The organism is Oceanispirochaeta sp. M1, assembly GCF_003346715.1.
Classification (GTDB): Bacteria; Spirochaetota; Spirochaetia; order DSM-2461; family DSM-2461; genus Oceanispirochaeta.
In genome coordinates this window covers 57,672-173,014 of sequence record NZ_QQPQ01000008.1, presented here as the reverse complement: position 1 = coordinate 173,014, position 115,343 = coordinate 57,672, and the positions used below count along the sequence as shown (strand labels likewise).

Annotated in this window: 106 protein-coding genes (2 of these 106 cut by a window edge); 42 read left to right on the top strand and 64 right to left on the bottom strand. The window is 43.9% G+C overall.

Features of this window, described 5'->3' with window-relative positions; all coding sequences use genetic code 11:
• Positions 1-1,384 carry the 3' portion of a hypothetical protein gene (locus DV872_RS07685; RefSeq protein WP_114629279.1) on the top strand. 35 nt of this gene lie to the left of the window's left edge, so the window shows 1,384 of its 1,419 coding nt (coding positions 36-1,419); its start codon lies off the left edge, out of view; its stop codon occupies positions 1,382-1,384.
• 71 nt (positions 1,385-1,455) lie between these two features.
• Here DV872_RS07685 and aroF read toward each other — a convergent pair whose 3' ends face one another.
• A complete protein-coding gene (gene aroF, locus DV872_RS07680; RefSeq protein WP_114629278.1) occupies positions 1,456-3,363 on the bottom strand; it encodes a 3-deoxy-7-phosphoheptulonate synthase in 1,908 nt (635 codons plus the stop codon).
• A 28-nt stretch (positions 3,364-3,391) separates the two neighbouring features.
• Positions 3,392-4,075 carry a transglycosylase SLT domain-containing protein gene (locus DV872_RS07675; RefSeq protein WP_114629277.1) on the bottom strand — a complete coding sequence of 228 codons (684 nt, stop codon included), beginning with the start codon at positions 4,073-4,075 and terminating at the stop codon, positions 3,392-3,394.
• Positions 4,076-4,282: 207 nt separating this feature from the next.
• Between DV872_RS07675 and DV872_RS07670 the strand changes: the two genes are divergently transcribed.
• Genes DV872_RS07670 through DV872_RS07660 form a run of 3 tightly spaced genes read left to right on the top strand, consistent with a single transcriptional unit; the run spans position 4,283 to position 7,182 of the window.
• Positions 4,283-5,233: an aldo/keto reductase gene (locus tag DV872_RS07670; protein ID WP_158546878.1), complete on the top strand. Its 951-nt coding sequence runs from the start codon at positions 4,283-4,285 to the stop codon at positions 5,231-5,233.
• A 53-nt stretch (positions 5,234-5,286) separates the two neighbouring features.
• Positions 5,287-5,640 (top strand): response regulator, encoded by a 354-nt coding sequence (locus DV872_RS07665; RefSeq protein ID WP_114629275.1) that lies wholly within the window; start codon positions 5,287-5,289, stop codon positions 5,638-5,640.
• A gap of 3 nt (positions 5,641-5,643) precedes the next feature.
• Positions 5,644-7,182: a peptide ABC transporter substrate-binding protein gene (locus DV872_RS07660; RefSeq protein ID WP_114629274.1), complete on the top strand. Its 1,539-nt coding sequence runs from the start codon at positions 5,644-5,646 to the stop codon at positions 7,180-7,182.
• A 75-nt stretch (positions 7,183-7,257) separates the two neighbouring features.
• Here DV872_RS07660 and DV872_RS07655 read toward each other — a convergent pair whose 3' ends face one another.
• The gene (locus DV872_RS07655) at positions 7,258-7,665 is read right to left on the bottom strand and encodes a flagellar basal body-associated FliL family protein (RefSeq protein ID WP_158546877.1); all 408 of its coding nucleotides are present in this window, start codon (positions 7,663-7,665) and stop codon (positions 7,258-7,260) included.
• A 99-nt stretch (positions 7,666-7,764) separates the two neighbouring features.
• On the opposite strand from DV872_RS07655, the gene DV872_RS07650 reads away from it, so the two are divergent.
• Positions 7,765-8,277 carry a phosphoribosyltransferase gene (locus tag DV872_RS07650; RefSeq protein WP_114629272.1) on the top strand — a complete coding sequence of 171 codons (513 nt, stop codon included), beginning with the start codon at positions 7,765-7,767 and terminating at the stop codon, positions 8,275-8,277.
• A gap of 38 nt (positions 8,278-8,315) precedes the next feature.
• Here DV872_RS07650 and DV872_RS07645 read toward each other — a convergent pair whose 3' ends face one another.
• From DV872_RS07645 to DV872_RS07635, 3 genes are all read right to left on the bottom strand, one after another.
• Positions 8,316-12,587: an acyl-CoA dehydratase activase gene (locus DV872_RS07645; protein ID WP_199563445.1), complete on the bottom strand. Its 4,272-nt coding sequence runs from the start codon at positions 12,585-12,587 to the stop codon at positions 8,316-8,318.
• Positions 12,584-13,036, bottom strand: a complete 453-nt coding sequence (locus DV872_RS07640; protein ID WP_114629270.1) for a hypothetical protein — start codon at positions 13,034-13,036, stop codon at positions 12,584-12,586. Before DV872_RS07640 ends, DV872_RS07645 begins: the two co-directional genes overlap by 4 nt.
• A 206-nt stretch (positions 13,037-13,242) precedes the next feature.
• Positions 13,243-13,551, bottom strand: a complete 309-nt coding sequence (locus DV872_RS07635) for a hypothetical protein (protein ID WP_114629269.1) — start codon at positions 13,549-13,551, stop codon at positions 13,243-13,245.
• Positions 13,552-13,704: 153 nt separating this feature from the next.
• Between DV872_RS07635 and DV872_RS07630 the strand changes: the two genes are divergently transcribed.
• Positions 13,705-15,777 carry a bifunctional diguanylate cyclase/phosphodiesterase gene (locus tag DV872_RS07630; RefSeq protein WP_114629268.1) on the top strand — a complete coding sequence of 691 codons (2,073 nt, stop codon included), beginning with the start codon at positions 13,705-13,707 and terminating at the stop codon, positions 15,775-15,777.
• Here the strand turns inward: DV872_RS07630 and DV872_RS07625 are convergent.
• Both DV872_RS07625 and DV872_RS07620 read right to left on the bottom strand, forming a co-directional pair.
• Positions 15,767-17,746, bottom strand: coding sequence for a bacteriohemerythrin (locus DV872_RS07625; RefSeq protein ID WP_114629267.1), 1,980 nt, complete (start codon positions 17,744-17,746; stop codon positions 15,767-15,769). The two genes, DV872_RS07630 and DV872_RS07625, sit on opposite strands and share 11 nt — an antisense overlap.
• Before the next feature lie 227 nt (positions 17,747-17,973).
• Positions 17,974-19,299 carry a solute carrier family 23 protein gene (locus DV872_RS07620; RefSeq protein WP_114629266.1) on the bottom strand — a complete coding sequence of 442 codons (1,326 nt, stop codon included), beginning with the start codon at positions 19,297-19,299 and terminating at the stop codon, positions 17,974-17,976.
• A 343-nt stretch (positions 19,300-19,642) separates the two neighbouring features.
• Between DV872_RS07620 and thrH the strand changes: the two genes are divergently transcribed.
• Positions 19,643-20,248: a bifunctional phosphoserine phosphatase/homoserine phosphotransferase ThrH gene (thrH, locus tag DV872_RS07615; RefSeq protein WP_114629299.1), complete on the top strand. Its 606-nt coding sequence runs from the start codon at positions 19,643-19,645 to the stop codon at positions 20,246-20,248.
• A 47-nt stretch (positions 20,249-20,295) separates the two neighbouring features.
• On the opposite strand, the gene DV872_RS07610 is transcribed toward thrH, so the two are convergent.
• Positions 20,296-22,716 carry a hybrid sensor histidine kinase/response regulator gene (locus DV872_RS07610; RefSeq protein WP_114629265.1) on the bottom strand — a complete coding sequence of 807 codons (2,421 nt, stop codon included), beginning with the start codon at positions 22,714-22,716 and terminating at the stop codon, positions 20,296-20,298.
• A 3-nt stretch (positions 22,717-22,719) separates the two neighbouring features.
• Positions 22,720-23,976 (bottom strand): response regulator, encoded by a 1,257-nt coding sequence (locus DV872_RS07605; RefSeq protein WP_114629264.1) that lies wholly within the window; start codon positions 23,974-23,976, stop codon positions 22,720-22,722.
• A gap of 160 nt (positions 23,977-24,136) precedes the next feature.
• Here DV872_RS07605 and DV872_RS07600 point away from each other — a divergent pair, with 160 nt between their 5' ends.
• Together DV872_RS07600 and DV872_RS07595 are read left to right on the top strand one after the other, a co-directional pair.
• On the top strand, positions 24,137-25,357 hold the full coding sequence (locus DV872_RS07600) for an MORN repeat-containing protein (RefSeq protein ID WP_147283122.1): 1,221 nt from the start codon (positions 24,137-24,139) through the stop codon (positions 25,355-25,357).
• Positions 25,354-26,013 (top strand): HAD family hydrolase, encoded by a 660-nt coding sequence (locus DV872_RS07595; protein ID WP_114629262.1) that lies wholly within the window; start codon positions 25,354-25,356, stop codon positions 26,011-26,013. The genes DV872_RS07600 and DV872_RS07595 overlap by 4 nt, the downstream gene beginning before the upstream one ends.
• Here the strand turns inward: DV872_RS07595 and DV872_RS07590 are convergent.
• Entirely contained in the window at positions 25,991-26,317 is a 327-nt protein-coding gene (locus tag DV872_RS07590; RefSeq protein ID WP_114629261.1) for a thioredoxin family protein, read from the bottom strand. The genes DV872_RS07595 and DV872_RS07590 overlap by 23 nt on opposite strands.
• Before the next feature lie 161 nt (positions 26,318-26,478).
• Here DV872_RS07590 and DV872_RS07585 point away from each other — a divergent pair, with 161 nt between their 5' ends.
• Both DV872_RS07585 and DV872_RS07580 read left to right on the top strand, forming a co-directional pair.
• Positions 26,479-26,784 (top strand): glutaredoxin, encoded by a 306-nt coding sequence (locus DV872_RS07585; protein WP_114629260.1) that lies wholly within the window; start codon positions 26,479-26,481, stop codon positions 26,782-26,784.
• 2 nt (positions 26,785-26,786) lie between these two features.
• Complete coding sequence (locus tag DV872_RS07580; protein ID WP_114629259.1) at positions 26,787-27,119, top strand: ferredoxin-thioredoxin reductase catalytic domain-containing protein; 333 nt, start codon at positions 26,787-26,789, stop codon at positions 27,117-27,119.
• Here DV872_RS07580 and DV872_RS07575 read toward each other — a convergent pair whose 3' ends face one another.
• The 5 genes from DV872_RS07575 to DV872_RS07555 form a co-directional block, all read right to left on the bottom strand.
• Positions 27,120-27,449 (bottom strand): hypothetical protein, encoded by a 330-nt coding sequence (locus DV872_RS07575; RefSeq protein ID WP_114629258.1) that lies wholly within the window; start codon positions 27,447-27,449, stop codon positions 27,120-27,122.
• A 63-nt stretch (positions 27,450-27,512) separates the two neighbouring features.
• Entirely contained in the window at positions 27,513-28,154 is a 642-nt protein-coding gene (locus DV872_RS07570; RefSeq protein ID WP_114629257.1) for a hypothetical protein, read from the bottom strand.
• The gene (locus DV872_RS07565) at positions 28,138-28,887 is read right to left on the bottom strand and encodes a DUF4230 domain-containing protein (protein WP_114629256.1); all 750 of its coding nucleotides are present in this window, start codon (positions 28,885-28,887) and stop codon (positions 28,138-28,140) included. Before DV872_RS07565 ends, DV872_RS07570 begins: the two co-directional genes overlap by 17 nt.
• A complete protein-coding gene (locus DV872_RS07560) occupies positions 28,884-29,480 on the bottom strand; it encodes a DUF4230 domain-containing protein (protein WP_114629255.1) in 597 nt (198 codons plus the stop codon). Before DV872_RS07560 ends, DV872_RS07565 begins: the two co-directional genes overlap by 4 nt.
• 54 nt (positions 29,481-29,534) lie before the next feature.
• Positions 29,535-30,185 carry a hypothetical protein gene (locus tag DV872_RS07555; protein WP_114629254.1) on the bottom strand — a complete coding sequence of 217 codons (651 nt, stop codon included), beginning with the start codon at positions 30,183-30,185 and terminating at the stop codon, positions 29,535-29,537.
• Between the two features lie 73 nt (positions 30,186-30,258).
• Between DV872_RS07555 and DV872_RS07550 the strand changes: the two genes are divergently transcribed.
• Complete coding sequence (locus DV872_RS07550) at positions 30,259-30,717, top strand: YbgC/FadM family acyl-CoA thioesterase (protein WP_114629253.1); 459 nt, start codon at positions 30,259-30,261, stop codon at positions 30,715-30,717.
• 24 nt (positions 30,718-30,741) lie between these two features.
• Here DV872_RS07550 and DV872_RS07545 read toward each other — a convergent pair whose 3' ends face one another.
• The 6 genes from DV872_RS07545 to DV872_RS07520 all read right to left on the bottom strand — a co-directional run bounded on the left by DV872_RS07545 (position 30,742) and on the right by DV872_RS07520 (position 35,573).
• Positions 30,742-31,266, bottom strand: coding sequence for a thioredoxin family protein (locus tag DV872_RS07545; protein ID WP_158546876.1), 525 nt, complete (start codon positions 31,264-31,266; stop codon positions 30,742-30,744).
• A 114-nt stretch (positions 31,267-31,380) separates the two neighbouring features.
• On the bottom strand, positions 31,381-32,610 hold the full coding sequence (locus DV872_RS07540) for a beta-ketoacyl-ACP synthase (protein ID WP_114629251.1): 1,230 nt from the start codon (positions 32,608-32,610) through the stop codon (positions 31,381-31,383).
• Complete coding sequence (gene fabG, locus DV872_RS07535) at positions 32,607-33,332, bottom strand: 3-oxoacyl-ACP reductase FabG (RefSeq protein ID WP_114629250.1); 726 nt, start codon at positions 33,330-33,332, stop codon at positions 32,607-32,609. The genes DV872_RS07540 and fabG overlap by 4 nt, the downstream gene beginning before the upstream one ends.
• 29 nt (positions 33,333-33,361) lie before the next feature.
• Entirely contained in the window at positions 33,362-33,853 is a 492-nt protein-coding gene (locus tag DV872_RS07530) for a thioester dehydrase (protein ID WP_114629249.1), read from the bottom strand.
• Positions 33,850-35,004: a beta-ketoacyl synthase N-terminal-like domain-containing protein gene (locus tag DV872_RS07525; protein WP_114629248.1), complete on the bottom strand. Its 1,155-nt coding sequence runs from the start codon at positions 35,002-35,004 to the stop codon at positions 33,850-33,852. The genes DV872_RS07530 and DV872_RS07525 overlap by 4 nt, the downstream gene beginning before the upstream one ends.
• On the bottom strand, positions 35,004-35,573 hold the full coding sequence (locus DV872_RS07520) for a DUF3261 domain-containing protein (RefSeq protein ID WP_147283121.1): 570 nt from the start codon (positions 35,571-35,573) through the stop codon (positions 35,004-35,006). The genes DV872_RS07525 and DV872_RS07520 overlap by 1 nt, the downstream gene beginning before the upstream one ends.
• 27 nt (positions 35,574-35,600) lie before the next feature.
• Between DV872_RS07520 and DV872_RS07515 the strand changes: the two genes are divergently transcribed.
• Complete coding sequence (locus DV872_RS07515) at positions 35,601-36,224, top strand: 4'-phosphopantetheinyl transferase superfamily protein (protein WP_114629246.1); 624 nt, start codon at positions 35,601-35,603, stop codon at positions 36,222-36,224.
• On the opposite strand, the gene DV872_RS07510 is transcribed toward DV872_RS07515, so the two are convergent.
• The 13 genes from DV872_RS07510 to DV872_RS07450 are packed head-to-tail and all read right to left on the bottom strand — an operon-like array spanning position 36,170 to position 48,324.
• A complete protein-coding gene (locus tag DV872_RS07510) occupies positions 36,170-38,503 on the bottom strand; it encodes an MMPL family transporter (protein WP_158546875.1) in 2,334 nt (777 codons plus the stop codon). The two genes, DV872_RS07515 and DV872_RS07510, sit on opposite strands and share 55 nt — an antisense overlap.
• On the bottom strand, positions 38,487-39,131 hold the full coding sequence (locus DV872_RS07505) for an outer membrane lipoprotein carrier protein LolA (protein WP_114629244.1): 645 nt from the start codon (positions 39,129-39,131) through the stop codon (positions 38,487-38,489). Before DV872_RS07505 ends, DV872_RS07510 begins: the two co-directional genes overlap by 17 nt.
• Positions 39,131-39,568, bottom strand: a complete 438-nt coding sequence (locus DV872_RS07500; RefSeq protein WP_114629243.1) for a thioesterase family protein — start codon at positions 39,566-39,568, stop codon at positions 39,131-39,133. Before DV872_RS07500 ends, DV872_RS07505 begins: the two co-directional genes overlap by 1 nt.
• The gene (hutH, locus tag DV872_RS07495) at positions 39,558-41,096 is read right to left on the bottom strand and encodes a histidine ammonia-lyase (RefSeq protein WP_114629242.1); all 1,539 of its coding nucleotides are present in this window, start codon (positions 41,094-41,096) and stop codon (positions 39,558-39,560) included. The genes DV872_RS07500 and hutH overlap by 11 nt, the downstream gene beginning before the upstream one ends.
• 15 nt (positions 41,097-41,111) lie before the next feature.
• The gene (locus DV872_RS07490) at positions 41,112-42,104 is read right to left on the bottom strand and encodes a lipid A biosynthesis acyltransferase (protein WP_114629241.1); all 993 of its coding nucleotides are present in this window, start codon (positions 42,102-42,104) and stop codon (positions 41,112-41,114) included.
• Positions 42,101-42,847: a glycosyltransferase family 2 protein gene (locus DV872_RS07485; RefSeq protein WP_114629240.1), complete on the bottom strand. Its 747-nt coding sequence runs from the start codon at positions 42,845-42,847 to the stop codon at positions 42,101-42,103. The genes DV872_RS07490 and DV872_RS07485 overlap by 4 nt, the downstream gene beginning before the upstream one ends.
• The gene (locus DV872_RS07480) at positions 42,844-44,556 is read right to left on the bottom strand and encodes an AMP-binding protein (RefSeq protein ID WP_114629239.1); all 1,713 of its coding nucleotides are present in this window, start codon (positions 44,554-44,556) and stop codon (positions 42,844-42,846) included. Before DV872_RS07480 ends, DV872_RS07485 begins: the two co-directional genes overlap by 4 nt.
• Positions 44,556-45,140 (bottom strand): hypothetical protein, encoded by a 585-nt coding sequence (locus DV872_RS07475; RefSeq protein ID WP_114629238.1) that lies wholly within the window; start codon positions 45,138-45,140, stop codon positions 44,556-44,558. Before DV872_RS07475 ends, DV872_RS07480 begins: the two co-directional genes overlap by 1 nt.
• Before the next feature lie 9 nt (positions 45,141-45,149).
• On the bottom strand, positions 45,150-45,404 hold the full coding sequence (locus tag DV872_RS07470; RefSeq protein WP_114629237.1) for an acyl carrier protein: 255 nt from the start codon (positions 45,402-45,404) through the stop codon (positions 45,150-45,152).
• Positions 45,405-45,415: 11 nt separating this feature from the next.
• Positions 45,416-45,673, bottom strand: coding sequence for a phosphopantetheine-binding protein (locus DV872_RS07465; RefSeq protein WP_114629236.1), 258 nt, complete (start codon positions 45,671-45,673; stop codon positions 45,416-45,418).
• A complete protein-coding gene (locus DV872_RS07460) occupies positions 45,670-46,398 on the bottom strand; it encodes a 1-acyl-sn-glycerol-3-phosphate acyltransferase (protein ID WP_147283120.1) in 729 nt (242 codons plus the stop codon). Before DV872_RS07460 ends, DV872_RS07465 begins: the two co-directional genes overlap by 4 nt.
• A gap of 35 nt (positions 46,399-46,433) precedes the next feature.
• Positions 46,434-47,207 carry a beta-ketoacyl synthase chain length factor gene (locus DV872_RS07455; RefSeq protein ID WP_114629234.1) on the bottom strand — a complete coding sequence of 258 codons (774 nt, stop codon included), beginning with the start codon at positions 47,205-47,207 and terminating at the stop codon, positions 46,434-46,436.
• Between the two features lies 1 nt (position 47,208).
• Entirely contained in the window at positions 47,209-48,324 is a 1,116-nt protein-coding gene (locus DV872_RS07450; protein WP_230391484.1) for a methyltransferase, read from the bottom strand.
• Positions 48,325-48,436: 112 nt separating this feature from the next.
• On the opposite strand from DV872_RS07450, the gene DV872_RS07445 reads away from it, so the two are divergent.
• The gene (locus tag DV872_RS07445) at positions 48,437-48,853 is read left to right on the top strand and encodes a hypothetical protein (RefSeq protein ID WP_114629233.1); all 417 of its coding nucleotides are present in this window, start codon (positions 48,437-48,439) and stop codon (positions 48,851-48,853) included.
• A gap of 3 nt (positions 48,854-48,856) precedes the next feature.
• On the opposite strand, the gene DV872_RS07440 is transcribed toward DV872_RS07445, so the two are convergent.
• Positions 48,857-50,422 carry a hypothetical protein gene (locus tag DV872_RS07440; protein ID WP_114629232.1) on the bottom strand — a complete coding sequence of 522 codons (1,566 nt, stop codon included), beginning with the start codon at positions 50,420-50,422 and terminating at the stop codon, positions 48,857-48,859.
• Between the two features lie 27 nt (positions 50,423-50,449).
• The gene (locus DV872_RS07435) at positions 50,450-51,043 is read right to left on the bottom strand and encodes a TetR/AcrR family transcriptional regulator (protein ID WP_114629231.1); all 594 of its coding nucleotides are present in this window, start codon (positions 51,041-51,043) and stop codon (positions 50,450-50,452) included.
• A gap of 76 nt (positions 51,044-51,119) precedes the next feature.
• On the opposite strand from DV872_RS07435, the gene DV872_RS07430 reads away from it, so the two are divergent.
• Positions 51,120-51,491, top strand: a complete 372-nt coding sequence (locus DV872_RS07430) for a hypothetical protein (RefSeq protein ID WP_147283119.1) — start codon at positions 51,120-51,122, stop codon at positions 51,489-51,491.
• A 20-nt stretch (positions 51,492-51,511) separates the two neighbouring features.
• Here the strand turns inward: DV872_RS07430 and DV872_RS07425 are convergent, their stop codons facing one another.
• The 8 genes from DV872_RS07425 to DV872_RS07390 form a co-directional block, all read right to left on the bottom strand.
• On the bottom strand, positions 51,512-52,957 hold the full coding sequence (locus DV872_RS07425) for a cytochrome c biogenesis CcdA family protein (protein ID WP_114629229.1): 1,446 nt from the start codon (positions 52,955-52,957) through the stop codon (positions 51,512-51,514).
• Positions 52,958-53,575, bottom strand: coding sequence for a nitroreductase family protein (locus DV872_RS07420; protein ID WP_114629228.1), 618 nt, complete (start codon positions 53,573-53,575; stop codon positions 52,958-52,960).
• A 5-nt stretch (positions 53,576-53,580) separates the two neighbouring features.
• Positions 53,581-54,960, bottom strand: coding sequence for a HAMP domain-containing sensor histidine kinase (locus DV872_RS07415; protein ID WP_158546874.1), 1,380 nt, complete (start codon positions 54,958-54,960; stop codon positions 53,581-53,583).
• Between the two features lie 89 nt (positions 54,961-55,049).
• The gene (locus DV872_RS07410; RefSeq protein WP_114629226.1) at positions 55,050-56,801 is read right to left on the bottom strand and encodes an NADH-dependent [FeFe] hydrogenase, group A6; all 1,752 of its coding nucleotides are present in this window, start codon (positions 56,799-56,801) and stop codon (positions 55,050-55,052) included.
• 19 nt (positions 56,802-56,820) lie between these two features.
• On the bottom strand, positions 56,821-58,614 hold the full coding sequence (locus DV872_RS07405; RefSeq protein ID WP_114629225.1) for an NADH-quinone oxidoreductase subunit NuoF: 1,794 nt from the start codon (positions 58,612-58,614) through the stop codon (positions 56,821-56,823).
• A 15-nt stretch (positions 58,615-58,629) separates the two neighbouring features.
• Positions 58,630-59,019, bottom strand: coding sequence for a ferredoxin (locus tag DV872_RS07400; protein ID WP_114629224.1), 390 nt, complete (start codon positions 59,017-59,019; stop codon positions 58,630-58,632).
• A 21-nt stretch (positions 59,020-59,040) separates the two neighbouring features.
• Positions 59,041-59,604 (bottom strand): ATP-binding protein, encoded by a 564-nt coding sequence (locus DV872_RS07395; protein WP_114629223.1) that lies wholly within the window; start codon positions 59,602-59,604, stop codon positions 59,041-59,043.
• A 16-nt stretch (positions 59,605-59,620) separates the two neighbouring features.
• Positions 59,621-60,097 (bottom strand): NAD(P)H-dependent oxidoreductase subunit E, encoded by a 477-nt coding sequence (locus DV872_RS07390; protein WP_114629222.1) that lies wholly within the window; start codon positions 60,095-60,097, stop codon positions 59,621-59,623.
• A gap of 156 nt (positions 60,098-60,253) precedes the next feature.
• Here DV872_RS07390 and DV872_RS07385 point away from each other — a divergent pair, with 156 nt between their 5' ends.
• The 4 genes from DV872_RS07385 to DV872_RS07370 are packed head-to-tail and all read left to right on the top strand — an operon-like array spanning position 60,254 to position 62,956.
• Positions 60,254-60,898 carry a redox-sensing transcriptional repressor Rex gene (locus DV872_RS07385; RefSeq protein WP_114629221.1) on the top strand — a complete coding sequence of 215 codons (645 nt, stop codon included), beginning with the start codon at positions 60,254-60,256 and terminating at the stop codon, positions 60,896-60,898.
• A 29-nt stretch (positions 60,899-60,927) separates the two neighbouring features.
• Positions 60,928-61,917, top strand: coding sequence for a CBS domain-containing protein (locus DV872_RS07380; protein WP_230391482.1), 990 nt, complete (start codon positions 60,928-60,930; stop codon positions 61,915-61,917).
• 29 nt (positions 61,918-61,946) lie between these two features.
• Positions 61,947-62,273: an iron-sulfur binding hydrogenase gene (locus DV872_RS07375; RefSeq protein ID WP_114629220.1), complete on the top strand. Its 327-nt coding sequence runs from the start codon at positions 61,947-61,949 to the stop codon at positions 62,271-62,273.
• Complete coding sequence (locus tag DV872_RS07370) at positions 62,249-62,956, top strand: PHP domain-containing protein (protein WP_230391481.1); 708 nt, start codon at positions 62,249-62,251, stop codon at positions 62,954-62,956. Before DV872_RS07375 ends, DV872_RS07370 begins: the two co-directional genes overlap by 25 nt.
• A gap of 5 nt (positions 62,957-62,961) precedes the next feature.
• Here DV872_RS07370 and DV872_RS07365 read toward each other — a convergent pair whose 3' ends face one another.
• Complete coding sequence (locus DV872_RS07365; RefSeq protein ID WP_114629218.1) at positions 62,962-64,482, bottom strand: hypothetical protein; 1,521 nt, start codon at positions 64,480-64,482, stop codon at positions 62,962-62,964.
• Between the two features lie 269 nt (positions 64,483-64,751).
• Between DV872_RS07365 and DV872_RS07360 the strand changes: the two genes are divergently transcribed.
• From DV872_RS07360 to DV872_RS07350, 3 genes are all read left to right on the top strand, one after another.
• On the top strand, positions 64,752-65,321 hold the full coding sequence (locus DV872_RS07360) for an LPP20 family lipoprotein (protein ID WP_114629217.1): 570 nt from the start codon (positions 64,752-64,754) through the stop codon (positions 65,319-65,321).
• A 143-nt stretch (positions 65,322-65,464) separates the two neighbouring features.
• Positions 65,465-66,571 carry a FecR domain-containing protein gene (locus tag DV872_RS07355; protein WP_114629216.1) on the top strand — a complete coding sequence of 369 codons (1,107 nt, stop codon included), beginning with the start codon at positions 65,465-65,467 and terminating at the stop codon, positions 66,569-66,571.
• 107 nt (positions 66,572-66,678) lie between these two features.
• Positions 66,679-67,821, top strand: coding sequence for a FecR family protein (locus tag DV872_RS07350; RefSeq protein ID WP_114629215.1), 1,143 nt, complete (start codon positions 66,679-66,681; stop codon positions 67,819-67,821).
• A gap of 90 nt (positions 67,822-67,911) precedes the next feature.
• Here DV872_RS07350 and ychF read toward each other — a convergent pair whose 3' ends face one another.
• Entirely contained in the window at positions 67,912-69,021 is a 1,110-nt protein-coding gene (ychF, locus tag DV872_RS07345; protein WP_114629214.1) for a redox-regulated ATPase YchF, read from the bottom strand.
• A gap of 270 nt (positions 69,022-69,291) precedes the next feature.
• Complete coding sequence (locus tag DV872_RS07335) at positions 69,292-70,809, bottom strand: DUF5312 family protein (protein ID WP_114629212.1); 1,518 nt, start codon at positions 70,807-70,809, stop codon at positions 69,292-69,294.
• A gap of 92 nt (positions 70,810-70,901) precedes the next feature.
• Between DV872_RS07335 and DV872_RS07330 the strand changes: the two genes are divergently transcribed.
• Positions 70,902-71,885 (top strand): epoxyqueuosine reductase, encoded by a 984-nt coding sequence (locus tag DV872_RS07330; RefSeq protein ID WP_114629211.1) that lies wholly within the window; start codon positions 70,902-70,904, stop codon positions 71,883-71,885.
• Here DV872_RS07330 and DV872_RS07325 read toward each other — a convergent pair.
• Positions 71,853-72,350: a hypothetical protein gene (locus DV872_RS07325; protein WP_114629210.1), complete on the bottom strand. Its 498-nt coding sequence runs from the start codon at positions 72,348-72,350 to the stop codon at positions 71,853-71,855. The two genes, DV872_RS07330 and DV872_RS07325, sit on opposite strands and share 33 nt — an antisense overlap.
• A gap of 78 nt (positions 72,351-72,428) precedes the next feature.
• A complete protein-coding gene (locus DV872_RS07320) occupies positions 72,429-73,343 on the bottom strand; it encodes a TIGR01212 family radical SAM protein (RefSeq protein ID WP_233516416.1) in 915 nt (304 codons plus the stop codon).
• Positions 73,344-73,433: 90 nt separating this feature from the next.
• Here DV872_RS07320 and DV872_RS07315 point away from each other — a divergent pair, with 90 nt between their 5' ends.
• From DV872_RS07315 to ilvC, 4 genes are all read left to right on the top strand, one after another.
• A complete protein-coding gene (locus DV872_RS07315) occupies positions 73,434-74,648 on the top strand; it encodes a hypothetical protein (RefSeq protein WP_114629208.1) in 1,215 nt (404 codons plus the stop codon).
• Positions 74,649-74,726: 78 nt separating this feature from the next.
• Positions 74,727-75,830, top strand: coding sequence for an ABC transporter ATP-binding protein (locus tag DV872_RS07310; protein WP_114629207.1), 1,104 nt, complete (start codon positions 74,727-74,729; stop codon positions 75,828-75,830).
• Positions 75,831-75,912: 82 nt separating this feature from the next.
• Entirely contained in the window at positions 75,913-77,175 is a 1,263-nt protein-coding gene (locus tag DV872_RS07305; protein ID WP_158546873.1) for a BamA/TamA family outer membrane protein, read from the top strand.
• A 152-nt stretch (positions 77,176-77,327) separates the two neighbouring features.
• Complete coding sequence (gene ilvC, locus DV872_RS07300; RefSeq protein WP_114629205.1) at positions 77,328-78,794, top strand: ketol-acid reductoisomerase; 1,467 nt, start codon at positions 77,328-77,330, stop codon at positions 78,792-78,794.
• 111 nt (positions 78,795-78,905) lie between these two features.
• On the opposite strand, the gene DV872_RS07295 is transcribed toward ilvC, so the two are convergent.
• A complete protein-coding gene (locus tag DV872_RS07295) occupies positions 78,906-80,861 on the bottom strand; it encodes a methyl-accepting chemotaxis protein (protein ID WP_114629204.1) in 1,956 nt (651 codons plus the stop codon).
• A gap of 150 nt (positions 80,862-81,011) precedes the next feature.
• On the opposite strand from DV872_RS07295, the gene DV872_RS07290 reads away from it, so the two are divergent.
• Positions 81,012-83,813, top strand: coding sequence for a pitrilysin family protein (locus DV872_RS07290; protein WP_114629203.1), 2,802 nt, complete (start codon positions 81,012-81,014; stop codon positions 83,811-83,813).
• Positions 83,814-83,898: 85 nt separating this feature from the next.
• Here the strand turns inward: DV872_RS07290 and DV872_RS07285 are convergent, their stop codons facing one another.
• The 5 genes from DV872_RS07285 to DV872_RS07265 all read right to left on the bottom strand — a co-directional run bounded on the left by DV872_RS07285 (position 83,899) and on the right by DV872_RS07265 (position 89,950).
• Positions 83,899-84,396, bottom strand: a complete 498-nt coding sequence (locus DV872_RS07285) for a DUF2147 domain-containing protein (RefSeq protein ID WP_114629202.1) — start codon at positions 84,394-84,396, stop codon at positions 83,899-83,901.
• A gap of 95 nt (positions 84,397-84,491) precedes the next feature.
• Positions 84,492-87,359: a pitrilysin family protein gene (locus DV872_RS07280; RefSeq protein ID WP_114629201.1), complete on the bottom strand. Its 2,868-nt coding sequence runs from the start codon at positions 87,357-87,359 to the stop codon at positions 84,492-84,494.
• 122 nt (positions 87,360-87,481) lie between these two features.
• On the bottom strand, positions 87,482-88,168 hold the full coding sequence (locus DV872_RS07275) for a FecR domain-containing protein (protein ID WP_114629200.1): 687 nt from the start codon (positions 88,166-88,168) through the stop codon (positions 87,482-87,484).
• A gap of 25 nt (positions 88,169-88,193) precedes the next feature.
• Positions 88,194-89,495, bottom strand: a complete 1,302-nt coding sequence (locus DV872_RS07270; RefSeq protein ID WP_114629199.1) for an alginate export family protein — start codon at positions 89,493-89,495, stop codon at positions 88,194-88,196.
• Positions 89,492-89,950 carry a hypothetical protein gene (locus DV872_RS07265; protein WP_114629198.1) on the bottom strand — a complete coding sequence of 153 codons (459 nt, stop codon included), beginning with the start codon at positions 89,948-89,950 and terminating at the stop codon, positions 89,492-89,494. The genes DV872_RS07270 and DV872_RS07265 overlap by 4 nt, the downstream gene beginning before the upstream one ends.
• A 192-nt stretch (positions 89,951-90,142) precedes the next feature.
• Here DV872_RS07265 and DV872_RS07260 point away from each other — a divergent pair, with 192 nt between their 5' ends.
• The 6 genes from DV872_RS07260 (at position 90,143) to DV872_RS07235 (ending at position 97,443) form a co-directional block, all read left to right on the top strand.
• A complete protein-coding gene (locus DV872_RS07260) occupies positions 90,143-92,878 on the top strand; it encodes an adenylate/guanylate cyclase domain-containing protein (protein WP_114629197.1) in 2,736 nt (911 codons plus the stop codon).
• A gap of 40 nt (positions 92,879-92,918) precedes the next feature.
• On the top strand, positions 92,919-93,497 hold the full coding sequence (locus tag DV872_RS07255) for a hypothetical protein (RefSeq protein WP_114629196.1): 579 nt from the start codon (positions 92,919-92,921) through the stop codon (positions 93,495-93,497).
• Positions 93,498-93,713: 216 nt separating this feature from the next.
• Positions 93,714-93,926: an OadG family protein gene (locus DV872_RS07250; protein WP_114629195.1), complete on the top strand. Its 213-nt coding sequence runs from the start codon at positions 93,714-93,716 to the stop codon at positions 93,924-93,926.
• A 17-nt stretch (positions 93,927-93,943) separates the two neighbouring features.
• Positions 93,944-95,749: a biotin/lipoyl-containing protein gene (locus tag DV872_RS07245; protein ID WP_114629194.1), complete on the top strand. Its 1,806-nt coding sequence runs from the start codon at positions 93,944-93,946 to the stop codon at positions 95,747-95,749.
• A 14-nt stretch (positions 95,750-95,763) separates the two neighbouring features.
• The gene (locus DV872_RS07240) at positions 95,764-96,996 is read left to right on the top strand and encodes a sodium ion-translocating decarboxylase subunit beta (RefSeq protein WP_114629193.1); all 1,233 of its coding nucleotides are present in this window, start codon (positions 95,764-95,766) and stop codon (positions 96,994-96,996) included.
• Between the two features lie 192 nt (positions 96,997-97,188).
• Positions 97,189-97,443 (top strand): hypothetical protein, encoded by a 255-nt coding sequence (locus DV872_RS07235; RefSeq protein ID WP_114629192.1) that lies wholly within the window; start codon positions 97,189-97,191, stop codon positions 97,441-97,443.
• Between the two features lie 19 nt (positions 97,444-97,462).
• On the opposite strand, the gene DV872_RS07230 is transcribed toward DV872_RS07235, so the two are convergent.
• Positions 97,463-97,972, bottom strand: coding sequence for an NUDIX domain-containing protein (locus DV872_RS07230; protein ID WP_114629191.1), 510 nt, complete (start codon positions 97,970-97,972; stop codon positions 97,463-97,465).
• 146 nt (positions 97,973-98,118) lie between these two features.
• On the opposite strand from DV872_RS07230, the gene DV872_RS07225 reads away from it, so the two are divergent.
• Complete coding sequence (locus tag DV872_RS07225) at positions 98,119-99,462, top strand: ion transporter (RefSeq protein WP_114629190.1); 1,344 nt, start codon at positions 98,119-98,121, stop codon at positions 99,460-99,462.
• A 179-nt stretch (positions 99,463-99,641) separates the two neighbouring features.
• A complete protein-coding gene (locus tag DV872_RS07220; protein ID WP_114629189.1) occupies positions 99,642-100,568 on the top strand; it encodes a hypothetical protein in 927 nt (308 codons plus the stop codon).
• A gap of 53 nt (positions 100,569-100,621) precedes the next feature.
• Here the strand turns inward: DV872_RS07220 and DV872_RS07215 are convergent, their stop codons facing one another.
• From DV872_RS07215 to DV872_RS07190, 6 genes are all read right to left on the bottom strand, one after another.
• On the bottom strand, positions 100,622-102,004 hold the full coding sequence (locus DV872_RS07215) for an MATE family efflux transporter (protein WP_114629188.1): 1,383 nt from the start codon (positions 102,002-102,004) through the stop codon (positions 100,622-100,624).
• Between the two features lie 5 nt (positions 102,005-102,009).
• Positions 102,010-102,453: a MarR family winged helix-turn-helix transcriptional regulator gene (locus tag DV872_RS07210; protein WP_114629187.1), complete on the bottom strand. Its 444-nt coding sequence runs from the start codon at positions 102,451-102,453 to the stop codon at positions 102,010-102,012.
• Between the two features lie 171 nt (positions 102,454-102,624).
• A complete protein-coding gene (locus DV872_RS07205) occupies positions 102,625-105,333 on the bottom strand; it encodes a DNA translocase FtsK (protein WP_230391478.1) in 2,709 nt (902 codons plus the stop codon).
• 115 nt (positions 105,334-105,448) lie between these two features.
• Entirely contained in the window at positions 105,449-106,243 is a 795-nt protein-coding gene (gene uppP, locus DV872_RS07200; RefSeq protein WP_114629186.1) for an undecaprenyl-diphosphatase UppP, read from the bottom strand.
• A gap of 43 nt (positions 106,244-106,286) precedes the next feature.
• On the bottom strand, positions 106,287-108,062 hold the full coding sequence (locus DV872_RS07195) for a flagellar assembly lytic transglycosylase (protein WP_114629185.1): 1,776 nt from the start codon (positions 108,060-108,062) through the stop codon (positions 106,287-106,289).
• Positions 108,063-108,138: 76 nt separating this feature from the next.
• Entirely contained in the window at positions 108,139-108,987 is an 849-nt protein-coding gene (locus DV872_RS07190) for a hypothetical protein (RefSeq protein WP_114629184.1), read from the bottom strand.
• 311 nt (positions 108,988-109,298) lie between these two features.
• On the opposite strand from DV872_RS07190, the gene DV872_RS07185 reads away from it, so the two are divergent.
• The 6 genes from DV872_RS07185 (at position 109,299) to nth (ending at position 115,143) form a co-directional block, all read left to right on the top strand.
• Positions 109,299-111,248, top strand: coding sequence for an NAD(+) synthase (locus DV872_RS07185; protein WP_114629183.1), 1,950 nt, complete (start codon positions 109,299-109,301; stop codon positions 111,246-111,248).
• Positions 111,249-111,308: 60 nt separating this feature from the next.
• Positions 111,309-112,757, top strand: a complete 1,449-nt coding sequence (gene gnd / locus DV872_RS07180) for a decarboxylating NADP(+)-dependent phosphogluconate dehydrogenase (RefSeq protein WP_171832069.1) — start codon at positions 111,309-111,311, stop codon at positions 112,755-112,757.
• 85 nt (positions 112,758-112,842) lie between these two features.
• The gene (locus tag DV872_RS07175) at positions 112,843-113,346 is read left to right on the top strand and encodes a CarD family transcriptional regulator (protein WP_114629181.1); all 504 of its coding nucleotides are present in this window, start codon (positions 112,843-112,845) and stop codon (positions 113,344-113,346) included.
• Positions 113,347-113,348: 2 nt separating this feature from the next.
• Positions 113,349-114,008 carry an IspD/TarI family cytidylyltransferase gene (locus DV872_RS07170; protein WP_114629180.1) on the top strand — a complete coding sequence of 220 codons (660 nt, stop codon included), beginning with the start codon at positions 113,349-113,351 and terminating at the stop codon, positions 114,006-114,008.
• Positions 114,005-114,481 (top strand): 2-C-methyl-D-erythritol 2,4-cyclodiphosphate synthase, encoded by a 477-nt coding sequence (gene ispF, locus DV872_RS07165; protein WP_114629179.1) that lies wholly within the window; start codon positions 114,005-114,007, stop codon positions 114,479-114,481. The genes DV872_RS07170 and ispF overlap by 4 nt, the downstream gene beginning before the upstream one ends.
• Positions 114,481-115,143, top strand: a complete 663-nt coding sequence (gene nth / locus DV872_RS07160; protein WP_114629178.1) for an endonuclease III — start codon at positions 114,481-114,483, stop codon at positions 115,141-115,143. Before ispF ends, nth begins: the two co-directional genes overlap by 1 nt.
• A 31-nt stretch (positions 115,144-115,174) precedes the next feature.
• On the opposite strand, the gene DV872_RS07155 is transcribed toward nth, so the two are convergent.
• Positions 115,175-115,343, bottom strand: the end of a protein-coding gene (locus tag DV872_RS07155; RefSeq protein ID WP_114629177.1) for a hypothetical protein. Its footprint extends 1,472 nt past the window's final position; the window shows 169 of its 1,641 coding nt (coding positions 1,473-1,641); its start codon lies beyond the right edge, outside the window — the gene reads right to left on this strand; the stop codon is at positions 115,175-115,177.

Here is a 115,343-nt window from a genome sequence, read left to right as displayed (position 1 = left end):
TGAAGCCTTATTGGCCAAGGCTGCAGTACTGACAAAAGAAGAGATTCCCAAGCTGAAAGAGCAATGCCGGACATTCCAGGCAGCTTTTTCAGGTCTTTATAAAGTATTTCTGGAAAAAGGCCTGATCCAGGAAGATCAATACGACTATGAGCAGAAGGTCTCTGATCTCAAGGCACCTCCTTCAGATCCATTTTCTGAATCCGACCTGCAGAACCAGATGAATATCCGCCTTCAGACCTACACAACTCAACTCGACTTTATGAATAATTTCTTCTTTATGAGTGTGGAATCCCTGAACCTGAAGGGCATAAAGAATATGCTTTCCATCATTGATTATTTTCACTGGAGTGAGCTTTCACCCAATGCCGCACACATGATGACCCGCTCTTTGACAATATATGTCGAAAAGATCAAACAGACCGGTGACGGAATGGCCATCAATATTCTTTCGAATTCCATTAAGGTTCTCAAGGATCTGCAGAAAACCATCAAAGTAATCCTGAAAAAGATTACCCTATTTGCCAGACAGAATTATAAACTCCAGTGCCGTATGAATGTTATCAGTCAGATGACCCTGGACCCGAACCGGATCAATAATGATTTATCAGGAACCCTGCAGGCTATTAAATTTGAGTTCCCCGTAAAATGGGAGGACAATCCTTTTTTCAGAGAGCTGGTTGAAGAGATCCTCAATGAGGATTATTCTCCCCAGGCTGAAAGTATTCAGGAAAAAATACTGACTTCCCTGGCAGTTAAAGAAAAGATCGTTCAAAAGAAAAAAATAGACAAGAGTGCCGAATTAAAAAAAGAGCTTCTGGTTCTTGTGGGTGAACTTGCAAAGATCTATATCCCCATGGAAACAATCATCATCCGCCTGGACGACAACTCTCATATCCTTGATGATAATATGAAAACCTTTGCCCAGAAGTTTTCCCTTTGGATCAATCGGGTCATGAGACATAAGAACGAAATCTTCTATGAACTTGAAATGTCATCCTCCAGCAACAGAAAAAGCAGAGAAAAGATTAATTTCACAAGCTATCTCAACTGGATCAGAATGAAAGCCAATTTCTACAAGAACCTGAATAATCCCCAGAGCACCAGTTATTTGAGAGCCGCCGAATCGGATCTGCCTCAACTGGAAGAGTTTCTTGAGAAGAATCAGCTTGAACTAAAGAAGATAATAAACCGCCTGGCAGCACTGGAGCGTTTTTTCAAAGATGATGCTGATCCTGAACTCAAAAACAAGGTGAAAGGCTTCAAGGCTGAACTGCAGCAGATGAAAATGGTTGTAGGGAAAATTGTATCAGGCCTTAAAGAGTACCAGGTTCAGCTTGAAGAGATCGAACAGCTGAAAGCCCTCGGCATAGACCCCGAATCATAGACCCCGAATCATAAAACCAGGAGAATACTTTAGCCAGCCAAGGCAGATTTACCGCCTTGGCATTTATCCAGTCAGCGATGGTAGAGTCCTAAAATTCTGAAGTCTTCGGCCAGGGTTTTTATCTTTTTAACAGCCTTGTCAAAAACAGTTCTATCCTCAGGAATATCAAGATCTACATAAAACATATAAGACCAGGGTTTTCCATGAATGGGTCTGGATTCCAGCTTCTTCATATTCAGGTTGTATTCAGAGAATACAGACAGACAGGAAGAGAGAGAACCGGCTTCATCAGCCAGTGAAAATACGATGGAAGCCTTATCCACACTCTCATCGGGAGAGATCATATCCTTTCGGGCAACGATGGCAAATCTGGTATAGTTATGGGGGTTGGTCTCGATTCCTTCGGCAAGGATTTCAAGATTATAGAATCCAGCAGCATCAGCTCCGGCTACAGCTGCAATAGTGCTGTCCTTCACTTCGGCAACATGAGATGCTGCTCCGGCTGTATCAAAAAAACTCACGGCCTCAATACCATGCTTCTCCAGATAGGTTGAACACTGGGACAGTGCCTGAGGATGGGAATAAACCTTCTTAATATCCTCCAGCTTTGTTCCGGGGGCAGCCATCAGATTATGACGGATTCTTATCTTAATCTCACCGATAATTCTGAGATCTGAATATCTGTAGAGAAGATCATAGTTCTCAAGGATTGAGCCGGCAACGGAGTTTTCCAGAGGAACAACGCCCCAGTCTGCATCTCCTGCAAGAACATCACGGAAAATATCAGAAAAATGGGGTACAGCTACAGCTTCAACCTCACTGCCGCTAAAATATGTTCTGGCAGCCAGTTCACTATAGGCTCCATGGATTCCCTGAAAGGCTGCTTTGGATATGCTGTCCTTTCCCTTTGCAGTGGCAGTATTTTTTACAGCCTCTACAAAAGCCAGATGTCTTTTATCGGGTAAACGGGAAATTTCCTTTCCTACAACGGGACTCAGTGTTTCAAGGTCACACATCAGTTTTTCAAACTGTTCGGGGTACAGAGACTGAGGTCCGTCGGAGCTGGCATTGTCGGGATCGGGATGAACTTCGATAGTTAATCCATTGGCCCCTGCAGCAATGGCGGCCAATGCCATGGGAAGTACTTTATTTCTGAGACCCGTTCCATGAGAGGGGTCTACTATTACCGGAAGATGGCTCAATTTCTGTACAACAGGAACAGCCGAAAGATCCAGTGTATTTCTGGTCATGGTTTCAAATGTTCTGATTCCCCTTTCACAGAGAATAACCTTGTCGGTACCGGAAGACATCAGGTATTCAGCGGCCATAAGCCACTCCTGAATGGTAGCAGAGAGTCCACGTTTCAGAAGAACGGGCATCCCCAGGGAACCTACTTTTTTAAGGAGCTCAAAGTTCTGCATATTCCTGGCGCCGATCTGAAAGATATCAATATATTCTTTCATCATTTCCGCGTCAGAGGGGGATACAATTTCTGTTACAACAGGCATACCCGTAAGTTCACCGGCTTCTTTAAGGTATTTACAGCCCTCTTCTCCAAGACCCTGAAAAGCATAAGGAGAGGTCCGGGGCTTGAAGGCTCCACCACGGAGGATAACAGCACCGGCTTTTTTAACGGCCAGAGCGGATTCAATAATCTGTTCACGTGATTCTACGGCACAGGGTCCGGCTATGACACAGACCCGGTTTCCACCTATGGTAACAGGACCCACGTCAAAGACTGTATCGTCTTTCTTGAGTTCCCTGGAAGCCAGTTTGTATGGTTTCGTGATGGGAATAACCTGGACAACTCCGGGGAGGAGTTCAATTTGTCTGATATCCAGAGAAACGGGACCGACAGCTCCGAGAACTGTCTCATTTTCACCGATAATCTCCCGAACCTTGAGGCCTCGGGATTCCAGATACTCTTTAATATGCTTTTTTTCAGCATCTTCAACCGTGTTTCGCAGAACAATAATCATAGCCGTCAGCTTAGTTTATTTTTCTGCTTTATTCCATAAGTAGAGTAACATTCTTCACCGATTTACTATCGGGAACAGGTGCGATGGAGGGGTTGAAATCATCAGGAATGATTCCATGCTCCAAACTGCCTTTGTAATTCTGGATTTTATGTATGTAATCCAGTGTCATTTTTGGAGTTCTACTGTCTTTCACCCTGTTGGGTCCGGCATTATACATTGCAAGTGCGGTCACTTCATTTCCACCCATATCCAGGCAGTAACGAAGATAGGCAACTCCCAGAGGAATATTGATCTCAGGATCAAAGAAATCCTGCTCCCTCAGATTGGGAAAGGATCGGGAATTGAGCTGGAACAGGCCCCTGTCAATGGAGTTTCTGTTTTCATTAATCGCGTTGGGATTAAAGCGGCTCTCATTGAAGACTAGAGCAAAAGCCAGTTCGGGGTCGATGTTATATTTAACAGCTTCGTCATAGATAATACGAGCTATAACATAATCTCCGGAAACTATAGAAAAATATTCCAGATGCCGTTCTCTGGTAACAACAGGATCTTCAGTTTCAATATTCATATTGCCGTAAACAGCATTTTTCAGATAGGACTCATACTGAGCTCTGCTCAGTTCAGTGCGCTCTGTTTCATTGGAATTCTGACTCAGACATCCGGACAGTAGTAATACTGTTAGGAGGGACAGAGTTGTTTTGAGTAGTTTCATTATTCTCCCGATAACTAAATAGAGCCGATAAAAAGACTCCGAAAATCTATATGGTAATACCGCTCCTGACGGGCGGCCTTAATTCATGCCAGAATAGTCATGTAAAACCGTTTCTTACGCAAGATGTGAAAATGTCAATATTAAAAAATAAATATGTTTTTTTTATGGAGTTACCCTCCATAGAACGGTATATTGATGTTATTCACTATGAAAAAAGAAAATAGACTGACAAAAAGGATAGGCAGATTAGCACCATACAGCTTCGGATCATGGGCTTTAGGGGGTGAATACTGGGGTGAGCAGGATCATAAGGATTCTGTACGTGCCATCCACAGGGCACTGACTCTTGGAGTCAGCCATTTTGATACGGCTCCGGTCTATGGTAAAGGTCGCTCAGAACAGCTTCTCGGTCAGCAACTCAGAAAAATCCGCAATGACATCAGTCTGGGAACAAAGGTATTTTATTCGGATCCCGATAAAATGGTTGAAAGTTTCCATACAAGCCTTAAGAGGCTTATGACTGATTATATTGATATTTTCTATATACACTGGCCCTTGTCAGACTGTGATATGCGACCGGGAATGGAAGCCCTGGAAAAATTGAGAAAAGAGGGTAGGATCAGGGCCATCGGTGTGAGTAACTTCACCATCCCCCAGATAGAGATGCTGGAAGAAGCAGGAGAAGTGGATGTTTTTCAGGGAGGATACAACATCTTCTGGCCAAAGCTTGAAGAGAAACTGATCCCCTGGCTTAAGGAAAACAATATCGGGTTTATCCCCTATGGAGTTCTGGCCCAGGGAATTCTGACTGACAATGGAATTGATCATCTTGCCAGAGAGCATGACGGCTTCAGACATAAGATGATCCTTTACAGCCCTGAAATCAGAGAGAAGCTGACATCCTTACTGACCCGAATCGGCGATGAGTGCTCCAAATGGAAGATTTCTGTTGAACAGGCTGTTTCGGCTTTCACGCTTATGCATGTTTCTGCCGATACAGTGTTATTGGGTGTTCGGAACAGAAATCAGGCTGACAGTAATTTCAGACACTCTGTAGAAGAGTTACCCCGGTCTCTCAGCTCTTTATTGGAACAGCTTTTAATAGAGACACAAAGCTTCATACCGGATGTTCCCAATTTGTTTAATCATAAGAGTTGATAAAATATTGATGATGTTCCTGTAACGTAGGATAATACTGAGAGGTTTGAACTATGACGAAGAAAGTCCTGTATGCAGAAGATGAGTTTACCAACAGAAAAATTCTGGAGATCGTCTGCCGTAAGCTGAACTATCAGTGCATCCTGGCGGAAGACGGACTGCAGGCTCTGGAACTGTATAGGAAGGAATCTCCCGATCTGGTGGTACTGGATCAGTACATGCCCGGTTATAATGGGGATATTGTGGCAGAAAAAATCCGGGCAAAGGATAAGACCACTCCCCTTGTTGCCATTACCAGTGATGACGAGGCCCTGCCTCAACTCAGGGAAGCCGGTTTTGACCGGGTCCTTGTAAAACCGGTAAAAAACAGAGATTACGAATCTCTACTCAAAAGTTATCTGGAGTAATTTGTGCAGAAAAAGAAAACTCTCTTTGTATTTATATTAACCCTGGCAGTCCTGTCGTTTATCCATAGCGAGGACAGCTTTACAATCAACTTTTCCCCATCTTCCCTCTCATTGAATCCTCAACTTGGTTATACAACAGCCGAGGCTCAAATATTCACTGCTCTCTATGAAGGGCTGGTAAGTTACCATCCCGTAACTCTGCAGCCCGAACCTGGAATGGCTGAATCCTGGGAAATATCGGAAGACGGACTGATCTATACCTTCCATCTTCGGGATGATTTAAAGTGGAGCAACGGTGACAGATTGACCGCCGAAGAGATCCGCCTCTCCTGGGAAAAACTTCTCACACCGGGAAAAAAGGCTGATTATGCCTCACTACTGGATGTTATCAAAGGTGCAAAAGCCTACCGCAGCGGAAAAGGCAGTGCAGAAGATATAGCCATAAAGGCCCCCGATGACAGAACATTTGTCATTGAACTTGAAAAGAAGGTTCCTTACTTTCTGCAGATCCTCTGTCACTACAGCTTTGTTCCGGTTCATCCTTCTCTGGATGACAGCAGCAACTGGTGGGAAGCCTCGGTGATTCCTGTAAATGGGCCTTACCAATTTACAAAGAAACCCGAAAAAGGAATCATGAAACTGGAAAAAAATCCTGAATACTGGGACATCGAGAATGTAAGCATATCCGACATAAAGATCCAGTTCAGTGATGATCCTTCTGAACTGATGCAGCAATTCAGACTTTACGAGGTGGACTGGGTTGTATCAGGCTGGGGCAGTGAATCAATTGATCCCGACCGTCTGGTCCTTCATCCCTTGTTTGCTACCAGTTATTTCTATTTTAACAACCAGGAAGAACCCTGGAACGATCCCCGGGTAAGAACAGGTCTTGCCCTGCTCCTCCCCTGGGAACAGATAAGAGCTCCCGAATATCTACCCTCAAGCCGTCTTGTACCGGAGATTCCGGGATACCCTCAGTTTAAGGGGATAGAACAGGGAGATATAGAGAAGGGACTGGCACTGCTGGAAGAGGCAGGCTATCCCGGAGGTGAAGGTCTTCCGCCTATCAGGATAAGAGTACCCTACGCTAACACGGCTGGTCTGCAGCTTATGAAGGAGAGCTGGGAGAAACACCTGGTCACAGAAGTCATCATAGATGAGATTCCTTTTCCCCGCTATTTCTCATCACTCAAGGAAAAAGAGTACACACTGGGATCAATCACCTGGATCGGAGACTATGCCGACCCTATGACCTTTCTACAGATGTGGCAGGAGGGAAGCAGTCTCAATGATGCTGATTTCAACTCAGAGGAATACAACAGGCTCCTGGAAGAAGCAGTAGGTGATGATCGTTATCAGAAGATGAGTGAAGCCGAAAAGCTGCTGCTTATGACAGCACAGGTTCTGCCAATGAGCCATTCACCGGCACTTAACCTTATAGATCTCCGCTTTCTTGAGGGCTGGTATCCCAATGTGCTGGATATTCACCCTTTCAAGTATATCAAGTTTAAAAATGACTTCATGATCCCCGGAACGATCTGATAGATTAAAGTATGAAACAGCAAAACCCGGTCGCATCTGCGCCGGGTTTTGTATTTTTAATGACTTCTGCCTTTATTATCGGAATTCAAATACCTGCTTCTTTACAATGGCAACAGATTCAACACCTGGAACATTCTTGAATGAATCGTAACGGTGGATCGTCGAATTTACCATCTCCATGATTTCCTGCTTCAACTGATCTTCATTCTCAATTGTATAATCTACAGCAGTCTTTCCGCTTAATAGATTTCTCAGACCGTCATTGATCACAGGCTTCAGTTCGGCAAGACTGTACTGGGTTTTCTTGTCACCCCATTTATAGCCGAGGTCCACCTTGATAATAAAAAAGAGGGGAGGATCATCACGGGTTGTTCCCGTAGTCTCAGGGAGATTTTTATAATATGAATACTCTGCCAGTTCACTTGAACAAGAGGAAAGAAATGCAGCCAGCACCAGAAAAGTTGTCAGAAATCGGATTTTCATAATACAAGTATCGGCAAAAATCATCACTTACTCCAGTACTCCCTAAGGGAATGGCTGTTTCGTCTTGCCAAAGAGAGGGTTCCTGTTTTATTGTTGCACATGGAAAAGATATATATCACTTACAATCAAATTCACAACACAGTCAAAAACCTGACCGAAGAAATCAAAGCATCAGGATTCGATCCTGATTTGATGGTTGCCATCGGAACCGGCGGATTTATCCCCGCTCGTATGGCTAAAACTTTTATCAACATACCTGTTCTCACTGTAGGAATTGCCTACTATGATCTGGATGATAACCTGATGGATCACCCCGTTATCACCCAGTGGCTGGACAAGCCTGAAAAACAGATTAAGGGAAAGAAGGTTCTCCTGGTTGATGAAGTGGATGACACAAGAGCCACCATCGGATTCTGCCTGGATGAGCTTATGAAGCATGAACCTGCGGAGATCGCCGTTCTGGTTATCCATAACAAGAACAAAAATAAGAAACACGAAATTCCTTCCTACATCAAACACTATTATGTTGGAAAAAATTTCGAAGATCCCTGGATCTGTTACCCCTGGGATGCAGAAGATACGGTGGATCAGGACAGGCAAGCCCTTTCCTGACATCCGAATTCAGACCGGCTCCAATCAGCCGGTCTGAATCAGTCCGCCTGAGCGATTTCTGCACTGTCCCCGGGTGCATTCCACCCTGATGAATATTTCAGATAGGGGAGAACGGCATCATTCTTAAAGCCCCCTGTGCCGTCATATGTGATGGACAAAATGGGTACCCCCGTCACTTCATGAATTTTAGAACTCATCGCTTCGGTCACATTACCGGCACAGCAAAATCCGGGATTTAACTGAAGGAACAATGAGAGATCGGGATATTGACGGCTGATATACCAGGTTTTAAGAAGGTTATCCTGAGATTCCCCTTCATGATCAAGAAGAACATGATAGGGCTCCAGAATCTCTTTGGGATTCTCTTTATACAGGGGAATTGGCTGCTCCAGCACTTTTTCAAAATATCGATAGTACCATTTTTCCATTTGTTCCATGGCGGCAAGCATTGGCTTCAGAGAGAGAAGTTTCTTAAGACGAAGCTCCCTGCCCCAGCGCTTGAAGTACATCTCGGCTGTCATCCTTGTAAACTCATGATAGGGAATTGTGACAACCTCACCCCCGTTCTCCTCAATGTAGGAGATAATATTCTGATTCATCACAGGATTCTCTCTCACATAGATATCACCGAATATGGCAACTTTAGGCTTCCTGGCTTCCCGGTCATAGGAGATCCACTCAAAGAGACTGATAATCTCCTGTACGGTCTGACCGGTGTTCTTTCTCCTTCCCAGAAAAAGATCAGAAAGGAGAGACAGGGCTTTTTCGACAGCTGAGTCGGTTTGCCCTTTCACCTTTTCATAAGGCCTGATCCTACAGGAGATTCTCCGTATCAGACCGGAAAACATATAAGCCTGATAGGCGGAAATAGAGAGGAGAGGAGAAATATCAGAGAAGGCGATTATCCCCTGAAAAACCTCAGCCTTTTCCATCCCCTCACCGTAAACTTTGAAGATTTCCTGTATATGATGGGGAAACATTCTGATATTGCAGGAGAGATTGGCATAGGGAATCCACAGGGAACATTCTCCCGGATTCAGGCCGTGATTTTTTACTGTATCCACAAATCCTTCAACAAGGGCATTCATGGGAATACACATTCCACTGTTCCATTTGAGGCTTTTTCGGATACTTTGATCACTCTCTTCCATTACAAGGGCTTTATACCCCTGGGCATTGAAGATATCCGCCAGAAGGGGAATGGCATATTCATCCCAGTTGGGAAGAACAAGAGTTTTCCTTCTGTCAAATTTCCTGCTGTATCTGGGATTCAGTCCTTCATACTCCCTGCCCCTCCCAGCTCTGGAGCCTGCTTCACCAAGCTCTTCCTCCCGATGATTTCTGAAGGAGCGGACGGCGGCCTCAATACGGGTTTCATATCCCACAGAGGAATCATGCTCATCAAGCTCCAGGATGAGATAAGGCTTGTCATGGGCATCCAGAATCTTCCTGAAGTATTCTGTCAGAAATGAATCAGGACCACACTTGAATGAGCTGAGAAGGACAGGGTACAGCCCTTCAGTCTGAACAATAATTTCGGCTGCTTGAAGAATCTTCTCAGCGAAGCTCCAGTTAATCTCTTTGAGAAGTCCTTCAATACGGGAGTAATCCCCATTTTCAAGATCAAGCATATCCTGATAAAAAGCCCTGATTCCCAGGGTACCGAAGATACCGGGAATTCCCTTATTCATCCCTTCCGGCAGCACGGAATAGGGACGTCCCAGAAGAACAACATCGGGAGAGGATGGATCTGTACTGCAGTTATTACGGAACAATTCCCTGAGTGAATCATTCTGTCTGAGCCTGAATTCCTCCGCCTTATCAAGAGCCGAAGATATCTGCAAAAATGAAATTTTAATACCCGGAATACTTGAGAGAGCCTTATATAACTCCCCTTTAATCAAAAATAAAGAGTAGCGGGTGGCAGCCAGAGGAGTAATCAGACGGTCTTCCGAAACTCCCTGACTGACAAGAGCTGTCGCAAACTGGGTAAAATAGCAGAACTTCCTGCTCTCCCCGTCTTTTCCGGTCTTCCGCTCCATATAATGGGGAAGGAAGATATAATCAACCCCCTCTTCAAGCAGTTTGGCAGTATGTCCGAACAGAGAAGTCACAGGAGCACAGAACTCAGAACCCATAAGAGGCTTACCTCTTGATATACCATCTTTTAGCCCCCTGCTGTTTACGGTCTTTAAGCCCAGCTGAGAAAAGAAGATCTCCCAGTAAGCCCGGTCTTCAACAAGATGAAGAGCATCGGGAATCCCGATGACAGGGTTTGACTCCCGGGATTCCTGCAGCTCTTTATTCCTTCCTGAATAATCCTTTTGAAGACTGGTCTCTGCTCTGTTTCTTTCTTTGAGCAGATCCCATCCGCTTTTATTTGTATTTACATAGTTTTCAGTTTCATAATCCCGTCCGCAGAGAAATCCGAAGGCGACAGACCTCTCCTCAAGATCAGCGACAGTAAGTTTGCAGTGATTGCCGCAGAGGGTGCAGACCTCCTGCCTGACCGGGATAGTCTGCTTATACAGATCCAGTCCACAGAAGGCATCGGAACTGACAGAATCGTCCATAAGGGTCAGTGCGGCACCCAGTGCTCCGGTAAGATGACAATAAGGGGAGACCAGAATAGGCAGATTCAGTTTCTGCTCAAAAGCGGCAACAAGTGATCTGTTTTTTGCCGTTGCTCCCTGAAAGAATACCTTCTTTCCCACAGCGCTTGTAACGGCAACCTTTCTAAGGTAGTTTTCACGCACCGAATGAAGTGCAGCCGTGAGTACCTCCGACACAGAGCAGCCCTCAGAAAGAAGATGATTGATATCCCTCTCCATAAAAACCGTGCAGCGGTCACTGACAAGAGGGGCTCTCTGCCCGTCTGTCATAGAAGCATAATCCCTTACTGACAGTCCCAGACGGGAAGCCTGCTCTTCCAGAAAACTGCCTGTTCCGGCAGCACAGACATTGTTCATAACCGATAAGGTGACTCTGCCGTTTTTCAGGGTTGTAAATTTAGCATCCTGTCCCCCGATTTCCAGAATGGTATCAACCTCAGGGTCCAGCTCTACAGCCGCTCTGGCATGGGCACTTATCTCATCAAGGACGATATCCGCAGAAATAAGATTGCCGATAAACTTCCGCCCCGAACCTGTGGTGCCGCTCCCTCGAATAAGAAGCCGGCAGTTTTCAGATTCTGCGGCCAGTGTTACTGCTTCAAACAGCGCCTGTACAGCCTCAAGAGGCCGGCCGGATGTGCGTGTATAGAATCCGCCGTATACAGTACCCCGGGGATCACAGAGCACTGCTTTAGTACTGGTAGATCCGATATCAATTCCCAGATATGTTTCAAGGGATTCGGGAAGCGCTCTGTATAGATCCACCTCCACAAAGGGCTGCCCCTTACGTCCTATTACGGCCTGCTCCCAAGTTCTATAACTTTTAAAATCCGGATACTCGGAGAGCTGCAGAGTCAGGGGAGGATAGAACTCTGATCTGTCCTTCTCTTCTGACAGGTAGAGAGAGGCAGGCTTCTCAGGCACTAAACCGGCAGATTCATCAAGGAGACAAAGGGCAGCTCCGATGGCTCCCTGATACTGTCCAAGAGCATCGGTAATCATGGGTAGATTCAGCATGTTTTTTATATGACTGCCCACAGCCTGATTGGCCGAAACACCCCCTGTAAAAAGAACAGGTCCCTCCGTATCATTGTCCCTGAAAAGAGTGTCCACCAGATTTTTTGCCAACCCCCTGCATAACCCGTCACTGATCGCCGAAAGGGAATACCCCTCCTGCTGAGCATGAATCAGATCGGTCTTGGCAAAAACAGCACAGCGTGTTGCCACCAGAGGCGGTTCATCCCTGTTGTCCAGGGCCACCCGGCTCAGTTCAGAGCTGTCGGATAGATTAAGTCGTCCAGCCTGCTGATCAAGGAAACTGCCAGTACCTGCGGCACAGGATGTGTTGGTTCTGACAGAATCATAGTCCCCTTCCCGATTGAAACGGATAAGAGAAAACTGTTCTCCTCCCACAAGCAGTATGGAACGGGCTTCCGGATAACGCTGTTCCACGGAGCGGATGCATGCCATTCTTGAATCAACATAAAGGGAGTGCCTGATTCTCACCCCCTGCCGTCCTGTAAGGGCCACTGATGTAATAAGGTTTAAATCTAATTCATCTTCAAGACAGCTCAGAGCCTCTTTGATATTTCCCTCATGAGCGCGGCTGAATCTTTTGATAATTCTTCCGTCTGAATCAATGAGTACAGCACTTAAGGATACAGATCCGGCATCGATTCCGAGAATGTATCCGTTCATAATTTATCCCTCACACTATCCCAGAAATTCCGTACGCCCCTGAGCCAGGAATCCTGAACCGTAGTTATGAAAACATCCGGAAAAGTACTGAGCTGTTTAAGAATATCTGTAATCTGCGCCTGAATCTGAGGCATCTTGAACAGCTGTTCCGAACTGGTATTCACCGTAATTATCAGATCTTCATAGTGGGCACGGGAAGCCCAGAGAGCCCCTGCTCTCTCTGCCTGTTCAGCAATACTGCGCTCCCATCCGGCCTTCTCTTGCTTCAGGCGGGATATAATATCGGGCAGGGAGTTATCTTCAGCTATACGCTCCTGGAATGCCTCTTTTTTATGTATGGCTTCGGCAATGGCGTCCTGAAAAATCCTTGAAAGATTGAAACCGGTTCTCCATTGATCTATCTTACTATAAAGGGTATCGGGAACTGTAAGGGTTATTTTTCTGGCCATGACAAGACTCCTGCACGTATTTATATATAAATACGTATTATTGTTTATATACGTATCATTTTAGCAGCACGTATCGATAATCCACAAGAGTTGTTTTTCGTTTATAGAAAAAAAATACCGCTGGCTGCAAACAGCTGCCGGCGGTATCAAGATTCAGGAAATTATTTTTCCTGAAAAAGTATTTATCAGCTTCTTAAAAGATGATTTTATTTGATTATTTTCTGGTAGAGAACGGTTTTCTTTATTCCGCCGGTCATCATGACCTGAACCTTATCAACAGAGATTGTAACTATCTCTCCCTCTTTGGTTTCTTTCTTTACCAGAAACTTAATTTTATCATGAATCTTAAGTGTATCTCTCAGTTTTGTTGCTTCTTCTTCCTGAGCCTTCTTCTCCTCTTCCCGTACCTGAGTTTTGATAGCATAATCCAATTCTGTTCTAAGAACTCTCATTTCTTCGATTGATAATTTTTCATATAGATTCTTAAATACTTCTGTTTTTTTAGCTCTAGCCATAAGAAATCTCCTTTATTGATAGTTTTCATCTTAATTATTAACTTTAAATATACTATAAATTGTTTAATAAATAAAAATTTAATAACAATTTTTTTTAATAGTAAATTTTTTAATAAATTTTATAGTATTTTTACAGGAAAAATCAGTACTCAAATGGCCTTCAATTTAAATCTATTTATTCTTTATTTCTCCTTCGGTCTTTTATCCGGTGGTTTCTTGCTTTTTTTATCAACAGCACTCCGCTTCCCCGAAAGAAAATATCAATCAGTATTATTCATGACCTCTGTGTCTCTTCTCTATAACATCTCTGAGATACTGGTTGTTCTTTTCGATGGAACAGGACATTTCCAAGCCTCATTAATTACTGATTATATTCAGCAGATAATCCGGTTGGGATACTTCATTGCCATCCCATATTTTATTGATTCCTATTTTGATGTCAGTCCGTCATATGAATTGTTTAACAAAAAAGTATTCACTGCCTGCAAGGTGCTGACAGCAGTTCTCCTGTTAACGGCCGTCTTTCTTCCAGAACTCTATACCGATAGCCTCAGGCATCTCAAAGATTCACCTCTGACTGCATTCAGGGGAGAACCGGGTATCATCTATATGATTTCTGAAGTGATTCTCTTTCCTCTGATTCTGTACATGGGTTGGACCTCTATAACTGCGGTACGAAGAGTAAATAGATCAAATGAGATGAGAACCCTTATGCTGGGGATTCTTATTTCAATATTGTTCTTCAGCTCTGCCATCTCCAAAACCCTTTTTGGATCATTCTTTCCCCCTTTCAATTATGGTGACTATTCGAGAACAAATACGGGACTTATGGTATTTACGGTTTCCGTAATCTGGGCGATTTTCAGAATGTTCCTCACGAGAGCCAGAGATACAGAAGAGACTCAGAAAAAGCTGCAGGTAAGCGATAAGAGACTCTACTCCATGGTTTATATAGATAAACTTACAGGTTTATCCAACCGACATGCTTTTTTCAGAGATGCCGAAGAGATAAAAAAATCAGGGGGCCTGAAAGGTTCCACTCTGATCCTGATCAACATTAATAATTTCAGAGATATCAATGAGTCATTCGGCAGTGCTGAAGGTGATGAGATTCTCAGTGAAATTGCCAACCTTTTCATTTCACGTCTTAATCAGAGAATGTCGGTGTACCGTTTCGGTGGAGACGAGTTCGCATTTTTCAATCCTTTCTCTGAGAGTGAACAAAAATGCATTGAATCCACACTGACTATTCAGAAATGGATTTCTGAACCGATTATTACCGAAAACCATACATATTCCCTGAACTGTTCTGCAGGTCTTTTCAGAAGCATGGGAGACACTTTGAATGTTGATGATATGCTGAAAAACTGTTCCAGTGCCCTGAGAAAGGCCAAACATTTTAAAACAGGACTGACAGTTTTCAACACAAGCCTGGAAGATGAAGTGGTAAACCGGATCAAAATGGTTATGAATCTTAAAGAGGGAATCAGAAATAATGAATTCCATCTTATGTATCAGCCCATCGTAAACAGTGAGGGAGTAATAAGCTCTCTGGAGGCTCTTATTCGATGGAATCATGCCACAGGACATGCCAGACCGCCCTCAGAGTTTATTCCGGTAGCAGAAGCAGCGGGACTGATGCCCGAACTGGGAGAGCTCATCCTGAATCTGTTTTTTAAAGACCATCTCCTTATAAGGGAATTTCTCCCCGATGCAGTGATCAGTCTCAATATCTCCCCTGCTCAACTTTTTTCAAACGGATTATATGAATTTATCAGGGACAGCTTTGAATACCATGCTGTTGATACATCAAAAATTCAAGTAGAAGTAACGGAAACAACCTTTATAAGCAACTACAACAGAGTGTTTACCATGATGAATCAGTTACGCAGTCTGGGAATTATTGTGGCTCTGGATGATTTCGGTACAGGTTACTCATCCCTACAGCATCTGCAGAAAATGCCTGTTGACGTCATTAAAATTGATAAGTCATTTATTGATGATATTACGGAAAACAAACAGACAGTCTCTATTGTAAAAACAATAGTTGATCTGGCTGCTGCACTTGAATTAAAAACCATAGTGGAAGGTGTGGAAACTGCAGAACAGTTCAAGATCCTCAAAGCTCAGGGATGTGAGTATTATCAGGGGTATTATTTCCATAAACCCCTGATCCTCAGAGACCTCAAAAAGGTCAGTACAACTGAAAATGAAGTTATAATCTGATCTTTTTTCCTTTAAAAAATTCTGTATATTTTTTATCCGTTTTATTAATATGATTAACTACCCAGTCCTGCAGAAAATCAAGAACCTCGATACTCAGTACACCCTCATTATCAGTAATTCCCCGGTGCAGATCTTTAGCCTTGCTTACCAGTATATTATGCTGTTTAATATGAGCTTCAGAATCGGGATAATTATACTCTTTGAAATTCTTTTCTTCGGCCCCGAAATGGTATGCAGTATAATCAATCAGTTCACTCAAAGTCTTCGCAAGTACATCATTCCCTGATCCTTCCTCCATTCGGGCAAAGAGTGCAGAAATCAGCTTCAATAATTTTTTATGATGTTGATCAAATTCATTGACTTTTACACTTAAATTATCATTCCAGCTGATAAAATCAGAGTATCCCAGAGTCATTATGATCTGAACAATCTCCTGGGATAATTCAGTCAAACTACGAAACTCAATCTCAGCATCCGCAGAATTTCCGGTATTTTTTAATTTTACAATCTCGTGAACACTTTCATGAAGTCTGCTATGGAGAGTCTTCAGTTTATTATATTTAACAGAGTCTCCTATATACTCTTCACCACGGCTGTAGATCCATTTACCAAGACGGCAATGTCTATCATCGAGGATTTTGATATCATTCTCATTCAGCTTTCCATCCAGGATGGATCTGGCCAGTCCCATCCAGTTAACATGAGCCACCATCAAATTAGAAATAAAGAGTTTGTTTTCAAGCTCGTTCTTCTGCCCGAGATACTGACTACGGGCTTCCATAATCTCAAGGATGGCTTCATTACTTTTAAGATAAGATCCTGAGACCTTTGTCAGGTTGTAGTTTGAGACCCTGGACTCATCGGTAAGCTGCTGCATATCATCCCTCAGGTCCGAGGCAATTCTCTTTGAATCCAGAAGAACTTTATTTATATCTTCAGAGCCCAGCTCTATCTCATGGACACTGGCAGTTGCCTCTGCAGAAATCTCCTGCAGGTCCCTGGTAGCCTGTGAAAGCTGCTCTGAACTGCTGAGAAGGGAATCCGTATTTCTATGTATTTCGGTGAAGGCTTCAGAGACTGTTTCTGCACCGTTCTCAATCTCTCTGAAAGACTCGCCGCTCTCACGGCTGATAGTACCGGCCCTATTGATCTGGGCTACAAGCTTGTTCAGAGTATCAGAAATACTCAGGGAATTCTGTGCAGTTGATTCAGCCAGACTTCTTATCTCCTCGGCTACAACGGCAAAACCCTTCCCGGCGTCTCCCGCATGGGCCGCTTCAATCGCGGCATTCATGGAAAGAAGATTTGTCTGGGAAGCAACATCATTAATAACTGTAATCAGGGAGAGTACATCATCTACCTGTTTCTGAATATTCCGGATAACCTCTTCATTCTCCTGAATTTTTTCGCTTCCGTCGGAGGTTACCTTGATAAGATGGTTGACTCTCTCCTGACGTGAGGAGGCAATACCTGAAACTTCCTGTATGGAATCATTCATAGACCCGATAGCGGCCGCGGTCTCTGAGATAGACTGGTTCTGTCTGTCATTCTGTTTTCTAAAACTGCCCAGGGAGGCATGGATTTCCTCAATGGCAGCGGATCCTTCGGTTACACTTTCAAATAATTTATAGGCACTCTGCCGATTACCCTCAGTATTGATACTGATCTGGGATGCAGAAATAACGGCTTTTTCAATATTCCTGGACAGACGCATTCCCGCACGTTCACTGCGGCTTATACTTTCTTCCTGCTGGCGGACAAGATTGCCCACTGCCAGAGAATTCTGATCCAGAGCATCTCTGAGTTCCACAAAGGGAATAGAAACTTTCTCTTTGGAAAGAGGACTGCCCGTCCTGCCTGCCTCCAAACGTTTAACCATGGCATGTATGCTTTTATCCCTTCTTAGAATGGTTATAAACAACAGAATCAGACTCAGGACCAGTAATATACTTACTATTATCAGAGGCATTGATTAACTCCAAATTTTTCGATATTAAACATACAACCCATAAAATATCATACGATTTTTAAGAGAAAGTTCCCCTATAACCATCGGTTGTTATGCCACAGGTATTGAGCTTGGGAGATGGATTATATACTAAAAAAACCGGCGCCCCAGGGCAACCGGTTTTTTAATAATCATATATGATTTATGCAAAATCAATTAAAATGTCTATTTTGCAGAATACCTTGAGATTATTGATTCAGTTTATCCTGAATCATCTCTTCTGCCGTCTCTTCGGGAATATCATCCAGACTCCTGGGAAGAACCAGGTTAAGAATTATACCGACAAGAGCAGCAAGAGCAACACCGCTTAATTCAAAATTGAGTCCGCTGTTGATGGGAAACTTAACCATTCCGCCGCCGATTCCGATAACCAGGATTACAGAAGATATTGTCAGGTGACGCTTTTCACCGTAGTCCACACCGCTCTCTACAAGAGTTCTGATACCCGCAGAAGCAATGATACCAAAGAGCATCATACTGACTCCACCCATAACAGGTACGGGAATAGTCTGAATCAGGGCACCGAACTTCTGGATAAATGAAAGAACAAGCGCAAGCACAGCCGCACCGCCGATAACCCATACAGAGTAAACACGGGTAATAGCCATTACACCGATATTCTCACCGTAGGTAGTATTGGGTGGTCCACCGAAAAGAGCAGCAAAAGAGGTTGCAATACCGTCACCTGCAAGAGTTCTGTGGAGACCGGGATCTTTATAGAAGTCCCTTCCTACAACCTTACTGAGCACCAGGGTGTCTCCCAGATGTTCGGCAATAGTAGCCAGAGAGACAATAAGAAAAGTCAGGATGGGAACCCAGTGAAACTTTGGCATTACAGGTTTGGTCAGACCGAACCATGCAGCCGCCTTAACTCCGCTGAAATCGATAAGATGATATGCGGGAAAGAATGCACCCATAATCAGTGTAAACACATATCCGCCTATGATTCCGATAAGAATAGGAATCACATTGAAAAATCCCTTAAGGACAATTGACGATACAACGGCTATTGCCAGGGTTACAATGGCGATACTGAAGAGTGCCAGGCTGTATGTACCGGAACCGCCGGTCATAGCCATGTCCATGGCAACAGGGGCAAGCTTCAGTCCTATTACAATAATGATGGAACCGATAACAACTGGGGGCAGAAGTCTGTCCATCCAACCTATACCGAAACGGCTGATGATCAATGAGATCAGACAATAGAAAAGACCGACACAGAAGGATCCACCCAGTGCGTAGGCAACCCCGAAATCAGGGGAAGAGCTGATAGCGATCAGAGGGGCTATAAACGCAAACGAGGAACCCAGGTAGGCGGGAACCTTACCTTTTGTGATAAAGATGTACAGGAGTGTACCGATACCTGATGTAAAAAGAGCCACTGAGGGACTGAGTCCTGTAAGCATTGGAACCAGAACGGTTGCACCGAACATGGCAAAAACATGCTGGATACTCAGGGGTATCCACTCTTTGAGTACAGGTTTATCCTGTACGTCTATTCTAACTTCTGACATAAAGCCTCCATATAATTTATTATTTCAGATTCCTGTTCACACTGAAGAACCAGGATTCTGCTAAAGCCAAAAAAAAGCCCTGATAACAATATCAGGGCTGAATAGGTATATTATAAATAGGAAGCTGAAGGCAGTATGTGTCCACGTTCAGATTCAATATATTCATCAAAAGGGAATCTATCATTTAAGAATAAGATTGGTCAATAGAAAGGTCTGACCTTAGTAGTTTTGATGTTCAATTGATTCTCCGGACTGATGCATGAGAGCCACTCCACTTGTCCTGCTGCTTTTGACAGGCTACAATGATCAGGCATCCGCAATCTGCCCCTGGAGGAATTATAAAATGAAATTAGTCTGCCTGGATCTGGAAGGTGTTCTGGTCCCCGAAATATGGATAAATGTTGCCAAGAAAACAGGAATAGAAGAGCTGAAGCTTACTACCCGGGATATTCCGGATTACGATGTTCTGATGAATAAACGCCTGGGTATTCTCAAAGAACATAATTTGAAACTTAAAGATATACAGGAAGTTATCGCAACTATGGACCCATTACCGGGAGCCTATGAATTCAGCATGGCTCTCCGCTCCCGGACACAGATGATAATTTTATCAGATACATTTGATCAGTTTGCATCTCCTCTTATGAAGAAACTGGAGTGGCCCACCCTTTTCTGCAACACCCTGATTGTTGATGAAAAAGACAGAATCACCGGTTACAGCCTCAGACAGAAAGACGGGAAGAAAAAAGCAATTGAAGCCTTCCATTCAAGTGGTTTTGAGACATTAGCCGCCGGAGATTCATACAACGATCTCACAATGATTAAGACTGCGGACAAAGGTCTCTTCTTCCGCTCTCCCGATTCAATCAAAAAAGAAAATCCTGAAATAAAAGCCGTAGATGAGTATAAAGATCTCCTGGCAGCGGTAAATGAGTTTATTGATCAGTAATGATTTTTTTCATTCTGGGAGGAGAGACAGGATCTGATCAAACTGGATCATGAAGGTTCTTTCTCCAGAATCTTCATGACAACCTTCTTAACCCGGGTAAAGGCTTCGGCCACCCGGGGGAGAGCGCTCACTGCAGTATCCAGATCACCGTCACGTCCTGCATGTTCCAGTAATTCCGCTTTGTTACCAAGATCCAGCATGGAAAGATTCCTGGAGCTGCCTTTTATTGAATGGGCGATAGCCCTGACTTCATCCATATCTTCCAGAGCACCCTGAACCGACAATGCCTTCAACTGCCCTTCTACCTGATCCATATAGGGTTCAAGTAATGAAATAAGCAGATCCCGGTCATCCATAAAAGTATCCATGGCCTGGTTGAAATCAAATACCGGAGCCTTCTCACTCTTTTGAGGCCCATTAACTTCCGCTGAATCCTCCAGTACTTCCAGTACTTCCAGATCTTCCACATCACTTGATCCCATTGGTTTATACCAGGTCTTAAGAACAGGCAGAAGATCCTTGTTCTTAAAGGGTTTTGGTAGAAAATCATTCATTCCGGCACGGAAGCATTTCTCCTGCTCTCCCTGCATGGCATTGGCAGTAACTGCAATGATAGGGATTTTCATCCCCTCTTCACGTATCTGCCTTGTAGATTCATATCCGTTCATTACGGGCATCTGACAATCCATGAAGATAAGATCAGGTGATTCCGATTTTGCCATATCCAGTGCTTCCTGACCGTTCTCCGCCAGGATAACAGAATAGCCCTGCTTCACCAGAATTGATTCGAATAGCTTTCTGTTTACAGGATGATCCTCCGCAATAAGGATAAGCCCCTCTTTCTTCCCAGGTTCACTCCCTGACCTGGCTATTCCTTCAGCCTTATCAAGATCTTCCAGATCTTCCAGTTCTTCAAGCTCCTCAAGATCTCCCAGTTCCGCCTGTTCAGGAAACAGAGCAAGAATACACTTATCCCAGAGATCCTTCTTTCTTACAGGCTTGGTGATATAGGCGGAAAACCAGCCCAGAAGCTTCATTTTAGCCTCTTCCGTGCCCCGGCCCTTAAGAGACATAAGAATCATCTTGGTATCGGCAAGAGCACTGTCTGCACGGACTTCACTGGCCAGCTGCCAGCCGTCGATCTCAGGCATCATCTGATCACAGATACACAGATCATAATGGGGCTTCTCTGTTGCAGTCCTGCCTTCCATCATACTGATAGCCTCACGCCCTCCACCGGCAAGATCCACAATACAACCCCAGCTTTCAAGATAGGATGTAAGGGATTCACGAATACTCTGATTATCATCCACAAGGAGTACTGACAGACTCTTAAGATTTTCACCGAATTCAAACCCGGCTGCTACTGTTCTATATGGAACGGCCCGTGGAAATGTGAGGGTAAAGAAAAACTCAGAACCCACACCTGGCTCGCTTTCAACCTGAAGATCTCCCCCCATCTGGGCAACCAGGTTCTTCGATATTGTCAGCCCCAGACCGGTTCCGCCGAAACGTCTGGTTGTGGATGAATCGGCCTGTGTAAATGCCTCAAAGAGTCTCTGTTTCTTCTCTTCAGGAATTCCTATTCCACTGTCTTTAACAGAAACCTTGATGGTTACTGAACGGGCATCCTGCTCCAGTCTGGTCAGGTAAATCATTACCTGTCCCTTCTGGGTGAATTTTACTGCATTATTGGTCAGGTTCACAGCAACCTGCCGTAATCTTGTAGGATCACCCTCAACCTGAAAATCTGTTCCGGATTCTGCATAAAGTCCTACATCCACAGTCTTCTTATGGGCTTCCAGGGCAATAAGGTCCAAGGAATCTTCCATTAGCTCCTGAAGATTACAGGAGGTATATTCCAACTCAAGCTGCCCGGCTTCAATCTTGGAAAAATCGAGAATATCATTGATGAGGGAGAGAAGGACATCCGCTGAGAAACGAATCTGAGAGCTGTACTCTTCCTGTTCCTGATCAAGCTTTGTCAGATTCATCAGTTCAGACATTCCGATTACGGTATGGATAGGGGTACGTATTTCATGACTCATATTTGCCAGGAATTCTGACTTGGTTCTTGTAGCCTGCTCGGCTGCATCCCTTGCTTTCTTCAAATTCTGTTCATAAATATGCTGATCAGTGATATCTTCTTCCAGCATAAAAATTCGGGAATTACTGCTGCTTCTTGTCAGCTTGATCGAGAACCATCGTTTGTTGGCTGTGTTATCAGGAACAATAACAATAATCTGATCGTGCGGCTTTTGTCCCTTCAGGAAGGCTGCAAGAAAATCCTGCCACTCTTTGCGGACAGGTTCATAACGGAAAGTAAGACTTTCTCCCCATTTTTTGTAGTGAAATTTTAAACGGTCATTTCCATAGAGAATTGTCCCGTCATTCCCTAATACCGCAATGGCCCGGGGAAATTGATTAAAGAGTTCCTGCCAATTGATATTTTTCTTTTTTTCCGCCATCTGCTATTCCGCATTCTGATTGGCCAGGACATCAATAATCTTATCAATAATTCCCTCCGGTTTAAGTGGTTTAATCAGATAACTGTTAACCCCCAGCACTCTCGCCTTGAGGACACTCTCTTTTTTTGTCAAAGCCGACAGTATGATTGTGGGAATGATTATAGAATTCTTCTTCAGATACTCCATCACCTGAAAACCGTCCATATCCGGCATCATGAGATCCAGAAGAAGAAAATCAAAGTTCTTCTGTGCAAGATCTTCTGTGAATTTCCTCCCGTTTGAATAATAGCTCATGGACCAGCTGGTTTTTTCACTGGCCTTAGCTACGATTTTATGAACAATAAAGTCATCATCAACAACAGCAACTTTAAGATTCCTGCTTTTCAGGCCTTCAGTCATGTTTCTTCCTTCATCCTGAAAATTAAGCTGAAAAACCTCATTTCCCCTCTGATCATCCTTAGAGGAGAGGAGTACATCCTGAACACCATCCTGTTCCGATGTCATTGACTCAAGGCCTTTGATTCCCAGGAGTCCGCTCACAGCCTTCTCAAGAGAAGGTGCAATTTCAATTGACTTATACTCCATATGATATTTGATATAATTCTTGATATCCTCATCAAGAGTGAGGATACGAACCTGATTGAAGGAGTCAACAAATTTATCAACCTCTCCAAGCAGACGGTCCAGTTTCGGCTTATCCTCGGGACGCATCTGAATATCTGTCAAAAGAATCAGAATCCGCGGATACTGAACCTTATAGAGCTTCAGGAGTTCGGCAATTTTATATTGAAGAAGACTGATCTTTTCGTTATTAAAACCCCTGGCAATCTCAATAAAGAGAATCTGATCATTAAGATGAGCATCAAGAAGACAGGGAGTTTCATCCACCCTGATGTCCACACCCAGTATCTCTGAAAGAGCTGCAAGAAGAGCATCTATCTTAATGGGTTTATTCAGGAATTTTTTTACACCATAGGGAGCGACTTCCAGGATCTTCTTGCGGTCCACATTGGCAGAACACATAATAACAGGGAGATCCTTGGCATTGGGGTCCCGCATCTTGTCCTTGAGTACATCAAGACTGCTTTTACGGGAGAGCAAATAATCCATAATAATGACGTCTGGCATGAAACTTCTTATCTTGGACACTCCGTCCAGTCCATTAATGGCTGCATTAACATCAAAGCCATAATTGGTCAGCTGAGACTGCATGAACTCACGGTACATGGATGCATCATCGATTATAAGAACTTTTTTCATTTATAAGGAACCTTTTGTGGTGTATTTTTAATATACACTCTTATTAACGGTTTTAGAAAGGGATAAATTGAGACTTGTCTTCTATTACTTCAACCCTTTGTCTCTAAATACCGAAAAAGAATCGATTGAATCTTTCTGCTTTTCAAACCATAATCCTTTTATGGAAGAGTTCAACTGCCGTGGAAAACTGAGTTCAATGACCATCGAATCAGTCAGACCCGATCCGGATCAGCCGGCACAACAGGAAGAACAGAGGCTCTTTGTAGCCAAACTCTTTTACGACAACAGCGGTCTTCTTATCCAGAGACAGGAATCTCGAAAAACGACCTTCTACCACTACAATGATGACCATCTTCTGGAAAAAGAAGTGGAAGTCAGAAATGACGAACAGATCAGCCGTGAACGCATTTATCAATACTCTGCAGGCAGACTTCTGACTGAAATTCAGGATGATGAAAAGATCAGCTACCACTACAGCAATAAAGACATACTCAACTTTACAACAACATGGTCTTCAGGTATTCAGGAGACCATCTGTTCATACGGTTATGATGAATATAAGAATGTGATCCTCAAGGAGATCAGAGATCCCGAGGGAGTCCTACTGAGAAGCTGCCGTCTCAAGAGAAATATGCAGGGACTTATATCCAAAGAGACCGTGATAAATCAGGACAATATGATTCTGGAACAGACCAAATACGAATATACGGCCTTCCATGGTGAAAACTGGTTGAAAAGAGAGAGCTACCGGATTGAAGAGAAGCAGGATCCAGTCATTATAGAAATCCTCTATAGAAACATATCCCTGGCGTCATCAGGAGTGGAATCAGCCAAAAATCAGAGTAGTAATTCAGAACCTCCGGAAGATACCATCATATCCCTGCCCGATCATTTTGAATCAAAGCCTTCCACAACAGCTATGGCAACAGTCGAATCAATAGATGATGCAAAATCAGATATTGAGATCCAGGAAGAGGAAGTCATCCCTGCTGAAAACGAAGTAATGTTTAAAAACGGCAGATACAAAGGGTCAGTAAACTGCAGCAATATCCCCGACGGACAGGGAGAATTCTGGGGAAGGGACGGCAGCAGATACAGCGGCACATTCTCAAACGGCCATTTGGACGGCAATGGCAACCTGCTTCATAAAAACGGCAGCAGCTACACCGGACAGTTTAAAAACGGTCTGCCCCATGGTGAAGGAGAATGTCTGTGGCCCAACGGCAGCAGATACAGGGGTCAGTTTGTCCAGGGAGAGATGCATGGAATCGGATCATTCACCTGGAGTGACGGAACCAGATTCACCGGACTCTTTGAACATAATAAAAGCACCGATCAGGGACTTCTTGAAAACGCAGAGAACCCGGGAGAAGAGAGTTGAAATACAGATGCCTCATACTCGACCATGATGACACATCAGTCGAAAGTACACCCCACATCCACTATCCGGCTCATATTGAAGTCATGCGCCAGCTCCGTCCCGGCCATGCACCTGCAACCCTGGATGGATGGCTGTTAAAGAACTTCTCTCCCGGTATTATGGAATACATGACAGGAGAACTCGGATTTTCAAAAGAAGAAGTTAAGGAGGAGTACAGAATATGGAGAGAATTCACTACTCAGCATATTCCGCCCTTCTTTCCAGGGTATCTGGATATACTGAGAGAATATAAAAACAGCGGCGGTATAATTACCGTAGTATCCCATTCTGAAGAGGATCTTATCCGCAGAGACTATAAACATGCAGATGCAGAAGATCTGCCGGAACTTGTATTCGGTTGGGATTTTGATACTGAAAAACGAAAACCCAATCCCTATCCTGTTCTGGAGATATTAAGACATTATAAACTTAAGCCCGAAGAGGTGCTTATTCTTGATGATCTGAAACCGGCTGTTGAAATGAGCCGCAGAAGTTCGGTTCCCATAGCGGCTGCAGGCTGGGGACACAATATCCCTGAAATCAGGGAGTATATGAAGAAGCACTGCAGCTACTATCTGGAAACTGTTGAGGAGTTCAGGAAGCTGCTGTTTTCTTAAGAAATTCTTCGATCTCTTCTCTGGTCTTGGCATCCTTACTTACAAAACGGCCACATTCCTCACCCTTACTGTAGCAGATAAAACTGGGGATTCCGAATACATTCATCTCCTGGCAGAGATCAAGAAACTCATCCCGCTCCAGGGAAATAAAGTCAAATTCATCTCCATAGACCTTCTCCAGTTCAGGAATTATAGGTTTGATCACATGGCAATCGGGGCACCAGTCTGCTGTAAACAAGGCACACACATATTTATCAGAGGCAAGGGCCTCGTCAAATTCACTTCTATTCTTCATATCTTTCATAAAATTTCCTCTCATTTATTAAATTCAAAACTTCACTGCCAATTCAAAAATTCAGACTGTAAAATCAGATTGAATCGCTTACAATATAGTTATACAAAATTACAATCATTCTGTTCTTAAGACAATGAAAAACAGAAATTTGAATACAGGAGAATATGATAATGTTTGATAATGTGGATTTTAGCAAAAGTGAAGGAAGCAGAACAGATCACAAACTGACGCTTCTCGGATTAACAACCTGCAGCTTCTGTAAAAAGGGAAAACAGTTTCTGGATGACAATGATTTCAGCTACGACTACCTGTTTCTGGACAAAATTGATACTGAGCTGAAAAAGAAGATGAAAATTGAGTTCACAGAAAAGTATGATAAGCGTCTCAGCTATCCTACCCTGATCATTGACGATAAAGAGATTCTTACAGGATTTATACGCATTGCCTGGGAAAAAGAACTAATGGAACAAGAGTAATCATGAGGGAGAAGACAATAAAGGATGTACAGATTTTTCTCGAAGCTGTCACAGTAAAGCAGGATCTTCTTCTAAATCCCGATAAGGATCATATCGAGTCAATAAAAGAGGGTCTGATGGAGATGTATAACAGCCTCGGCTATTACTGTTGTCCCTGTCGTGAATCCTGGGGAGACAAAAAAAAAGACAGGGACATCTGCTGCCCCTGTGACTACTGTAAAGCTGATGTAGAAGAGTTCGGGCAATGCTATTGCGGACTCTTCATTTCAGAAAGCAGCCGGGGAAAGGAACTGAGTTCCATCCCGGACCGTCGTGGTGAGGAGCTATATCCCTGATCAATCCTCAGGAATATCTCCCATTGCTCTGAGTTCACTCAGGGCAGCATCTTTTTCTTTAACCTTGGTCTTTTTAATAGCCTTACGCAGAACAGTATTCCACTGTTTTTCAGGCTGATCTTCTTTTAACTCTTCCAGAAGCATCATTATATCTTCACTGGATTCGATATTATAAATTTTAACATCGTCATGGAAAAACAAATCGGCCAGCTCAGAGATGTATTCACCTATCTTCCGGTCACCTTTCTCCATTTTTCTCTGAAGAACATCTTCTTTTTTTCTGGCTTTTTTTAAATCCCGGTCTTTCCGGGCCAAGTCTGTGCTTTTCATAATCTACCTCACTTAAAAACCGCCTAGACTATAACTCTAAGCCCGGTAAAAAATCAACACTTCTTATGGCAGTTTTAGAATATCGCTGCCGTCATGAATCCCCCAGAGCCACTGATCGCGGTCTCCAAGCAGTGTTGCCATAAGAATAGCCTCTCTGTACTGAATAACTTCCCGCCAAGGTTCAAATATATTTTCGGCGCTATGAATTCTGATTATATAGTTCTCCTGATAATGATTCCAGACCGGTTCCAGCCAATCAGCATTTCTACCCTGATAATACCCTTCAAGTACAGCTCGGATCTCTTCCCCTGCTTTCTCCAGTGTAAATGAGAAATTCACCCCGTCTCTACTGTAATAATAGACTCCGTCCATCTCCCTGAGAATCAGAGAATAGGCTCCCTGCCGAATCTCCTCCTCCCTCTCCGAAGAGAGAACCACTGCCGTCAGATGACTGGTCTCTTCCCATGCGGGAGAGGCAACGGGGTGAGTCTTTGTACGGGCAAAGGCCGACATCTTTACAGTTCTGAAGACAGAGCGGTACTCTGAACGTCCATAGGAACCGTCATCAAAATCATCATATATACTGACGAACTCTTCATCTCTATTCATACCCCATGTCTGAGCAGAATCAGTTTCTGCACAAAGAAAAAATGGGACAAAAAAGATCAGAACTGCAATCCATAGCCTATTATTCAGCTGTTTCATAATTAAAATCGATCCTCTGAAGCTTAAGACCGGCTCCTCCGAATAAATCACTTAAAAGAAACCGTGCTGTTTCTTCCGCCAGATCCAGAATACCCTCATCCACTGCCAGCTTAGCGATTTCAGGAGTCAATGCAGTGATAAAACGGCTCCACTGGGAGGGTGACATCTCAAGCTCGGGATATCCGCCATCTTCAGCTATTCTGTCTTCAATAATTATAGCAGTTATTTCGGGTCCGGGCAGGGTCAAAACCACTTTTCCATCCGGAAGCTCTGTATCAAGAAAAATAGATTCTTCATTAAAATTAAAACCGGCTCTTGTCCTGGTTGAGACAACAATGAAGTCTTCTCCTCTCCCCGCCGGATCAATTCCACACTCCCGACAAAGAGCATATAATTCTGCATATTTCCACATAAAGGGAATCTCTCTGTCAAAATAGAATTCCTCCGAAGCCCGCATGGGAAACTCTTCGGGAAGATTTTCAAACTGCCGCTGCAGAAACTGCCAGTTAACCTCATCACCCTCATCCACAAAATCATAGGGAAAGATAAGCTTGAACCGAAACTCAGCGGTCTGCAATAGTGAGCTTTCACTGCTCTCGATAAGCTCTGTATAAACATGGGTGATCCGTTCCGGCTGCCAGGGGAAACGGATGATTCCCTTTTGAACAAGAAGAAGGAGAGTGAGGAGTACAGAAAGTACCAGTAGAATAATCATCAGCCGGATTGTCTTCATATACCTGCCCTCTCACGAAATACAACCTGAATATTGTCTACACCTGCAGCTCTGAGAATTCCTTTCATAAGAATGACAGCCTTATCTTCGGCAGCAGCAGGAAGTCCCTGATTCACAGCCTGCTCTTCTATAGAGTCTGCCTCTTCAGAGACAAGAGGGAGGAAGTCACCGGTATTGATACTTGAGAATTTTTCTTTGATTAAGATTTGTCTGAAACTTGTATCATCCGCATCAACCAGAAAGATACGTCCAGGCGGAAGAATAAGTCGTGCCTGACCGCCCTTTACTGAGAGGTCAAAACCTTCAGAGAGATCCACTCCGGCCTGAACAATAAACTCTGCTGTAAACAGAATGGATTTATCCTGGATAAAATTCTTTTTTTCTCTGGTATAAAAAACTGATCTGTACAACTGGGTAACCGTTACCAGTTCACCCAGCTGCTCCAGCTGCCCTCTGATTTCACTGACCCTTTTCTGCTCTTTCTGCCTGGTCAGGTAAAGGACAGAAAGGGGCAGTGCAAGTAAAAGAATAAGCAGACAAAGAGCCGGCAGAGTAATTTTAGAGGGAGAAGACTTCTTTTTTCTGACTGTCATAACTCATTATGAACCCGAAGAGAAAAAGAAATCAATCATTTATTTAACAGCAAACTATACAGATTTTTCCATCAGCGGCTCAAGGAGCTTACAGGCCAGTGTAAACTGTCTCTTATAGTCCCCGCCGAAGGAGAGAATCGTATCATCTTTATCAAGACGCTGCTGAAAATCATTGCCCAGTTCCTTTAACCGGCTGATCATTACAGGTCCGCTGTCGGGATTGCTCACAAGATAACGCGGGCAGCCCCCGGAACCGAGAATCAGTACGGCCTCCATCTGCTGAAACAGACTGTTGAATCCGTATCCGTTCAGCTCAGATGATACGGCAAAAGAAAATCCTTTTTTCAGAGCATCATCATACCCTGGAATGTCCTTAACACGGGAATCCTTTTCACCGCAGAAAACAAGAGTAGCCAGGGCTATATATGTCGGGAAAAAATGGTAATCGTTCTTATCATCTTCCGCAATCTCGAGAGGAGAAGGTGAAACACTCCAGGAACCGGCATCCAGTCCCTCCATTCCATCTCTCTGCCCCTCCACCAGAGAGCGGCAGTACTGTAATAAAGAATCCTGTGAGTACTTCTCATTAGGGACTCTTCCGGCAAGAATATGCTCCAGAAAGATCCGCATCTGACCAACCCGGGAAGTCATGCTTTCATAATCATTATCTTTGTTTGTTAGGAATTTTTTTACTGTTAATATCATAAAAGTATTCTACTGAAATGAACAAAACTTGGAAAGCCTTTCAACCCGTCGGTCTCTACTATAGAATAGGATCATGGAAGATAATTTATCAGGAACAATACAGGATAATACCCACAATCTTTTAAAGAGGGTTTATTACAGCGATACAGATGCAGGCGGGGTTGTTTATCACAGCCGTTATATTGAAATGGCGGAACATGCCAGGAGTGAACTGATACGCCTGCTTGGCGGAGAGCAGCGAGGCCCCCTCCAGGAACAGGGAATAGGCTTTGTCGTCCGCTCACTGAATGTAAGCTATAACAGACCTGCATTTCTGGATGATACTCTTACTATAAAAACCAGTATTACAAAATGTGAAACATTCACCCTTATTTTTGATCAGAATATTTATAGAGAAGAAGAACTGCTCTGTGAAATAAAGGTCAAGACGGGATGTGTCTCTCTCAGTGAAGGAAAGCCCACAGCAATGCCGAAGGACTGGCAGGGATTAATCCGGGAGAAAATGCTCTCGTCCAAATCAAATATCCGCTGAATCAACAGCGGATATTATATAGTGTTACCAGGTTCCCAGATTATCTTTAACAGCCTTGCGAATAAGGTCCTGATACTCTTTCTTTGTTGCATCATCAAGTGCAGGACGATCTTCTTCAAGGTGACGGATATATGCTTCTACCCCTCCGGATTGATAGCCGGTCTTCATAATAGGAACCTGCTCTGAGTCCATAAGCCAGAGAGTGGGGAATCCCTGAACACCGAAAACCTGAGCCATCAGCTCATTCTGTTTTTTAACATCATCAGAGAGTTCAATACCATTAGGAAAATCGAGAAATACCAAAACCAGATTCTCTTCAGCATATTTCTTAAACTTAGGGGTCTCAAATACTTCATCCCGAAGCTTGAGGCACCAGGAGCACCAGTCTGAACCTGTAAAGTTCAAAAGTACGTCTTTACCGGTGTCTTCAGACTCGGCAAGGGCTTCCAGAATATCTGAACTCCAGCCCTGGGGGGGATAGCTTTCTGCGGCGACGGAAAATGCTGATAAAAAAAACAATATCAGGCTTATTCTGAAAGTCTTCTTCATTGACGACTCCTTAATCTTAAACATATACTTCTAAATATATATATTTATTCGAAAGAATTCCAGAAAAAACAACTGTTTATCTCAATCCGACAATGCATACCACCGTCTGTCAGACTATTCCTGATCCCATTTTTTGAAGATAAGCGAGGTGTTTATTCCTCCGAAGGCAAAATTGTTACACATTGCATATTCAGGATTAAATTCTCTTCCATCTTCCTGTATATAATCAAGCTCCCCGCAGTTGCTGTCCAGCTCATTCAGATTCAGGTTCGGAGCAATCCATCCAATATTCATCATATTGATAGTCAGCCAGGATTCGATTGCCCCGCAGGCTCCAAGAGTATGCCCAAAATAACTTTTCAGGCTACTATAGGGGATTTTTCTCTTAAAACAATTCCGGGTGGCCTGACTCTCTGCAATATCTCCATGCTGAGTGGCTGTTCCATGGCCGTTTACATAATCAATATCATCCGCTTTCAATCCACCGCTTTCAAGAGCAAGGTGCAATGCCTGCTCCATGGTCTCTTTATTAGGCTGCGTAATATGAACTCCATCAGTATTAGTTCCAAAACCGACAAGCTCTGCATATATCTTAGCCCCTCGTGCTTTTGCGTGTTCATACTCTTCAAGAACTAGAGTACCTGCCCCTTCCCCTATAACCAGACCATCTCTGTCTTTATCAAATGGACTGGGTGATGTTTTAGGAGCATCATTTCTGGTACTGGTGGCAAAGAGGGTATCGAATACTGCAGCATTGGCAGGACCCATTTCTTCAGCTCCACCGCATAGCATAACAGTCTGCTTACCTTCACGGATGGATTCATATCCCAATCCGATTGATATACTGCCGGAAGTACAGGCTGTATTTGAGGTCAGCATCCGGCCGGTAAGCCCGAAAAACACACCGATATTCACAGCACAGGTCTGAGGCATGGATTTTATATATGTAGTTGCTGAAATTCCCTGAACTGTATCGTCCGTAAGCATGGAGTAAAAGTCCAGAAGAGCATCCACATTTCCCGTAGAAGAACCATATGATATTCCTGCTTTACCGCTGGTGAGAATAGGATGATCTATAAGTCCTGCCTTTTCCAGAGCCATTTCAGTTGCATGAACAGCCATATAAGAAACTCGTCCCATTCCTCTGGTTTTCTTTCTTGGATATTTGGGTGCTGTCCAGTCAGCCGGTGCGGCCAGCCTTGTATTTAAACCATCATAGCGGTCCCATTCACTCATACGGACAACGGCATTTTCCTTAGCTCTCAAGCCGGCTTCGATAGTGTCCCAGTCACTCCCCAGGGGAGTAATAGCTGCACCACCCGTAACTACTACACGTTTGTTCATATCATTCCCCCGTTCACAGAAATGACCTGTCTGCTGATATAAGAAGCTCCATCGGATAATAGAAAAGCTGCCAGAGAGCCGACTTCCTCTGGTTTCCCCATGCGTCTGAGAGGAACAGAAGAGCTTATATGATCCCAGGGAATATCCTTGGTCATATCACTTTCAATAACACCGGGAGCAATACAGTTCACCGTAATTTTTCTTTTACCCAACTCTACGGCAAGAGCTTTAGTCGCTCCGATTATCCCCGCCTTGGAGGCACTGTAATTCACCTGTCCACGATTTCCGATTATTCCGGAAACTGATGATAAAGTAATAATACGTCCGCCCTTCTTTGCCCTTACCATGGGCATAACCAGGGGATGGAGAACATTATAAAATCCATCAAGGTTAGTATGAACGACATAATCCCAGTCTTCTGATGTGATAGAAGGGAAGGCGTTATCAGAGCTGACTCCGGCATTGCAGACAACACCATAATATGTACCCAGTTTATCCATATCCTCTGTGAGGATTTTTTCACATTTATCTCTGTCTGATATATCAAAGCCCAGTATGGAGCTGGATGCACCCAGTTCAGCTGCAAGAGCAGCTGTCTCTTCCGCACCCTTGATATCCTTATTGTAATGAATAGCCAGATCAAATCCATTCTCGGCTGCAGCCAGAGCAATTGCCCGACCGATTCCCTTACTGGCCCCTGTTACCAAAACTCTTTTCTTCATATTATTTTATCCTGTTTATCGAACCTTGTTTATGCAATGGAAAATTTATCAGTCCACTGATCCATAAGTTCTTTATTATTCTCAACAACACTTAATACAGCACTGCAATACAGCTTATCACCAACCAGAGCCCTGCCTTCAAAAACAGCAACATCTCCCTCCCGGAATTCCTCCAGAACCTGGATTGTCACCTCATCGGCCAATTCGAACCATGCCTGTTCCATGCTGCAGTCCCTCACACCCATAATAAAACCGATCTTGGGAACTCCCCCTGTCTGTACATGGGCAATCCCCGAAAGGAGAGCAATACTCTGAGCCATATACTCAAAGGAAACCCATACGGGCATCTTCATCTGCTTTTGATCAAGAAACTCACTCGTCTCAGTTATCACCAGAGATGTGGTGATACAACTATCGTCAAGATTGTAATCTATAGCCTGATCAAGCAAAAGCATTGATGACTGATGAGGTGAATATTTAAATAGTTCCGGTTTCCTGCAAGGAAGAGTCAGAGCATTCATGATAAATCCTTTCTTATGACCAGGCTTACATTGCTGCCGCCAAAGGCATAGGAATTACTCATACAGGAGTTTATCTGAGCTACAGTCATTTCCTTACTGCAAAGCTCAAGATCAGGAAACGAGTCATCCGTTTCTCCATCCCAGAGATGAGGAGGCAGCTGTTTTTTTCCGTTCAAAGACGACATAAGAAGCCAGCATATCCCCAGTTCCATGGCCCCGGCTGCTCCAAGGGTATGACCAATCATACTTTTTGTGCTCGACGCTGGAGGTAAAGATTCAAAAATAAGATCAGTAGCCCGGGCTTCCATTGCATCATTCAGGGCTGTTCCGGTTCCATGGAGGTTTATGTAATCAAGGGATTGAATTCCCGCATCATCCAGGGCTCCTTTCATGGCTGCCGCCGCACCACTTCCTTCAGGATCGGGTGCAGTTATATGGTGAGCATCTGAACACTCAGCACAGCCTGCCAGTACGATGGATTCCTCTCCGAAATTATCTCTTGAGAGAACCAGCAGACATGCCCCCTCTCCCAGATTTATACCATTTCTATTTTTACTGAAAGGGTTGCAGTCAGAAGGGTCTACCGCCTCAAGTGCAATAAACCCCTTAAGTACAGAATCAGAAACTATATCTGCTCCTCCGGCAATGACAGCATCTACCACTCCGGCCAGAAGCATATTACGCGCCATTACAATGGCACCGGCACTTGAGGTACAGGCTGTTGAAACTGCCATGGACAGAGAACTCAATTCAAAATATTTCTTAACAAATTCCACAGGAAAATCAGCCTGCTGATTTTTCAGGGTATACCCTTCTGGAAATCGGCCATTCTCAATATAGGCACGGTGAGCCCGCAGAGACTCTTCTGAACCATTATCAGTGGATCCTAAAATCACGGCAATTCTGTCACGGCCGTATTTAGAACTCAGGAGTTTAACTGCAGGTGAAATCTCCTCACAGCTTTGTTTCAGAATGGATATAATCCTCTTGTCATCACTATCCCTTGTACAGTAGCCGACAGAATAGGAAACATCATCAATTTTTTTACTTGAAAAAGAACGTTCTCCCTTCAGGATTCCACGAAGCACAGCCTCTTTTCCTGATGCCTGGGAATTGACAATTCCAATATCATTTATATAAATATGATCCATCAGACAGGATACTCCTCTATACGATAACTGTAATCTCTAAGATAATTTGTATACTCCAGAATATTATTAACTCTTTTTATTTCAATAATCAGATCATCATCGGCAAAAAACTGTCTGGTCCATCCACCTTCCAGGGTCTGAACCTCCATTCTTATTCCTGCATCATCCATTATCTCTTTAAGAGAATCTTCAGGATAATAGCAGAACTGAAGGTCTGCTATCATATAAAGAGGATTTGAAATAACGACAGAAGAGAGTCCTGAAGATTTCACTTCACCACCCGAATAATACAGTTCATAAACGGTATTCCCCAAAGCAGTGAAAACGACAATGCTGATCTCCTGCCGGTTGAGGAGCAGATAAGCCGGCATGGTATAAGTTTTATCCTTATACCTGCCGTCAATAATCTGCTGCATTTCCAGATTTTCATCCAAAAGTTCAAGATCAGGCAATTCCAGCTGTATGTCGTCAGTAATATATACAACAGGCTTTATTTCATCATCTGTTTTCTTTACACTTGTACAGGAAAACATGAGAACACATAACAGTAATATGGAAGCTTTTTTCAATAAACATCTCTCTGGGATAACTGAATTATGAAGCCAGTATATATATCCTTTGTTGATCTTTCAATAAACAAAGACAAGGGTGAACAAAATGATTCAATTAAAGCAAGCTGGAAAAGGATTCTTATTAAAGAAACGGCTTATCCCAACCCGGAAATACGGACAAACAGTAATGGGAAACCTCTGATTATATATCCTGAAGGGTGGTATTATAATATTTCTCACAGCTCCGGGATTGCAGTATCCATCCTGGGGAATATCCCGGTGGGCATTGATATTGAAAAAGTATCCTTGAAACGTGATACAAAATCCCTGGCAGAGGAGTATTTCAGGCCGGAAGAAATTAAATACTGCTGTAAATCTCAAAAACATTTTTACTGCTTATGGACCAGGAAGGAAGCATGGATAAAGCTTCAGGGCTCAACAGTATGGCAGATGAGAAATACTCCTGACATGAGTACTGCCACAGAAAATATTCACACCTGGCAAATCTCAGATGGTGAAACAGACTACTATCTGTCAGCTGCTCTTGATATCCCTGAAAAGGACAAAGAGATCAGGATTATCTGGAGTGGAATAGAAAACCTGTCACTAAGCCCTCAGGACTCATCTCTCAAAATAGGCATGGATGAGCAAAGCAGTGTGATTAAATAAGTCCATGCTATTCCCAGTGAAACAGTCATGCCGAAGAGTGAAGCAATTGAGGTGAAACTCAACATGCCGAATGCCAGAACCGTTGTCAGGAAGCTCATGCTGATTGAAAGCATAACCCTGTTTCCTCTCTTCCCTGATTCAAACAGAAGAATCAGATAATCAGTCCCCATTCCCGGAATCAGGATTAATCCGACAATTACAAACAGATTGACAGGAACTCCTGCTAACATGAAAACAGAGAGGGTGATAAGGCTGGAGATCACGGGAATACCGACAATCAGCAATGCCTTTTTCCACTTATAGCGCAAACTCAGACCAATAAAGATAAGAATATAGGATATAAGAATAATCTTAATCATTAGCCGGCTTAAATCCTTCAGCACCGTCTCTGTATCACGTACCCTGTCTACCAGGTATACCCCCTGATATTTCCCACTCAGATCTTTTATGACTGCATTATCCTGTACTCCAAAAAGGAGTATGGATGTGTAGTAGGAGTCAGCAATCCGGGAGATATGCAGACTTCTCAGGAGTGAACCGGGCAGGAGTGTATTCATATCATCCAGTTCCAAGTACCGCGGCGGGTCTGCAAAACCATCCGAAGGGACAGCAGTTTCCAATCCAAGGATAGACATCTGCTCTTCAATTGAGGGCATAATCACGGTCTCAACAAGAGATAGATTATAATCCTGAGTCCTCCTGGAGGGGAGAAAACGGGAGAGGCTCATATAAGATTTCAATAGCTTTTCATCTCCCAGCCGGGATAGATCATCCCTCAGAGATTCCTCCAGGGTCAAACAGTCATCAAGATTATCTGCTTCTACAATCAGATGTATTCCTGATGATTCATGTGCCAGAATCGAAGCACTCTTCTGCTCCCAGCTCAACAGCTGATCTGACATTGTATAAAAATCACCCAGTCTGTAACTGAGTTCAAAACGACTCATTCCAAAAAGAATAAAAAGGAGAACTCCTGCAGAAAGAATAAGCATGGAGATCTTAGAGAGTGAGAATCTATTTCTCAGGAGATTAATCTTTTCAAGTGCAGCATTTGAACAGGAAACGGTCCTCTCTCCCGCTGTTTTAATATATGGAAAAAGGAGAAGAACCGATAAAAAGGTACTGAACAGACCACAGATGGAAAATAGTGCCATCTGCTGCAGCAGGGGAAAAGAAGTGATAATAAAAGCGGCATAGCTGATCATGGTTGTAAGCAAACCGACAAAAATACCGGGAATGACATCCTTGATTATCATCTTCCCGGTTTTATTCGCAGCAGACCATTCAGAAAAGAAATGAAAGGAGTAATCCACAGAAATGCCGATAAGGCTGGTACCGAAAACTATTGTGAATATATGGATTTCATCAAAAAAGATTAGAGTTGAGGCCAGTCCGGACACAACTCCGAACAGTATGGCGGAAATGGTAAAAACCAGAGGCAGAACCGATCTGAAGACATAAAGAATAAGAAATATAATGAAAATACTCGAAATTGTGCTTAACAGAGTTATCTCTCTTTTTGATTCTGCAGCACTGAGATATGAATGAAAGGGAGCACCCGAGAGAATTATTTCCACATCTGAATTACTAAGCTGATCCCGAACTCTCAGGATTTCAGGAACGGGATTACTGTCAAGTTCAATATCAACGGCACCCCCCTTATAGTTCATTGAAACCAGAACCCAGTGAAGACCTTCAAACTCTCTTGTAAGAACCGAATCTCTTAAGGTCATGGAAGTATTTGAACTTACAGACTGATCCAGAAAATATGCAAGGCTGTCAGATGCCAGAAGAAAAGGGTCCTCCTCCAAATGATCCAGGCGTCCCATGGAAACGGGACTGAAAACCGTTATAAGGGCCCTCTCGGAGAGAGCAGGAACATCAGCTGCTTCCAGCAGGGTCTGTGTATCCGGAGACAATAGGCGATATCTATGCTCAAAGAGAAAGTTCTGATACTTATCAAGGATTTCAGTATCCATTTCAAAACTTATATCCTGAATATTTTCCATATAGATGAGCTCAGAATAAAAATCATCTGCAACAGTTCTTGCCTCTTCAAAATCAGCAGCCCCCACAAGAATGGTCATTGAAGATCCCAGACTGTCATTATACATAGTCTCGACCCGGCTCAGTTCCTTTGTCTCTTCAGATTCGGGAAGTATGGAGATCAGGCTTGTATTTATTTTGAAGGGGAGGCCTCTTGAGGCCAGCAGAAGAAGCAGGAGATGAAAAAGGAGCCATATTATTACTGGAGATTTTTTATTATTTTTGAAATACAAGCTGTTCATCCGCCGATAAATGACTGGGAAATTCCAGGGATTCAAATTCATAAAGGACCTGATCATCACTTCCCTCATAAATAAGAAAGGAATCAATATAATCTGAACCCCTCAGCTCAAATGCATCAACCACATCCCGCAGAGTTGAATCTTTAGGAATCAGGGCGATTGTCCAGATTCCACGACCCTGATCTTTATAGTAAAGTTCATATTCTTTTTCAATGACTTTAAAATCACCAATAAATATTGATTGTATGGTCCTGGAAAAACGGGCAAATAGATCATTATCTTCAGAACCTGTCTGCTGACGGTTTCCCCTTGAGTCAGTTTGAATCATGTACTTATCAGTTATGACTGTTGTTGACTGGAATGGTTTATTAAAAAGCCAGGCAATCCCTGATTCCGAATCAAATAGGATAGTCCCCGAAGATTGAAAAGAACGATTTATCCTGCTGATTTTCTTGGTCTGTATGAAGGCGGCCCTCATCACAGGATTTGTGGAAATCTGATTAAAAGTAGACTCCACAAGCTTTCGACTCTCATTATTAACAGGAAAGTCAAATATTTCATTTCCCCATAGGGATGAAATGACAAACAGAAAAACAGTACTGACAAATAATCTTTTCATCAATCGTTGCCTTCTCTTTCCCTGTATTTTTCAACAAGGCTGATAAAACAGCTGGGAGAAACAAGCTGGCTTTCACCGCTCTGCATATTTATAGCCATCTGTGTTGTTGTCCCCTTATTAAGAAGGACTCCTGTGTCTTTATTAAAAATATTATAAGCGATTTTAATTCTATTCTCATATTCAAGTAAGGTCGCCTTGATCCTGAATTCCTGGCTGAACAGCAGAGGACGCATATATTTCACATTCAGCCCGACAACAGGCCAGGCGTAACCGCTGCTCTCCATTTCATTATAGTTATAGCCTATCCTGTCCAGAAGCACACATCGGACCTGTTCGTAATATCTGACATAATTCCCATGATAAACAACCTTCATGGAGTCAACATCATAGAACTCAGCCTTCAATGTGATTTCGACAGAAATATGATCAGTTTTCATACGCCAGGTCCCAATGATTGCTTCTAATCAGATCAACCGTTTTTCTAAGATCTTTATCCAGAGGACGATCCTCTACGAGGAATTCAAAATACTCTGAAGTCTGATCCAGGATATTTTTAACCGGAAGAACTCCGACATCCTGAAGATCATTATCCCGTAATCTCAAATTCACCGCCTGAACAACCGCAAGCAGACAGGCTGCCCCGACCTGTTCGGATAATTCAAGTACCCGGATACAATCTCTGGCCGCAATGGTTCCCATGCTGACCTTATCCTGATTATGACACTCCGTTGACCGTGAGAAAACACTTGCTGGCATCGTATTCTTCAGAGCTTCTGCAGTCCAGGCACTCACGGCGATCTGAACAGCTTTAAATCCATGATTAAAAGAGTATTGACCTTCGGCTCCGGACAGATTCGGTGCCAGGCCTCTGTTAAATTTCTCATCAACCAGAACGGCAAGCTGTCTATCCAGAAGATCGGAAATATTGGCAATAATATTTTTCAGGGAATCCATAGCAAAGGCAATGTGTCCTCCGTAAAAGTGACCGCCATGAAAAATAGATTTACTCTCGGGATCAATGATCGGATTATCATTTGCACTGTTCAATTCATTCTCTATCATCTGTTTCAGCATATCCGCAGAATCATAGAAGACGCCGATAACATGGGGAGCACAGCGGATTGAATAGGGGTCCTGAATCCTTTCAGGGAGAATTCCTGTTTCACTATGTCTGTCCAGGTCCTGACGTATTCTTGCAGCAACCTGAGCCTGACCGGGATGAGGTTTTACATCAAAGAGTTTCTTATCAAAATGATAAGCATTCCCCTTCAGGGCAAGTGAGGCCATGGAGGTAATTTTGGTAGCCAGTCCGGCAAGATACTCTGCCCGTTTATAGGCAAGACAGGCAACAGCTGTCATGGCGGCAGTACCATTCATAATAGCCAATCCTTCTTTCGGGCGGAGGATATGAGGGTCAACTCCAAGTTCCTTAAGAACATCTGCAGATGGCCTTACTTCCTCTTTATACAGAACATCCCGTTCTCCAATCAACACTGCCCCTACATATGAAAGAGGGGTCAGATCACCACTGGCGCCCACGGATCCTTCCTGAGGTATACGGGGTAGAACATCATTGTGAATAAGATTTTCCAGCCCCTGTAGCAATTTATAACTTACACCGGAATATCCCAGGCTCAGAGACTGGAGACGGACGGCGAGAATGGCTCTTGTTGTCTCGTCATCAAAAAGCTCTCCCATTCCACAGCCATGAAAACGGGTCAGATGAATGGGTAAATCGTAATAATGTTTATCAGAGACAGTCTTGCTGCAGGAATCACCATATCCGGTTGTAACTCCATACACATCACCCTGTTTCTCTAATACTTCATCCAGGAACTCAGCTCCCCGGTCAATCTTTCTCTGATATTCAGGAGTCTTGTCCAGCTCTATGGAGCAATTTCTTTTAGCTATCTGCTCAATATCATCTATAGTCAGACGGTTGCCGTCGAATTTCATAGTTTTCATATTACGACCTCATACTCATTTATCTATTAAACTGGGATTTTCCCAGAAATTGAAAAAATTAAACCATTGATAGGGGTGCAGTTGACTCAGCTCTTCCAGATGCTGCACATATTCTGCTGTCAAACTCTGAATCATTATGCCTCTGTTCTTCCTGGTATATTCAATTTCCAGAGCTGATTTGTATACATAGAACTCATAGGGAGTGTTAAATTTACAATCTTTTTCTCTTAAAGCAAACATGTAGTACACAGGAGCTCCAAGAAGACAGGCCAGCACAAAAGCACCCTGAGGAAAATAGGCATCCTCTCCCAGGAAACTGTAAACAGTGTTCCTGTCCCTGTTGGTCCCTGATGTTCTGTCACCGGCAATTACAACAAGATCGCCCTTATCAATGCACTCTTTAAGATAGATCATCACAGTGGGATCAATTGATTTAGCATCAATCAGTTTGACCATGGCCTTTGGGTTAACCTCTTCCAACAGAGCATTGAATTGAGCCGTACCGGAAAAGTCCACAATTGAAATAGTTTGAAAATCAGGCAGCCTTATACCTGTATCCAAACTGCCGAAGGCTCTGAGCATCTCCATATTTCCCAGATGAGAACAGAGAGCAACAGCACCCTTCCCTTCTGCCAGTTGATTTGTCAACACAGCGATATCTTCAGTCATATTCAATAAAGATCCTGAATTACTGTCTCCCGACCAGGCAGCAAGCTTCTCAATCAGAGCATAAGAGAAACAGTAAAAATGACGGTAGATTGCCCGGAAACCTATCTTTTTACCACTTCCTTTCCTGCTTTCTACTTTTTGCAGAAATTCACGGCTGCTTTTACCGGCACTCCCTGAAAATAGGCAAAAGAAAAAAATCACCGGATAGAGGATGATCCTGATAACTCTGGGACCCAGATATTTATAACAGAGAAAAAGAAACCGCATCTGTCCCAGGGACCCCTTCTTTTCCTTCTCTTCCGACCAATGGTTCACCTGTTTATCGACCTTTTCTGTCATGATGCAATTTTACGATAAATAATAAGGGGTGATCTGAATATCATCCCGATAAAAAGACGTGTATGAGCAAGGCTGATCGCAACATTATCATGAAACATTCTAAAGTTGGAGCTTCCGTCTTCCGGATAAATAACCTTTATGGGAAGAAATATCATTTTGACATTCATCCAATGCAGTTTTACAAGAATCTCAATATCAAACTCCATTCTTTTTCCAAGCCATGAACCGCGGAAAAGACGTTTAGTAGCTTTTAAGGGATAAACACGAAAACCGCACATGGCATCCTCTATATCCCTTGAAAGAGTTTCAAGGGCGACCCAGAAAGTAGTAATTTTCCTGCCTGACTCCCTTGATGCGGGAACTGAATCATCATAAACGGGATGTCCACAGACAAGAGAATCGGGATTTTCGGATGAACACTTAATAAACGTCTGAATCTGTTCCAGATCATGCTGCCCGTCTGCATCAATCTGCAGGGCATGTGTAAACCCGGCTTTTTCTGCTTCTGTCAAACCATGAATAACAGCTCCGCCCTTACCCTGGTTCTTATGTAGACGAAAAAGGGTACACTCATCAAATTCACTCTCAATAGACTGCAACTGGATTTTGGTCTCTTCGTTGCTGCCATCATCCACAAGTATGACTGCAAGGCCAAAAGATAAAATTTTTTCAACAGCGTATCTGGCAGTACTTCCATGGTTATACACCGGAATCAGTGCGCAGGGTCTATAGGGAGAATTCATGACAATACCTCATAATGGATTTTTCCACTGGAGAGCAGAGTGTTATCTTCAGCATTTCTGTAATCAAAGTTAATCCTCATTTGATCCTGCACATGCTTAATACTGAGCTTTACAGATTGATTGGGGAAAATGGGATTCTTGAATTTCATCCTGGGAATCTTAACTACAGACAAAGAGCTTTCCAGCTGATCAGACATAATTTTAATAACCCAGTCGAACATAGCGAGAGCCGGCAGTATTTTCATCTCAGGAAAATGCCCTTCAAAATATCGATAGTTCTCCGGAAAAGAGAGGACTGATTCATAACTGTTGCCAGCGAAGCTGGAAGAAACTATATCGGGCAGATCAACGAGACTTTTTTCTATCATTTCTCTCATGGCATTCTCCGGTTTATCAAAAAAAACCACAATATCCTTTCTACTTATTTTGCCTTGTGAATTACGGGGAATTGATTCCGGATATCTCCATTTTTTAGGGAGAATCGTCGGGTGAAAAAATGGGCTCAGCCATTCTCGAAACCAGCGGTTCATATCCTTTTTATGCCAGCCCTTGAAATGCAGCTCACCTTTTGGATTCAACTGAAGCACTACAGCAATGTACTGCCTCCTCTCATCCATAAGACAGGCAACTGCATCAGCCAGGAATTCTGATTCCAGCAATTTATTCTCAATCTCATTAAGGGAGACTCTTTTATCTTCTACTTTGACAATAGAATCCTGTCGTCCATGAAGAATAAAATTACCGCAGTCCAGCAACTCAATAGAATCATCAAGGGGCAGCAGTTTTTCATCAATATATTCAGAAGTTAAGAAAGATTGACCTTCCCTGTTCTGACTGATCTGAACACAATCAAAAATCTTCCAGGATTTATCCCCTGGTGACTTCTTCCAGGCTATTCCTCCTGTTTCTGTGCTCCCGTAAATCTCTGTAACAGGATTGGAAAAAAAATGACTGCTGTTCTCTGCAACAGAGGGTGGCAGAAAGCCGCCGGAAGAAAATGCCCGGATATTACGATTCTTTATTTGTGTGACTTCGGGCATCTCCCTGAGTCTCTTTAAAAATGCAGGACTGGCTATGAGATTACAATTTCCATGATCCTCTTTCAGCAGTGATTCCGGAAAGGCCAGTTTCTTATCAAAAATTGTAGCCCCCGAGATAAGAGGGAGAAGTATAGAGAACAAAAGACCGTAAATATGCTGGTGACTGACGGTTGTATATGTTTTAGATCCCCTGAATAAATCTGACCAAAGAGAAAAAAGTTCCTGAAGCTCACGCTCAATTAAAGTTATTTTTTTTATGATCCTTTTAGCCTGGCCCGTACTGCCTGATGTATGTAATACAATCAGACCTTCAGTACCTGCTGATGGAGAATCCACCGGAGTATCGGGATCGACAACGATCTCCACAGGAATAACAGATCTTGATTCCTTATCAGTTAAAAGAGGGAGGCTGCCAGATTCCTCAGGTAATACCGGGAACAAATGGATGGTCTTACCTGAATGAAGAAGAGCAAGGAATGCAATACTGAATAAAGCAGGATTATCAAAATAGAGACCCCAGTCAGAGTAGGACTGTTTCTGAATATCTCTACTCAACGAGAGAACTGAATTATGAAACTGAGGCCAGTACACATCCCCGTCTTTTGTTGTAAAAACAGGATTATTGATTGAAGCCCATACTTTCTGAAGATATTCAATTGCAAAAATCATCAGGCTGAGACCCTCTTTCTTACAATCCACTCTATTGCAAACAACATTCCCATACAGATGTAAGAGATAAACCCGTTATATAGAGTCCAGATCTTATCATCAGCCCAAAAGACTGTAAAAAAGGCAATGCTGCCATTGATGATGAAAAAGCCGATCCACACAACTGTGACCTTTCGGCAATAATTTTCAATTGCGGATTTCCCTTCACTTTCAAGAATAGATTTATCCTGGAGTGTGGCAAAGCGGAATATCATATTGGGTCCCTTTTGTAATGTGAGAGAGAAACTCATCAATAAAAAGATATTCATAATAACCGGATATAGTTTTGCATAACCGATATTTTCAGTGAAATATGTGAGAACTGAAAGTATCAGCACTGCTGTAATCATTCCCCAGAATCTAAGATTCTGAATTCCCTTTCCTTTAGCATCATCAGTATAGGCCAGAAAATAGACTGTACCTACAGCAACGATAAACAGGACAAGCACTTTAGGGCTGGCATTAAAGAAATGCAGCCCTGCATAGATGAGAAAAGGATATAAAAATGCCAGTATTCCGGAGAAAACTTTTAATACAGATCGCATCTAAGAACTTCAGGAATCACTAAGCGCTACAAGGGATTCAAGAGCATCAACAATATCATTTATTGTCCTGACCTGTTTAAATACAGTAGGATCAATATTTTTTTCGGTAAATTTCTTGAGTTTAACGATAAGGTCAACTGCATCGATACTGTCCAGGTCCAGATCATCTTCCAGTAGTGAATCCGGAGAAATTTGATCTTTGGGAATTTCAAATGTTTCATTCAGTATTTCTACAATTTTTTCAAATATATCATCTCTGGTCATTATAAATTTCCTTATTTCCTTTTTTCTGTGATGAATTCAGCTAATGTATGTATTGAATAAAAATATTTCTTGTTGTCCTCATCTTCAGCAGACAAAGAAACGTCATATTTTTTCTTAATTGCAATTCCGAGTTCAAGGGCATCAATAGAATCCAGGCCCAGATCTCCTCCAAAAAGCTGTTGATCAGAAGCAATATCCTCTACAGAAAAATCTTCCAGATCCAATACATCAATCAGTAGTTTTTTTAATTCAATTTCCAATTCTTTCACAGTGACTCCCGGGCGAAAATAACAAACAAGAGTTCATTAGTCAATTGCCGTGCAGCAATTGGCCGCTCCATTTTTTCATATTTAGATATAGTCAGAACCTCTCTGACTGAGAGAACAAAATCGATAATACCATTATCAGGTGAAGATAGCAATTTATCCTCTTTCCCTAGGCCGGACGGCCAGACCACATCTATATGAACCGGCAGAATATCATACCCCGTGGCCAGGGCAAGATGTGATGCGCTTCTATGAAACTTGACTGGTTTGCCCTTAATGGTTCTGGAGGACTCAGGAAAGAGTATTATATTATGTCCCTTTTCCAGAGACAGACCGCACTCTTTCAACATCTCTTCAGAACCCAGTGAATTGGGGATGTATATCCTTGAGATAACTCCCTTTACAAAAGGATTTTTCCAGAGCTCTGATTTCACAATGCAATTGGCATTTTTTACATTGCCAATCAAAAAAACTACATCTAAAAGGGTTGGATGATTGGCACAGATAATCTTACTCTCTGCGGTTCTCAACTCTTCAACCCCATGAAGATGGATATTGAGAACCCCGGTAATAACCATAAGCTTGGTAAAAGAAGCAAAAGAGAGTTGAATGATCTTTCGCAGCACCCTCTCCTGTTTTTCCTGATTCCTGAAAAAAAGCAATATTGGAGGGAAAACCAGAAAGGTCAGTATAATCCCGCCCAGACCGAACAGAACGAAACAGAGCATTTTTTTTACTATATGAAAGAATCTTTTAAAATAAATCAAGAAGAATGACCACAACACCGGCTTGATAGTTTTAAGCTGATACAATCCTGCCGAATAAAAAAATTATTCTCAGCCTTCCTGAGATACCAGCGGAGAAAATCCAGGGGATGATCCGGTTCAATACCGGAATCACCGGAATCGCCGGAAGAAGTGAAAGAGAAGGAGAGCCCCGTAGAAGACTCTTGTACAAGGGAAACAATAAAGGCAAATGCATAGGCCTTCCCATTCAAATATGTCAATTCCCGATACTCTTCAGGAAGTGCCTCATCTGCAAATACTATTAAACAGGGCTCTTCCGGTTTTTTTTTCAACTGGGCAATAAGGGATGCAAATCCGCTCATCAAACAATGATCCCCTGAAAGCAGCACAGAAATACTCTCCTTGATGTTCTCATGAATTGATAATAGAGAGACAGGTGTATTGAATACTGACAGACTGAAAGATGCTGGCCTGACATCGCCCTCTTCAATCAGACGCTTCGTTATTTTATTCTGCTGAACTATTTCTCCGAAACGGCTGCAGAATATAAGCTTCATTGACCCTTTGTCCTGAAGAACCTGATGTCCTACCTCCAGAACCATCTTACTCAACTGACTAAGTCTTCGTCTGGAGATCGGTGGAAGATGGGAAAGAGACGGAACTGTCGCTGCCGACTCCGGAACATCCCCCAACTCTGATGTAGTGGAGCTTTCTGCCCAATCCAGCCATTTCTCAGAACTGTCCATCCCTGGAGCCCATGCATGCCAGTCGTGAATTTCGAGTAAAGACATACTAGATGCCGGACTTTCTGAATTTCAGTATGGAGTAATCATTAGGTCCGATACGATGGTCAGCATCTGCTAATTTAAACCCTGCTTTTTCAATAGCCAGGACAAGCTCATCAAAGCCGTACATTTTACTGTTGCCATTTGCAATGGATGTAAAATAGAGACTTGTAGCATGCAGTGAGTATGAAGCAGCAGGAAAACGCTGCTTATCCCAAAGAGGTTCCATAACAAAAACATCACAATTATCATCTATAGCGTTATGCACTTTATCCAGGATACCTGTGACCTGTTCCAGAGAGAAACAGTCAAGAAACTGACTCATCCATACAGCATCACAGCCCTGGGGCAGAGTCGTATTCTCTTTTAAAATATCGGCCTCATGTATAGAAATTCTTTCAGAGAATCCGGCATCAGCTATTCTTTTCAGAGCTACAGCGGCCTGTCCCGGGAGATCAACGATTGTGACCTTGACCTGAGGATCATAGTTCATACAGGCAAAAGACCACTTTGCAGTATTTCCTCCAATATCAAGAAGATGCTTATATTGTTTTTGAAAAACATGTTTCAGGGCCGATGGGAAGGCAGTGTCGGAGTAGTAGTGATCAAAGCGGAACCAGCTCTCTTTAGCATCATCCGGAAGTGATGAGAGACCTTCATAAACAGTAGGCCAGTCTCCGAAAACTTTCAGACCTGATGGAGCCCCCTTCTGCAGGGCTTCTTCCAGAAAGAAATTCCCCTCATAACAGACATGGTGCATAAAATCCATATTAGCCCTGGTCATATCATCATGGATCAGAAAAAATCCTGTTTTACCCAGATAGTAAAGAGTGGGATCACTGTCTTTGACTATCTTAATAACATTCATGCTTAAACCCATCTCAATAAGTACATCAAATGTATATGATTCAAGAGAGAGAGTTTCCAACAGATCCACCTTGGAGATACCGTCATCTCCGGCTTTAAAAATCTCATCAAGAATACCAAAATTTATCATGCACCTTGCTGCTTCAAAAGCAAAAGGACCAAACGCAATCTTCTGTGCTTCGAACTTTGCATCTACAGCCCGGATGTTGTCTTTACTAAAAGCATCCATCATCCATTCTTCATTATTACCTGACAATTTATTCTCCAGAGTTTCTATGTATTTATGTAAACTGTTTACAAACATTACAAGTCGATATATTTTTAAGAAAATCCATAAGATACTATCTTTTTATACAAAGGACATCAACATGAAATTCAAGCCATTATCAACATCTTTGTTTACTCTTTTAATGATTTTAACTTTTACATCCTGCTATACCACATCAGCCCCTTTTAACATAACCAGCGAAGGTTACCCCATTGAATCAGAAATGAATCCTCAGATACTAGAGAAAAGTATCCATCTCTCTCTATTGAATTACGGTTGGGAGGTGACTTCTAAAAATGAAGGGAAGATAACTGCCAAATATTCCAAATCTGAAGATTTGATAAATGCCAATATTGAAATACTGTTTGATACTGAGGGCTATTCCATCTCTTATGTTGATAGTAAAAATTTAGATTTTAATGACAAACGAATGACTATTCATAGAAATTATAACAGATGGATAGCTAACCTGAATAAATCCATAGCCGAAAATTATTATATATTAGAAATTATTTAATATTCAGGATTCAGTAGGCTCAATTGTCGCATTCTCGTCTGAAAGATCTGAAGACTCATCTTTTTCAGCGGCACTGTCTATTTCATCAACCACCGCTCTGGCAGTGGCCAGCTCTTCTTTCACAGCAGCTTCTTCCACTGCGGCTTGCTCTTCGGCAGCTCTCTGTAGAATCATATCAATGCGCTCCATATACTCTTCGTTGTATATGAAAAGCCCACCCATAATATTCTCCAGATCCTTCATGATCACAGTATCGTCGAGTTTAAGAATCTCTGAGCGGGAGAGGGGAAGAAGATAGGGTCTTCCGGGAACAAGAGTCATATAGAGACGGGGGTCAAACTCACCGATTACACAGCCCGAGAACATCTCGCCCTCTTCATCCAGTAAAAGCTCTTCTTTACTCAATTCAAGCCAGTCTGCGGGATATATATCAGTTCCTCCCCGATACCAGACCTTTACACCAAGATCTCTGATCCGGGTGATGATTTTCCTTATTCCGTCTCCCCACTGTTCTCCAAGGGGAACCATCAGGGCTTTCTGACCACGGTAATTCAACTCCAGCCCGTCAGCGCCCAGCTCAACAAGGCGCCTGGCCTCCTGGACAATACGGTTCTGCCAGCTTTCACAGTCAGGATTCATTACATAAAAATCCCGGTCATGGGCTCGTTCTTCGACTTGCTTACCGAGACTATCCAGAAAAACCGAATTCTGCAGTTCAAAATCATTTTCCACCAGACTCTTATCTGCAATACGCAGATTCAGATAAAAACTGACTTTCTGGCCTTTCCTATGAACCGCTCTGATAGCATCTTTAAGCCGCTCGGGACCACCCAGGAATCCTGAAGGTCTATAGTCCGGATAAAGGAGGTCATGACCATGGGCATAACCGAACACATGAAGCCAGTTATTTTTCCCCAGGTGTTTCTTCATGACTGCTGCAATATCCTCAAGAACAAGAAACCCTTTTTCCACAGGCACCATACAGTCATAGTCCGGTCCTATAAGACCGACCTGCAGGAGAAATCTTCCGGAAGGTTCCGGTATGTCCAGAACAGGCCATTTCACCTTATCAATTATTTTACTCATCCACTTCAGAGCCTCTTCCCGACCGCCCTGGTATTGAGTAAGTATCCAGCAGGAACGCCCGGTCTTTACCAGGAATTCGACCCTCTCTGAATTTTTACTTTTAACTGTAATCTGAGAAATTCGGCCCTTTTCATCGGGCATGGCACTGAGGATGATTCCCCCCTTGTCATCACCCATAATGATTGTACGGCAGGAAGCACTGACAGGATAGATGATTGACAGACCTCTGGTTTTGTTTTCAAGGCTTTCAAGGCCTTTATGAATTTCTGACAGCTGTCCCCGCTCACCTTCCTGATTGGGCCACCAGAACCAGCAGTTCTCACTGTTTTTTACCTCAGCATCAAGCTTCATTAAGCAGACCTGAGAACCTGAGAGTATACGGAATACATAAAGAGGACCGGATTTGGTCACTTCCATGGCTCCGTCTATATGAAGACGGCAGAGAAGATCATCACTGTGATAAATAACAGATTCGCTGCTCAAAGAAACTCCCTGTTTCAGGGAAGAGTGTTAGTTTCCCCGCAGATAATTCAGAACCATTTCTTCCGCCTGAACCATATACTGATCCAGTTTGAAGGCCGACTCATCAATTAGATACTGAACGGCAGCCCCCATTAGAAGGGATACAATCATTGAAGGAACACCCTCTGCCCTGGAGGCAGTAAAATCCTTCGCATCAACACCTTCCTGAATTACCTCATATAGATTATATCGCCAGTTCAGGTATGATTTTTGAATTTTTTCCTTCAATTCGGGGTCTGAAGTTCCCTGTACCCAAAAATCAAACTGAATATATTCAAGCTTTCTATTCTTTATTGAACGCTTCTTTTCTTCAAAAAAAGCATGGATCTTCCCAATAGGTGTACCGTCGGATTTTGCAAAATCAATGTCTCTTTCTTTCTTGAACTGATGAAGAATATAATCAAGTAGTTTGGAGAGGAGCTCCTTCTTTGTATGAAAATAATAATGAAGGATTCCCTGACTCATACCGGCTTCTTCCGAGATATGCCTCATCCGAACACCGCTGATTTTCTCCCTGGCAATAACATCCAATGCTGCTTGCATGATTTTATCTGCACTGCTGTCTTTCTCTTTTTGGCTCATAACTTATCCAATATACCATGACTCCACTAAAGAATCACATCTTTACTTATTATTCATCAAAAGCTAAGCTCCTGTTATGAAAACTTCAGCAAAGAAATCTTTAGTGATACTTCTGATCACAATGATCTTTATTTCGATATCCTGTTCAGAAAAAGAGACTCGGGATCTGTTCTTTTTCTACTTTGAATCCTGCCCATCCTGCGATGATTACAAACTGGCTGAAGATTTTAATAAAGACCTTCTCCTGCTCAATAAAACATCTGAATGGAATGCCCGGCACTACAACTTAATAGCACCCGAGGCAGGTGAAGCGCTGAAAAAAGTTCTGGGGGAAAAAGGATTACCCGATATATCCCGCTCTCTTCCACTGCTGATAATCGGAGATGAATATATCAACGGTTATGAAAACATAGGTAAAAAGCTGGATGATTTCCTGGCGGAAAGATGAGAGTTCATCTGATAATGCTTTCAGAAAAATAGAACAAAAAGCCCCATACTCAGAAAGAGAACCGCACTGGCCAGTTTAATAAAACCCATCCTTTTCTGAAAAAAATCTAAAATTTTATCGGAATCACTTCCTCTGTAGAACAGGAAAAAAACCAGAATCAGGGGTAGTATGAAAGCTATGTTATAAAGAAACAGAGGCCCCAGAGCTGTCCAATTTTCCTGCTTGACCATATATACCAGCATGGGGAGATAAATTTGCCCCGTACAACCCAGCTCATAAACAGAGATAAGAAAACCTGCTGCAAAGCTGCTGATATAGACAAGGGAAGACCGACTGCTTGTTCTTACTACCTTATGTATCCGTTTCTTTGTTCCCGCAGAGAGCTGCAGAATCGACTCTGAAGCACGCCCCTGTCTAAAACGCAGGTAATCAATCATTGTCAGAACTGCCAGAATCAGAAGGGCTCCGCCCATAACATATTGGATGAGCGAAGAGAGTAGAGTGAATGAACCGGCCATCCTGATAAAACGAAAAGCTCCCAGTCCGATAAGGAAATAGGTTAGAAATACAGCAAGAGTGAAGCTCCCACCGATCTTAAGAATTTCAGATCCCTTTTTCTTCAGTAGACGAAGGTAGGAGATCAGAAAAATAAGAGAGGTGAAGGCACAGGGATTTATCCCGTCCAGAAGTCCAGCCAGAAAAACCGGAAGCCAGCGCAAACCGGGCAAAACAGCGTCCTCCTTCGATCCGTCGTTCATTTCGACAGGCTTAAAAGCAGCCGGATCTTCTCTTAAAACTGTGGGAAATTCCCCCCGGAGCTCTTCCTCTCCGCTGAACATCCTGCTGCCGGCAATAAGGATGGGAAAATCAACAACAGTTTCTCCCCTCTCATAGGCAAGAGCCTCCAGTAATTCGAAATTATCAGATTCGTAAATATTTCTCTTATCCGGCCGCAGAACAAGATCAAGCTCATCCTCAAGGGCCGGAAGATCATTGGAATAAAACAACTCACAGATTTCACATCCCGGAGAGTAGAAAAAATAAAAGGGGTCAATAAAGCTGCCTTCATCCAGATCGGTTCTATCAAGAACAACTGTACTGTCTGAGCCTGAAGATAAAGGTAGAATGGAATACATATAAGGAACGTCATCCCTCTCAGAGAGCATCAGAACAGGCATTGCTACATCTGGATGCAACACTCTTCCACGGACTGTAAACTCTCCTCGTCCATACGCTTCCAATTGAATCGCAGATGGGACTACACTCCACTCCTCTCCAGAGGGAATCAAATCAATCTGCAGAGCCCTGCTGTCATCATTGATAACAATGACTCCCTCTTCAAATTCGGACCCGGTTTCTGCGGGAAGAGTAAGATGCTCCGGTTCGAAGCGGAGTTCAGAAAAAAGAGGAGATGTGAAAACCGTCAACAGACAGAGGATGGCTATTATTTTTCCGGAATGGTTCAATCAGTCCCCGCTGTATTCAACAAGGATCTTATCAAGGTCTTTTCTTTTAAGTTCAGGTGCCTTCCAGTCATCCGATGGATAACCTACAGGCAGAATAACATAGGGTCTCTCATTATCAGGTCTATCCAGAATATCCTGTACAAAATTTATAGGTGCAGGAGTATAGGGAAGCGTACTGAAGCCCTTAAGATGAAGGGCCGAAATCAGAAAACCCGTAGCCATTCCCAGAGACTCTGCCGGATAGTAATGATTGATTTTCCTTCCGTTTGTTCCTCTCCCGTATTTCTGAAGAAAAAGGACTATAAGACAGGGAGCATCTTCCAGAAAGGATTTCTCAACACCCGTTCTTAAATCAGAGAGATCTTCTCTCCAGTTTTTGGTATTTTCATTTTCATAAAAACGGCTCTCAACCTTTTCGGCGGCTATCCGGATTTTTCTTTTTATGGATTTAGATGTGACAAGTGCAAAAGTCCATGGCTGGCAATTAGCACCGCTGGGCGCTGTTCCCGCAATGGCGATACAGTCCCTGATATCCTGCAGATTAACCTCACGGTGAGAAAAGTATCTGACAGAACGTCTGGACTGAAACTGTTCCAGTAGAGAGGGCTGATTATCCATATGCTTTACTGAGCCTCCATTGCTTCGGGCAGAACCAGAATAAACCAGGCTCCCCTATTCTCATTATTACCGGCACTCACTGAGCCTCCGGCATCTTCGATTATTCTTTTAACGACGGCAAGTCCCAGTCCGGAACCGCCCTTCAAAGAAGAAGACTGATAAAAACGCTCAAAGATTCGTACTCTGTCTTCCTCCGGTATCCCGGGCCCCTGATCGGAAATTCGGATTCCGACTCGGTGGTTGATTATAGTAATCCTTGCTGAAATCCGCCCTTCCACAGGAGACCATTTTACTGCATTTTCAAGAATATTGGATAGAGCCATCTCAAGTCGGTGAGGATCGGCCAGGACCATGCCCGTCGGTCCCGAGAGGTCCAGGAAGAGTTTGTTCTTCCCGCCTTTTCCATTGAGCCCCGTCCATGCCTTCCTGCATAAATCTTTCATAGAACAGATTTTACGGCTGTGATGGGACCGTTCGGTCTCAATACGGGTCAGCTCCATAAGATCCTGTATGATTCTGGATAGTTTCTCAACCTGCTGCCGGCTGTCGTCAAGAAGTTCTGTTCTTCTCTCTGCCATTGCGGGAAGATCACTCTCCAGCAGTTCAAGAAATGTTTTCAGTGCCGTCACAGGAGTCCGCAGCTGATGAGATGCATCCTGAAGAAAACGTCTCATAATATCCCGTTCCCCCTCCAGGGTATGAAAACTAAAAGACAGCTGCTGCCTCATACTGTCCAGGCTCTCTGTAAGCTCAGAAAGCTCTCTGCTGTTCGGTTCGGGAAGTACCACCTCCCAGTCCTGATCTCTAATAGAAGCAGCGACCCCTGAAAGCCGGATAATGGGCCGAGCCATCCTTCGTCCGATGAAACGTCCAAGAAAAATTGCTGCCACAACAGCCGCAACGGCTGCCGTAAGGATTCCTTCAAGAAGAAGTGATATGGGGTGAAAAAAATACTCATCAAAACGGAGAACCGTCAGGTGGAAGCCCTCTAGGGGATAAAAATCCAGATCTTTCCTGACAACCGGCAGCAGAGGCAGTGCGGAAGTAGAACTCAAATTCAGATCGGGATTGTCTGTTAAAGCGTAGGACTCTCCCGCCAGCTTTCCATCGGGGTATTCCAGACGCAGTGCAACATTATTCCTCAGACCATAACGGCTGAGGGCATAATTCAGATCTCTCAGGCTTCCTCCGTCCTGAAAAAAGCTCTCCAGTTCTCTGGAGGTTTCAACGGCAATACTGCTGAGGTGTTCGGCTTCTCTATTATTAAAAATACGGAGTGAGATGACGAGGATAAGGGACCCGACCAGGAGTATCGAAATCAGAGCAACCAGTATAAAACTGTAAACAAGGCGGACCTGCAGAGAAATCTGCTTCACTTCTTTCATTACTATTCTAGGATACCTTTTTTGGCTGATCCCTGCCATACAAAAAAAAACGGCCCCCATACGGGAGCCGCCTTTACAGAAAAAGAGTCTTATTTCTGGTAAAGAGGTCTTTCCTGGTATGTCGTATGGAGAAGATCATGAGCCTTATGACTCAGGGGTTTATCCAGGAAGTCCTTGTAGATCTTAACGATCTCAGGATTTTCGTGGGATCTTCTGATAACTGATTTTTCATCATCCGAATAGATACCGGCGATTCTCTTATCACGTATGTCATCTTCCGTACCGTAGGGCTGACCACCACCGGCGATACAACCACCGCGGCAGGCCATTACTTCGATAAAGTGATAAGGAGGCTCAAGACCTTTCTCATTGGCATTACGTATTTCATCCATAATAGATTTAACATTGGCCATTCCGTGTGCAACAGCAACCTTGATTTCAGTACCATCAAAGTCTACAGAACCTTTTTTGACACCTTCCATACCACGTACAGCAGTGACGTTGACATCATCAAGCTCTTTATCAGTAACCAGCTTGTATGCAGTTCTGACAGCAGCTTCCATAACACCACCGGTTACACCGAAGATGGTACCGGCACCGGAATAGGCACCGATGGGACTGTCTGCATCAGAGTCGGGGATGTTAACAAAGTCGATACCCGCTGTTTTAATCATACGGGCCAGCTCTCTTGTTGTAAGAACCAGATCCACATCATTTACACCGGAGGCATGCATATTCTCATCTCTTCCAATTTCATACTTTTTAGCAGTACAGGGCATGATGGCTACAGAATAAATATCTTCTTTCTTAACCTTGGCCTGATCTGCATAGTATGTCTTTGTTACAGCTCCCTGCATCATCATGGGAGACTTTGCAGTAGAGAAATGAGGAATCATATCGGGATAATATTTTTCCATATAATCTGTCCACGCGGGACAGCAGGAAGTGATCTGCGGCAGAACGCCTGTACCCTTGGTGATTCTCTGAACCAGCTCTGTACCCTCTTCCATAATGGTAAGGTCTGCAGCAAAGTTGGTATCAAAAACAACATCGCTTCCCATCATTCTGAGAGCAGTGTAGATCTTACCTGTTGTTATGGAACCGGGTGCCATGCCGAAGGCTTCACCCAGGGCTACACGGACGGCGGGAGCAATCTGTACTGCTACATGTTTACTCTCATCTTCTACGGCTACACAGAATTCAGCTGTCTGATCTTTTTCATAGATGGCACCTACAGGACAGTGAGCAGAGCACTGACCACACTTGATACAGGGACTCTCGTTCAGTAGAGCACCGGCCGCAGGGGCGATTCTTGTTTCATGTCCTCTATGAAGGAATTCCAGAGCCCAGACACCCTGCAGCTGCTGACAAACCTGTGCACAGCGTCCGCACTGGATACATTTAGTGGGATCAAATACCAGAGAGGCAGTTGATTCATCTTTAGGAAGTCTTTTCACATCCATGGGGAAGGGTATTTCCCTGATACCGAATTCCGCAGCGACCTGCTGTAATTCACAGGTCTGGTTTCTGGCACAGGTAAGACATTCCTGGGGATGGTTGGACAGAGTCATTTCGACTACTGTCTTTCTGATTTTCTGCAGTTCAGGGTCATGGGTAATATAGTTCTGACCGGGAACAACAGCAGTAGCACAGGCTCTTACCATTTTGGGAGAACCTTCCACTTTTACGACACAGATACCACAGGCTGCCCAGGGCTCCAGGTCGGAGTGTGTACAGAGAGTAGGAATCTTAATCCCGCCTTTTTTAGCAGCTTTCAGGATTGTTGTATCTTTTTCAACCACATAGGGCTGACCATTAATCTTTATTTCTACAGTTTCCACTGATTTATCTCCTTAAGACTTAGGATACGATGATCGCATCGAATTTACAGCCTTCATAACAGGCACCGCACTTGATACATTTGTCCTGATCAATAACATGAGGTTTCTTTCGTTCACCCTCAATACAGTTAACGGGACACTTTCTTGCACAAACGGTACAACCGATACATTTGTCAGCTATTATTTCGTAATGAACCAGATCCTTACACTTACCGGCAGCACATTTTCCTTCTTCAATATGCTGTCTGTACTCTTCATAGAAATTATCGATTGAAGAGAGGATTGGGTTGGGAGCAGTCTGTCCCAGTCCACAAAGAGCTGCCTTTTTCATTGCGGCTCCGATATCCTTCATCTTCTGAAGATCGTCTAACTCACCCTTGCCCTTGGTAATCTTATCCAGGTACTCATAGAGCTTCTTGGTTCCGATTCTACAGGGAGCACATTTACCGCAGGACTCTTCAACAGAGAATTCCAGGTAAAATTTGGCAACGTCAACGATACAGTCGTCTTCGTCCATAACAATCAGACCACCGGAACCCATCATGGAACCGATTGATGTAAGGCTGTCAAAGTCGATAGGAAGGTCCAGATTCTTCTCTGTAATCATACCGCCGGAAGGACCACCGGTCTGAGCAGCTTTGAACTTCTTTCCACCGCGGATTCCACCACCGATATCAAATACAATTTCACGGAGTGTTGTTCCCATGGGAACTTCAACAAGACCGGAGTTCTTGATTTTACCGGTGAGGGCAAATACTTTTGTACCCTTGGATTTTTCTGTACCGATTGATGAGAACCACTCTCCACCCTTGTTTATAATCACAGGGATATTGGCAAAGGTTTCAACATTGTTGATAACAGTAGGTTTCTGATACAGACCCTTTACTGCGGGGAAAGGCGGCTTGGGAATTGGCATACCGCGGTTTCCTTCAAGAGAAGCCAGAAGAGCTGTCTCTTCACCACATACGAAAGCACCAGCTCCCAGTCTTACTTCAATATCGAAATCAAAACCGGAACCAAGAATGTCTGTACCCAGGAGCCCGTAATCTCTGGCCTGCTGCATGGCAACTTCCAGTCTTTCAATTGCAAGAGGATATTCGGCTCTGATATAGATAGCACCCATTTTAGCGCCTACACAGATTGCTGCAATAGCCATGGCTTCCAATACGGAATGGGGGTCACCTTCAAGAGTCGAGCGGTCCATATAGGCACCGGGATCTCCCTCATCAGCATTACAGACAATGTACTTCTCATCATCCTCTACCTGTTTGGTGAAATTCCACTTCATCCAGGTGGGGAATCCCGCACCACCGCGTCCACGGAGTCCGGAAATTTTCAGCTCTTCGATAATATCGTCGGGCTTCATTTCGAAAAGACATTTTTCCATGGCGGCATAACCGTCACGGGCAATATATTCATCAATATTAGCTGGATCTATCAAACCACAGTTTCTCAGTACGATTCTGTACTGTTTCTGATAAAACTCGATATTGTCGATATCAAAGGCATCACCCTTTTCACCCTGTTCGGGTTTATAGAGGATACGGTCAACCATTCTTCCCTTAATGATGGTTTCAGAGATAATCTCTTTAGCATCTTCGGGAACGACTTCTACATAAAAGGCCTGCTCGGGGAGAACCTTTACAATTGGTCCTTTTTCACAGAACCCGAAACATCCTGTTTTTACGATCTGTACATCTTCGGCGACACCCTGAGATTCCGCTTCCTTCAGGAGAGATTTAAAAATATCATCTCCCTTTGCGGATTCACAGGCGGTACCACCACAAACCAGTATATAATTCTTTACTGCCATGTTTTCCTCTCTTTCCTATTTGATGATGTCGCCGGCGGGCTTATCCTGAATATGATCCTGAACCATCTTCTTGTGCATAATGTGCTGTTCAACAATACTCTTTGCCACTGCTGCATCTACGTTTCCATAAATAACATTGGGCATTCCGGGAACCTTGACTTCCACAGTGGGCTCACTGTAGCAGAGGCCCATACAGCCGGTCTGTTTTACAACAACATCATTCAGGTTGTTAATCTTGATTGTATCGAGAAAACCATCCAATGCATCCTTTGCACCGGCAGCGATACCGCATGTTCCCATTCCAACAATAATATGTATTTCTTTTCCATCTGTGTCTCTTCGTTCCATTTCACTTTTTTGGGAACTTCTGAGTTTACGCAGCTCTTCAAGGGTCATTTTAGCCATTGTTAATATCTCCTTAAATGATCAATCCTCTTGGGAAAGATCCTGTTCCTGTGATCTTAGATAATCACGTAATAAAAGCATGGCGCCTGATTCATTGAAATTACCAAGTACTTCCTGAAGCTCTGAACGCTGCAGGGTGTATCCTGATTCATTTCCATCTTCACTGGTGATCATCCTATTAATGATCAGTTCGTAATCCCCTTCAAAACAGAGGGTCTGCAAAAACAGCCCCGGCCAATCCCCCTCGGGAGGTGTATCATAATTCCCCAGGTCAAATCGTATGTTTAAAGAGGTTCCCTTATTCTTCTCAGAATGTATCTCGAAAAGACCTTCGGTCTGTTCTACCGTCTGTATCAGAAAGGGGATTCCAAGCCCGACCTTACGGTGCTTATGCTTGATTCCGTCGCTGTAAAACGGATCTTTAGCCTTTTCCAGCTCTCCTTCTGTCATCCCGCAGCCATTGTCTTCCAGGCGGACAGTCAGATATTGTTTATCCCGAATCAGATCCAGCTGGATCCTCGGGGCATCAGCTTCAACAGAATTCTGAACCAGATCCAGAACCATGTCACTCAGTGAATAATGCATCAGTGTCTATACTTCATTACTTGAATTTTGCAATGATCTCAGGAAGCATTTCTGTGGTGAGTTTTCCGTAAACTTCATTTCCCACAGTCAATACTGGTGCAAGACCGCAGCAGCCAATGCAGCGAACCGCTGCCAGAGAGAACTGTCTGTCTTCGGTTGTTCCGCCGCAGCCGACACCGAGGAGCTGTTCCAGCTCTTCAACCAGATCCTGTCCACCTTTGAGGTAACAGGCTGTACCCATACATACGGAGACTGTGTGCTTACCGGGTTTTTCAAGTTTGAAAAAGTGGTAAAAAGTCACAACACCGTAAATCTTAGCTAAAGGTACGTCTAAAATTTTTCCCAATTCAAAAGCGATGTTTCTGGGAATATAGCCGTACTCTTCCTGAACCCTATGGAGAACCATTATTAGGTTTCCGGGTTTCTCTTTCCATTCCTCAATAAAACTGAGCAGACCCTCGGTCATTTTCAATTCTTCTGTTTCAACAGGCATGGAACCTCCCTATTAAATCTATATAAAATTACTGATTTGGATATTATAGAGATTCTCTGTTAAGAATTCAATAATTTTTGACGACTTTTTGTGATATAGAGCCGTTAGGCAAACCTAACTTTACATTTATTGTGAAATCTGTCACAATAACTACCGATGAAAGCCAGTGATGACCATACAACCCGATTAATAAAATACAAAAGGATACTTATTCAGCTAAAATCTTTAGGGCTGGAAAAGGTATTTTCAAGCAATTTAGGGGATGCGATAGGCATAAATCCTACATTAGTACGAAAAGATTTCTCCATAATGAATCTGACCCAGGGAAATAGAAAGGGCGGATACAGGATAAGTGAACTCATCGATTCCCTGAACAATATACTGGGAACAAGCGAACTTCAGGATGTTGTTGTTATAGGCTGCGGCAACCTGGGAAAAGCCCTGATAAAGCATGAGGCATTTTATAAAGAAGGGATTAATATATCCGCCGGATTTGACAGCAACCCCAGGGAAGCAGAGATCAACGGCATCCCCATCTACCCCATGGAAATTCTGATGAATTATGTTACACAGCATGAGATCCGGGTCGCCATACTTTGTGTTCCCGCGGGAGCTGCCTCCCACACAAGAGATAAACTGAGTGAGGCCGGAATCCAGGGTATTCTGAACTTCGCACCTGTAGAACTGAAAAGCACCGAAGAACAGAAAATCCAGAATGTTAACATCTGCCTGGAAATTGAAAACCTGTTTTTTCAGATAAGCAGTAAGGGTCAGGCCTTAAGGTCTACAAAAACAAACTAGCCCCGGGGCACAGCGATTCTTAAACTATCATGCAGATTGACTTTGCCCCTGATATGATTAAACTGAATAATATGCAGGGTATTCCTTTTAATACAGACAATTCTCCTTCTGTTATCCTTGAGATGATTTTCCGCCTGAAAATCAAAAATGTGATGACTCGAAACGTCAGAACCGCAAGTAAAAAATCCTCAATGAGAGAAATTCAGAAAATCATGAAGGAAGAGAGAATTACGGGTGTCCCCATCACCGACGGCTTAAGACTTTGCGGCATAGTCAGCATGGAAGATGTTCTCTCCACCATGGACGAGGGCCTTATAGAAGAGGAAGCCTTTAAACATATGACAAGGAATGTAATTGTCCTTGAAGAAGATATGCCACTCTCCTTTGCAATCAATTATATGGATAAATATCATTACGGCCGTTTTCCCGTACTCAATATGAACAAGGAACTGGTAGGTATTATAACCAGCCGTGATATCGTAAACCACCTGCTTATAGAAATGAATAATGAAATGACCCGCCTGGAAGAGATGGTTCCAAAGTCTGAACCCGAAGAGAGCGGTTCACATGAGATGAGCTTTCTCTGTCATCGTTATGATTTTGAAAATGCGGGTAAAGCATCAACCGAAATAAAGAAGGCTCTCAAGAAAAGAGGGATAGACCGGAAAATTATCCGGCGTATTGCTGTAGCCTCATACGAACTTGAAATAAATGTAGTGGTCCACTCCCTGGGTGGGGGCATGTCCTTCACCATCGGCCCTGATTCTGTAAAAATCATTGCCGGAGACAACGGTCCGGGAATTGAAAAGGTGGAAGATGCCATGACCGAAGGTTATTCCACAGCCAATGACTGGATCAGATCTCTGGGATTCGGTGCAGGAATGGGTCTGCCCAATGTAAAACGGGTATCCGATGAATTTCATATAGAATCGGTTCTGGGAGAAGGGACTACAGTAACTGCATTGATCTATACCACTCCCCCTGCACCCGGCGAAGAAGAACCTGTGAAGAATAAATAAAATGAGTCCAGAAAAATCAGGAGTACAAAATGAAAGTTAAAGATCTTGCCGAAAAGCTAAGCTACGAATGCCTTGTGTCCGAAGGAAATGAAGAAGAAATACTCGACGGTTATACTTCCGATCTCCTCAGTGATGTTATGGGAAACTCTCCCGAAGACTCTATTCTGATAACAATACAGGCCCATAAAAACACTGTGGCTGTAGCCTCTCTGGCAAATATAAATGTACTTCTTATCTGTAATAACCGCCCTGCCCCCGATGATATGCTCAAGGCCGCTGCGGATGAGGGGATATCTGTCTTCCGTACAAAAGATAACCAGTTCACTGCTTCATGGAAGGTACACGAGCTGCTCTGATGCTGATCGATCTCCATAACCACTCCTGCCTCAGCCCCTGCGGCAGTTTGGAAATGTCTCCCACCCGTCTTGTAGAAGAGGCAGCGCTAAAGGGGATCTCCATGCTTGCCCTTACAGACCATAATGCGGGAGATAATCTGCCCGCCTTTGATAAATGCTGCCGCCGTGCCGGAATAGTCCCAGTATTCGGGATGGAGGTGACCGGCCGGGAGGAAGCTCACCTTCTCTGCCTTTTCGGAAACCTGAAAACTGCCGTCCGATTCGGTTATGAAATCTATGAAAATCTCCAGACCATTCCAAACAACCCCGATATGATGGGAGACCAGATTATTGTGGATGAAGATGAGAATATTATTGGCGAGCTGGATAAATATCTGGCCAGCGGCGCCGTTGATTTTTCAATGGAAGAGCTTATCATCATGGTTCATGAGAGAAACGGTCTGTTTATCCCGGCCCATATTGACCGGCCAGCCTTCAGCATCAAAAGCCAGCTGGGCTTTCTGCCGGACAATGACTATGATGCTGTAGAGGTAATGCACAGCCCCTGCGATCTGAACAGCAGACGCTATTTTGAAATCACAGGCTCCGATGCACACTATCCTGAAAATGTGGGAATGCGGAGCTTTGAGATTGATCTGAAAACACCCGACTTTGAAGAACTGAAGTTATTTCTCAGTAAATAAAAATATCATCGGGGCAGCATGGTCATATTCAGCATTGCCTCTCCGACTCTGACTTCCTCAGTATTTTTCTTTGACCTCTTCAGCCCTCTGGAACTCATCACAACATCTCTAACAGATTTAAAGACCTCGTAGGACTCTCCATCAATAACGGTGGGAATGGTAATGGCGGGAGGCGGTTCAACAGAAAAGGCCGTAACAATCATCTGCTCCACACCGAAGGGAGCCTGAACCTCAAATTCATAGGGTAGGGGCACGGCTCTGTTGACCATATCCATGCCGATAAAAAAAGATGGTTCCAGAAGTACTTTCTCCCCTGTGGCCAGGCAGTAGGTTATCTGAAGAAAAGAGGGCTGATTCACCCTGAAATAAAGCTGAAGAATCTCACCTTCGCTGAAAACAAGAGCATCCTCATCGGCACCTTTGTTTGTCCATATATCTACATTGATTCCACCATCGCTCAGAGCTCCCTCGGAGAATTCACTCATGGCGATCATTGCCTGATCAAAGTTCTGGGGTTTCAGGTCCCTGTTCCCCCTGGCGGAAGAAGGTATCAGGACATCGGCCTTACCGAGCTTCTCACCCTCGGTGTTCATAGCAATAACGATAAGCCTTATCTTAGCCCCCTCATCCCAGTACTGCCCGCGGAATATAATCTCATCCCCACCGCGGTTCAGCTCATCAACAAGAGCCGGCTCCATCAGATCGGCGGCATAACGGCCGAACTCACTGGAGAATGAAGTGGATTCAAACAGAAAAGGGCTGACCTTGATTGCCCCTCCGGGGACCCCCTGCATAGCCATCATCCAGGCCATTTTCGCAAGTCCCTCTCTCAGATTTGAGGCATCCCGGGATGAGATATCATCCATCAGGGAACTATATCCGGACTCAAAATCCAGTAGATCTTCAATAGAACTCATAGAAGAGAATCCGCTGAAAAAACTGCTGTCCGGGGAACTGGAATCAACTGCTCTGTACAGAGACCAGAGTTCATAAATTTCCGGAAAGAATTTCAGATTGTCATACAGTTCAGCAAGGGCTTCATCACTTTTACCATTATCACTCAGCTCCCGGGCATCTCCATAGGCCTGTGATATGGAATACCAGATCCCCGTAGCCTCATCTGCATAAGACTGCTTCAGGGACTCCACAACAACATAGGAAAGGCAGAACAGATTTTTTCTGTCTTCATAAAAAATATAATCTGCATCGCTGACTGTAGTATTAACTGTGGATCTGGTGATAGAGGAAACCGCGGAATCATAATTATCCCCGGACTGAATCTCTTCAAGTATCTGCTCCGACTGGATCATGATCTTGATCTTCTTGGATAGATCAGTCAGAGATTTATCTATGACAGTATTACGGAATTCACTGTCATCCTTACTGATCATGGCAAAACCAGTGAGGTGGGAAGCATCAGAAAATGGGTTTACAGTGCCGTAGCTTTTAACCCAGTCCGGAGTTACAGCTGTAAGAGTTGCTGAAATTATAATTGAAAATAGAAAAATGAAGGATATTTGTTTCATAAGACCCTCCCGGGATAAGAGACTTTTATTCTAGCCGAATAATAAACAACTGTCAAAAAAGTATAATTCCTGAGAATAAATTCTGAGATTCCTTGGATATATGAAACAAAGAAAGATATACTGTTACTGAACAGTCAATGCTATTAAAAGTGTTGTAGTTGTAGAGCATACGGTTGACCGTTAAAATCTGGCGGCCTGTATAGCCCATCGACATTAAGAGATTAGAACAGGGGGATTGAAAATCGATCCCCGTAGTTTAAGGAGAAAACATGAAAAAGAATTTAGTCATTATAAGCGCCCTTCTGGCATTGGTCCTTCTGGCAGGATGTGCTTCCGGTAGTGGTGGAGAAAAAGTAAAAGAGAGAAGAGATCTTCCTGAATGGTTTTTGAATCCTCCTGTAGCTGATGAAATTATTTACGGCCTCGGTATGGCAAAAATGTCCTCAGACAGCCTTTCCCGTGATACAGCGATTGCCAGAGCCAGAAAAGATGTAGCCCTTCAGGTGAGCACAAGAGTACAGTCAATGATGACAGATTACGCTCAGGAAGCTGGAGCCGAGGGAAACACACAGACCATCAATTTTGTTGAAACCGTTACCAAACAGGTAGCCGATGTAGAGCTGAAAGGATCAAATACCGAAAAAGTATATGCCGCGGTAGACGGAAACTGGTTTGCAATGGTTGCCTACCCCAAAGCAAACTTTACAGAAGAAATAGCCGGTATCTTCTCCAGAAACGAAGACGCAGCTTTTGCTGAGTTCAAGTCTGATGAAGCTCTGAAAATGTTGGAAGCAAGTCTTGCTGATGAGCCCCTTAAATCATCCGCAACTGCCGAATAAACAAACTGTAAAAACAAACTGAATATACCGCTTCCTCCGGGGGGCGGTTTTTTTATACCTCCGAAAAAATATGATACTCCCGGGAAATTGAAAAACCTTTATTTAAGGGCTATAGTAGTAGGGTATTCATCCGGAGAAAAACAATGAAAAAATTACAGATATTACTATTTTCAGCAGTCCTTACCCTGGCCGCCATTCCGGCCTGGGCCGATATTTCCGCAATAATCGTAGACCTTGATGGTGAAATTGCTATCTCAAGGAATGGCATCTTTCTGGATGACTGGGAGATCGACTACGGTACAGAACTGGAAAGCCACGATATTATACAGACAGGAGCCGACGGTTATATTGAGCTGAGTATTGAATCCCCCGTATCTCCCGGCCTCAGTCTGAAAGTAATGCAAAATACCACACTCTTCATTGAACACAGCGTTAAAAGCCGGAAAGCCGAAACATCTGTAACCCTACATCGGGGAGCCGTACAGACCAGAGCGGCCGCATTGATCAAAGGAAACAGCTTCAATATCAAGACAGAGACTTCTGTCATGGGAATCAGGGGAACCACTTTTACCGTAACCCAGTCTCCCGACACATCCATACTGGTCAGCTGCCGGGAAGGTAAGGTAATCTGTACTACAAAAGAGAGGGACTCAGGAATTCAGCCGGGTACAGTTTATGAAACCAATCCTTCAGGACAGTTCAGAGTAAAAGATCTTGAAGTGGACAACATAGACCGTTATACACAACAGTGGCAGAAAGCAAGACTCGATGCCCTGAAAATAAACGGGGCAGTATCCCTTGAGCATTACGCCACATTATATCTCCAGATTGTACCTAAATTCCAGAACGCCTATGAAGAGCTGGAATCCAAAGCGGCAATTTTCAGTAAATGGGAAAAAATAATAGAGGAAGGCAGATCACTTCCTATGGGAGATGCAGTACAGGACAAGACTGCTGTAAGCAAAGGGATAATAGCCCTCCGTTCCAGTCTTCCCATGATGAAACACAGTTACTTCACCCTCTATGACCTTTCCCCTATAATGGAAGAGTCCAGGTGGGAAAATCTTTCAGAAACTACTGAAAGCACTATGGCCTACTACAAAAAAACCCAACAGGATTACCTCGAAAAAATAACAAAAGCTCAGTATTTTTTCAAGATATTCCTTGAAATGGACAGACAGTCATCACCCTTTGGAGAAGATGAAGGCGGCAGCCTCCTGGATGACTTCCTGATGGACAGTGGATTCTGAACCGTTCAAGAAATTACAGAATACTAAAAAATGTAATAATCCCTCCCGGGGAAATTGATAATCCCCAATATCAAGGTTATAGTAGTAGAGTATTCCCCGGGGAGAAAATGAATAAAACTACTCGAATCCTGCTTTTACTGATCTTACTCTTGATGACTCTATCCCCACTCTGGGCTGAAATCTCTGCCGTCATAGTTGATATGGACGGAGATGTCATGATTTCACATAGAGGCGTATTCCTGGAAAAATCAGAGATTGACCTCGGAACAGAACTGGGTCCCCATGATATTCTTCAGACTGGTGCTGACGGATATGTAGAGATCTCAATTGATTCTCCTGTTTCCCCCGAGCTCTCTGTGAAAGTGATGAATGAGACAACTCTCTTCCTCGAACATACTCTGAAAAAGCAGAACCCCGAGACCTCCCTTATTCTTCATAGAGGCGGTGTACAGAGTAAAATTGCAGCTCTCGTAGAGGGTGCCGAATTCAATATCATAACAGACTCCTCTGTTATGGGAGTCAGAGGAACATCCTTCTCTGTTATAACAGCTGCAGATACATCCATTCTGGTCAGCAGCCGGAACGGTAAGGTCATATGTACCACAAATGACGAAGACAGTTATATTCAACCCGGAAAAGTCTATGAGACAGATCCCAACGGCCAATACAAACTGGTAAATATCCCGATATCAGAAATTCAGAGATACACAGAAGACTGGATGGCAGCCAGGATGGAATCCCTCCTGATAAACGGAACAGTATCTCTTGAACACTATGCCAATCTTTATCTGCAGACAGCCCCTGGTTTCCTGGAATCCTGGTCTGAGCTGAGCGGAAAGCAGGAGATATTCAAAAAATGGGAACGAATAATTGAAGAGGGCAGAACCATATCCATGGGTGAGGCTACAAAAGACAAGATTACCCTGAGCAATGGAATCATAAGACTCCGCTCAAGACTGCCTATAATGGAACATGTATTCTACACCCTCTATGATCTGACCAGAATTATGGGTGAAGCCGAAGAGAGTGACCGGGAACTTTCAGACACGGCAGACAGAACTCTCCTCATCTATCATAAAAGACAGGATGAATTCCTGGAAAAACTGACTCAGGCCCGTTATTTCTACAGAATATTCCTGGAAATCGACAAACAGTCCTCAGGACACAGCCTGATGCCCTCATCTGATCTGATGAACGGCTTTCTGATGGATGACAGCTTCTTTATCACTCCACCGGCTCCGGGACAGTGACAGCGCTCAGGCGGCCTTTAATCAGCAATAGGAAATGATAAAAAAAGGAGCCCCGGGGCTCCTTTCTGATTTTACGACATATAGCCAGTGTTATACGTTGAACTTAAAGAATATGCAGTCACCGTCCTGTACCACGTATTCCTTTCCCTCCATCCGCATCTTTCCTGCAGACTTGATAGCCCCTTCACTTCCGGATTCAAATAGATCTTCACAGTGATAGACATCAGCCTTGATGAATCCCTTTTCAAAATCAGTATGAATAACTCCTGCTGTCTGGGGGGCTTTCATCCCTTCATGGAAGGTCCAGGCCTTATTTTCGACTCCACCGACAGTAAAAAAAGTTCTCAACCCAAGAGTCTTATAGGTTGTCTGAATCAGACGGCTCAGTCCGGATTCTTTAAGTCCCGCTTCCTCAAGAAAAACATTCCGCTCTTCGGGATCATCCAGTGCAGCAATATCCGCTTCCAGTTTTCCACAGAGAACGACAACATCTGTGCCTTCCTTTTCTGCTATTTCACGAACCTGCTTTACAAAATCCGATTCTGTTTCAATTCCGTCTTCATCTACGTTGCAGAGATAGATCTGTTTTTTCATGGTGATAAGCTGAAGCTCCTTTGCAAGGACGCGCTCATCATCATTCATCTCCATTCCCCGGGCTGGAAGGCCCTCTCCCAGATGGTCCATAAGACGCTCAAGAAGGGGCTTCAGTGCAAGTGCCTTTTCACGTACAGACTTATCACCGGCTCTGGTAAATCTCTCATTCTTGGAGAGTCTGTTCTCAATGCTTCCCATATCAGCCAGGGCAAGCTCAATATTGATAACTTCAATATCATCTGTCGGATTGATTCTATTTTCCACATGGATAATGTCTTCATTTTCAAAACAGCGAACCACATGAACAATCATGCCCACCTCACGGATATTGGCCAGAAATTTATTTCCCAGACCTTCCCCCTTGGAAGCACCCTTAACCAGACCGGCTATATCTACAAACTCAACAACCGCAGGGATAACCTTATCAGCGGGAACCATTTCCGCAATCTTATCCAGACGTTTATCGGGGACACTCACAATCCCGATATTGGGATCAATAGTACAGAAAGGATAGTTCGCCGCTTCTGCAGGGGCGGCTGTAAGGGCGGAAAAAATTGTGGACTTACCTACATTGGGAAGACCTACGATACCGCAATTCAAACTCATATAATTCCTCTTATTTACTTTCAGAACTGATTAAAGCCCGGATATTTCAGACAGTAAAATCAGTACTGTTTTCAGATTTTATTTTTTTTTGCCGTGAGGATTCTTTGAAGCTTGGACACTGCCGTCCTGTTGCTTTTTTGACTTCAAGAGAAGGGATCTGTCTTGATTTGATACCGAATACTCTGCAGCCCCGCGGAAAGGCGGGATCCCAGGTCACGAAAAAATGCTCACATTTCAGACAATCAGGGCCCTTCCCCTTCTTCACAGCTATTATGATTCCTCTTTCAGATAATACTGCATGAGCTGCAAGAAATAATAGATCTTCTTATAGATTTCAGACATTTCTTCAATAATAGGAAGCTCACTCATCATCTCAATCTCTTTCCAGTTAACCACCAGCTCATGTTTGGGAGCCTTATAGTCATCGATACAGCGTTTGAGGTTCTTTCCGATGGCAAAGAGATTCTGTACAGATTCATTGATTATAGTCAGACCTTCGGAATTGACATTATTCAGCACATTCCGCATGGCATCCAGGGCACTTCGGTCACGATCCGCCGCCTTGGCCAGCCGCTTAAGCTTCCCGCCCATTTCGGTTTCATCGGCGAGATTATTATCAAATTTCAAAAGATCATCCGATAGGGTCATCAACTGATGATATGACTCCGAAAACTGCTGCGAGGCAAGACTTGTTGTCCATTGTCCTGTGATGAGAAGCTTATCCACTACCCTTCGAATAGGTCCCTTATAATAATCCAGATAAAAGGCCTTCAGATAATTCATGGGTTCAACATACTGATAGCCCACATTGATCTTCTTTGAAAAAGCCATATTGCTTCTTTCGGTATAATACTTCAACCGCACAACTGAGGTGGTACCGAAGATTGCCATAAGCAGGGAATCCTGCTGGCTCTTCTTTCTCTCCCCCACAATACTCATCAGAGTATTCTCTGCAGTTTTTTTCACAGAACTGAGAAAATCTTCGACTATTTCATAACTGTTATGCTCAGGAACAACCTTGTAGGCAACATCCTCGTCAAGATGAATTATCATCAGTTTGAGGATTTCAGTCTTACGGAATTCCTTTACTGCATTAAGAACCTTCTTCCATCCGTCACGTGAAATAACTTCCATATCCCTGTACATCGCCAGGATATCCAGAAGACTTTCCCAGTCTGCATCCACATCGATCGTAGGCAGAATGATATCAAAGTCTTTCAGATCATCAACGATATATTCACCGTTAATACTGTCAAATCGGGTGTTGTAGGAAAAATCCCGTTCCGGAAGCATGGAGTCGAACTTCTTTAAAAAAAAGTAGTAATCAAAACGGATAAATTCCTGAAGAATCATTAGCGCGCTGTAAAGATCGTTTATTTTCCTGGCCAGAGGGAGATCAAAAAAGGAGTAGATATCAATAAGCTCCTGCTTAATGCTCTCCTTAACGACCTTGAGATTCTTCTGACTTTTACAGCGGGCACGGATATTATCCTCACTGAGATTATCGAGAAGTTTAACCTGATCTTCCGACAGGAATTTTTCTATTATTATAGATTTTATTGCATCCGATCCCTGTAGAGACTCAAGCAGAACCTGCGCAGGTCCTACTTCTTTATAAATATCAAAGAAAAGCTTAGCCAGAGCCGGCTGGGCAGTATTTCCTTTGACTCTGAAATATTTTCCTCTTTTCTTAAGATCTTTACCGATCTCTTTCAAAAAGCGTTTTTTATCTCTGTCAGCATCGCCCAGATTGGCGAAAACACCCATTATTTTCTCTATAAAACTCATAGCACCATCTTTCCCGATTTTTCCGGGGACATGATTTTGACCATGTTCTTAATTTAGGGTAAATTAAATCAGCTGTCAACGAGGAAAAAAACATGGAAGAAGGACAAAGACTGAACTGCAAACCAATTATAGGCTCCCTGAACGCCCTGGGTTTTCATGAGACCGCTTTTCTCAGCTCTGATAATCTTCCAGAAAAATTTTTTCAGAATTCTGAAATGCCAGAATACAGCACTCTTATAATTGGATTTTTCCCCTTTGAAAATACCGGAAAAACAGGTCTTATAGCCCCGTTTGCATTAAAGAATCACTACAAAGATATGGTTAGAAGAATGAAACAAGCCTTAAAAGAGGCAGGAGATCCTTTTTCAGAACTCAATAAAAGACAAGTCAGATTCTTCTCCAATTCCCGTTTTCCCGAAAAAGAGATGGCCATAACTGGCGGGCTGGGGTTCCGCGGAAGAAATACCCTTGTAATCAATACAGAATTCGGAAGTAGAGGACTTCTCGGGGGGATGATTCTTCCATATAGACTGGAAGAACAGAAACAGGATGGACAGATCAATAAAATTAATTCGGAAATCAGCTGCGGAACCTGCCGCCTCTGTGAAGAAGCCTGCCCGGGAGCTGCTCTTAAAGATTACAGACTGGACAGGAGTAAATGTCTGCAGCACTGGACAAGCGAAGACGGAGCGGTTCCTGACAGTCTGAAGGAAGTCTGGGGAGAGCGTATCTACGGATGTATGATCTGCCAGGACTGCTGTCCGTGGAACAAAAAAGACAGAAAAGGGAATAGTATTGATCTGGGTATGATTACTCCTGAACCACCCCTGAAATTCTATCTGACAAAGTGTAAGGAGGATATAAAGTCTGAGTTCAAAGGTACAGCACTGGGTATGAGCTGGATCAAGGCTGAGCATCTTATCAGAAATGCAATTATCTCTTCTGCCTGTTCAGAAAATAAGAACTTAAATGAGTATATAAGTAAATTTCAAGACGCAGATGACGATGGAATTAAAGATGCCGCCCGCTGGGCTCTGAAAAAGTCAGACCACACCGGGAGCCAGGCTGGTCAGTAGCTGACCAAGCTTATCGAGCTCTTCCATACGGGTATAAACCGGACTTTTCACCTTATGTGATTTTACATCCAGACGTACGACTTTAAGATAAAGCTCATTAACTCTATCCGCAAGAATATTGAGATTAGCCTTCAGATTATCTGCAGCCATATCCGCCAGAACCTTCTCTGAAGAAGATGCTTCTTTTAACAGACTGCTGCCTTTAAGACCGGGAATAACCTCAGTCCGTGCTTTATAGATAAAAACAGATATTGAGTAGACTCCGTTGTATAGTTCTTCAAACTTGTAGCCCTGATTCTTATACATTTCCAATTTCTCGGTAATATTTTCAATAGAATTCCTCTGATCATAGGGCATATCCATCGACAGAAGAGCAGAACGGATAAAAGTATTGCTCATATTACTTCTGTAGTGCTTACGGACTTCATCCAGCATATCAAAAATGTCATAATCAAAAACGGGCACGTTAATCCTCCATAATCATTGACCTTATTGTACCTCGAAAAACAAAAAACACAAACCCTATGGAATCTGAAAAATCATTCAGCTGAAATGGAATCCCTGATGAGTTCCCCGGTGCTGCAATTCATCCCGGACAAGATTATATACGGAAGACTTGTTAAGAAAAGCCCCCGGTAACTTATGGCGAAGTCTCGGAGTATCAGTCGTCATCCGCATAATGACTGTCTCCGGGGGGATACGCTCCAGTGAATCCGCCACATAAAGAACATGTCTCCGACTGTCAGGAAAAGAGAGTTCCCCGGCGGCATACTCCTGATATAAAGGAGAACCTGTAGGAATATGCAGATTGTGAAATTTCACACCATCCGGTCTTAATGAAGCCAGATAATCGACACTCTCCATGATCTGCTCATGGTCTTCTCCCGGAAGACCGAAAATCAAATGAACAGCAATTTTAATGCCTGCAGCTTTAAGAAGAGTGTATGCTTTCTCAAAACAGGCACGGTCATGTCCCCTGTTTACCCTCTCAAGAGAACTGTCATGTGCAGACTGCAGTCCCAGCTCAACCCAGACATCAAAATCATCACTTTGATAGGAGCCCAGAAGGTCAGCAATTTCTTCATCAATACAATCGGGGCGAGTGGAGACAACCAACTCTACAAAATGTTCCAGAGCCAATCCTGCATCATAGGTTTTCTTCAGTTGGGCGACAGTCCCCCAGGTGCTGGAATAAGCCTGGAAATAGAGGATGTATTTATGGGCATCGTATCGTTTTTTAAGGGGCGCGATGGATTTCCTGATCTGTTCCTGCAGAGAATAGCTTTCTTCTTCTCCCAGGTATGTAGAACGAACACCGTAGACATCACAGAAACTGCAGCCCGGATTAAAGCGGTTTTCTCCCCTGTTGGGACAGGAAAATCCTCCGTCCACTCCGACACGGTAGACCGTCTCTCCATACTTCTCTTTCAGATAATCACTGTATTTCCTGAATAACACCCCCCTATTATCACCTCTTGCACTTTTATTGACAAGACGGAGAAGCCCGACCAGTTGACAACCCCGGGGGACTTGCCTAAAGTCTTACTCATGATCCGAAAAGCAGGAATACCACTATTACTTTCAGTCCTTATCTTATTTTCCGGATGCTCGAAGATTGAAAGGAATATCAAGGTATACTCTGATAGAGCGGAAGTTGCAGAACTGGTAAACCTGTTCAACCAGAGCCAGTCTCAATACACTGCTGTCTTTATCTATAAAACCTCAGGGAGTGAAGAAGGGAGCAATCCTGGAAATCAGGATATTGTAATAAGCAGCGGACTCCACAGCAGCTTTTATAAGGAAAAACTCAGCGGACTGAACAGTCTCAGAAAAAAAAGCTTCGTTCAAAGCATATATCCTGAATTGCTGAAAACCGGTATTTCAGACACAACCCTTAAGACAATACCTCTTTCTGTCAGTCTCCCACTTGTTATATCCGGTGATACGATTTCAGAAGGTAAATATACTTCCTGGAAGGATCTCAGCCGCTATGCAGCCGATTTCAATGTTCTTAAGGAGGACAGTCTGATCCATTCCGGCTTTTCACCTCCCTGGTCCAAAACCTTTTTAACAGCCTATTTCAACAACCGGATAGACTCATTTAGAACTGAACTGAATAAAAATAATTTTCAGGAGATCCGGGATAGATCTCAGGAACTCCTGGCCTGGATCATTGAAACCAACGGCAGCCTTGAAATGTGCCGTGCATTCAGCAAAAAATACCGCTATATCCCCGATTACAGATTGATAATGAACGGAAGAATAGCCTTAAGCGTTATTCCTTTAGAGGAGTGGGCTCTTCTACCCGACAGTATTACACGTGAATTAAATGCAGAAATTCTTAAATTCGAAGACGGCGTTCAGAGTATCGGAATTCTCTCTGCCGGCATTCCTCTTCAGTCAGAAAATCAGGCAGGGGCTCTCTTTTTCCTGAACTGGCTGCTTGAAGACTCCACATGGGAGGATTACCTGACCATAGTAAGCAGGAACAGGGATGAAAGCTTTGGATTCCTCAATGGTATTTCGGCTTCTGAAAAACTGAATACTGATCTGCTTCCCCGCTATTATCCCTGGATGAAATCACATACACCCAGAGCAGGTGAGTTTGCATCTCAGACTGAGATAGAGTCCCAATGGACCCAGGTCTGGACAGAATTGTTCCTGCCTCTTGTTTTAGAATCTGTCACAAACTCTCAATTTTCCAAAGACTTCAGCAACGAATATAGAAAATGGCTCCTTCAAAATCCCGATCCCTGGGAATAATATTAAATATAAAAATTTGACATATCATAAATTCCATTATAGGATACGATTAATAAAATAAACCTATGGAGGCACTCTATGGCCGAAGTAATCTTAAAAGACATCACCAAAATTTATGATGGTGGAGTAAAAGCGGTGGATAAAGCAAATATCCACATTAAAGACCAGGAATTTGTTGTACTGGTAGGACCTTCCGGATGTGGTAAATCCACAACACTGAGAATGGTAGCGGGACTGGAAGACATCAGTGATGGTGAACTTCAGATCGATGGAAAGAGAATGAATGAAGAGGCTCCCAAAGACAGGGACATCGCAATGGTTTTCCAGAACTATGCCCTCTACCCCCATATGTCAGTTTATGACAACATGGCATTCGGACTCAAAATCAGAAAATATCCCAAAGCAGATATCGACTCTCGTGTTAAAGAAGCTGCTCAGATTCTGGATATTGAAGAACTTCTCGAAAGAAAACCTAAAGCTCTTTCCGGTGGACAGAGACAGCGTGTTGCTGTAGGTCGTGCGATTGTTCGTAAACCTAAGGTATTCCTTTTCGACGAGCCCCTTTCCAACCTTGATGCTAAACTGAGAGTTCAGATGAGAGCCGAAATCGGTGCTCTTCACTCAAGACTGTCTGCAACAATGATCTATGTAACACATGACCAGGTAGAAGCCATGACCATGGGTGACAAAATTGTTGTTATGAAGGGTGGTATCATCCAGCAGATCGGATCTCCCCTGAAACTGTACAACGAGCCTATTAACAGATTTGTTGCAGGATTTATCGGATCTCCACCCATGAACGTGGCAGTTGCCAAGGTAACCGAAGAAGGTGGGAAAATTGTTATTACCGAAGAAGGTATGACAGTAGCCATCGATGACGACAGAAAAGAGACTCTTAAAGCCTATGTAGGAAAAGAGCTTCTCGTCGGAATCAGACCTGAAGACCTTGACTTCACAACAACTCCTGTTGATAACAACATGAGTGCCAAGGTTGTGGTAATTGAGCCCCTCGGTGCTGAAACTCAGCTTCACATCAACACAGGATCTCATACATTCACAACTAAGAATGAGCCCACCATTCAAGTAAAAGTAGGCGACACTGTCAACTTTACTCCTAGACTGGAAAAACTCCATTTCTTTGACCTTGAGACAGAAAGATCTCTATTCTTCACTGAAGACTGATCTTAAGTTTTGAATTACAGACCGCTCCTTATGGGAGCGGTTTTTTATTGCCCTTTTGGACTTGATGTATATACTTTTTAATATGAAACTTTTAAACAAATTCAAAAGAAAGCTACTTTTATTATTTTTATTAACCCTATCCTTCAGTCTGTGGGCAGAAGAAATAGTAATTAGAGAAATTAATTTCGTTGGTTTAAAGCGAACCAAAGAAAAAACAGCCCTGCAGATTGTTAGACCAGTAGAGATCGGAGATCTTTACAGCAAAGAGTCTGAGTCCATCATCATTCAGGAACTGAGAGAGGCTGGCATCTTCAATCCGGAAATCACAACAGAGGTTACATTTGACGGACAGGAAGCAATCATAACTGTCAATCTCAAAGACCGCTGGACACTAATCCCCATACCCATTTTTTCTTTCTCCCAGAATGGAGCCTGGAGAGTAGGTGTTCTTGGTATTGAAGGAAACCTTCTGGGGTATAACAAGACACTTGGCCTGGGATTCTTTTACGGGTCTGAAGGATGGTCACTTCTTTCTTTCTACAGTGACAGCATTTTCCTGGGTACTGATATGACTTTTTCATCTTCTGTAAATCTCGGACTGAACGAAACAACAGATGAGAATGTCAACGAGGAAACAATCAGATCCTATCAGAGTGACGAGATCAGACTTGGGGTCTCCCTGGAATACCCCTTTACTGAGGAATTATCCTTTACAACAGGATGGGCTTACGACAGGTCGGTACTGAGAGATGAAAGTGCTGTCGCCACAGGACTGGACAATCTGAATTCAACGGGACTCTCGGGAGTATTGAAATGGAAGGATATCTACTACGATATTCCCTATGAATACGGACTGCTGGCAAGTATCAATTACGGATGGAACTGGGGATTACAGGAGACTGAAAACTATCAGAAAATAATTGGTAAGTTCAAATGGGGTCTCAATCCTGCCTGGAAACATCTTTTCCTGATCACAGCAGACACGGGATTCTCTCAAAATCTGCCTGTACAGTCACAATTCCGTCTAGGAGGAGCTCCGGGCAGCCTGGTCCTTCCCATGGGTAGAATTGCAGCTGAGGAGTATGCAAAAGCATCAGCTGTCTACAATATACCCCTCTGGTATTTTCCAGGAGGAACCCTGTCAATGAAAGCATTCTATGAAGCTGGCTATTATAAATCTGATCTGATCAATCAAACTCTCTTTCATGGTCCCGGGACAGGTATCGAGATATTTATCAATAATCTGGCGATACCTGCCCTTCAGTTTAATATAGCCTGGAACCTGGAAACTGGGAGATATCAGTTTACTGCAGGGGTTGGAATGGGAGGCGGTGCACCGGATTAGTCACCATAGAGAGAGGGCTGTTGCAGCATAAGCAATAATCTCTTCCGAATTTACCATTACAAATTCTCTCTGCTTCGATTGACAACCCGGGGAACTGGGTTTATTTTTTCATAAACACTCACTGAACCCTTACCGGTTAAAAAAGGATTTTTATGAATTATTTTAATACACTGTCCCTAAGAAAGAAACTGGATCAGCTGGGAACATGCAGCCTTATATCCCGGTCTGAATTTGATGGAGTTGAAAAACTTAAAGGGAAAAAAGTTGTAATCATAGGTTGCGGTGCCCAGGGTCTTAACCAGGGACTAAACATGAGAGACAGCGGTCTTGATGTATCCTACACTCTCAGAGAGGGAGCCATCAAAGAGAAAAGACAGTCTTATATCAATGCGACAGAAAATGGATTCAACGTCGGTGTTTATGCCGATCTTATCCCCCAGGCTGACCTGGTACTTAACCTTACTCCCGATAAACAGCACAGCCCCGTTGTGGAAGCTGTAATGCCCCTTATGAAGAAAGGTGCAGCCCTGGCTTACTCACATGGATTCAATATCATCGAGGAGGGAATGCAGATCAGAAAGGATCTTACAGTTCTGATGGTTGCTCCCAAGTCTCCCGGTTCAGAAGTAAGGGAAGAATATAAAAGAGGATTCGGAGTACCCACACTGATCGCAGTTCATCCCGAGAATGATCCTCAGGGTGACGGTCTTGAAATTGCAAAAGCCTATGCTGCCGGTACCGGCGGTCATAAAGCGGGTGTTCTTCTATCCTCCTTCACAGCCGAAGTAAAATCAGACCTTATGGGCGAGCAGACAATTCTCTGCGGTATGCTCCAGGCCGGTTCAATCCTATGTTTCGATAAGATGATAGAAAAGGGAATCGATTCAGCCTATGCCTCCAAGCTTATTCAGTATGGATGGGAAACTGTAACCGAAGCTTTAAAACATGGTGGAATCACCAACATGATGGACCGCTTGAGTAATCCTGCAAAAATCAGAGCCTTCGAAGAATCCGAAGAGATGAAAACCATCCTCAGACCTCTGTTTGAAAAACATATGGATGACATCATGAGTGGAACCTTTTCATCATCCATGATGAAAGACTGGGCTGCCGGAGATAAGGACCTCCTGAACTGGAGAGAAGAAACCGGTGCGACAGCCTTTGAAAAGACAGCAGCAGGGAGCATGGAGATTACCGAGCAGGAATACTTTGACAACGGAATCCTCATGGTAGCCATGGTAAAAGCCGGTGTTGAGCTTGCCTTTGAAGTAATGACCGAATCAGGAATTAAACAGGAATCAGCCTACTATGAATCACTTCATGAACTGCCCCTGATTGCCAACCTGATCAGCCGGAAGAAACTCTATGAGATGAATAAAGTAATATCAGACACAGCAGAATACGGCTGCTACCTCTTTGCAAATGCTGCAGCTCCCATGCTGACTGAGTATATGAAAACTGTTGAGACAGATATCATCGGAAAAGGACTGGGTGCAGCATCCAACCAGGTCGACAATGCCAACCTTATCGAAGTAAATGATTCAGTAAGAAATCATTCTATCGAAGAAGTCGGTAAAAAGCTCCGTGGTTTTATGACCGAAATGAAATCATTGAACTAGAGAGACCCCAGGGAATAAAAAAAAGCTGCCCGTCTCCATGGAGAGGGCAGCTTTATTATTTATAAGACAGATATCAATTGATCTGATACCGGAAAACCCGGCTCAAATCCTTCAGCTCAGTTCTTCCAGTTCTCCATGTGTGTCTTTCTCATGAGGAGCCTCAACAACCATTTCGGCAGTATCCTTTGTCTCATCAATCTCATAATCATCCAGAGTATCAGTCTTGAAGAACTTAAGCTCATCACCGATACGCTCGGCTACAGAACCGATGGTTCCGGTCATATCCTGAATCCTTTCTATTGCGCTACTGATTGTATCAATACCACCTGAAACCTGATTTACTCCGGAATTGACACTGCCTGAAATAGCCTGAACATTTTCCACAGCCTGAATCATGGTCTGGGACTGCTCTGTCATACTCTCGGAATCCTGACGGACTTCGATAGACATGGTCTGCAGAGAACTCATGGCCGACAGAATCTGATCTCCACCGGACTTCAATTCAACCATACTCTGGCTGATCTCATTCATAGAACTGAAAAGGTCTTCAACTTCAGAAACAGTCTTTGTAAAAGTTGTCAGAGTGACATCACTGGACTCAGTAGCCTCACGTATATTTTCAATAATTTCATTTAAAGAAGTTCCGATTTCACGGGCATTCTGAGAGGATGCTTCTGCAAGCTTTCTTATCTCGTCGGAAACTACAGCAAAACCCTTTCCATATTCCCCTGCATGAGCCGCCTCGATGGCAGCATTCATAGACAGAAGGTTTGTCTGGGATGAAATATCTTCAATAACAGAAATCATGTTTCTGATGGCATCAATGCTGTTGTTGATCTTCAGAATCGTATCAGATGTATCCTTCAGCTGATTGTTTCCCTGGTCCATTGAGGAAACCATTGTTTCAAGACTGCCGAGTTTTCTCAGTGTAACCTGCTCAACATTGGATATTGAGGCCATCATCTCATTCACTGCGGCGGAGGACTCCTCAATCATGGAAGTCTGCTCCAGAATACTCTGGTTCAGATTCTCAATCCTCCCCGAGATAACTTCAACAGCTTCGTATGAAGACTTTGAAGTTTCATCAAGCTGTAGAACATCCTGTTTGATCTCTTCAGTGCTGATACTGATACCCCGGCTTGTTTGGGTTGTATCTTCAACCTGCTTAATCAGAAGATCCCGGATATTCAGGTTTTCATCGGAAACACCCTTAATCCTGTCAATAATTCCTTTTATGGAGTTCTGAAAAATGGAGAGATTGGAGTTGAGTCTGGCCAGATCATCCTTTGAGGTTACTTTTCCGACTTCACGAAGATCTCCATCTTTAAGACGACCTATACTTCCTTCAATACTTTTAATATTTCTTACTATCTGATTGGTAAATACAAGAGAAGCGATAAAAACAAGCAACAGAGCTATAAATATCCCGATAAAGGTATACAGAAGACTCCTGCTTTCAATTTCCTTGATCTCTCTATTCACAAAACTGAACTGCTCATTGATCACATTGACCGAACTCTCCAGTACATTCTCATAAATACTGTGCTGAGAGAGAAAGTTGGTCATAGCCAGATTAAACCTGGCATCCTCTCTGGTACCAGCCAGATCACGAAAGCGCTTTGCACTGTAGATCTTGGTAAAAGAGAACGAATTGATAAAAATATATGTTTCAACAATCGATTTCCTGAAAACCACATCTGTTTTTTTAAAGCTTGTCAGCCGGTCAAGCTTCATCTCGTTCAGTCTTAGAATAATATCAATGGATTCAGAGATGTCACTGCTGAACTCTCTGAGCAGGACAATAGAATCCAGGCGCTCAAACTGCTCATTCGTTGATTCAATATTGCCCATCAGGTCCTCAAACAGCCTGACATAAGGAGCCTGACCGAGCATCCTGTTCATAGTTATACGTTCAATCTGAATGCTGTCTTTCAGATCCACCAGAACTTGCTGTTCCCCTCTGATCTTTTCGATGGGAGCCATGATCATAAAGTACACGGCAACAATTAAACAGAAGAGAATAATAAAACTTGTAACCAGAGATAATAATTTTGTTCTTATCGTCATAGAGATCACCTTTATCCATGAATTGCTTTTTAGCAATATTCAATGTATTTTTAAATAGAAACTATTACAATGAAAAGAGTCGATGTCAGTATAACCTCGCTGTTTGAAAAAATCATCCTCTTTTTCAAAGCAATTTAACAGGAAGGCCCCATGAAAAACCATAGAAGATTTATCATAATATTAATATTTCTTTTTATTCTGCAACCATTTATCTGGTCTGAAGGTCAGAGTGACCGGATTCCCCAAAATCCGAAAATGATTAATGGAACCCTTGAAAACGGGATGAAGTACTACATCCAGCAGAATGACAATCCACGAGACCGGGCGATCCTTCGCCTGGCAGTAAATGCAGGTTCTCTTATGGAAGAGGATGATCAGCTTGGAATGGCACACTTTCTGGAACATATGGCTTTCAACGGAACAGAGGAATATGCCGAAAATGATCTGGTCCGCTTCTTACAGAGCATCGGGATGCAGTTCGGCCCCGATATCAATGCTCACACATCCTTTGATGAAACTGTCTATAAACTGATGATCCCCCTGGACCAGCCTGACAATCTGGATACTGGTCTGAATATCCTTGAACAATGGGCCTTTCATATGAATCTGAACACAGATGATGTGGAAGAAGAGAGGGGCATTATTCATGAGGAGTGGCGTCGCGGTCTGGGGGCATCCCGCCGTATGATGGATACCGCCTATCCTCAGATAATGTACAAATCCCTCTATGGAGAAAGACTCCCCATCGGAACTGAAGAATCTATTTTAAATTGTACTCCCGAATCTATACGGCGCTTCTATAAAGAGTGGTACCGTCCGGATCTGATGGCCATTGTGGCTGTGGGTGACTTTGATCCCCGGCAAATGGAACAGGATATAATAACCCGTTTCAGTGAATACAAGAATCCTGAACGTCCCAAAGAAAGAACTGAACCTGAAGTTCCAGACCATATGGAGACTGTATTTACCAATCAGAGTGATCCCGAGGCTACCTGGACCGCCGCCGTTATCTTCAACAAGATTGACAATGAAGAGTCGAGACTGAGAGAAGACTATAGAACAGAGCTGATGGAAGATCTCTATCTGGTCCTGTTCAACAACAGACTGGAAGACCTTCAGAACGGCCCCGAACCTCCCTTCACATACAGCTATGTGGACTTTTCCAGCATGACCCGCCCCAAGAGTTTTCACACAATGACAGTGGTCACCGCCGACGGGGCGCTATACGACGGTTTTGAAACCATACTTACAGAAGAGAAAAGGATACGGGACCATGGCTTCACCGCAACTGAACTTGCGCGGGCTAAAAAACAGCTCTACTCCCGTATATTCACAGCTTATAATAATAGAAATAACCGTGAGTCTGTGGAGATTGCCAGTGAATATATAAACTACTTTCTAAATGGCACCCCGGCACCGGGGATTGAGTATCTCTGGGATGTCTTTAATGAGTATATAGAGACCATCAGCCTGGAGGATATACACAAAAGGACACAGCTCTGGCTGACCGAATCCAACAGAGTCATCTATACGATGTCCCCTTCGGGTGATGACAGAGAAGCTGTGGACCCCGTCAAACTCTCAGGCATCAACTATAAGATAAGCCAGACAGCAACAGAGGCTCTTGAAGAGAGAACTGTCAGCACATCACTCCTGGAAGAGCTGCCCGAACCCGGAACCATCACAGAGCGGAAAAAGCTGGAAGCTGCAGGTGCCGAAGAGTGGACCCTCAGCAACGGTGCAAAAGTTGTTCTGAAAAAAACTGATTTTAAGGAAAACGAAATACTCTTTTCATCCATGTCTCCCGGTGGAGTATCCCTCGCAGAAGACAATGATTACCTGTCTGCCTCATTCGCCTCACAGATTATCCAGAGAAGCGGTATCGGGGCATTCTCAATGCTTGACCTGGACCGGGCTCTGGCAGGTTCAACTGCTGGTCTGCAGCCTGTAATATCCGAAATGAGCAGCGGAACAAGAGGAAGCAGTACCCGTGAAGATCTGGAGACCCTGTTTCAGCTGAATTATCTCTATTTCACATCTCCCCGTCTTGATAAAGAGAGCTGGAGTTCCTATAAGAGCCGCATGGCCGACAGCCTTCGAAACAGGGATTCCAATCCCATGACACAGTATTCTGATCTACTTATTAAACTTCTGTATAAGGATCATGTCAGAAGCCGTCCTCTGAAGGAGGAAGTGCTGGATGATATCGATGACCATAAAGCCTTTGAGTTCTATAAAGAGCGTTATACACAGGCTTCCAACTTCACATTTTTCATCACAGGAAGCTATGATGAAGAGCAGATAATTCCATTAGTGGAAAAATATGTTGCCTCACTTCCCAACAACGGCAGCAAAGAGAACTGGGTCGACAGAGATCTTCGCTATCCCAAAGGAGAGATCAGAGAGAGCATTTCCAGCGGACAGGACCCTGTCAGCTATGTCACAATGATCTATCCTGGAGAATGGGAATGGAGCAGCAGGGAAACTCAGCTTATCCAGGCTGTTGCCGACTCACTGCAGATGGTTATTACAGAAGAGGTTCGAGAAAGTGCATCGGGAACCTACAGCCCCTCGGTCTCTGTGACTCCAGCAAGAGTTCCCTATGAAGATTACTATTTTATGATCTCATTCTCCTGTGATCCGGAGAGGACAGAAGAACTGACCAATCTGGTAAAAGAAGTAATCAACAATCTCAAAAATGGAGATATTGAAGACAGAATTATTAAGGATGTCATCAAGGCAAGATCCGTAATACTGGAAGAACAGCTCAGGAAGAACAGCTACTGGCTTTCCAGAATGGAGCGGAATTACTTCCTGAAGCTTCCGGCGGAGGAAATTCCCCCGGTAAATGAACTGGAAGATTATTACAGCAAAGAGTTGATGCAGGAGCGGATGAACAGATACTTTTCTGATGAAGATAATATTGAAGTGATTCTCTATCCTGCCGAGTAGATATCCTCAATAGCCCTAAGCGTAATAAACCCTGGTCAGTTCATAGGACCAGGGTTTTTATTTCAATTGATATGATTCAACAAAATTATTGAGGAATTACGGGAACAAGGCCTGAAGGCTCTGCTACTCCCGAAGGAAGATCTCTTGCTGTTGCAGGAAGCCAGGTCTGATTACGTCCAATGGGTCCAATTTTCCCTCTGACAATCAGATTACCCCTTTCCAGCCACATTTCGGAGCCATATACCTTACCCTTCTGAGGATCAAGGATCTTACCTTTTTTATATTTATTACCTGATTCAACCATATTCCAGATAAAATCCAGACCACAGAAAAAAGGCTCACCCTTTACTTCTTCCGCTCTGGTTGTAGGATCAATATAAGTGTCTTTCAGTTTACCTTCTTCAAAAGTAACCAGAATCCGTCCGAAGACCTTTCCTTTGTAATCATATACCTTAACAATAGATTTAACTTCACCGGTTTCATCATCTACAGTTTTCCACAGTCCCATAATGCCTGAATTGGCCATCAGAGGTGCTGCAAAAAAGCTCAGAATAAAAAGGATACTCAAGATTTTCCTGCTCATAACTCTCCCTCAAATAATTAATAGAGCTATTTTACCATGACTTTCCGTAAACACAAGAAATCTTATAGGGAGAGACGTTTTAAATTGTTAAAATATCAATAATTAAACAGTTCTTCAGGACTGAGTTCTGTGATCTGACCTCTTTTCTCCAGTACCTTGAAATCCAGTTCCTCTTTATTACCGAGTATAAGAATATTGCTCTCCAGAGGAATAACCGAATCTCGGAAGTACTCCTCCATGGCGGGATATGAATAATTCTCCAGATCCCTGAAGACCCGGCTTCTGTATTCAGTATCCAGACCCAGCTCATTTGCCTCCCACCAGCTCCAGAAAATATCTGAATCGGTGATTCTGTCAGATGACTGGCTCTTCAGAAGAGCTGTTCTCGCCTCATCAAACAGCCGGCCCTCCGCCGGAACAGTTAAAAACAAACGATCCATTTCGGCAATAGCTTCGGGAAGTTTATCCGCCTGAGTCCCGAGATAGCTCTGAATAATATGTCTGTTCTGAGGAAACTCGGGAACAGAAATGCTTGAATAGGCCGTATAGGCCAGTCCGCGGGCATCTCTGATCTCCTGAAAGAAAATTGAGTTCAGCCCGGCTCCGAAAAACTCGTTGAATAGTGAGATAGATGCCAGCTGTCCCGAATCAAACACCGACTGAGGTGCCAGCCTGAAAATCTCAGCCTGAACCATATCGTGATGGGTAAAGAAAATCTTGTTCTCTCCATCCTTCTCTTTGTATATTTGTTTCTCACGAAGGGGCTGCGGAGTTGAAAGTGTACCGGGATGAAAATCACATAAAAGAGTCCGCAGCTCGGAGGATCTACGTTTTCCGTAATAGAATACTCTATGAGGGAGATCAAACAGACGTTTCATTTCAGAAGTGAGGGTATCCGCATTATGAGACTTAAGTTCTTTCTCCGAAAGAATGTCACGGAAAGGAGAATCGGCTCCGTAGAGTCCCCAGGAATAAAGCCCTCCCATTAGGAGTACTTTTTTACTGAGCTTGGCATCCTGCCTTCTCTTTAAAAGACCTTGAATATATTTCCTGTAGCTTTTTCTGTCTCCCACTCCCCGGCGGATCAGATTCTGAACATAGACAAGAGCTTTTTCAAAATCTTCATCCTTTCCGTAAACAGAAAAAACTGAACGTTCCAGGTCAACCTGAAAAGAGAGATCGATCCCCAGGAGAAATGCCTCTTTCTGAAGCTTTTCCGGACTCATATCCGGAGTACCGAGATATGTAAAATAATCTCCGGCAACTGGGAGCCAGGGTGATGCACTCTTCCCTTCGGGAAAGATAAAGGTCAATTCGAAGAGATCATTATTTGTATTGGCACAACAGCTCAGACTGATAGACTCAGTGATGCTGCCATGGTGGAGTTTGCTTTTATAATCCGGAAATAATGGCCGCTGGTACCCGGGGTTCTTCTCTCTAAGCGTCCTGAAGTAGGAGGATTCCTGTTCATAATCAATTTTTAATGCTGAGATTTCAGGCTTATCCACAAGCTCTACCGTAGTATCTTCGCCCTCTTTTTTATCCACACGAACATAGGCATCCTTAAATTTCTCACGAACAAACTGCACAAGGTCATCTCCAGTGAGAATCCTCAGTCTGTCCAGGCGGCCCAGATATTCAGTCCAGCTGATCCCTTCGGAAAAGCAGTCGACAAAGGCGTTGACGATCTGATTGGATTCAAGATCCTGAATCTGCTCAATCTCCAGAAACTTAATTACACCTGACAGCAGACGCCGGTCGAATTTCCCCTTCTTGATCAGATCAATCTGTTTCATCAGGAGACGGTGAACAGTTCCAAGAGACTGTCCCGGCCCGGGTGTACCGTAGAGTACAAACCAGCTGTATTCTCCGGTACTGCTGAGACTGCTTCCGCCTTCAAGAATCTTCTGTTTCTGTACCAGGTTCAGGTCAATCAGGCCGGCCTGACTGTTATTTAGAATAAGGTCCAGCATTACAAGGGGATAGAAGTCTTCACTGCGGACTCCGCCAAAACGGAATCCTGTCATGGAAAATTCTGAATCTGCACCTTTCAGAGTCTTTTTATGATGCCCTCTGAGCTTTGGAGCCTTTTTGATGGAAGGGATGGGATGGCCGGATGCAGGAGGATTCCAACTGCCCCAGCTCTCTTCAATAAGAGCCAGTGCTTCCTTGCGGTCAAAATCACCTGCAAGGCAAATTGCCATATGCTCCGGTCGGTACCAGGTGTTCCTGAATTCTTCTATTTTCTCCAGTGAGGGAGCCTTGATATGCTCCTTCTTACCCAGAATGGTATGACTGCCGTATTCATGCCCGGGAAAGAGTCCCGAGAGCAGAAGATCTCTTGCTCTTGAAAAGTCATCATCAAGATCCTGATTAAATTCTTCAAATATGGCTTCAATTTCAGTAAGGAAAGAACGGATGACCGGTCTTGAAAATCGCTCTGATTCAAGTTTTATCCAGCGCTCCAGCTCTATGGAGGGGATATCGCATTTATAAACGGTTTCCCCGATACCCGTATAGGCATTTACACCCCTGGCTCCCAGATGGGAAAGTATTCTGTCATACTCACCAGGGAGACTGAGGCTGGAAGCCTTCTGATTCAAGGCATCGATCTTCTTAAACTGTTGACTCCGTTCATCTCCGTCACCCATACTTCGAAGTTCTTCAAAGGAGGCTTTGATCTCATCAAGAACTTTCTTTTCCTCGGGCCTCTGTAGAACACCGATAGACTCGGAGCCCTTAAACATCAGATGTTCAAGGATATGAGCGGCCCCTGTTGATTCATGAGGGTCCTGAGCAGAACCTGCCTTGATTACAACTCGGGTCTCTATTCTGGGTTTATAATTTGTACACGAGAGATAGAGGGTCAGCCCGTTGGCTAATGTATGTATAGTCAGATGATAGGGATCTGACAGGGTATTTATAGAATCAGGATTATCCTGTTTATCAGCTTTCAAAAACATAACAAAACAATATAACCGATTACCTCACAAGGTGATAGAGAAAGAACCGCCCATTTCAACGAAAAAAACTGCCTCCGGGGAGGCAGTAATCCATTTAACGTACTTATTTCTTTCTTAAAAGATCATTGGATGATAATAATCAGGGAGCCCGTAGAATCACCGCCGCCTGTTCCAGAGGCTCTGGCACTGTCAAGTGAAGCATCAGAACCGTCAGGTCCACCACCTTCTCCACCGTTTGTGGAGGGAGAGACAGAAGAGTCCTCTTTCTTCTGATCAGCAGGAGGTACCGGAGCACCGCCCTCGGGATCGGCCTGGGATGAAGAACCTGCAGGAACATTCACCTTTCCACCGCCGGCAGTGGAAAAATCCACATTACCCTCAACAACTACAAGTCGGATTCCGTCAAAAGTAAAAGAAGTTCCCCTTACTGCCGCAGTGGCCACAGGACTTCTGACCTGAAAGTCATTGATCCGTCTGTCACTTTTCTTTACATCTGTTCTGATCCGGCCGGAGCCGAGAAAAAGCTTGGTGGTAGTTGTATCCGAGGAGTTTGTATACTCCTTTAATGTCATTCTTGTCAGAGGCTGAACAGTGATTTGAGCATTATCCATTACAACCCTGGCCTCAGAGGCAAAACCTGTGGAGATTCTGGCATTTGTGGGTACTTCCATCCCCTCACTGGCAGACTGCCAGGCTTTTCCGGGCTCCTGGATTTCGACCTTGCCGCTGATCCGTCCCAGTGTTGCCGTCTGGGCTGTAAGAAAGGACGCACTGCTTATAAAAATCAGTATTAAAAAAATCTTTTTCATAATAAACACTCCTCGAGCTTCCTTATCAGAAGCTCACAGATAAATAACCGCCGATACGGTATGAAATATCCTTCTCAGTCTGAATATCCTTATTGGGAATAAAAATACCGGAAGTCAAAGAGAGACCCAGGTCAGACCAGGGGCGGAAATTAACTGTAAAATCGATCTCTTCCCCAAGATAGAGTGAATTACCGGAATCTTCTGATATGTAATCATCAAAAATCGGTCCATCCACCGCCCTCATAAAGGTTATAGAGGAAAGCAGAAGCTGAACCTTTTCTATGGGCATAATGGAAATACTCAGATCTCCGAAGATCAGGTTGCCCAGTTCAGGAGAATAAACATAACCCTTGGTGGTATTCGATATGGGAACATAGCGATGCAGACTGCTGCCGCCGCCATCAGGTGGATTTAAAAAGTTGAAATCAGCTCTGTCACTCCAGCTGTCACCTGATGAATACAGGGCATCCAGGCTGATGGTCGTATTGAACCGGGGCTCAACATAGTAATCCAGGGTCATGGAAGCCATTCCGCCCAGATAGGAGTAGTCAGCTGCCGCATCTGTGCCATAGCTGGGGATAAGATACTGACCTGTCTGCAACACCCCCGAGAGGGTATAAAACAGATCAGGAATAATTGATCCGTCTGCAGAGAGCTGTACATATTGAGTATGAAGTTTCCCGGTCTGGCTGTCTTCGAGGTAACTGTTATCTTCCTGACGCAGATCCATCTGGGCAATAACAGCCAATTTCAGAGTATTCCCTCCGGCAAGGATGGGAGAACTGATTTCTGCAAATCCCAGAATACGGGGAGGTGCAAGAAGAAACTGGTCATCCGATTCCAGTTTGTCCGCAGGTGACATTACGACTTCAGATGTCAGATTGAAGACCAATCCTGTATAACCGATACCCGCCTTTACGGGGAGTATTTTATTCCGGAAAAAGACCTCTCCTCCGTCTGCAGTAGATTTCATCACACGGGTAGTACTGTCACTGAAACGGAAACGTCCAACAGTATAGCTGAGCACATTTCCGTCACCTAAATTGCCTCTTCCATACAGGTATAAATCTGAGATATCAGGAATATGCTGGTGCTCTTCCTTTTCATAGCGGTATATGTAACCGGCTTTCCCGAAGAGGTTGAACTCAGGACTGAATGCTGAACGCAGCCACATGCCGGCTTTATTACCCTGGGTAAATTCTTCACTCTCAATATTGGAGCCCTGGGAGATATTTTCAATTTTTCCTCCCCAGTCAATATCAGCTGCCCAGACTCCGGCGGCAAGACAGAAGAGAAGCGCTGTCAAGACAGTTATTCTTTTCATCATGATCCCTCTCCTTCAAGTACAGTTGTTAGAGTATTCATCACTTCAAAGGGTTTAAGGCTTCGTCCAGGAGCATAACTGCCCAAAAGCCATTTTCGATAGGCAGCTTCTCTGGCAGCATATCGGGGACCGGGAATCAGCCTGTACATCAGACCTCCCTTCAACTCAAGAACCTCCATAAGAATATATGAAAACTCACCGTAACTTATGCTTCTACCGGAACTGATATCCTCAATTTTAGTCAATTCATCGGATTTCATGATCCAGTCCAGTGCATCTTCAACTGCAGCGGATTCATCAATAATGCCTGCCGCGGCAAGAATCAGATATGAGGTAGTACCCAGATCCGCTTCATCGCGATCCAGGAAATCATCCAGGACTTCATTGGATTGAGCCATCAGGGAGATGGGCATCATAATAAGAAGGACCAGGGGAAATAATATTGCGAGCTTTTTCATTCGCCGTAACTCCTATGATTCCGATACTGATATTTTACTGTTCCGATACTATTATTTTATGTCTCATATGAGGAAATCACAACTTTTAGATGTTAAAAAATGAACATCTTCCCGATTTGATTCAATTTCTGTAAGCTTTTTTCTGGTAATACCTAAACAGACTGATATAATAATACCATACAGGAGAAATTCATGAACAAAAAGTATATCTATATGGGGATACCGATACTGCTGTCCATCCTCTTTTCCCTGCTTCTTACAACAGAATCTTTTCAAAGCACAGAATACTCAGTTTATGACTTGCTCCTTCATATAAAACCTGAAGTAACGGAAGATAAGGATCTCCTATTGGTCAACATAGATGACCTGAGTATAACCAATATCAATATGTACCCCATCAGCCGGGATATCTTTGCCGACGGCCTGATGCTGATGAAAGAACTGGGTGCAGCCTATGCGGTATTGGATATTGAGTTTATAGACAAGAGTCCCGCAGGATTGAACAATCAGTATCTTGAAGAGCAGATCCCTCAGCATTTCAACAATGTTTTCAGCGATATTTCGCAGCAACAGCAGAATTTCATACAGGCTCTTCAAATGAAACAGATTCCTCTGGAAGAGGCAGGTGATTTCCAGGCACAGCTGGATGACTACTCTTACCAGATGCAGCAGGAACTTCTCGATAATGTAAATAAGATTGCCCGGGATAATGATGAGTATCTTGGAAAGGCCATCTCCTTCTTCGGAAATGTTATATGTACAGTCAACATGATGAAGAGTGAAGATAATACGACTCCTCTGGAACTGAAAGAGCTGGCAAAGGAAAAAGTATCTCTCAATAAATATTTTAAGACCCCTTTTGAGGGCTTTACCAAGGCACAGGAGATAAAGCCAGCCATCAATCAGGTTCTTTCAAACTCACTCGCCGCCGGCTCCCCCAGAGTCAACATTGACCCTGATGGTGTAAGACGGCGTATTGATCTTATCTACGATTACAAAGGGACCTACTATCCGCAGCTTGGATTTGCCTCTCTTCTCCAGTCAATGGATGTACAGGAGATGGAGAGAACTCCTGTCTCCCTGATTCTAAAGGGTGCTCTTCTGGATGGTGAAAACAGACAGGACCTTGAGATTCCTCTGGACAGAAGCGGTAAAATGATAATCAACTGGCCGGCTAAAAATTATCCCGATAGTTTCAGACATATCAGTTTTTTCTTTTTATACCGACATGACCGACTCAATTCAGATCTTGCATACAATATGCGACTTCTTGTTGATAACCTGAACTTCCTCTATCAGAACGGATTGCTGGATAGTTTGTTGTTTGACGAGATAGTAGATATCTTTAATCTCTATAATTACATTGAAATGCTAAAAGCGGACCATATGGACGGGATTAAAGATATCGATTTAGAAGAATATAAATTTTTAAGGGAACAATATTTTTCAGACATGGAAAACTATTTATCAGGGGATTCAGAAAGTTATATTATAGACAACCTTGATTACTACCTGGATTTCCCAGACTTGCCGGAAGACCTGTATTCCAACCTGCTACAGCTGAAAGAATTCATCCCCACCGTCTTTGAAGCTTCCCGTACGCTTGTCAGGGACATTCAGGATATACGTGTTACATTAAAAAAAGATCTGGAAGGCTCCATCTCCATCATCGGATATTCCGGAACATCCACGACTGATATCGGGGTTAACCCCTTCGAAGAAGAGTATATGAACATGGGGCTCTATGCGGCTGTAACCAATACAATTCTCTCTGGTCAGTTCCTGGACGAATCACCCCTCTGGGTAGCCATGATGGTCACATTGATTATGTCCCTGCTCACTGCCTTTATTGTCTCCCGAATGAACCACCCAGCCTGGGGAATGGCATCAGGTATAGCCGTGCTGGTTCTGACAGAAGCAGCTCTGATCCTGATATTTATTTTCACAGGAATATACACTCCCCTCCTGACTCCGGGAATCACAATACTGTTATCATTTATAGGCATAGTCAGTATGAATCTGATCCTCTCATCCAAAGAGAAAGGATTTATCCGCAGTGCCTTTGCCCAGTATCTGTCTGATGATGTAATCAATGACCTGTTGGATGATCCTTCCAAGCTTGCCCTGGGTGGAGAAGAACGGCATATGACTGCCATGTTCACAGATGTAAAGGGATTCTCCTCAATATCTGAAAAACTGACACCCCAGAATCTGGTTGCCCTGCTCAATGACTATCTGACTGAGATGAGTAACCTGGTAATGGAAGAAAAAGGAACCATCGACAAATATGAGGGAGATGCAATCATCGCCTTCTTCGGAGCACCACAGCCCTTCCAGGATCATGCGACTCGAACCTGCCGGGCTGCCGTTCGCATGAAGAAAGCCGAGAAGATTCTCAATGAAAGAATGATTGCCGCAGAACGAACTCCCGGCCCCCTTCTTACAAGAATTGGAATCAATACAGGAGATATGGTTGTCGGAAATATGGGTACAGTTCAGAAGATGGACTACACCATGATGGGTAATGCGGTTAACCTTTCAGCAAGGCTTGAGGGTGTAAATAAACAGTACGGTACCTGGATACTTATCAGTGACAGCACCTACAGAGAAACAGGTGATCAGTTCACCGTAAGGATGCTGGACAGAGTAAGGGTTGTTGGAATAAACGAACCTGTCCGCCTATATGAACTGGTGGATGAAGCCCATCTCACTCCTGAAAATATTCTGGAGGGACTGAATTATTTCCATAAAGCAATGGAACTCTTTGAAGCACAGAACTGGTCTGAGGCCAACGAAATGTTTAAAAAAACAAGACAGGTGATTCCCGAGGATGCTCCATCCGAGATATATATGAAACGCTGTCTGAAATTCAGTAAGGACCCTCCCCCGAAAGACTGGGATGGAGTGTTCAACCTGACACAGAAATAAATAAGTACCCTTATGTCTACAGACAAGCGTGGAGAAAACAATGAAGCACCGAAAACAGTTCACCCTGATCTTAATGATATTGCTGATCTCCACGGGGCTCTCTGCTGACTCCAGAGTAAAATTCCACTCCATAAGCCTTTTCGGCTTTGAACCCATCAGCCGCTATGAAAATGTAGTGACCGGTTCCGGTATATCCCTGGCTCAGGAATTGTATTTCGGCAGTGGAAAACTCCTTCAAATAGGAGGAGGATTCCGTTATCTCGTACCCAGAGAGACAGAGGGTGACGAACAACTGAGCTGGATTCCAGTTTATGCCGCAGCAAAACTTTTCCTCCCCGTAGAATCAGTCCCCATCTACGCCAAAGGAACAGCGGGTTACTGCTTTATAGAAGGAAACAATGCTGCTTTGCTCAACAAATCGGATTTGAACGGCGGATTCTATTTCAGCCTGGGCGGTGGTGTGGATCTGCCGGTATATTATGCAGATTCGGTCCGCTTCTCCTTTGTTTTTGACATGGGCTGGTCATCATATTCCGCCTCCTACAGCAGGAACGGATCTGATAGTTCACTGAGCTACATGACAATGGATATGCTGGTAGGGATGGGAATCCGCTTCTAATTATTCCTGACATATATTAAATATCTGTAATATCCCATTAATTGCCCTCTGAGCAGACTTTTAAGAGCCTCCCAGGGCTTGTCACCCCTAAGCTAAAAAAGATATATTTTATCCTGAATCGCTAAATCTAGATCGATTCAAATAAAACCCGTCTCTTAACAGTATGAACTACCTGGTGAAAGAGACATCAAATAAATATATCGAGGAGCATCTAATATGGTAAATGGTCTAATTGTAACCATTGTCGGCATGTCCGTGGTGTTTCTGTTTCTAACTCTTTTGGTCGTGACAACAACTTTCATGTCCAAAATAGTTCTGAAGTTTTTCCCTGAGCAGGAAAAACCGGCTGCTCCCGCCGTCAGAAGATCATCCGCAGACGCAGAAATTGCTGTGGCAATTGCTGCTGTGAAAGCTCACACACAATCCTAAAAAGAGGTTAAATTCCCATGAGTAAAAAGCGCGTAAATTTTATGTGTACAGCTTTCCGTGACGGTTTTCAGTCCGTATACGGAGCCCGTGTATTAACAAAAGACTTCCTGCCAGCTGTTGAAGCAGCATCAAAAGCAGGGATCAAACATTTCGAAGCCGGTGGTGGAGCCAGATTCCAGGCCCCCTTCTTCTACGGCAACGAATCAGCATTCGACATGATGGATGAGTTTAGAAAGGCTGCCGGACCCGATGCAGACCTTCAGACTCTTGCCAGAGGTGTCAACGTTGTAGGTCTGAGTTCTCAGTCCAGAGACATCATCAACCTCCATGCCAAAATGTTCAAAAAACACGGTATCACAACGATTAGAAACTTTGATGCCCTTAATGACGTAAACAATCTGATCTATTCCGGTCAATGTATTCATGAAGCAGGCCTGAGACACGAAGTAGTTGTCACAATGATGGCTCTTCCCCCAGGAGTAACAGGTGCTCATGACAAAGACTTCTATGTTGGTGTTCTGAAAGGAATCCTCGAAGCCGGAATCCCCTACGATTCAGTATGTTTCAAGGATGCTTCAGGTACAGCAACTCCCAAGATCGTCGGTGAGACAATTGCAGCTGCAAGAAAACTCCTCGGTCCCGATATGAATATTGCTTTCCATTCACACGAAACTGCAGGTGTATCAATCCAGCAGTATGTAACCGCAATTGAAGCCGGTGCTACACAGGTTGACCTTTCATTGTCTCCTGTATCAGGTGGAACCTGTCAGCCCGACCTTATGACAATGTGGCATGCTCTCCGCGGAACTGATTACGATCTGGGAATTGATCCCTACGAAATCATGAAAGTAGAAGAAACTTTCGAAAAATGTATGGAAGACTACTTCCTACCCCCCGAAGCTACAATGGTTAACCCCATTATCCCCTTCAGCCCCCTCCCCGGCGGAGCTCTGACAGCAAACACACAGATGCTTAGAGACAACGGACTGATGGATAAATTCCCGGAAATTACAAAAGCCATGGGCGAAGTTGTAATGAAAGGTGGATACGGAACTTCGGTTACTCCCGTATCCCAGTTCTACTTCCAGCAGGCATTCAACAATGTAATGTTCGGTCCCTGGAAAAAGATCGCCGACGGTTACGGTAAAATGGTACTCGGTTACTTTGGAAAGACTCCAGTAGAACCCGATGCAGAAATCAAGAAAATCTGTCAGGAACAGATGGGACTCGAGCCCACAACTGAACTGGTAGTTGATATCAACGATAGAAACGAAAGCCTCGGTATTGAAGCTGCCAAAAAGCTCCTTACCGACAACGGAATTAAAGACTTATCCGATGAGAACATCTTCATCGCAGCGGCCTGTCAGGATAAGGGAATCATGTTCCTTAAGGGCGAAGCCAAGGTCAATATCAGAAAAGATGCCAAGAAGGCTGCCGCTTCAGGTGCTACTTCTACCGAAGGCTACACCGTTACAGTTAACGGTAAGGCTTACGGCGTAAAACTTGACGGTGACAAGGCTGTTGTAAACGGCGCAAGTTATGACATCTCCATTGCAGACGGTATTGATGAGGCTGCAGCTGCTGCTTCAGCCGCACCTGCAGGCGGACCCGCACAGGCTGTTAACGCTCCCATGCCCGGTCTTGTTCTCAGAATTCCCGTTGCAGTAGGTGACAGTGTCTCTGAAGGTGATGAAGTAATTGTTCTGGAAGCTATGAAGATGGAAACTCCTGTTTCTTCTCCTGTTTCCGGTACAGTAAAAGCCATTTCCGTATCTCAGGGAGATCAGGTTACTGCCGGACAGTCCCTGATCGAAATCGGCTAAGGAGTAGATAAACTATGACATTCGGACAGACAATAGTGGCTTCCTTTCGGGAGCTTTGGCTGACCACAGGTATCTTCGGCTTTTTGCAGGAAGGTGGCTGGGGTAATATAGTCATGATTATTGTAGGGTTTACCCTCCTTTATCTGGCTATAAAAAAAGAATTCGAACCACTTCTTCTCGTTCCTATCGGAATGGGTGCAATATTGAGTAATATTCCCTTTGCGGAAATTGCTGCTCATACAATACTGCAGGGTGAGTTCACTGAACATGCAATGCTTATTCATGGAGTAGCCGGTGGTTTCATCGGTATGTTCTATGATATAGGTGTAACGAGCGGTCTTTTCCCTCTTCTCATTTTTATGGGAGTCGGGGCAATGACTGACTTTGGTCCCCTTCTGGCAAACCCGAAAACACTGTTATTGGGTGCATCTGCTCAGTTCGGTATTTTCGTTGCACTTCTTGGTGCGGTGGCTCTGGGACAATATGTGCCCGGAATCACTTTCAACCTATTTGATGCGGCTTCTATCGGAATCATCGGAGGAGCGGATGGACCGACTGCAATTTATGTAGCGTCCAGACTTTCTCCGAGTCTACTGGGGGCCATTGCCGTAGCGGCTTATTCTTATATGGCACTGGTTCCAATCATACAGCCACCCATAATGAGAGCTCTGACAACAAAAGAAGAGCGTCAGATCAAGATGGAACAGCTCAGACACGTAACCAAGACTGAAAAGATTATTTTCCCCTTGAGTGTACTGGGAGCCTGTATCCTTCTGCTGCCATCGGCAACTCCTCTTCTGGGAGCTCTGATGTTTGGTAACCTTGCAAAAGAGTGTGGTGTTACCGACAGACTTTCTGACACAATGCAAAACGCCCTGATGAACATCGTAACGATCATGCTTGGTCTTGCAGTCGGTTCTAAAATGCAGGCTGCACAGTTCCTGAACCTGAATACCCTGGGTATTCTGGCTATCGGACTCATTGCCTTCTGTATCGGAACATCATCGGGTGTACTTCTGGCCAAACTGATGAACAAAGTGTCAAAGGGTCACCCCATCAACCCCCTTATCGGTGCCGCCGGTGTCTCTGCCGTACCTATGGCTGCCCGTGTAGCCAATAAGGTTGGACTGGAAGAGAACCCCAACAACTACCTGCTCATGCACGCCATGGGTCCTAACGTTGCCGGGGTAATCGGATCTGCAGTAGCAGCCGGTGTCCTTCTGGCTCTGGTACCAGTTCTGGGTTAATACCTTTTATTTGAATATCCAAATGATATATAAGACCGTCCTGAGAAGGACGGTCTTTTTTTTCACTGATCAATCTATTTACGACGACTGCTGAAACTGGAAAAACAAACACAGTAAATCCACAAAAGACTCACAGTAATGACCTGTAAAATCAGAGAATGAGGAATACACTCTGAATCAGGAGTTAAAAATATGATTTTCTGGCATCTGCTACAGAGCCTTCATATCGCTGTTTGGGTTTATGCTCTGTATACAGCCTTAAGCATACAGACTTCTGAGAGCTGGATTCTGTTCAGCATATTTTTTTTAATAAATCTACTTCAGTTTCTATTTATTTCTGATGACATCGGCAGGGATAGAGGATTCTCCGGGGGACAGTCCTTCGTAATGACCATCCTCCTGGGATTTTCATGGTGGTATCCTCTGAAACAGAAAAAAGAATTCTGATTCCGGGCCATGTATCTATCTACATTCTCTGGAGTTTTTTGAAGCGTTTCAATTCATCCATAAAGTTAGGGGTGAATTTAGAAGGGTCTGATTCCCGGATCTCTTCAAGAGACCAGAATTTTCCTTCATCAATTTCATCACGGTCAAAATCAATTGCACCGTTCCATATGCAGCGGTATGTGCTCACAAACTCTGATTCATAGTCATTTGTGTGCAGATATCGATGAAGAAATTCCAGAACAGAACCCTCAATATTGAGCTCCTCTTTCATCTCCCGGTAGGCCGCCTGTTCATAGGATTCACCTGTACTGACATGACCTCCCACTGAAGTATCCCACTTTCCCGGTTGTACATCTTTTGTAATGCTTCTTTTTTGAAGGTATAATTCACCTGAACTGTCAAACACAAGGATATGTACAACCCTGTGAATCATCCCGGGATTACCATGAAACTCATCTCTTTCACCAGTTCCGATTACATTATCATGCTCATCAACCAGATCAAAAATCTCTTTTTCCTGTACCGGCATGTTCCCTTCTCCTTTCATATGGAATACCCATTCAATTTAAGAAAGATATCCATATCACAGTAGTAAATAATAATCTTTTTTGATATGAATTCCAGAAAAGATTTTATTAATACAGTTCATAAATCAGGACGCCGATAATTTTATCTATGAAGATTCCAATTATTTATCCTGATACAAGAAAAAAAATAACCTGGGATGTATTTATTTTAATACTGACAATCCTCATAACTCTGGTCATACCCCTCATTACGGTATTCCAAATTCCACTGACCGGAGTATTTCTGATCTTTGATTTCTTCATCTCGGTAATACTTATTCTTGATATCTTCATTGAGTCTCATACTGGCTATAAAGAGCAGAGAGAAGTCATTACAGACCAGGACCTTATCTATAAAAGATATATAAGAACAGCACTATTCGTAGATGTTGTAGCTGCCTTTCCATTTTATATGATCCTGTCTCTCGCTTCCAATCCATTAATTGTTCAGATTGGATATTTCTGTAACCTCCTTCGTCTGGTGAAACTGTTCCGGACAACAAGAACTATCAGCCGGATACGAAACAGCAAACGACTGAACCCGAGTTTTATAAGAATGACTCTGCTGATCTTCTGGATACTTATAGCAGCCCATTTGATCTCATGTGCCTGGATGTCCATCTGGGAAGATCCTGCTGCTCTGAATCCAATCAATGCGGATTCTCCCTATCTGAGATCCTTCTATTGGACTGTAACGACCCTGACAACCATCGGCTACGGAGATATCTCTCCCAGCACCAGGCTGGAAACGATATTTGTTATCATTATTGAGCTTATCGGTGCGGGTATGTACGGTTTTATCATTGGTAACATCGCCAATATCATCGCAAATATAGATATAGCAAAATCCCAATATCAGGAAAAAATGGAGAAAGTCACGACTTTTCTTCGATATAAGAAGATTCCACCGGATCTGAAAGACAAGATAAGTGATTACTATGACTACCTCTGGGAGAGCCGGAGGGGATACGATGAATCATCAATCCTCTCTGATTTGCCCAAACCGTTACAGACTTCGGTATCCCTGTTTCTGAATAGAGAAATCATACAGAAGGTTCCCATTTTCCAGGGTGCTTCGGAAGAGTTTATCAAAGAAGTAATTTTGAATCTTGAACCCGTTGTTTTCACACCGGGAGACTATGTTGTGATAAAGGGCGAGATAGGATATGAGATGTATTTTATCAGCCGCGGTTCTGTTGATGTTGTTTCTGAAGATGAATCCGTTGTCTATGCCACACTTGGAGCCGGTTCATTCTTCGGAGAAATAGCCCTCCTCCTCTCGGCTCCCAGAAACGCCACCATCAAGGCCAAAGACTATTGTGACTGCTACTCGCTGAATAAAGAAACCTTTGATCAGATCCTGGCCCGTTTTCCCCAGTTTGCAGAGCGTATCGGTGATATGGCTGAAAAACGCAGGGCTGAAACTGAAGAGAAACAAAAAAAGAAAAAATAGTATTTCACTTACAGATTACCATATATTTGTGCGGCAATATCTAATAACGGCAGTCATCCCCATGGCTGCCGCTTTATATTAATTTTATATATTATTTTTCATATATTATGGTTTTTATATAATATCTGCATTATAATAGTTAATAGTACTTCAGAAGCAATCCTGAAGTGGAGGCAAAGATGAATAGAAAAACTGGTTTAAAAGCAACTTTGATTCTACTTGCAATATTTTTTTTACTGAGTGCTTGTGACGGCTCATCAAACAATGGTGTAAGCGAAGGCTATGGAGGAGTGGATCTTGCGATTCAAGGCTCTCTGCCAGCTGGAACATTGGCAGGAAGAGACGCGGCAGATTCTGCAGTCCTTAGCATAACAGATGTTGCCGGTGCAGAAATCGGACAATTGACACTGACAGATGCACGGGTGAATATCTATCAGATAGAACTGGAACAGGAACTGGCTGAAGTAGATTCTGAAGATGAGGAAGCCCAGGAACTGGAAGTGGAGTACACAGGCCCCTTTATTGTCAATGTGCTTACGGATGTCATTGAACCCGCCATTCCCTACATAGAACTGCTTCCGGGAACCTATGATGAAATCAAACTGAAAGTAGCCCGCATTGAGGGAGACGAAGTGGATGATGAGGGAAATCCTCTTGTTGATCCTTCTGATCCTCTATATGAAAACAGCATAGTCCTTATTGGAACCTATACCGGACCAACGTCCACAGTGAATGTGACAGATATGGATTTTACTGCTACTTTTGCCATCGATGAAGAGTTTGTACTCGGTGGTACTGAAGTGATTATTCTTGATGAAGGCGTAATAAATTCTATTATTGTCGCCTACCGTCTGGCACGCTGGTTTCATTTTGACAATGCCGAAACCAACGGCGATTCCGTAGAATTTGCTACAATAGTAAGTGCAGCTGGTGAGATAATCTTAAATGAAGATCAAACCGGAGTTAATGCAACAATATGGGAAGTTATCAAAAAAAATATCAAAGAATCAGCAGACTTCGGAGAAGATTCAGATGAGGACGGAGAACTGGACTCGGATGAGGATGAGGATGAGGATGTTGATTCTGAAGATGATGAAGACTTTTAAGATCTAAAACAATAGAACCAATGAAGCTCCCGTAATACGCGGGAGCTTCTTTTTTAGCTGACCAGAACAGTTGAGTTGTCTGAAAGATCCAATTCCGGCTCATCCTCATGACGAAGGGCTCTATAAAGCAGCAGTGCTGTTACGATTGTAGAGATCCCATCTGCAATGGGAGTCGCCAGCCAGACCCCTGTAAGACCCCAAAGGGGTGCAAGAACAAGTACAAGCAGGGGAACAAGAAGAACAAATTGACGCATACTGCTCAAAAACAGTGCTGTAACAGGTTTATTGATCGCCTGAAAATAACTGTTCCCGATAAACTGAAATCCCAGTGCCGGGAGCATCAGTACAAAAAGGCGTAGTCCCTTAACCGCAATCTCGAGGGTTTCTGATCCTGGATCAAGAAACAGGCTCAAAGCGGCTCTGGGAAAGATCTCAAGTAATGCCCAGACTATTGTAGCAAATACGACAGCGATTGTTGCGGCAAAGAATAATGCTTCTCTCTCCCTATCTCTTAATCCGGCACCATAATTGTAACCAATCAACGGCATGGTTCCAAACTGGATTCCAAAGAGTGGCATAAGGAAAAGAGTATAGAGGCTGTTAATCGCACCGATTGCCGCCAGGGCTGCTGTTCCACCCAAATCAACCAGATACAGGTTTAGAAAAAGCAAGGCAAAACTGGCACCGAACATACCGATGAATTGCGAAACTCCGAGAGCAACCATACTGCGGACAACAGAGAACTTCAGAATGAATGATGAAACATCTATTGCTAGAGAGCTTTTCCCTTTCAGGTAATAAGTAATGAGAATTAACGAACCGACAATCTGCCCGGTAATAGTAGCCCAGGCCGCACCCTGTATACCCCATCTGAAAACAACAACAAAGAGAAAATCCAGAACAAGGTTAGTCACTGCAGAAATAATTTGAGAGGCCATTGCAAGACGGGGCTGCCCCTCTGTCCTGACTATATTTGCAAGATTCATGGAGAAGAGCTGAAATATCATTCCCAGCAGTATTATCCTGAAATACGGAAGGGCATATTCAATTACATCCTCTCCTTTAAGCAAGAGAATCAGATCTTCTGCAAAAAGGAAGCCCAGAGAGACAATTAGAGCAGCTGATAATGCAATCAGTGTAATCATATTCCCGAAGATTCCTGCCGCCTGATGGGCCTTTTTTTCACCCAGCTTAATAGAAATAAGAGGTGCAGCGCCTCCTCCAAGCAGCGAGGCCAGAGCCATCATCATAAGCATCAACGGGAAAATCACTGTAACTCCCGCAAGGGCATCTTCCCCGACAAATCGCCCGATAAAGATACGGTCCACGACATTGTAGATTGAGTTTACCACCATGGCGATCACTGTGGGAATTGAGTATTGAAGGACCAGTTTTTTTATGGGTTCTGTACCCATTTGTTTTGTATTATCTGTCATAAATTTTACGTCCTGTGTATTGATTCCAGAGCTTCAGTTATTTCTAAAAGATCCACCAATGCCCTTGTCATTTTTTCTTTCTGTTCTGTAGTTAAAGGAGCCATCATCCGGCTGATATTTCCTGACATCTTTCTTCTAATATCATCTGTCAGAACCTGTCCTTCTTCGGTTAATAGTATATGGAATGATCTTCTATCATGAGTATCCCTTTCCTGTCTGATCAGAGATTGTTTCTCCAGAGTCTTGAGGACCCTGCTCAGTGCGCCCTTATCCAATTCAGAATACCTGGACAAGCTGCTGAGTGTATTTCCCTCATGATCGGAAACCATCATTATTGTTTTTTCCTGGGTAAGATTGATTCCATTCTTATTCCTCTGTGGTGTCTTCCCATCCATAAGCATACGTATCAACCTGGGTAATACACTGAAATAATCCTCTGTGATTTTCATCTTGGCCTTCTTTCATTGCTATTGCATTATTTGCAATAGCAACTATATAGAGAATAAATTGTCCTTTCAAGCTTCTTTAAGAAAAAGAAACAGAAATAAGAGAGGAATAAAAAAACCGGGCATGAATTATGCCCGGCTGTATATTATCTGAAATCAAACAGACTTAAAAGATTACTCCCCTGTGTCCAGCATCTCCCTGCCGGGCCTGTCCGGAATATGGACAACCTCTCTGGGTTTTGATCCATTCTGGGGACCTACGATCCCCCTGATCTCCATCTCTTCCACCAGACGTGCAGCTCTGTTATATCCTATCTGAAGACGACGCTGCAGATAAGAGGCCGAAGCTTTTCCGGCAGCCAGCACTATATCAAGTGCCTTGTCATAAAGGGGATCAGAGAACGAACTGACTCCACGGCCGTCGCCCCCTGATTCATAATCATCGTCATCAAGGAACATTTCATCATCAATATAGTCAGGCTCACCCAGAGTTTTAACATAAGAGACAACACGTTCCACCTCATCCTCCGAGAGAAATGCACCCTGCATACGTGAGGGGAAGGGATCCCAGGCCGATGTAAAGAGCATGTCACCCTTACCAAGAAGCTTTTCGGCACCCATCATGTCAATGATAATACGGGAGTCAGTCTTACTGGCTACCATAAAGGCTATACGGGATGGGAAATTCGCCTTGATCAATCCGGTAATTACATCGATTGAAGGCCTCTGAGTTGCCAGAACAAGATGTATACCCACAGCCCTGGACATGGCAGCCAGACGGGCCACAATGGCTTCCAGCTCCTTGCCTGACTGAGCCATGAGGTCGGCAAACTCATCAATAACCAGAACGATATACGGCATATGTGTGGTGGCAATATCCCGCTCTTTGATTCTCTTGTTAAAACTCTTTATATCACGCACACCCATGGCATCAAGGAGAGCATAACGTCTCTCCATCTCATAAAGACACCACTGCACTGCCTGAAAAGCCTTCTTTGACTCTGTTATAACGGGAGTCAGAAGATGGGGAATATCATTATATAGTTTCAGTTCAACGATCTTGGGGTCTACCATGATGAGTTTCACATCTTTGGGAGATCTCTGATAAAGGATGGAACAGATAAGTGAGTTTACACAAACCGACTTACCAGAACCCGTTGAACCGGCAATCAGTAGGTGAGGTGTCCGGGCAAGGTCGATCACCTGATTACCACCGCTGATATCCTTACCGAGAATTACAGGTATTTCATAATCAGCTTTTGTAAATTCATCAGAAGAGACCAGTCCACTGTAGGAGACAATTGAGCGTTTCTTGTTGGGAACCTCAATACCGATGGCCTGTTTGCCCGGAATGGGGGCGACAATACGGATACGGGAAGATGCCAGCCGGAGGGCCAGGTTATCCTGGAGGTTGACGATACGGGAGACCTTTACACCTGGAGAAGGTTGAATTTCAAACATGGTAATTACAGGACCTCTGGATATTCCTACAACCGTTGCTTCAATCTTGAACTCGTTAAGAGTCTCTTCAAGAGCACGTGCCTGTCTGCGGGTGAAATCATCCACCTCATCAAAGCTGTTATCAGGATACTCCTTAAGCAGACCAGCTACAGGAACAGCATACTTCTGTTTTTTACGCTTATGTTTTGGAATATGGCCGGGGCTGAGAACTCCAAGCTTCTCTGTCTCACCTTCGGGTGACAACTTGGATTCAATGGATATCTCTACTTCCAGGGGAATATCGACAGGTTCAGACTCTTCTATCAGCTCTGCTTCAAGAATATCATCATAGCTGTCAGTCACATATCCCTGAGCCTGATAATCTGCTTCGTCTATCTCATCAACTTCGTCAACTTCATCAACTTCATCAACTTCATCAACTTCATCAACTTCATCAACTTCATCAACTTCATCAACTTCATCAACTTCATCAACAGACTCAAGGGCCACAGGCTCATCCATCAGGAAACCGATACCGGGATCTTCAGTTACTCCCGAAAATTCAGAAGGAATCACAGCTGATGCTGCAGAGACTGACGCCGCGACAGAAGGGGGCACAGTTTCATTCTCATAAACAGGATTTACCACTTCATCAATGCTCATGGTTTTATTAGGATTAAACACAGGAGCCCCAGTCCGGGTTGCAGCTTCCGGTTTCTCAGACGGTCTGTCCGGTTTAAACACGGGTTTTTTATTCAGATCGGGCCTGAGTACAGAAGCAATAAGGGACTGGATTTCACTGTCATCAGCCACCTCAACAGGAGGAATGGGCTGAGGCATGTCGGGCATGGGAAAAGCCTCGGCATCGGGATCATGAGAGAACTCGGACTCCTCAAATACAGCCTTTCTGTATGGATCTTCAAAACTCTGTTCCCGGCCTGTCTTCAGGACATTCATTTTAAGGGAGACAATACTCTCTTTAATCGATGAGAACATCTTAAAACTCTCTGAAAATTCTGGTGGAAACCAGGGTTTTCCCGGGAAAATAAAATCTCCCAGTTTATATATCAGGGCACACTCCACCAAAAACAGGAGTAGAAGAAATGGAAAAGAAATCCAAATCCCCAGTTCGGTGATCAGATAACGTGAGATAAATATATTGGTATTACCGCTGACAACATGAAGCAACAGCGCCAGATTAATAAAAGGGAAAAGTGACAGATTCATTGTGAGAAGCAGCTTTTCAGTGTTTCGCGGAATATTGAGAATAAGAGCACAGAGTACGAGGTAAACAGGGACGTAAAATGCTGCCAGATGGAATGTACTGAATAAGAAGGAGACAAATCCTGCGGTCACACCGAAGGCTCCCAGAAGGGTAAAGAGAAAAAGTAAGACTCCCGTTGAAGCCAGAACTATGGATAAAATACGTGTAAACTTATTCAATACGGACTCTCCTGTATCTAAGATTATCGGAATTTCCCGGCCTCTTCTGAACAGAAGAAGCCGAACATCCCTGAATAGGATATCTGAGGAGATTCTCAGTTCCGGTATTAGTTAATTAGAAGAAGATCAGGCCCAGAATTCCAAGGGGTACCAGATAGAAGCAGAAATAATAGAACTTACCACTGTTGATCAGACGGACCAGCATCCATAAAGCCAGAAAACCGGAGATCAATGCAGCCATAAATGCAACCCCGATTACAGACATGGAAATACTGTTAAGAAGTTCCACTCCATCTTTCATATCAAGAATAAGGGCCCCTAGAATGGCGGGGATGGAGATGAGAAAGGAATATTCTGCAGCCACATCCCGATTAAATCCACGGTAGAGACCGGCAGAAATAGTAATACCCGAACGGGAGATTCCCGGCAAAACACCGATTCCCTGTGCCACACCTGTTATAATACCATCTTTAAAATTCAGATCCCGGTACTCTCTTCCCTCTTTTGCCTTACGTGTAAACCACAGCAGAGTTGCAGTCACCAGATACAGAGGAAAAACGACTTTAGGAGTTTCTCCCACATTCAATTCTGAAATCAATAGCCCCAGAATTCCAGTAATAAAAACAGCCACAAGAATAACTGCAATCAGCTTCATATTTTTCATATCCTGTTCGTCTGTTTTCCTGGCAATCCAGCGGAACAGTGAAGCGAGGAGCTCAATAACCTTTTTACGGAACATAACAAGTACAACAATCAGGGTGGCTACATGGAGGAGGACATCAAAAAGAACAGGTATTTCACCCAGACCCATCCAATGTCTCATCATCAGTAAGTGTCCGGAACTGGAAACCGGTAGGAATTCAGTTAGCCCCTGAATGATTCCAAGAATAACTGCCTGTAAATAACTCATAAAATCTCCGTAATTATTTTAATAAATCTCATTCCAATATACATCAGAAAGGCTGATAAAACTGATCAAGCCACTCCCCGGGGGGAAGACCAGTCTCAAGATACCTGTATGAAGCGGCTGCGACAATAACCTTACGCACATAATCCCGTGTTTCCCTGAAAGGGATGCTCTGAATAAAAAGATCAGGATCAGATGAGGGGTATCGTCTCTTCCAGGTACGAAGGTTTCCACCCCCGCCATTATAGGCAGCCAGCACATCCACATAGGAATCGGTCCAGGGACGCTCAAGCAGCCAGTTCAGATAGAGAGTACCCAGAGTAATATTATCTTCGGGGTTCATCAGATCCCATTCACCCATTCTATGTTTCCGGGCCAGTTCTGCCGCAGTGGCCGGCATCAGCTGCATCAGGCCGCCGGCACCCACACGTGAAGAAATCCCCTCATGGAAGGCGCTCTCCCTGCGGATAACTCCCAGTATCAGTTCATCGGGAACAATGTCTTCAGAGAGTGTATACCGTTCCGCCCCGGGAAAAACCCAGGGAAGAAGTACCATCCCCTCTTGGGGAGGAAGACGGTAGAACCAGTAACCCGCAAAGCGGATCAATTCATATAGGTCACCTTCAGCCTCAAGATAGCGGCAGAACTCAGCGACCGTGTCTGCTGAGATATCCTCTCGTCTTTCATCCAGTCTTGTAAGAGCTTCTTCATTATATCCGGCGGAAAGCAGCACTGTGTAAAGTTGGTCTGCCACAGCGGTTTGAGACACCCTGGCAGATTCAGTGCCAGCCGTCAGATCAGGCCATTGTTCAGGTGCCGATCTGAGAGCAAAATACCCTCGTGGATCGGGGTGGTAAAGATCAGATAGGGCAGCAAGAGAACCGCTGGGGAGATAGCCGGCATCCACGACTTTCTGTAAAAGAAAGTAACCCTGAGATGCCGATTCTGTCAGACCTGCATCCATAACTGCCGGCAGCAGCTGCAGCAGATCCTGCCAACGCCTGTAACGAACCAGGGTACTGTAGTATTCATCCAGTACATCATTAAAATACCCGCCGTCATTCCTCAAAGTACCAGTCTGTACAAGATAATGGGGAAGACGATCCGGAAACTCCCTGCTCAACAGACGGATGATATACCATTGTGAACGCCGAATCTCCTGCCAGTCATCTGATCTGCTGATGGACTGTTCATACCAGTAGAGAGCATTATCATTGTCTCCGGTATTTTCATAACAGGATCCAAGAAAAAAACTTCCGCCGAATCCGGAGGCAACAAAACCTTTCCACTCAGAAAGGAAATCTATCCAGTAGGAAGCTTCATCAGTTTTAACAACCGAATTTCTAATTTCAACTAATAGTGATGAGAGAGGGAGATCTATTGAGTTATGAATATTCAGAAACCAGTATTCCCGGTAAGCCTGCTCGGCGTCTTCATATTCCCGGTTGTGAAAATCCTCTTTTGCCTTCAGCAAAAGCAGATCCTCTACAGCAAAATCCCTCTCTTTCTGATTTACAGATAAGTTTCGGCCTGTCGTAGTTTTAGAATCCTGATATTCAAGCCCATTGTATTCAAGAATCAGAAATGCGGCCTTCTGCCTGCCGGTACCCCAGGATTCCATATGCCTTATCAGATCATCTCTGGAATAGGATTCCAGCTTAATCCGGTCGGCAGGCTCCAGGATTTCTCCTGAAAACAATATGTTAAACGTTCTGTCCAGATTCTCTGTCTGCTTTGTGGAACGGACACTGTAACATCCGTACAGCACCAAAAAAAGAAGCACAGGGAATAAATAGACTGGACGCAGTTTATGAAATTTCATACAACCTCGCTGCGGATTATAGCCCTAAAACAAATCTTGCTCCAGAGCCGATATCCGGGAGAACCGTATAAAAGAATCAGGCTGCTGCGGTGGTTCTTTTCCTGGGTTTTCTTCTACCCTCAAGAGTATTTACAACCTTAGCAACCTCTTTCAGTTTATAGAAGTTTAGGTTTGTATACTGAAAAGAGCTGAGGAGAGCCGGTCCGATATCTTCCAGACAGGCTACACCGCCGTTATCACCAAGGCCGTTTACAGTGAGGCTGACAGCATCAGCACCACCGTAGATTGAACGCATTGTGTTTTCAAATCCGGCTCCATCGGCATTATGACCATGGAATTCCAGAGAAGCATTGGATCTTGTCTTAAGAGTCTCAAAAAACTTCTGGACATCTTCACCACAGCTTGCATTCTGAGAGTCTGCCAGTCTTACCCTATGAGCTCCGTAGAGATTGGCCTTGGATATAAATCGGCTCAGTTTTTGTATATCACCATTGAATGGATTGGAAATACCCACACTCACATAATCAAAATGATCAAAACTCTTTTTAATCATATCTTTCATCTGTCCCATAGATTCTTCAAACTGGGAGTTGGAACTGGTATAAGAAATAGTATCCTCTGGAAAACAGATATGAATGCTTTTTACCGAACAGCGCTTTGCCAGTTCGATGGAAGCCATTGAAGCCTTTACCCAGCAGGTGATCAGGGTTCCCGGGTTTTCAATTTTCATCTGACGGATGGATCTGCACTCTCTGGGACCCTTGGCAGGAATACCTGCCTCTATTTCATTCACACCGGCAAGAGATAAAAGGCGGGCAATCTTGAGCTTCTCCATTTCTGAATACTCACGCCCATCCATCATGCTCCGTTCTCTCAATGTTGAATCGACAACCCACAATGATTTGCCTTTATCGTATATAGCCATAGAATCTTCCTCCTGAAAGCTGCATAAACACCATTCATCCCGGTGACCTGCGTTCTCTGCTTTGTATTACGCAATAGTTGTGCCATTTTTATTTTCTGATAATTATTAGAGAACAGTTATATTTCAGATAAGAACTTAGCTCAAATTTAATTTTTTATATTTTATTATTTCTCCAAGCAAAAACTATACATAAAAGTAGCACACACAAAAGGAATCCACATAAATGTATGAAAGCACGGTCATAACTGTTGATGAACCTCGGTTGACATGGACTGTGAGGAGAGCTAAATTCATTTTAAGTAGGAGACAGCATGAAACAATATGGATTTGTCAGAATCTGCGCCGCCGTTCCCACGGTCAAACCTGCGGCGGTTGAAAAAAATATCGGATGGATCATCGATCTTATAAATAATGTTAAAAGCGAAGAGCCCGATCTGCTTCTCCTTCCCGAACTCTCCCTGACCGGATATAGCTGCAGTGACTTGTTCAGACAAAACACCCTGCTTCAAAAATCCAGAGAAGCTCTTATGACACTGGCAGAAGAGACCATAAATCTGGATTTTCCTGTAATTGTCGGAATCCCCCTTGTAATCAACAGTGCACTTTATAACTGTGCTGCAGTATTGTCCCGGGGCCAGGTTCTGGGAATCGTTCCCAAGACCTATATTCCCAACAGTAATGAATTTTATGAACGGCGCTGGTTCAGCTCCGGACGTAACTGCCTTGAAACTTCAATTGATATCATGGGCGGTAATATTCCCTTTGGAACAGACCTAATCTTTCAAGATGAGAAATACCCGCTTATGCGATTCGCAATTGAAATATGCGAAGACCTCTGGTCTCCTCTTCCACCGAGCACCACCCTCTCTCTGGGAGGAGCCCTGATCATCGCAAACCCTTCGGCAAGCAACGAACTGGTAGGCAAGGCGGAGTATAGAAAACAGGTGACATCCCAGCAGTCTGCCCGGTGTATCGGAACCTATGTCTATGCCTCGGCAGGCCCCGGTGAATCAACAACCGACACTGTCTATGGAGGACATTCACTGATCTATGAAAACGGAAGACTCCTGAAAGAGGGTGAGCGTTTTCAGACAGAGAGCAGCTGGATCTGTTGTGATACAGATCTTGAATTCCTTGAACACCAGCGCCTCAGTTCCCCCTCATGGTCTCAGAGTAAGGATTTCGAAGCCATACCCTGCAGAACCATCTGCTATGAAGGCCGGGAGTCTGAATCTAAAGCAAAATCAGATTTTCTCAGATATATAGATCCACACCCCTTTGTCCCATCCTCAAGTGATGACCGGACAGTACGCTGCCGCGAGATTTTTTCCATTCAGAGCACTGCCCTGGCCGCAAGACTGAGACATATCGGATGTAAAACTGCGGTTCTCGGTCTTTCGGGCGGCCTTGATTCCACTCTGGCTCTTCTTGTTGCACAGGAGGCATTCAAAAGAGCAGATCTTCCTCTGGAAGGGCTGCAGTGCTATACAATGCCTGGTTTCGGAACTACAAAGAGAACAAAGGGGAATGCAGAACTTCTCTGTGAAGAACTGAATATCCCTCTGGAAGTCATAGATATTCAGAATATCAGCACAATTCAGCTTCAGGAGCTGGACCACAGCGGGGAACCCTCGGATGTAGCCTACGAAAATGTCCAGGCCAGACAGAGAACCATGTACCTGATGAACAAGGCGAATATGCTGAAGGGTATAGTTATCGGAACTGGTGACCTTTCGGAGCTTGCCCTGGGCTGGTGTACCTATAATGGAGACCATATGTCCATGTATGCCGTGAATACAGGAGTCCCCAAGACTCTGGTTCGCTACCTGGTACAGTTTGTGGCCGATCAGCAGCAAAACAGAAAGGCCGCTGAAATTCTCTATGATGTAATAGACACTCCCATCAGTCCCGAACTTCTCCCCCCGGACAAGCAAGGGGAGATCGCTCAGAAGACAGAAGATGTGATAGGCCCCTATGAACTGCACGACTTTTTCCTATACCAGATTGTCCGCTGTGGATTCGGCCCTGCCAAAACCTTCAGACTTGCTGAAGAAGCCTTCAGCGAAAATTATGACAGAGAGACGATCAGGAAATGGCTCCATCATTTTATCTGGAGATTTTTCACACAGCAGTTCAAACGCTCCTGTCTGCCCGACGGACCGAAGGTGGGAACAATCGCTCTGTCACCCAGAGGCGACTGGCGCATGCCCAGCGACAGTGATCCCGAAATATGGCTGAAAGAACTGGACTCAGCGAAGTGAATGAATCAGAATATTAGAGAAACAGAGTTATAAATAAAAAATAATCCCCGGAGGATAAAGATGAATGCAGATATAGGACTCGTCGGACTGGCGGTAATGGGGCAGAATCTTGTCCTGAATATGAATGACAACGGCTATACAGTAGCTGTTTACAATAGAACTGAACAGGTAACCAAAAACTTTCTTGCCGGCAATGCCGCAGGAAGAGAAACCATACTGGGAATGAGCAGCCTGAAGGATTTAGCTGCCTCCCTGAAGCGTCCCCGGAAAGTTATGATAATGGTAAAAGCGGGTGCCGTTGTGGACATGGTTATCCAGGAACTGCTCCCCTACCTTGAGAAAGGCGACATCATTATCGACGGGGGAAACTCCCACTACCCCGACTCCACCAGAAGAATGAATGAACTGAAAGAACAGGGCATCCTTTTTGTCGGAAGCGGTGTATCCGGTGGAGAAGAGGGTGCCAGAAGAGGCCCCTCCCTTATGCCCGGAGGTAATCCCGAAGCATGGCCGCATATCAAAGAGATACTACAGGCGATCTCTGCCAAGGTAGACGGTGATCCCTGCTGTGACTGGGTTGGAGAAGAGGGTGCAGGTCACTATGTGAAGATGGTTCATAACGGTATCGAATACGGAGATATGCAGCTTATCGGAGAGGCCTTTCAGCTGATGAAAGACGGCATGGGTCTGGATTACGATGAGATGAGCTCGATTTTCAAGGAGTGGAACAATGGCGCACTGGACAGCTATCTTATTGAGATAACCCGAGATATCCTGGCCTTCAAAGACAGCGACGGAGCCCCTCTTGTTGAGAAGATAAAAGACAGCGCAGGTCAGAAAGGAACAGGAAAATGGACAGGAATTGCCGCACTGGATACGGGCATCCCCCTGACTCTTATTGCCGAGGCAGTCTTCAGCCGCTGCCTGTCATCTATCAAGGATGAGCGGGAGCGCGCGTCAAAACTGTATAGCGCCCCCGAAAAAGCAGGCATAAAAGACAGAAAAGCATTCCTGAATGACCTGGAGCAGGCCCTTCTCGCATCGAAGCTCATCTCCTATGCACAGGGTTTCATGCTCCTTAAACAGGCTGCCGGTGATTTCGGATGGAAACTGAATTTCGGCGCCATCGCATTGATGTGGAGAGGCGGTTGTATTATTCGAAGCACCTTTCTGGGAGATATCAAGAAAGCCTTCGATGACAATCCCGATCTGGAAAACCTGCTGCAGGCCGACTACTTTAAGAATATAATGGAAGCCGGACAGGCATCATGGCGACGAGTTGTGATTCAGGCTGTAGAGTGGGGAATCCCTCTGCCGGCCATGTCATCGGCTCTGGCATTCTTTGACGGTTACAGAACAGCAAGGCTCCCGGCATCTCTTCTTCAGGCACAAAGAGACTATTTCGGTGCTCACAGCTATGAGCGCCTGGACAAGCCTGAGGGAGAATTTTTCCACACCGACTGGACCGGTCAGGGCGGGGGTGTCGCAGCCTCCACATATAACGCCTGATTTTTCTAAAAATTAGCGATTAATCTCCCTCTATATCCCTACTGCGGTTTGACTTAAAAATCCGCTGCAGGGTATACTGTCGCCTATGGAAAAAAAAGTAAATACTCTATTTAAAGCCCATCAGGAAGTTGTCTATCCAACACAGGGTGTCGGCCATATAGAGAAGATTGAAGAAAAAGTGTTCAAGAGTAAAACGATCCTCTATTATGTGATCTACCTTGAAGTATCAGATATGACCGTTATGGTGCCCGTGGATAAAGCGGAAGAACTGGGACTCAGAGCGATTGTGTCTCCAGCAGAATCAAAAAAAGCACTGGAAATTATCACCAAAGAATACGAACCTGTCCCCACAGACTGGAAACTGCGTTATCAGATGAACGTTGACCTTCTGAAAAAGGGAGCTGTTACAGATATTGCCACCGTTGTTACAACTCTGTATCACAGAAGCAAAATCAAGGAACTTCCCATTCTGGAAAGAAAGCTCTATGACAGTGCTCTGAAACTTCTTATTGATGAAATATCATTTTCCATCGGAAAGTCTAAAGACGACGTGGAGCAGCTGGTTTTCAGTAAATTAGAATCTGAATAAATATGAAAAAAGCAGCAATTATTACAGCCGCCGGTTCAAGCAGCCGCATGAAAGGCAAAGGTAAAAAAGAGTTCAAAGTCATTAAAGGAAGAACCGTTCTGGAAAGGGCCGTTCTTCCTTTTGTTATTTCTGAGGAATTCGAGCATATCTGTGTCACGTACCCCGAAGGTAAAAAAGAGGAAATGGAGAAAGCTCTCCATAGAATTAATTTCCCGATCTCATATGTCCAGGGCGGTGCCACCCGTCAGGCATCGGTGTTCAATGCACTCAAGAAACTGAAAGAGACAGATAGCGATCTGGTACTTATCCATGATGGAGCAAGACCCCATATCAGTGAAGAACTGATCAGCAGAGTCCTTAAAGGGACGATAGACAGAGGGAACAGTACACCTGTAACCCCAACTATCAGCGCCATGAAGGTCCTCAGCCCCCTGGGAGACATTGAGCAGCATCTGGTTCGTAACAAGACAGTCAGTGCCCAGACACCACAGGGATTCAGCTTTCCCGAACTCCTTGAAGCTCACGAAAAAGCCGATGCGGATATTAATGAATATATCGATGACTCTGAAATCTGGTCAGTCTATATAGGACCGTCCCACACTGTTGAGGGAGATCCTGATAATATTAAAATCACCATTCCCGGAGATTTGAAAAAAAAATGAGAATCGGACAGGGATACGACATTCACCGCCTTGTTGAGAATCGCCCTCTTATCCTGGGAGGAGTTACTATTCCCTCAGAGAAAGGAGAAGACGCCCACTCCGACGGTGATGTTCTCCTTCATGCCCTGATTGATGCTCTTCTCGGAGCTATTGCCCAGGGTGATATAGGAACTCACTATCCCCCCTCCGATCCTGCATGGAAGAATGTTGATTCCCGCCGTCTCCTCCGGGAGACGCTGGCTAAAGTGGAGAACGCCTCCTATAGCATAGCCAATATCGACTGTACCGTAATTCTTGAAAAACCGAAACTAGGGCCCCATCGGGAACAGATCCGTCTCTGTCTGCAGGAAGATCTGAAGATCCCTCTGGACTGCATCTCCTTCAAGGCAAAGACCAAGGAGAAGATGGATGCTGCAGGCCGGGGTGAAGCCGTTGAGGCACTGGCCACCGTCCTTCTGACCCCGAAAAACTAATGAAAAAAACAGTTCCTATCTGGGATGATATATTTATCATCCTCAATGATTTTATGAAGGGTTTCGAACTACCTTCTGTATCACTGATCGGAGAGGAAAACGGAACACCCTACAAGATACTGATATCCACACTTATATCACTGAGAACCAGAGATGAAGTCACACTCTCAGCCTCACGCCGTCTCTTTGAGAAAGCCGATAATCCTGCAGAGATGCTGAAGCTGACAAGTAGTGAAATTGAAGAACTAATCTACCCCTGCGGATTCTTCAGGGTCAAGGCAGATAATATTCTTAAAATATCCCAAATGATACTCAACGAACATAGCGGCAAAGTTCCCTGTACCCTTGATAAACTGATTGCCTTTCCCGGAGTAGGCCTGAAGACGGCAAACCTGGTACTCAGCCTAGGTTTCAATATACCGGCAATCTGTGTGGACATACATGTGCATAGAATATCCAACCGTCTGGGATGGATAAAAACGAAAAAGCCGGATGACTCGGTTCCGGCTTTGGAAAAGGTTCTTCCTGATAAATACTGGATTCCTGTGAATAAACTGCTTGTTCTCTACGGGCAGCAGATCTGCACACCGCGCAATCCAAAATGTTCACAATGCCCTTTAGACAGCTACTGCCTGAAGGCAGGAGTGGAACAGAGCCGCTGACCCAGTAAAACTGCTGAACCAGGACAGAGATTTAATCTGTCAGTTCTGCAGGGAGCTTTTTCCGGCTGAATCGTGAACTACTCAAAGGATTTCCCTTGTCATCGTATTCCCAGACTGCTCCCGCAGTACCCTCTTTATTCTCAACGGACTGTTCATCAATACCGTAATAGGTCTCAGTGAGTGGATTTCCGAACTTGTCA

Bases quoted from the DNA above. Each gene is read 5' to 3' on its own strand.
- aroF (WP_114629278.1), bottom strand. From the start codon at position 3,363: ATGATTATTGTTCTGCGAAACACGGTTGAAGATGCTGAAAAAAAGCAT.
- DV872_RS07675 (WP_114629277.1), bottom strand. From the start codon at position 4,075: ATGAAACTACTCAAAACAACTCTGTCCCTCCTAACAGTATTACTACTG.
- DV872_RS07670 (WP_158546878.1), top strand. From the start codon at position 4,283: ATGAAAAAAGAAAATAGACTGACAAAAAGGATAGGCAGATTAGCACCA.
- DV872_RS07665 (WP_114629275.1), top strand. From the start codon at position 5,287: ATGACGAAGAAAGTCCTGTATGCAGAAGATGAGTTTACCAACAGAAAA.
- DV872_RS07655 (WP_158546877.1), bottom strand. From the start codon at position 7,665: ATGAAAATCCGATTTCTGACAACTTTTCTGGTGCTGGCTGCATTTCTT.
- DV872_RS07650 (WP_114629272.1), top strand. From the start codon at position 7,765: ATGGAAAAGATATATATCACTTACAATCAAATTCACAACACAGTCAAA.
- DV872_RS07645 (WP_199563445.1), bottom strand. From the start codon at position 12,587: ATGAACGGATACATTCTCGGAATCGATGCCGGATCTGTATCCTTAAGT.
- DV872_RS07640 (WP_114629270.1), bottom strand. From the start codon at position 13,036: ATGGCCAGAAAAATAACCCTTACAGTTCCCGATACCCTTTATAGTAAG.
- DV872_RS07635 (WP_114629269.1), bottom strand. From the start codon at position 13,551: ATGGCTAGAGCTAAAAAAACAGAAGTATTTAAGAATCTATATGAAAAA.
- DV872_RS07630 (WP_114629268.1), top strand. From the start codon at position 13,705: ATGGCCTTCAATTTAAATCTATTTATTCTTTATTTCTCCTTCGGTCTT.
- DV872_RS07625 (WP_114629267.1), bottom strand. From the start codon at position 17,746: ATGCCTCTGATAATAGTAAGTATATTACTGGTCCTGAGTCTGATTCTG.
- DV872_RS07620 (WP_114629266.1), bottom strand. From the start codon at position 19,299: ATGTCAGAAGTTAGAATAGACGTACAGGATAAACCTGTACTCAAAGAG.
- thrH (WP_114629299.1), top strand. From the start codon at position 19,643: ATGAAATTAGTCTGCCTGGATCTGGAAGGTGTTCTGGTCCCCGAAATA.
- DV872_RS07610 (WP_114629265.1), bottom strand. From the start codon at position 22,716: ATGGCGGAAAAAAAGAAAAATATCAATTGGCAGGAACTCTTTAATCAA.
- DV872_RS07605 (WP_114629264.1), bottom strand. From the start codon at position 23,976: ATGAAAAAAGTTCTTATAATCGATGATGCATCCATGTACCGTGAGTTC.
- DV872_RS07600 (WP_147283122.1), top strand. From the start codon at position 24,137: ATGGAAGAGTTCAACTGCCGTGGAAAACTGAGTTCAATGACCATCGAA.
- DV872_RS07590 (WP_114629261.1), bottom strand. From the start codon at position 26,317: ATGAAAGATATGAAGAATAGAAGTGAATTTGACGAGGCCCTTGCCTCT.
- DV872_RS07585 (WP_114629260.1), top strand. From the start codon at position 26,479: ATGTTTGATAATGTGGATTTTAGCAAAAGTGAAGGAAGCAGAACAGAT.
- DV872_RS07580 (WP_114629259.1), top strand. From the start codon at position 26,787: ATGAGGGAGAAGACAATAAAGGATGTACAGATTTTTCTCGAAGCTGTC.
- DV872_RS07575 (WP_114629258.1), bottom strand. From the start codon at position 27,449: ATGAAAAGCACAGACTTGGCCCGGAAAGACCGGGATTTAAAAAAAGCC.
- DV872_RS07570 (WP_114629257.1), bottom strand. From the start codon at position 28,154: ATGAAACAGCTGAATAATAGGCTATGGATTGCAGTTCTGATCTTTTTT.
- DV872_RS07565 (WP_114629256.1), bottom strand. From the start codon at position 28,887: ATGAAGACAATCCGGCTGATGATTATTCTACTGGTACTTTCTGTACTC.
- DV872_RS07560 (WP_114629255.1), bottom strand. From the start codon at position 29,480: ATGACAGTCAGAAAAAAGAAGTCTTCTCCCTCTAAAATTACTCTGCCG.
- DV872_RS07555 (WP_114629254.1), bottom strand. From the start codon at position 30,185: ATGATATTAACAGTAAAAAAATTCCTAACAAACAAAGATAATGATTAT.
- DV872_RS07550 (WP_114629253.1), top strand. From the start codon at position 30,259: ATGGAAGATAATTTATCAGGAACAATACAGGATAATACCCACAATCTT.
- DV872_RS07545 (WP_158546876.1), bottom strand. From the start codon at position 31,266: ATGAAGAAGACTTTCAGAATAAGCCTGATATTGTTTTTTTTATCAGCA.
- DV872_RS07540 (WP_114629251.1), bottom strand. From the start codon at position 32,610: ATGAACAAACGTGTAGTAGTTACGGGTGGTGCAGCTATTACTCCCCTG.
- fabG (WP_114629250.1), bottom strand. From the start codon at position 33,332: ATGAAGAAAAGAGTTTTGGTAACAGGGGCCAGTAAGGGAATCGGTCGG.
- DV872_RS07530 (WP_114629249.1), bottom strand. From the start codon at position 33,853: ATGAATGCTCTGACTCTTCCTTGCAGGAAACCGGAACTATTTAAATAT.
- DV872_RS07525 (WP_114629248.1), bottom strand. From the start codon at position 35,004: ATGGATCATATTTATATAAATGATATTGGAATTGTCAATTCCCAGGCA.
- DV872_RS07515 (WP_114629246.1), top strand. From the start codon at position 35,601: ATGAAGCCAGTATATATATCCTTTGTTGATCTTTCAATAAACAAAGAC.
- DV872_RS07505 (WP_114629244.1), bottom strand. From the start codon at position 39,131: ATGAAAAGATTATTTGTCAGTACTGTTTTTCTGTTTGTCATTTCATCC.
- DV872_RS07500 (WP_114629243.1), bottom strand. From the start codon at position 39,568: ATGAAAACTGATCATATTTCTGTCGAAATCACATTGAAGGCTGAGTTC.
- hutH (WP_114629242.1), bottom strand. From the start codon at position 41,096: ATGAAAACTATGAAATTCGACGGCAACCGTCTGACTATAGATGATATT.
- DV872_RS07490 (WP_114629241.1), bottom strand. From the start codon at position 42,104: ATGACAGAAAAGGTCGATAAACAGGTGAACCATTGGTCGGAAGAGAAG.
- DV872_RS07485 (WP_114629240.1), bottom strand. From the start codon at position 42,847: ATGAATTCTCCCTATAGACCCTGCGCACTGATTCCGGTGTATAACCAT.
- DV872_RS07480 (WP_114629239.1), bottom strand. From the start codon at position 44,556: ATGATTTTTGCAATTGAATATCTTCAGAAAGTATGGGCTTCAATCAAT.
- DV872_RS07475 (WP_114629238.1), bottom strand. From the start codon at position 45,140: ATGCGATCTGTATTAAAAGTTTTCTCCGGAATACTGGCATTTTTATAT.
- DV872_RS07470 (WP_114629237.1), bottom strand. From the start codon at position 45,404: ATGACCAGAGATGATATATTTGAAAAAATTGTAGAAATACTGAATGAA.
- DV872_RS07460 (WP_147283120.1), bottom strand. From the start codon at position 46,398: ATGCTCTGTTTCGTTCTGTTCGGTCTGGGCGGGATTATACTGACCTTT.
- DV872_RS07455 (WP_114629234.1), bottom strand. From the start codon at position 47,207: ATGTCTTTACTCGAAATTCACGACTGGCATGCATGGGCTCCAGGGATG.
- DV872_RS07445 (WP_114629233.1), top strand. From the start codon at position 48,437: ATGAAATTCAAGCCATTATCAACATCTTTGTTTACTCTTTTAATGATT.
- DV872_RS07435 (WP_114629231.1), bottom strand. From the start codon at position 51,043: ATGAGCCAAAAAGAGAAAGACAGCAGTGCAGATAAAATCATGCAAGCA.
- DV872_RS07430 (WP_147283119.1), top strand. From the start codon at position 51,120: ATGAAAACTTCAGCAAAGAAATCTTTAGTGATACTTCTGATCACAATG.
- DV872_RS07420 (WP_114629228.1), bottom strand. From the start codon at position 53,575: ATGGATAATCAGCCCTCTCTACTGGAACAGTTTCAGTCCAGACGTTCT.
- DV872_RS07415 (WP_158546874.1), bottom strand. From the start codon at position 54,960: ATGAAAGAAGTGAAGCAGATTTCTCTGCAGGTCCGCCTTGTTTACAGT.
- DV872_RS07405 (WP_114629225.1), bottom strand. From the start codon at position 58,614: ATGGCAGTAAAGAATTATATACTGGTTTGTGGTGGTACCGCCTGTGAA.
- DV872_RS07400 (WP_114629224.1), bottom strand. From the start codon at position 59,019: ATGGCTAAAATGACCCTTGAAGAGCTGCGTAAACTCAGAAGTTCCCAA.
- DV872_RS07395 (WP_114629223.1), bottom strand. From the start codon at position 59,604: ATGCATTATTCACTGAGTGACATGGTTCTGGATCTGGTTCAGAATTCT.
- DV872_RS07390 (WP_114629222.1), bottom strand. From the start codon at position 60,097: ATGCCTGTTGAAACAGAAGAATTGAAAATGACCGAGGGTCTGCTCAGT.
- DV872_RS07385 (WP_114629221.1), top strand. From the start codon at position 60,254: ATGAAAGCCAGTGATGACCATACAACCCGATTAATAAAATACAAAAGG.
- DV872_RS07380 (WP_230391482.1), top strand. From the start codon at position 60,928: ATGCAGATTGACTTTGCCCCTGATATGATTAAACTGAATAATATGCAG.
- DV872_RS07375 (WP_114629220.1), top strand. From the start codon at position 61,947: ATGAAAGTTAAAGATCTTGCCGAAAAGCTAAGCTACGAATGCCTTGTG.
- DV872_RS07370 (WP_230391481.1), top strand. From the start codon at position 62,249: ATGGAAGGTACACGAGCTGCTCTGATGCTGATCGATCTCCATAACCAC.
- DV872_RS07365 (WP_114629218.1), bottom strand. From the start codon at position 64,482: ATGAAACAAATATCCTTCATTTTTCTATTTTCAATTATAATTTCAGCA.
- DV872_RS07360 (WP_114629217.1), top strand. From the start codon at position 64,752: ATGAAAAAGAATTTAGTCATTATAAGCGCCCTTCTGGCATTGGTCCTT.
- DV872_RS07355 (WP_114629216.1), top strand. From the start codon at position 65,465: ATGAAAAAATTACAGATATTACTATTTTCAGCAGTCCTTACCCTGGCC.
- DV872_RS07350 (WP_114629215.1), top strand. From the start codon at position 66,679: ATGAATAAAACTACTCGAATCCTGCTTTTACTGATCTTACTCTTGATG.
- ychF (WP_114629214.1), bottom strand. From the start codon at position 69,021: ATGAGTTTGAATTGCGGTATCGTAGGTCTTCCCAATGTAGGTAAGTCC.
- DV872_RS07335 (WP_114629212.1), bottom strand. From the start codon at position 70,809: ATGAGTTTTATAGAGAAAATAATGGGTGTTTTCGCCAATCTGGGCGAT.
- DV872_RS07330 (WP_114629211.1), top strand. From the start codon at position 70,902: ATGGAAGAAGGACAAAGACTGAACTGCAAACCAATTATAGGCTCCCTG.
- DV872_RS07315 (WP_114629208.1), top strand. From the start codon at position 73,434: ATGATCCGAAAAGCAGGAATACCACTATTACTTTCAGTCCTTATCTTA.
- DV872_RS07310 (WP_114629207.1), top strand. From the start codon at position 74,727: ATGGCCGAAGTAATCTTAAAAGACATCACCAAAATTTATGATGGTGGA.
- DV872_RS07305 (WP_158546873.1), top strand. From the start codon at position 75,913: ATGAAACTTTTAAACAAATTCAAAAGAAAGCTACTTTTATTATTTTTA.
- ilvC (WP_114629205.1), top strand. From the start codon at position 77,328: ATGAATTATTTTAATACACTGTCCCTAAGAAAGAAACTGGATCAGCTG.
- DV872_RS07295 (WP_114629204.1), bottom strand. From the start codon at position 80,861: ATGACGATAAGAACAAAATTATTATCTCTGGTTACAAGTTTTATTATT.
- DV872_RS07290 (WP_114629203.1), top strand. From the start codon at position 81,012: ATGAAAAACCATAGAAGATTTATCATAATATTAATATTTCTTTTTATT.
- DV872_RS07285 (WP_114629202.1), bottom strand. From the start codon at position 84,396: ATGAGCAGGAAAATCTTGAGTATCCTTTTTATTCTGAGCTTTTTTGCA.
- DV872_RS07280 (WP_114629201.1), bottom strand. From the start codon at position 87,359: ATGTTTTTGAAAGCTGATAAACAGGATAATCCTGATTCTATAAATACC.
- DV872_RS07275 (WP_114629200.1), bottom strand. From the start codon at position 88,168: ATGAAAAAGATTTTTTTAATACTGATTTTTATAAGCAGTGCGTCCTTT.
- DV872_RS07270 (WP_114629199.1), bottom strand. From the start codon at position 89,495: ATGATGAAAAGAATAACTGTCTTGACAGCGCTTCTCTTCTGTCTTGCC.
- DV872_RS07265 (WP_114629198.1), bottom strand. From the start codon at position 89,950: ATGAAAAAGCTCGCAATATTATTTCCCCTGGTCCTTCTTATTATGATG.
- DV872_RS07260 (WP_114629197.1), top strand. From the start codon at position 90,143: ATGAACAAAAAGTATATCTATATGGGGATACCGATACTGCTGTCCATC.
- DV872_RS07255 (WP_114629196.1), top strand. From the start codon at position 92,919: ATGAAGCACCGAAAACAGTTCACCCTGATCTTAATGATATTGCTGATC.
- DV872_RS07250 (WP_114629195.1), top strand. From the start codon at position 93,714: ATGGTAAATGGTCTAATTGTAACCATTGTCGGCATGTCCGTGGTGTTT.
- DV872_RS07245 (WP_114629194.1), top strand. From the start codon at position 93,944: ATGAGTAAAAAGCGCGTAAATTTTATGTGTACAGCTTTCCGTGACGGT.
- DV872_RS07240 (WP_114629193.1), top strand. From the start codon at position 95,764: ATGACATTCGGACAGACAATAGTGGCTTCCTTTCGGGAGCTTTGGCTG.
- DV872_RS07235 (WP_114629192.1), top strand. From the start codon at position 97,189: ATGATTTTCTGGCATCTGCTACAGAGCCTTCATATCGCTGTTTGGGTT.
- DV872_RS07230 (WP_114629191.1), bottom strand. From the start codon at position 97,972: ATGCCGGTACAGGAAAAAGAGATTTTTGATCTGGTTGATGAGCATGAT.
- DV872_RS07225 (WP_114629190.1), top strand. From the start codon at position 98,119: ATGAAGATTCCAATTATTTATCCTGATACAAGAAAAAAAATAACCTGG.
- DV872_RS07220 (WP_114629189.1), top strand. From the start codon at position 99,642: ATGAATAGAAAAACTGGTTTAAAAGCAACTTTGATTCTACTTGCAATA.
- DV872_RS07215 (WP_114629188.1), bottom strand. From the start codon at position 102,004: ATGACAGATAATACAAAACAAATGGGTACAGAACCCATAAAAAAACTG.
- DV872_RS07210 (WP_114629187.1), bottom strand. From the start codon at position 102,453: ATGAAAATCACAGAGGATTATTTCAGTGTATTACCCAGGTTGATACGT.
- uppP (WP_114629186.1), bottom strand. From the start codon at position 106,243: ATGAGTTATTTACAGGCAGTTATTCTTGGAATCATTCAGGGGCTAACT.
- DV872_RS07195 (WP_114629185.1), bottom strand. From the start codon at position 108,062: ATGAAATTTCATAAACTGCGTCCAGTCTATTTATTCCCTGTGCTTCTT.
- DV872_RS07190 (WP_114629184.1), bottom strand. From the start codon at position 108,987: ATGGCTATATACGATAAAGGCAAATCATTGTGGGTTGTCGATTCAACA.
- DV872_RS07185 (WP_114629183.1), top strand. From the start codon at position 109,299: ATGAAACAATATGGATTTGTCAGAATCTGCGCCGCCGTTCCCACGGTC.
- gnd (WP_171832069.1), top strand. From the start codon at position 111,309: ATGAATGCAGATATAGGACTCGTCGGACTGGCGGTAATGGGGCAGAAT.
- DV872_RS07175 (WP_114629181.1), top strand. From the start codon at position 112,843: ATGGAAAAAAAAGTAAATACTCTATTTAAAGCCCATCAGGAAGTTGTC.
- DV872_RS07170 (WP_114629180.1), top strand. From the start codon at position 113,349: ATGAAAAAAGCAGCAATTATTACAGCCGCCGGTTCAAGCAGCCGCATG.
- ispF (WP_114629179.1), top strand. From the start codon at position 114,005: ATGAGAATCGGACAGGGATACGACATTCACCGCCTTGTTGAGAATCGC.
- nth (WP_114629178.1), top strand. From the start codon at position 114,481: ATGAAAAAAACAGTTCCTATCTGGGATGATATATTTATCATCCTCAAT.